Source organism: Acidiphilium sp. AL, assembly GCF_025499445.1.
In the GTDB taxonomy this organism is placed as follows: Bacteria; Pseudomonadota; Alphaproteobacteria; order Acetobacterales; family Acetobacteraceae; genus Acidiphilium; species Acidiphilium iwatense.
Window position 1 is genome coordinate 1 of sequence record NZ_JAIMBZ010000004.1, and the last position, 115,343, is coordinate 115,343.

Sequence of the window (115,343 nt, forward strand, 5' to 3'; positions counted from 1 at the left end):
AAGATGCGCAATCCGCTCCCATTGGTCAGCCCTCAGCCCATAACGCCCCATCGATCAGCCTTTCGGAATGCTGATCTGCTATGAATCAGGAAAACGGTCGCGCCGGAATCCCCCCGGTCAAATGACGACACACCCTAATTCTATCGCTGACATGAATTCGTCATTGAACATGACGATTTCCAGCCAAATACGGCATTTTCGCGAAGCTCGCCGAAAAATTTGATATTTGTCTCAAACTTTGTTAATGAAATTTAAGGTTTAAGTTTCGTGAGTGGGCACAGAACTTTTTCAAAGAAAGATCGAGAACGTGAATACGGGTTCAAATGTTGATTTCATTCATGGAAATTTAGAAAACGGACTCTCCGTGAATTTTGGAAAAGAAGGCAATATTAATTCTTTCAATGTCTCTGGTTTTGATCTCAATGACGGGGATTTTTATTCCTGGACCGAAAAACAGACTGCGTGGATCGATATCGCGGCGCGGTGGCCGGCCAAGGATTTAAGTATTAAACTGTCAGCAATGCCGTATCTCGCCGTCGACCAAATAATTCAACAGCAAATCTTCATTCACGTCAATGGACTGTTCTGTGGGTTTCATGGATTTTTTGAACAGGATGATTGCAGTTTTCTGATTCCGCGCAATGCGATTTCTGGACGGTCGACAAGAATTTCCATCACGATCCCGACGGCGATTTCACCAAAACGGCTCGGGCTCAGCGAAGACATCCGGGAACTGGGTATTGCGATCACCACCCTGTCGCTTTTATCCGTATGATGGCTTGCGCCAAATGCCGCCGTTTTGTGCTGGAGTTCGGATTGAATGCTCAATCAGGTCGATCTGCCCGAAAAAACCCGGCCGAAGGATCGGAAAGCCAGCGCCCCCGATTCGGCGGATAAGGCCAAACCATCAGCCAACGGTCAGTCCCAGGGGTGGGGGTTCGTCGATGAACTGAACCTGCGGCGCATCGTCGGATGGGCCTGGAACCCCGAACGGCCGGACGAAACGCGCGAACTGGAGATACTCGACGACGACCAGCATCTGCTGACGATTCCCGCGAATCTCCGCCGGCCGGATCTGCTGGACGCGGGCATCGGCAATGGGTATCACGGCTTCGCGGTCGAGAATATCGCGTTTCTGCTGCCGAAATCGCGCCACCTGCTGCGGGTGCGATGCGCGAAAACCAAGGCCGAGCTGCCGGGGTCGCCGCGCCTGATTGTCCGCCCCGATTCGGGTTTCGACGATCACGCGGCGGATTTCATCGACGGCGTGCTGTCCTCCCTCGCGGCGCATGCCTCCGACATCCGGCTGGTCGATGAGGCCTTGGCGCTGGTGCTCGGGCGGCTCAACGATCTGGTGAACGCGCGGTTCCGGCTCGAAAGCGGCGCGCGGCACGAGGTCCAGGACATGGTCTCGCGGGTGCGCCTGACCGACTGGACGCACGAGCTGGTGACCAATCTGCTGCATTCGTACCGGCCGATCGAGATCGAACCCGGGCCGGCGCCGCTGGTGTCGGTGGTCATTCCGGTGCACGACAAGTTCGAGACGACGTATCGGTGCATCGAATCGATCCGCCTTCACCCGCCGAAATGCCCGATCGAGATCCTGATCGTCGATGACGGGTCGAAGGACGAAACCCTGTTCGCCAGCCTGCTGTTCGCCGGCGCGATCCGGGTGATCCGCACGCCGAAGAACGGCGGCTTCATCGAAGCCTGCAATTTCGGCGCGGCGCAGGCGCGCGGCGATTACATCTTTTTCCTGAACAACGACACGCTGGTGCGCGACCGCTGGCTGGACGAGCTGGTCGAAACCTTCGAGACGATCCCCGATATCGGCATCGCCGGCTCGCGGCTGTTCTTCCCCGACGGAACGCTGCAGGAGGTCGGCGGCATCGTCTGGCGACTGGGCGATGGCTGGAACTGGGGGCGCGGGGGCGACCCGGCGGCGCCGCAATTCAACTATCTGCGCGACGCGGATTACGTGTCCGGCGCCGCCATGCTGATCCGCCGCGCGCTGTTCGAGGCACTGGGCGGGTTCGACCGGCATTATCTGCCCGCCTATTACGAGGATGTCGATCTGTGTTTCCGGGTGCGCGCGGCGGGCAGGCGCGTGGTGGTGCAGCCGGCCTCCGAGATCGTGCATCTCGAAGGGGTGAGCAACGGCACCGACACGGCGGGCACCGGGCTGAAGCGCTATCAGGCGGTCAATCACCGGAAATTCTTTCTCCGCTGGAAGGACACGCTGGCCCGGCACCGGATGAACGGCGAGCACCCCACGCTGGAAGCCGAACGGGATGTTATCCGCCGCGCCTATTTCATCGACGATACGATATTGACGCCGGAGCAGGATGCCGGTTCCAACGGCGCCTTGCAGCATATCCTGGCGCTGCAGCAGCTCGGCTACAAGGTGACGTTCATTCCGTCCGACAACATGGCACGGCTCGACCCGCATACGCGGGCGCTGGAGAAAATCGGCGTCGAATGCCTGTATGCGCCGTATTTCTGGTCGGTCGAGGAGGTTCTGCGCAAGGCGCTGGTGGCGCCGGATCTGGTGTATTTCCATCGGTTTTCCAATGCGTCGAAATACGCCGCGATGGCGCGCGAGAAATTTCCGAAATGCCGGCTGGTGTATAATGTGTGCGATCTGCACTTCCTGCGCGAGGAGCGGGAAGCCGAACTGGCCGACGACGCCGCGCTGCGCGCCAGTGCGGCGGTGAAGCGCAAGCGCGAGCTGGCGGCGATGCAACAGGTGGATTGCGTGATCGTCTATTCCACCGCCGAGGCCGAATTGCTGCGGACCATTCTGCCGGAGGTGCCGGTCGAAATCGTCTTCTGGGCGGTCGAATCGCGCCCGACGACGCTGCCATTCGCGCAGCGCGCCGGCTATGCGTTTTTCGGCAGTTACAAGCACCCACCGAACGAGGATGCGGTGCTGCATTTCGCCGACGCGATCATGCCGCTTCTGCCGGAATTACCGGATCAGCGGTTTGCGGTGATCGGCAGCAACATGCCAGAGAGCATCGCCCGGCTGCACGGGCCGGCCATCGACGTGCGCGGCCATGTGCCGGTGCTGGCGGATGCGCTTCACACGCTTCGCTGCACCATAGCACCGCTGCGCTACGGCGCGGGGGTGAAGGGCAAGGTGCTGGAGAGCTTTGCGCACGGGCTGCCTTGTGTCATGAGCGAGATTGCCGCCGAGGGCCTGCCGATCGAGGGCGATCTGGCCTGGCTGGTGGCGCGCTCGCCGGAAGATTTCGCGGCGAAACTCAATCGCGTTCTGACCGATGCGGCGTGGAACGAAAAAATGGCGAGGGCCGGGCTGGCGATGATCGACGAGAAATTCGGTAAGGCGGCGATGGTTAAAGAAATGCAGAAGGCGTTGGAGCAAACGCGGTGATCGTCAATAGTCATAAAATTGATAATGATCTGTGTTCGTTTCTATCGAGCATCGCCAACGAGCAGAACACTGTAGAGTTAATTTCAGTAATATACGCTGAAAACATTACGGAGGCAGAGTTCTGCACGATCAAAAAAATTGAAAAATATGATATAAATATTTAACAAGAATTGAGGGCAGATCAATGTCACATAAAGATTTTTACGAAGTTCATTGCGACAATGAAAATCAGTTTAATGAATTAGCTGTTCATGATGATAAATTTCCGTATATAAGAGACTGCATCGCCGATATATATTCCAGGAACGGTGCACCCCAAGAGGCGTTCGGTCGGTGGAATCATTTAGACGTCGTCAAGCATGGAGGATTCGAAATTATATGCCCATTCTCCGGGATCAAAATTGGTTCGAGTGACTCAATTATTTTACCCAATAAAACTACTTTTTTCAGATTTCCGGCTCAGCCCGATATCTTGGCGGCCGTAGCCAATTTAGGACAGGGCTTTCCTATATCATCAATTATTGTATTGTCTGCTCGGATCATCTTTAATTTTGGCGATCCACTATGGGGGGTAAAAATCGCCGACGCAGAGAAAATCTTAGAGATACTTAGCAAGCAAGAATGGGATATAATATCTCGAGAGTCTAAGGACGTTAGAATTGTTGTCGGCGACCCAAATTTTGCGCACTATGCTTGGAATCAACTCGTCGCATTAGAGACGCTAGCTGGAATCATAGATCACTCACGGTCTCTCTCAATCATTTCAACGCATGAGCCACTAGGTCAAACTTCAGACTTATTTCCAGAATTCCAAAATTGGATTCACTCTTATCATGCCGATAGTTTATTGCTGGAGTTAAATAAGCCGGGTTGTACATTCGTACCAGTTGGCGGCTTTCGCGTTACAGAGCGTGTACGAAATCGCTTAATGAATTACGGAAGCAAAAAACTTTCAAGAGAAGGTGTGGATCTTGTTGAGCAGATCCAGGGGAAGTACTGGCCAACAATATGGTTAAGCGTTCGCACTGAGAATAGGACGCCGGTTAATCAGGTTCAATTTTTGACGGTTTTGATCGATCGTTTTTCGCAAAAATATCCACAATGCTGTTTCATTATTGACGGCTATTCACTCCAAGACGACTTCCCAATCAATCCATCATATGACAGATATGCGGCGAACAAAATAATTATGTCCGATAAGTTGGCATATGAAGAAATTAATAGGTCTGTTATATTAAATAAAATGCTATCTGATAGGCAAAAAATATTTTCCGCCATAGGAGAAAATGTACTTTATTCTTTAAAAATTTCCAGTGTTGTTGATTTTTATTGCTGTCATCACGGTACAATACAGCATAAAATTGGCTGGTTTTCAAATAAACCAGGAGTTATACATTGTAATTCAGAAATTTTGCAACGAAACCCTGCTGAATGGGTTGCAAATCAAGCGGAAGGAAGCGTTTTTCCGTCATATTGCCTTGAAGAGTTTATTAAAGACGTTGATATAAATAATGAAAATTTATCAGAGGAACAGATTGATTTAGCCCACGGCTTATATTGGATTGCTGATATTCCTAAAATGGTAGATTTCGTTTTAGACAAATTTGATGAAACTCTCCTTTCTGTTGAAGATCATAAAGGATTACATTACACAGATTTATTGACGTTGTTTCACAGAAAATTGAATCCTCGATCTTATCTTGAAATAGGGGTCCAAAAAGGTGTAACATTTTCACTTTCGCAGGCCAGATCGATTGGCGTTGATCCTGAGTTTCAAATTAACGCAGACAGCATTGTGGGAGAAAAGCCTAGCGCGCTCCTGTTCCAGACCACTAGTGACGAGTTTTTTGATAATTATAGGGTTGATGCGCTTTTAGGTGTGCCATTAGATATGGCATTTCTTGATGGGATGCATCATTTTGAATATTTACTTAGAGATTTTATTAATGTAGAGAAATTTTGCCGTCCGAGTTCTGTGATTCTGATGCATGATTGTCTTCCAGTTGAAGTTCCGATGGCTGATCGTGCACCAGGGTTGCCATCGATCCGGGAAAGCCGGAGCGGCGCGTGGACGGGAGATGTCTGGAAAGTTTTTTTGATTCTAAAAAAATATCGACCAGACCTAAAAATAGTTGCATATGATGCGCCCCCGACAGGTTTGATTGTTGTTACCAATTTATCACCAAATTCAATAATTTTAAAACAGAATTATTCAAAAATTATAGAAGAAATGTCGGGGTTGGATTTAAAGGAATTCGGTTTGTCGAGACTTTTTGCTGAATGTGATGTTCAGTCAACCTCTGTTCTTGAGAATGAATGGCCATTTGACTTGATGCTTTAGAAAATACTTAACTCAAATCCCGGCGTGTTTAGGAGCAACCAAGTCACGCGGCCCAATGGTGAAGGGTGGCGGCGTGACCGGATCGACCTCCCGCGGCAACCGCCCGGACATGGACCGTCGCCAGAACGCTGCATCCGGTAAATTTGAATAAGGATTGGACACCGATTTGGATTAGGGGACAGGCGCCTCGCCCGTCAAGAACCGAATGATCCGGGCCAGGGCGGTCGCTGATCGCGGCGAGCATGGATCGCTTCGTCGCGTTGCTTCTCGCGATGACGGCAATGATGCGGCATTTCTGAATTGTTTCGTCGGCGGAGTCTCCTCGCGTTCAAGGTCGGGTTCCGCGTGATGACGGTCGGCTGGATCGTCGAGCCTCATCCGCCGATGACGATGGTGTCAGAGACTCAACCGCCGTAGCCTGCGACTCACGCCTGACGCCAACGCGTCATTGCGACGCCGGGCGTCACACGAAGGCGTGCATTCGCACGACGCGCGGCGGAAGCAATCCATTTTTCCGTGCATAACACTGTAATAAAATGGATTGCCTCCGCGCCGTTCCAACAATCCCTTGAATTGCCGGAACCTTTCGACGCTCCGCCGCGCCGGCTCGCAATGACGGGGTGATGGGTCATTGTCCAGGGCGGCCGGTATCATACTCCATGGACCAAAAATGTTACTAAAATCTAAAAATTGAGTGACATTTCTGAAAACGGACGTTAAACGAGACGGTAACCGTCCGAAAGCCAGACACGCCCATGAGCACCATCACTCTCACGGTCTCCGGCTCGCTCCCGTCCCTCGCCAGCGGCGAAGACGTTGTCGTCACCGGGTCCGGCGTCGTTGTCACCGCGACGAACGGCACGCTCGGCGGCAACAACGTGGTGACCGCGCAGGACGGCGCCACCTTCCTCGATAACGAATCCGGCAGCCTGCTGCTCGCAGCGAAACCTTCGTCGCCGGGCCGGGCGGCACGCTCGCCTTCGGCGCCAATGCGAGCGCCGGGGCGCTGTTGTCGGCGGACACATTCGAATTTTCCGGCACCGGCAGCACCATCCTGTTCGAAAGCGGGGCGAATGCCGGCCTGCTCGCCGACGTATCGGGTTACGCGGTCGGCGACGATTTCGTGTTTTTCGGCGACGGCACGGCGGGAAGCGTTGCCATCGTACAGAATCCGGGGATTCTGGGGCTCGGGGCGAGCACCGCCATCGAATTCGTCAACGCCACCGGCGGCACCTTCGCCAGCTATACGCTTGCCGCCGTCAACTGCTCCCTCACCGCCGCCGATTTCTCGGTAACGCGCGACCCGACCGGAACCGGCATGGAGGTCGCCTATATCGCCTGCTATTGCCGGGGCACCAGAATCGCCACGGATGGCGGTGAGCGGCCGGTGGAAGATCTCGCCATCGGCGATCGCGTCGTCACAAGCGGCGGGGGGCTGCGGCCGATACGCTGGATCGGGTATCGCGCCTACGCCGCCCCGTTCATCGCCGGCCAGGCGCATCTTCTGCCGATCCGCATCGCCGCCGGTGCGCTGGATGACAATGTTCCGGCGCGCGACCTGATGGTCTCGCCCGAACACGGCATCTATCTCGACGGCGTGCTGATCCCGGCGCGGCACCTGATCAACGGCGAGTCGGTCCGGCAGGAGGACGCGCGCGATCTCATCGAGTATTATCATGTCGAACTCGACAGCCACGGCGTGCTGCTGGCCGAGGGGGCTTCGGCGGAATCCTACGTCGATGACGGCAATCGCGCCATGTTCCAGAACGCGGCTTCGTATCGGGCCGCGCGTGGCGATGATGCGGCGATTCCCGCCGCCTATTGCGCCGAGCGGCTGACGCGCGGGGACCGGTTCGAGGCAATTCGCGAGCGGATCGACCGGCGGGCCGGGTTGCGCGGGCGGTTCAGCGACGATCCCGATCTGCATCTGCTCGCGGACGGGGTTGTGGTGCGCCCGAGCGAGGCGGACGGCGAGCGGTACCGGTTCGACCTGGACAAGCCGGCAAGGACCCTGATCGTGAAATCGCGCATCGGGGTGACGGAGGGCGATGATGCGCGGATCCTCGGCGTCGCGATCAGCGCAATGCAGTGCGACGGCGCGGCGGTCGATCTCGCGCAACTCGCGGCGCCGGGATGGCATGGCGCCGGGGGCGATTCCGCAAGACGCTGGCGCTGGACCGATGGCGCGGCCCATCTGCCGCCGGGCGAAGTAGCCAAAAGTTCCTGCAATCTGCGGAATTGCAGGAATGGCTACGAAGGGGGAGCGCGGCGGATCGACATCACCGTATGCGGGCGATTGCGGTATCGCGAGATTATCGCCGAGGCGCCGCCCGGCCGCGTCGCGACATCCTGGCGGCAGCCGATGCCGACCGCGCGATGACGGGCAGGACAGCGCGAACAATCAGGCCGAGGCGCCGCCGAATTTCGGGATGACGGCTTCGATCCGCTTGCGCGCCTTGCCGATCCGGGCGACGTCGGCGAGCCTTCGATCGAGAAAGGCGATGGTTTCGGCATCGTCGTCCGAGGTGTCCCGCAGCCAGAACAGCAGCGTGCTCGTATAGACCCCGGCGAGCAGCGCGCGCTTGGTGTACCATGAAAAATCCGCCGATCGGTCGCCCGCCGCGTGCCAGATCGCATCCACCGTGCGCGCGGTGATCCGCGCGGCGAGCCGTGCATGGCCCGGCACAGCGAGCACCGCCAGCGCCCGGCGCAGCGCCTCGCGATGCGGGCGGTTATGCTCAAGGCGCAGCGAAACGATCGCCCGCACCCGCGCGGGCGTGCGATAGGCGGCGAGATCGGCCGCGCGCGCGGCCGCCACCATGTCCCGGTCGGCGAGCTCGGACCAGGCTTCGATCATCTCGGGCGCACCGCCGGGAAACAGCAGCACCGCATCCGCCGGGTCGCGGCCATTCGCAAGCAATGCGCGCCGTAAGGCGCGCGTCGTCCATCCGTCGAACGGCACGTCCACGAGCAAGGCGCGGATCACCGCATCGTCCTCGTGGTGCGTCGGATCGGTCCCGGTCATCGCCCCTGCTCCCTCATCACATCGCCCGCTCGGCGCCGAACGCGAGAATGTCGTCGCGGTACCGCGCGATTTCCTCGTTGAACCCGATCATACGCGGATCGTCCATCCGGGCCAGATAGAGAATGCCGTCGAGATGGTCCGCCTCGTGCTGGATCACCCGCGCGTGAAACCCCGAAGCCGCGCGGGTGAACGCCGCACCCGCGGCATCCCGGCCGCGCAGGGTAATCCGCGCGGCGCGGGGAATCCGGGCGGTCAGGCCGGGGATCGACAGGCAGCCCTCCCAGTCGGCGACCATGGGGCCGTCATGCAAAGTGAGCTCCGGGTTGATCACCGCCGAAAGGCCGCGCGGCGCATCGTCCTCGGCGCCGCTGCTCCGGCGTTCGGGCACCCGGTAGATGAACAGGCGGAGCGGCACGTGAACCTGAGGTGCCGCCAGCCCGACGCCGCCGGCATCGTCCAGGGTTTCCGCCATGTCCGCGAGCAGGCGGGCGATTTCGGGCGCGGTCGGGTCGTCGACCGCCTCGGCGCGCGCGAGCAGGACGGGATGGCCCAGCCGGGCCAGTTTCAGAATCGCCATGGACCGAACATGGCGCGAAACCCGGCTTTCGCAAACAGGCGTTTGGCGGGGATGACGGCCCATTGCCCACCCTGCCGTTACCCGGCATTTTCGCCGGTCACGGTTTCAAGGAGGCACGATGCCGGATCTGTTGATTTTGCCGGGCCCTCGGCAATGCGGAAAAAAGGGGTTTGGCAAAGCCTGGATTTTTGCTATAGGGCGGCAAGCGCACCGATTCCAACCCGGTGATCGAGCCCGCTGCGTCTTGCCTGACGCGGCGTTTTCTTGTTTATCGTAACGCCTTAACCCGATGGAGTGTCAGGCCAAGTGCAAGTTCTCGTTCGCGACAACAATGTCGATCAGGCGCTGAAGGCGCTCAAGAAGAAGCTTCAGCGTGAAGGCGTGTTCCGCGAGATGAAGTTGCGCCGCCACTACGAAAAACCCTCCGAGCGCCGCGCCCGCGAAGCCGCCGAGGCGGTTCGCCGCGCCCGCAAGATGGAGCGCAAGCGGATCGAGCGCGAAGGATTCTGAGGCCGGTCTATCTATGCGTTCGTCGAATTCGATGAACGCATCATTTGATCGGGGTCGAGATAAGGCGCGGGGCCGTTCCGCGCCTTTTGGCTGTCAGACGGGCGGTTTTCCTTATCCCGGCGAATCCTGTATGAGCCTGAGCGTGGAGACCCGCACATGACCCCTCCTGCCGATTCCGTTCTCGATTTCGCCGGCCTGGACGCGACGCCGGTTTCGGCCGATCCCTTCCCGCATCTGCTGTTGCGCAATTTCGTCCGCCCTGATCGCCTCGCCGATGTGGTGGCGAGCCTGCCGCCGCTCGGCAGCCGGGGCAGTTTCCCGGTCGAATCGGTGCGTCTCGGCCCCCCGGCAGCGCAACTGATGCGCGAAATGCAGGGTACGGCGCTGCGCGCGGCGATCGCCGCGAAATTCGGGCTCGACCTGTCGGACGCGCCGGTGATGGTGACGCTGCGTGGCCAGACCGGCGAGCGCGACGGCCAGATCCATTGCGATTCGGCGGCCAAGCGGGTCACGGTTCTGCTCTATCTCAACCCGGCGAGCGCCGCCTGGGCGCGGCAGGAAGGGTGTCTGCGCCTGCTGCGCGGGCCGAACGACCTTGAGGATTACGTCGTGGAGGTTCCGCCGGTGGACGGCACGCTGCTGGTTTTCCCGAACGGGCCGACGACCTGGCACGGCCATCGGCAATTCGTCGGGCGGCGCTACACTGTGCAGCTCAACTACATGACCACCGATGCCAAGGCGAAATACGAAATGCGCCGGCACCGGGTTTCGGCAATCGTCAAGCGGCTGCTGCCGGCGGCCTGATACGCGTTTGCCTGCGGTTCGGTTTCGCCGGAATCGCGGGTAGAGTTGATATCATGAGGGATGCGCCAGAGCTCGGCACCGCGAAGGCGCCGCACCACCGGGTGCGCGGCGTGCTGCTGCTCGCCGGGATTCTGCTGATCGCCGCCAATCTGCGCCCGGCGATCGCCTCGGTCTCGCCGCTGCTGGTGCCGATCGGGGCGGCGCTCGGGTTCGGCGCGTTCGGGCTGACCGCGCTGGCGACAATTCCGGTGGTGTGTTTCGCCGCCCTGGCCCCGGCGAGCCTGCCGTTGCAGCGGCGGCTCGGGCTGGAACCGGCGATGCTGATCGCGCTTTCGGTGCTGCTCGCGGGGCTGCTGCTCCGGCTGTTCGACGCGGCGCTGCCGCTGTTTCTCGGCACCGCCCTTGCCGGTTCGGCGATCGCGATCGGCAACGTGCTGCTGCCCGCCATCGTCAAGCGCGATTTTCCCGGCCGGATCGGGCTGGTCACCGGGCTCTACACTACCATGCTGAACGGGGCTGCGGCGGTCGCCGCGGCGATCAGCGTGCCGTTGGCCGATGCGAGCGGGCTGGGATGGCGCGCCGCGCTCGGGTTCTGGGCGATCCCGGCACTGGCGGCGCTCATGCTGTGGCTGCCACAGCTTCGCCATGGCGTCCATCGCGCGACCCTGCCGCGCATTCCCGGCGGCTTCATCCGGCTCGCGCGGATGAAACGCGCCTGGGCGGTGGCGATGTTCATGGGGCTGCAATCGCTCGGCTATTACGCCGTGCTGTCCTGGCTGCCGGCGATTCTGCATTCGGTCGGCATCGCGCCGGCCCGCGCCGGGCTGATGCTGTCGATGACCACGGTGGTCGCGATTCCGGTCGCGCTGATCACGCCGGGACTGGCTACGCGCGGCCGCGACCAGCGCGCGCTGCTGGCGCTGGTGCTCGGCGTCACCGCGATCGGCTATCTCGGGCTCGATATCGCGCCTGGCGCGGCGCCGTGGCTGTGGGTGGTGATCATCGGGATCGGCCAGGGGGCGAGTTTTCCGCTCGCCCTCACCCTCATCGTGCTGCGCGCCGGCGGGGTGGTCGAGGCGATGAGCGTTTCGGCGTTTTCCCAGGCGATCGGCTATGCGGTGTCGATCGCCGGGCCGCTCGGCATGGGCGCGATCCATGCCGCGACCGGGGCGTGGTGGCCGGCGACGGCGTTCCTGACCGCGACGCTGATCCCCGCCCTGCTGTTCGGCCTCGCCGCCGCGCGGTCGGAGACGATCAGGCTGTAACGGCAACGCCGAGGGCGAGGGCGGCTTCGGTCATTTTGCGGTCGAAGGTGGCGATGGTGGCGCCGATCCGGTCGGCGATGGCGATGTGCAACGCGTCGCCGGTGCGGAGCGGGGTGTCGAGCCGGCGGATGGCGGCAGCGGCGGCGATCAAGTCGGCCGGGGCGGTTTCGATGCGGGTGGCGATTCGGACGGTCCACGAGTCGAAGGCGGCGAGGGCCGCTTGGGCGGCGTCGGGTTCGAGCAATTTCATGCGGCAGCGTTGCGCAACCGCGGACCCGAATTCGAGTTTGGCAAAGTCGCTGACCAGGAGTTCGGCATCCGCGCCGTTCAAGAATTGGATCGCCCGTTCGTTCAGGTCGTCCTGGACGAAAAAACTGACGAGGATGTTGGTATCAAGATAGAGGGGCAAGGCGCTCATCACTCTCGTCGCGCAGTGCTCTGACGAGGGCGACGGCGTCCGGGCCGGGCAGGCATGGAACGCGGTGGCGGATCAGCCAGTCGATATCGGCCTGGGTGATGCGGCGGGGTGGCGGGGTGACGGGTTTGAGCGTCACCACCGGGACGCCGTGGCGGGTGATCACCACCTGCTCGCCGGCAAGAGCGCGATCGATCAACGCGGAGAGGTTGTTTTTGGCTTCGACGACACTGGTCACGGGGGAAATATAGCCAGAAAATGGCCAGATGTCCAGAAAATCCAACCCCGCCGTGTCGCCACGGCGGGGTTGGAGCAAAATTACTCGGCGGCGGCTTCGTCGCGCGGGCGCGCGCCTTTCGGGCCGACCTGATCGGAAATGTCCGCGCCGGTCGCCTGATCGACCACCCGCATCGACAATTTCACCTTGCCGCGATCGTCGAGACCGATCATCTTGACCTTCACGACATCGCCCACCTTCACGACATCGCCGGTGCGGGCGACGCGGCCCTGGGCGAGTTCGCTGATATGGACGAGGCCGTCGCGCGCGCCCATGAAGTTCACGAAAGCGCCGAAATCGGCGATCTTCACCACCTTGCCGGTGTAGATCGCGCCCACTTCCGGCTCGGAGGTGATGCCGCGAATCCGGTCGATCGCCTTCTGTGCCTGTTCGTCGGAGGTCGCGGCGATCTTGATCGTGCCGTCATCCTCGATATCGATCTTGCAGCCGGTCTGTTCGACGATCTCGCGGATCACTTTTCCGCCGGTGCCGATCACGTCCCGGATCTTGTCCTTCGGCACGGCGATCACGGTGATGCGCGGCGCGTTGGCCGAGACATCCGCCCGCGCGCCCTGCAGCGCCTTGGCCATCTCTCCAAGGATGTGCAGCCGCCCGTCGCGCGCCTGATCGAGCGCGATTTTCATGATCTCCGGCGTGATCGAGGTGATCTTGATGTCCATCTGCAGGGAGGTGACGCCCGCCTCGGTGCCGGCGACCTTGAAATCCATGTCGCCGAGATGATCCTCGTCGCCGAGAATGTCGGAGAGCACCGCGAAGCCGCGATCTTCCTTGATCAGCCCCATGGCGATGCCCGCGACCGGCCGGGTGAGCGGCACGCCCGCATCCATTAATGCGAGCGAGGTGCCGCAGACCGTCGCCATCGAGGACGATCCGTTGCTCTCGGTGATCTCGGAGACCACGCGCAGCGTATAGGGGAACTTGTCCTTGCCGGGGAGCAGCGGGTGGATCGCCCGCCAGGCGAGCTTGCCGTGGCCGACTTCGCGGCGGCCGGGGCTGCCCATGCGGCCGGTCTCGCCCACCGAGAAGGGCGGGAAATTGTAGTGGAGCATGAAATGCTCGCGATATTCGCCCTCGATCGCGTCGATCAACTGCTCGTCCTGCGCGGTGCCGAGGGTGGCAATCACCACCGCCTGGGTTTCGCCCCTGGTGAACAGGGCGCTGCCATGGGTGCGCGGCAGGACGCCGACTTCGGCGAGAATCGGGCGAACGGTCCTGGTGTCGCGCCCGTCGATGCGGATGCCGTGATCGAGGATGGCGTTACGGACGATGTCGGCTTCGAGATCCTTGAAGAAATTCTTGGCCCTGTCCGCCGCGAGACCTTCCTCGGTCAGTTTGGCGATGGCTTCCGCCTTGACCGCGCCGAGCTTCTCGTGGCGGGCGGTTTTCTCGCGCTCGGCATAGGCGGCGCGAATCCCCTCGCGGGACAGCGCATCGACCCTTGTTGCGAGGGTTTTTTCCTCGTCGCTCTGCTCGGTGAGCGCCCAGGGCTCTTTCGCCGCGTGCTCGGCGAGTTCGACGATCGCCTGGATCACCGGCTGGAACGCCGTGTGGCCGAAGGTGACGGCGCCCAGCATGATATCTTCGGAGAGTTCGTGCGCCTCGGACTCCACCATCAGCACGCCCTCGGCGGTGCCGGCGACCACGAGGTCGAGCTTGCTGTCCTTTATTTCGGCGGAGGTTGGGTTGAGCACGTAATTGCCGTCGAGATAGCCGACGCGCGCCGCCGCAACCGGACCGAAGAACGGAATGCCGGACAGCGTGAGCGCGGCGGAGGCGGCGACCAGGGCGACGATATCCGGCTCGTTTTCCAGATCATGGCTGAGCACGGTGACGATGACCTGCACCTCGTTGCGGAACCCGTGCGGGAAGAGCGGGCGGATCGGCCGGTCGATCAGGCGCGAAGTCAGGGTTTCGCGGTCGGTCGGCCGTCCCTCGCGCTTGAAGAACCCGCCGGGAATCCGGCCGGCGGCGTAGAATTTTTCCTGGTAGTTCACCGTGAGCGGGAAGAAATCCTGCCCCGGCTTGGCCGATTTGGCGCCCACGGCGGTGGCCAGCACCACGGTATCGCCATAGGAGGCGACGACGGCGCCGTCGGCTTGGCGGGCGACCTTGCCGGTTTCGAGAATGAGCTTGCGCCCGCCCCAGTCGAGTTCCTTGCGGAAATATTTGTCGAACATCATGCAGTCCTTAAACACGGGATCGGACCGGCCGGGTTCGGTGTGCGCGATGCGGGAGACGGCGTCTCGGGCGGCATGGGTCGGGCTGTGGGAGACGAAACTCGTCACAGCCACGGGCCATGTGGCCGGAAACGCCGGGCAAATCCCGGCTTTGCGCGCAACCGACGGACCTGGGACCGTTCCGATCGCTCCGGGAGACCATCCCCCGGTTCAGCCGCGCCATCCCGGCGCGTCGTGGGGTGATAGCGGAAAACCAGCGCCTCCGCTACTCCGGCTTGGAAATGGGAGAGTCGCGGTTTGAGATGGATCGCTTCGCTCCGCTCGCGATGACGATCAAGCAAGGTCGATCACGCCGTGCTCAGAAACTCGTCCATGACGCGGATCAGCTTGGTGCGCGACTCGTCATCGGCAAGCGATGCAGCCGGCGGGCCGAGGCGATCGGCCGGTATCGTGGCGAGATTGAAGACATCCAGAACCACGGCGGTTCCATCGACGATGAATCGCGGAGCCAGATAATGCGCCTCGACGGGCGCGGCCGATTGGCGAACCAGGGGCGCGACAAAGCGTGTCGCGCTGCGGCTGAGACGGTCGGTTTGCAGGACGACGACATACGGGATCGCTTCCCTCTGGCGCCCCGGATTATGGTGAACGTCGAATTGCGCCACGGGTCAGAGGGCGGAAAATTCGTCGCTCAGCAGGCCGTGGCTGTGGTGGAAAGCGTTGAGACCGTCGATCACGCGGTCGATCGCCGCGTCTTCGTCGCGGCGGCGCAACGCTTCCCGGTCGACGAACTCGCCGAGCAGGGTTTCGACCGTCGCGCTCAGATTTTTCGTATAGGATCGCGCCCGATGAACCAGGTTTTCGTTCATGCTGAGATTGATGGGCCGTTTGCGGGCGTTGCGATCATACCCCATCGATTTGTCCTGCGCACGTTATGCGCATGAATATGGCTGAAGGACCGAAATCGTGCAAGAGTTCCATCGAAAGCTCAGGCGCGCAGGTTGAACGCAGTGAGGGCGGCGAGATCGCGGTCGCCCCAGCCCTCGCGCGTCGCATCATGCGCGAGGCGGCGCACCGCCTCGGTCACCGGCAGGTTGAAGCCCAGCTTGCGGCCGGCTTCGTCGATCAGGCGCAGATCCTTCTCGACCGCTTCGAGCGAGAAGCCGACGGTGTTGGCGCGGCGTCCCTGCATTTCCGCGAGGATCGCTTCCGCGCGCAGTCCGATGGCCGGCGCGCCGCCGGGGCTGCCCGCGATGATCGAGACCAGCCTTTTCTGGTCGATTCCGAAATCACGGGTCAGCAAAGCCGCCTCGCCCAGCGCCTGGAACGCGACGAGGAGCGGCAGGTTGATCGCGAGCTTCATCGCCGCGGCCGCTTGCGGCGTGTCGAAGCGCTCGATGCGCTCGCACAGCTCATCGAGAACAGGCTGGACGCGGCCGATCGCGGCGGGATCGCCGCCGGCGAGACCGAGCAGCTTGCCGGACCGCGCCGGGCCGACCGTGCCGCCGACCGGACAGGCGACGAAGAAGCCGCCGGCGCCGATGACGGCGTCGGCATTGGCCTGCATGTCGGCGGGCTTCAGCGTGCTCATATCGACGACGGTTTTGCGCTCCAGCCCGACGGCGAGAATGCCGGCATCGCCACGATAGACCGTCTCCGCGGCGTCCTCATCGAGCAGCGAGACGAGGATGGTATCGGCACCGGCGACGACATCGGCGGGGCTGGCCTTGACGGCGAGGCCGCCGATCGCGGCGGCGCGCTCGATGGTCCGGTTCCAGCCGCCGACCGCGTGGCCGCGCTCGATCAGCCGTGCGGCCATCGCCGCCCCCATCCGTCCCAATCCGATCATGCCGATCCGCAAAACCATCGTGCCGTCCTCTTTGTTGCGCACTTGGGATATGGCGCGGCGCGGGCAGGAAAAAAGCCGGAGAATTGCTTCTCCGGCTTTCGTCATCGTTAGAGGACAGGGTTCAGCCGGGCGCGGGGAGCGGGCCGAGGCCGCCGGGTTTCGGCAGGTCGGGTTTCTGAGCGGTCGGCACCGAAGAGCGGCGGCTGTCGGGCGCCGGATCGTCGACCACCTTGCGGATGACCGGCTCGCCGCGCAGGACCGTGCCGATCTCGTCGCCCGACAGGGTTTCGTATTCCAGCAACCCGTTGGCGAGACGGTGCAGATCGTCGATCCGCTCGGTCAGGATGCGCTTGGCCTCGGCATAGGCGTGGTCGATCACCGCCTTGATTTCGCTGTCGATCTCCTGGGCGGTCGCCTCGGATACGTTCTTGTGCTGGGTGACCGAATGGCCGAGGAACAATTCCTGACCGTTATCGCCATAGGCGATCATGCCCAGCTTGTCGCTCATGCCCCATTCGGTGATCATCCGGCGGGTGATGTCGGTCGCCTGCTTGATGTCGCCCGAGGCGCCATTCGAGACATTCTCCGCCCCGAAAATGATTTCCTCGGCGGCGCGGCCACCCATCGCCTTGACCAGTTCGGCGAGCAGCTTGGCCTTGCTCATGGAGTAGCGATCGCCTTCCGGCAGGCTCATCACCATGCCGAGCGCACGGCCACGCGGGATGATGGTGGCCTTGTGAACCGGGTCGCAATGCGGCTGGGCGATCGAGCACAGCGCATGGCCGCCTTCGTGATAGGCGGTCATTTTCTTTTCTTCGTCGCTCATCACCAGGGAGCGACGCTCGGCGCCCATCATCACTTTGTCCTTGGCGAATTCGAACTCGGCCATCGCGACCACGCGCTTGCCGATGCGCGCGGCGAGCAACGCCGCCTCGTTCACCAGATTGGCGAGATCGGCGCCGGAGAAGCCTGGGGTGCCGCGCGCGATCACTTTCGGATCGACATCGGCGGCGAGCGGCACCTTGCGCATATGCACCTTCAGGATGCGCTCGCGCCCGTTCACGTCGGGGTTCGGTACCACCACCTGGCGGTCGAACCTGCCGGGGCGCAGAAGCGCGGGGTCGAGCACGTCCGGCCGGTTGGTCGCGGCGATCAGGATCACGCCCTCGTTGCTCTCGAACCCGTCCATCTCGACCAGCATCTGGTTGAGGGTCTGCTCGCGTTCGTCGTTGCCGCCGCCGAGGCCGGCGCCGCGATGGCGGCCGACCGCGTCGATTTCGTCGATGAAGATGATGCAGGGGGCGTTTTTCTTGCCCTGCTCGAACATGTCGCGGACGCGCGACGCGCCGACGCCGACGAACATTTCGACGAAATCCGATCCCGAGATGGTGAAGAACGGGACATTGGCCTCACCCGCGATCGCGCGGGCAAGCAGCGTCTTGCCGGTGCCGGGCGGGCCGACGAGCAGGCAGCCCTTGGGGATCTTGCCGCCGAGCCGCTGGAATTTCTGCGGGTCGCGCAGGAAGTCGACGATTTCCTGCAACTCGGCCTTGGCTTCCTCGATCCCGGCGACATCCTCGAAGGTCACCCTGCCCTGTTTTTCGGTGAGCAGGCGCGCGCGGGACTTGCCGAAGCCCATCGCCCGTCCGCCGCCCGATTGCATCTGGCGCATGAAATAGATCCACACGCCCAGCAGGAGCAGCATCGGCGCCCAGGACAAGAGGTAGTGCAGCAGCGGATTTTGCGGCGGATTCAGCGGCTTGGCGACGACGCGCACTTTCTTGGTGATCAGGGAGCCCACCAGGTTGGGGTCGCTCGGCGCATAGGTCTCGAAGGTCGAGCCCGATTTGAGTGCACCGGAAATGTCATGCCCGCGGATGGTGACGTGATCGACCTTGTTCGCGTTGACTTCGGACATGAAGGTCGAATAGGCGATCTGGGTTCCGTGGTCGGTCTGCGTCGCGGTGGGCTGGAACATGTTGAACAGCAGCACCAGGAACAGCGCGATAATCACCCAGACCAGCAGGTTGCGCCCGAGATTATTCATCAGACTTCATCCAGTTTCATTGTCGCCCGGAGCCTCTCCGGGTGGCCGGAAAGCCGGCCGAACACGCAAACGTCCATCAACATCATCCGTCTATATCATGGCATGGCGTGCCAGGCACCACCACCCGTCTTTCCAAATGGGCATGGCAGGCGATTTTCCTATCCCATGCCCTTGCTTCGCGCGCAGATGTGCATGGCGATTTATGCCGGGACGAAAGGCAAGGCGGCCGCCGGCGCCGGAGGCGCGAAGGCGAGGCGTGCGGACGGACCCGCGCCGAGATGCGGCACCGCGAGAACCTCGCCCGATCGGCAGAAGGCCGGCAGGGCGCGCAGAACCGCAGCGGGCAGCCTGGTCGCATGACGGAATGTCGTGGCGCGATCGCCGAGCGCGCCGATCGCATCGGCACCTTGCGGGACGGCGAGAATGCGGAACCGCCCATCCCACAGCGCGCCGGCTCGCGGTGCGGCGGGCGCGGCGCAGGCGCTCGCTTCGCGGAGCAGGAGCCAGCCGGGCCCGAGCCGGCCCGCCTTCATGATCCGCACGCCGCCCAGGGTTGCCGGACGCAGCCCCGCCGCGAGGCGCGCGACGCGATCCCGGCGCGGCGGATAGAGGGCACCGCCGATCGCGCGGATCAAAACCGCGAGCGCGTCCTCCGGTGGCCGGTCGGTGTGCAGAATCGCATAGCCTTCCGGGGCGATTGTCGTGTGCCCGGCGAGGAAGCGCGCGGTGTCGCGCTGGGCGGCGGCGAGCGCGGCTGCCTCGGACGGGTTTGGTACCGCCGGCTCAAGACCGGAGGCACGCAGCCGGGCACGTTCGAAACGGGGATCGGCGTTCGAGGGGTCTTCGATCCAGCCCATGCCGCGCGCGCGAAGTTCGGCGCGGAGTTCGGCGGGATCGGTGCCGAGCAACGGACGCAGCAGCACGATATCGTGACGTGCGGCGAAGCCCGCCATGCCGGCGGCACCGCGCTTGCCGCGCGCGGCCCGCATGGCGAGCAGTTCGGCCTGATCGCCGGCATGGTGCCCGAGCAGGAGATGGACCGCGCCGGCTGCGCGCGCCGCCTCCGCCAGCGCCGCATGGCGGGCGGTGCGGGCACGGTCCTGCAGGGCCGAGCCGGGGGCGATGCTAAGCGTGAGAATGCGCGCTTCGATGCCGCGCGCGGCGAGACGGCGTGCCGTGAGGGCGGCTTCGGCACCGGATTCCGCGCGCAGCCCGTGATCGGCGATCAGGGCGAGGACCGATCCCCGCGCCGGGCGAACCCAGTCCTGCGCGAGCAGGGCGAGCGCGGTGCTATCGGCGCCGCCGGAGACGGCGACGGCAAGCCGCGGCGTCGGGCCGAACGGTCCGAGCCGCGCCATCGCCTCGGCAAAGCGTTCGGATAGTGTCCCGGTCAGCCGCAATGCGCGCGGCTGCGCGCGGCGCGGACCTGTGCCGCGAGACCGGCGGGTGGCGAGGCGATTTGGTGGGTCAGCGAATCCAGCGTGTCGCAGGCCGCCTGATCCTGGTGGATCGCGGCCAGTGAGTTGGCGAGGCCGAGCAGCGCATAGGGCGCATGGGGGCCGGTTTTATCCGCCGTATAGGCATCGTCATAGGCGATCGCCGCCGCCTGATGATTGCCCTGATGGGCGAGCGCCTCTGCCAGGGTGAATTCGGCGGCTCCGCCGTCCGCGCCCTTGCCCTGGTGCGCGATCACCGCCCGCGAATCGGCTTCGGCGGTGCGGTAATCATGCGCCGCCAACGCGCGGCGCGCGGCGGTGACCGAGGCGACGGTGCGGACTGGGTGCGGCGGGGTCGTCCGGCTGGATTTCGGCAGTGTGCCCAGCGTGCCGCCGGCAGGCGGCGATGCGGGCGGCGCGCCGTTCTGCTCGGTCACGCCCCCCGAACCCTGGCCGCCCTGGTTGAGCTGGAATTTCAGATTGCCGATTTCCTGCTTGATTTCGTCGTGCTGGGTCGCGACCTCGTGCTCCAGCGTATCGACCCGGCCGCGCAGCGACTGGACCTGATCCTCCAGCGTCTGCACCTGCTGAAGCATGTTGGGCAGCAGCGGATTCGTCGCACCTTCATTGCCGGGGGATCGCGGCTGCGACGGGGCGAGCACGGAGCCGCCCGAATTGTTCTGCTGCAGCGCCTGGATCTGCTGGCGCAGCTCCAGGATCTGATTTTCGAGCGCGATGCCTTCTCGGCTGGAAATCATTTGCGCGCGGGCGGCGGAGAGCGGGATCAGGCTCGCCAGGGCAAGCGCGGGAAGGACGGACGCAGGACGAAGACGACGCATGTGACATCCTTGGGACGATGGCGGCGCGAAATGCGCGATGATGTCTTAAATCCGTTTGGCGGCAAAGGGAATTGTCGCGGCGTACAGCCTGGCCGCAAACGCAAACCGGCGACCCGTGCAAACGGATCGCCGGTGCCGGGCCGCCGGACCGCAATGGCCGGGCGGCAGGTCTTGATGGCTATTCGATCAGTGGCAGTTCTGGGGGTTGAAGCCCTGAACCGAGGTGATCGCGACGCGATCCTGCGCATAATCCTCCGAGGTATTGCCGGGGGAAACGAGGCAGGACTTGCCGTAGGACACCGTCTGGACGCGCGACGGGCTCACGCCCCTGGCGACCAGATAGTTGCGGGCGGCGTTGGCACGGCGATGGCCGAGGGCGAGGTTGTAAGCCTCGGTGCCGCGCGGGTCGGCATTGCCGGCGATCAGAACGTCCACATTCGGGTATTTGGCGAGCCAAGCCGACTGCCGGTCGAGCGTCGCACGGTCGGCGGAGGTCAGGTCAGATCGGTTAAAAGCGAAGAAAGCCCGATCGCCGACGCTGGCGACCAGTTGCTGCTCGCTTCCCGGAGCCGGGCCCGTGGACGTCGCCGTCGCACCGGAGCCGGTAGTGGCCGTGGTGGTTTTAGGGGCGCTCGAGCACGCCGCCAGCAGGGCAACAGCAGCAAGTGCGCCCAGAGCTTTGATTTTCATTGTGTACCATCCCGGTTTGTTTGGGTGCCAAAGATTGAAAGCCACCGATTATTCATCGGCTGGTGCAGTCCGTAACCTCGAGTCGTCCCGAGCTTCTTCCTTCGGAAAATCGTTTCCTGAAGATAGCGACACGAAACGCTCCGCGCAAATGACTAATTCGAAACGTTCGAACGACCATTTCGCTTTCGGGGCGTTTACCCCTACCGGAGCGGTCCTTCAAGCGGCCTCTGAACAAATGGGCGGGCGGGGCCGCTTCAATTCGGAAATTTCGCCGCAACGCGACTTTTTTGACACGGTTTGCGGCGGATTTGCCTCGGATCTGGGCGCGGGTGAGCGAGAAAATATGATGCGGAAACCGGCCGTTAATATCTCTGGCAGATAACCGTGATGAGGCCTGTGGTCTCCGTTTCCTCCTGCCGGCCGTGATCCGACGGCCCGCCTGACGGGCGTTTTCCGCGAATCAATCACGGAAAACGCCCGGTTTTTATCGGAGCCGGATTACCTGAAGCCGATCACGTTCCAGTTTTTGCCGAATGACCTTGGTTATGGCTCGGTTGAACCACCATCCGTTTCGGCGGGGTTCCGGCGCCGAAATCCGGCTGGAATCCCGCAACACCCAGTTGCCAGAACAGGAACGCGTCCTGATCGGCGAGCGAGCGGACATACTGGTCCTTGGTCGAGCCGATACCGTGGCCGGACTGGTAGCTCACCCGCAGCAGGACCGGCCGGCCGGACGTGCTCGCCGCCTGCATCCGGGCTGCGAATTTGGCGACTTCCCAGGGCTCGACCCGCGGATCGTTCGCCCCGGTGATCGCGAGGATCGCCGGGTATTTCACCCCGGTGCGGATATGGGCCATCGCATCCATCGCGTAGATCCAGTGGAAATCGCGCCTTTTCAGCACGTTGCCGAACTCGATCTCGTTCGGCGGGCCGTTCGGGCTGAACTGCATGCGCAGCGCGTTGGTGTCGCCGTGGCTGTCGATCGCCGCGGCGAACAGATCGGGCCGCCAGGCGACCGCGCCGCCGATGGTGATGCCGCCGGCGCTGCCGCCCTCCCCGGCCAGATGCGCCGGCGAGGTATAATGGTGATCGACCAGGTATTGCCCGGCGGCGATGAAGTCGAACACCGTGTTGATTTTCCACTGCTTCTGCCCGGCCTTGTGCCAGGCCTGGCCATACCAGCCGCCGCCGCGGACATGGGCGACCGCGAGGATGCCGCCGCGATCGAGCCAGGCCAGCGAGGTCGGGTCGAAATAGGGGGTGATGGTGATGCCGTAGCTGCCATAGCCGATCAGAAGCGTGGGATTCCTGCCGTCGAGCCTGGTGCCTTTTTTCATGATGATCGAGACCGGGATCATCGTGCCGTCCCAGGAGACCGCCTTGACCTCTTTCGATTCGATGCCGGCGAAGCTGACCTTGGGCGGCTTCTGCAGGCCGGTATTCGCGACTTTACCGGTCGCGGGGCTGAAATCGTACCAGGCGGGCGGCGTGGTCCAGCCGGCGAGATGGAACCAGACGCCGGGGGCTTGCGGATCGGCGATGATCTGGCCGAGGCCGCCCTGGAACGGCATTTTCACCTTAGTGGTTTTGCCGGACCGGTAGCCGACCCGCATGATCCTGCCCATGCCGTCGCGCATCGCGCCGACATAGAGCCCATCCTTGCCCGCGGCCAGGCTGGTGATGACGTCGCGGCCGGGGGCGACCACGGTTTTCGGCGCAGCGGGGGCGGTCACGTCGTAGCGGATCACTTTATAGCGAGGTGCATGGTGCGCGCTGATGATGTCGAGAGTCGCGCCGTGCAGGGCGAAGCCGGTGATCGCCGCCGCGCGCCCGGCCACCTTGCGCCAGGCCGGCGCGCCGCGTTCGAGATCGGCGACCTTGGCGGCGTAGATGGCGTCGACCGACTGGAGTTCCTCGTTTTCGGTGAAGACGCCGAGCGCGTATTTCGAATTCGGCACGGTCATCACCAGCGCGTCCTGCGCCAGGGTCATCGGCGCCGATCTGGCGACGCCATAGCCGAATACCGGCTTGTCCCGCGCGCCGGTGGGATCGTTCGCGCTCAGCAGATGCAGATAGTCGCGGCTTTTCTGGTAGAAATCGGTGACCGGCGCGCCCGCGCCGAATTTGTGCAGCCGGTAATAGATGAAACCCTTGGAATCCGGCAGCCAGGAAACCGGCGGGAAGTCGGTGTTGTCGCCGTCGACCCGCGTGATGCCGATCGGCAAGAGCTTGCCGGTCGCGACATCGAGCACCCGGAGCTTGGCCTGCTCGGACCCGCCGCCGGAGACGCCGAAGGCGACGTATTTGCCGTTGGGCGAGACGAAATAGAAATTGAGCGCCTGCGGGATATGGTTCGTGCTGAAGCGCATCGGGTCGATCAGCAGACGGGGCTTGGCGCCGATTTTATCGAGCACGAAGAGATGCGCGGTGTCCTGGCCGGGCTCGAGGCCCATGTAGAAGATCTTGCCCGCGGTGCGGGTGACCCAGAATACCGCGGCGCCGACATTGGCGTCCTGCTTGATCTGTTCGTAGAGCGCCTGCTTGCCGGGAATCGCATCCAGAACCTTGCGGGTATAGGCGTTCTGTTCGCGCATGAAAGTGGCGAGCCGCTTGCTGCCGGGCTTTTCCATCCAGCGATAATCGTCGACCACCGGCGTGCCGAAATCGTGGCTGACATGGCGGATCGCCGGGGCCGACGGTGGTTTCGGCGGCATCGGCGCGGCCTGGGCGGCAGGGACGAGGCCGGAAACCGCCAAGGCGGCGAGACCAATTCGTTTTGATATCAACGACATAAGGACGACTCCGAAATATTGTGTCGCCAGATTATCGGGCTATGCGGCGCGCCGGAAGCCCCCATTCGACTCGTGCAGGCGCGGTTTTCGGAAAATGTCTCCCGCCGTGTGGTCCATGTCGGTCTTGCGGCGTTTGTTATGAAACTGAGACTATTTCGCTAACCATCGTCCCAGGCGAGAAAAACAGCCAAAATATGATTTTGTTAAATTATATTTAGAGTTTATTGATTTAATTGGACTAAAATTTGACAATTCAAAGCAAAAATCGAAAAATTATTTAAATAATTTAGATTAGAATCGAAATATTTGAGAAGTTTTATAATATACATTCGAGTTTTTGTTGCGAAGCATTGATGTTAACGTTAGTGGTGCTCCCGAATTTTATTTTCCAGGGAGCGCTCTCATGGCCAATTCCGACAGCAGCCGAGGCACGATCGGCTCGACCACTTGGACTGCCGACAGCGACGGGAATAATGGATTCTACAGTAACTACAGTAACTGGTTCACCGGCTCGAACTGGTCGAACGGCGTGCCAGTCGAGTCTTCGGACTCGCTGCAAGGCGTGGTGATTCCGGGTTCGGCGACGCCGGGCCCGACGATCGCGTCCATACTGCAGGGCAATACGCTGCCGTCATCAAACTACAACGTTGTTGACGTCTATCAGGCGATACCATCGTATCAGGGCGGCACGCCCACCGCCTTCTTCGAATATCAGCTCGACGGCCAGGCGATCACCCTCGCCGCCGGCGCGACGCTGACCGAGCAAGGCCTGGCACTCGGACGGCCGGGCGGAACGGGCAGTCTCGGCGGCGTTGACGGCACGATTTCCGGCCTGTCGCCGGCAAGCTCGAAGACGCCGGTGTTCGACACGCTGGCGAGCATCGTCGCGCAGGGCGGCGATACCGTCATTTCCAATGACGTAAATCATAATTTCGGCTTCATCGGCGCCAATGGCGCCGGCAACGACCTGAACATCGCGATCGAAATCGGCGGCAATACCCAATCGCCGCATGGCCTGGTCAATTACGGCGAAATCGACGCCTCGAATCGCGGCACGGTCGATATCCAGGTTACCTCCGCCAGCGGCTATACCGTCAATTTCTATAACGAGGGCTGGGTTCTGGCCGATGGCGGCACCTTCATCGCCAACAGCGTGGCCGACAGCCCGAACGCGGCGAATCCCGGCCATGCGCCGGACGGCTATATCGAGATTTCCCATGGCGGCGAGGCGGTGCTCGGCACCGTCGCGGCGAAGGAACAGGTGGTTTTCGCGGGCGGGACAAACAACACCCTGGCTCTGACCGATGCCGCCGGATTCGCAGGATCGGTCGATGGATTCGGTACGGGCCAGACGATCGAGATCGACGGTTTTTCCGGCACGGCCAATGTCACCACCGCAACCGTCCACGGCGTGACCGAACTGGAGACGAAAAACGGCAAGAAGACCGACATCATCACCCTGGCCGGTTCGATCGCGCCATTCTTCACCGCGCGCACCATCAGCCAGGGCGGCAAGACCACGGAAATCATCACCGCGGGGGCGGACTATACCTTCACCGGCGGCGGCACCACCACGAGCTGGTTCAATCCGTCCAACTGGAGCGGCGAGGTTTCGCCCGGCGAGACCGTGTATCCCGGCGAAACGGTATCGATCCCGACCGGAACCGCCTCGATCGGCGGGACGATGGTGACCGATAACGGCACGATCGGCGTGACCGGCTCGCACACCAGCTTCACCGATACCACCTCGCTGGCGGGCGACGGCACGATTTTCATCGATCACGGCACGCATGTCACTCTGGCCAACAGCACCGGCAATGACGGATCGATCACCGTCGATTTCGGCACCCATGGGACCACGCTTGCCCCGAACGTGCTGGACATCAACGGCAGTCCGGCCGGTTTCGGCGGGACGATCAGGGGTTTCGGCCCGAACGACCGGATCGTCCTGGGCAACAGCACCGAGAAGACGCCGGGCAGCGCCAAGGATGTCAGCCTCAGCTATGATCCGAAGACGGGCGAACTGACGGTGACGGATATCGTCGCGGGCCATACCTATACCGAATCGCTGCATCTGACCGGCACGTTCGACACCGACCCGGCCAACACGCTGTATGATACCGTTGGCCCGAACGGCATCACGATTTCGGTGCCCTGCTTCGCCGAGGGGACGCGGATTCTCACCGCGAGCGGCGAGATCGCGGTGGAGGCGCTGGAGGTTGGCGACCTTGTGGTGATCGGCCGCGAGGGCGGGGTTCGGACGCGCGGCGTCGTGTGGATCGGGCACCGGCATATCGCGCTGGATCGGGTCAAGGATCGCGCGACGGTCGAGCCGATCCGCATCCTGGCCGGAGCGTTCGGGCCGGGTCTGCCGGCGCGGGACCTCACGGTCTCGCCGGATCACGCGATCTTTGTCGACGGCGCGCTGATCGAGGCCAAGACGCTGGTGAACGGCGCGACCATCCAGCGCGACCGGGCGGCCCGGCGCGTGACCTACTACCATGTCGAACTGGACGCGCATGACGTGCTGCTCGCCGAAGGGCTGCCGGCCGAGAGCTATATCGACGACGACAACCGCGCGATGTTCGCCAACGGCGCCGGTGCCGTGGCGCTGCATCCCGATTTCGCGACCGGCGCCAGGGCGGCGCGCTGCGCGGAGCTGCTGACCGGCGGCGCCCGGGTGCGGGACGTGCGGACGCGGCTGCATGAGCGCGCCAAAACGCTCGGGTTGCAAACAACCGATACGCTGGCGGCGAAACTGCTGGCGGGCGGCGATGCGATCGCCGCCTTGCCGGGCGAGACCGGCGTGCTGCGCTTTGCCTTGCCGGCGGGCGTGACAGCGGCGAGCCTGGCGGTCGCGACCGGGGTGCCGGCGGAGGTCGACCCCGGCTCGGACGACCGGCGGTCGCTGGGACTGAAAATCGTTTCGGCGAAGCTGATCGATGCGGCGGGGCGCCAACCTGTCGGGCTCGATTCGATGGACGGGCTGTTCGCGGCGGACGATCATCGCGGACGGTGGAGCGGCGCGCGGGTCGCGCTCGCGCTGCCGGAGGGCGTTGGCGCGCGCGTTCTTGAAATCACCTATGACGCCATCGCCTGCCGCTGGGCGCCCTGGGCGCAACAAGAGGCGGCGTTCGCCTGAGATCGGGATACCGGACGTGACGGGAAGCGGCTTCCGGGTGACCGGAAGCCGTTTTCCTATCTGGATATCGCGCGGCGCTGCTTGACATTTCCGGCCCGCCACGCTCCCTGCCCGACCATGTCAGACGATCTCTCCATCATCGAAACCGAAGCCCGCGACGCGATCGCCGCCGCCGCCGATCCCGCCGCGCTGGACGCCGTGCGCGTCGGCCTGCTCGGCAAGTCGGGCCGGGTCACCGCCCTGCTCAAGACGCTGGGAACGCTCGATCCCGAGACGCGCAAGGCGTTCGGCGCCTCGGTCAACGACCTCAAGGCGGGGCTGGCCAACGCGATCGAGCAGCGCCGCGCGATGCTGGATGCGGCGGCGCTGGCGGCAAGGCTGGAGGCCGAGCGGATTGACGTGACCTTGCCCGCGCGGCCGGAGCGGCGCGGTTCGATCCACCCGATTTCGCGCACCATGGAGGAAATGGCGGCGATTTTCGGCGCGATGGGGTTCGCCGTCGCCGACGGGCCGGATGTCGAGGAGGATTGGTATAATTTCGGCGCACTGAACATTCCGGCTCACCACCCGGCGCGGGCGATGATGGACACATTTTATCTGAAATCCGCCGGGCGCAACCGGCCGATGGTGCTCCGCACCCAGACCTCGCCCTTGCAGATCCGCACCATGCTGAGTGCCGAGCCGCCGATCCGCATCATCGCGCCGGGGCGGACCTATCGCTCGGATCACGACGCGACCCACAGCCCGATGTTTCATCAATGCGAGGGGCTGGTGATCGACCAGGGGATCACCCTCGCGCATCTGAAAGGCTGCCTGATCGACTTTCTGCGTGCCTATTTCGAGCGGCCCGACCTCAAGGTGCGGTTCCGGGCCAGCTATTTCCCGTTCACCGAACCGTCGATGGAGGTGGATATCGCCTGGGACCGCAAGAGCGGCGAGATCGGCGGCGGGGCGGACTGGCTGGAAATCCTCGGCTCGGGGATGGTGCATCCCAACGTGCTGGCCAATTGCGGGCTCGACCCGCGCGACTTCCAGGGCTTCGCCTTCGGCATGGGGGTGGAGCGCCTCACCATGCTCAAGCACGGAATCGCCGATTTGCGGCCGTTTTTCGAAAGCGATATCCGCTGGCTCGCGCATTACGGCGCCTCGCCGATGGCGCCGGTGACGCTTCACGAAGGGGATGCGCGATGAAGTTCACGCTCGGATGGCTGAAGACGCATCTCGAAACCGATGCGCCGATCGAACGGATCGCGGAGACGCTGAATGCGATCGGGCTGGAGGTCGAGGGTATCGCGGATCGCGCCGCCGCACTCGCGCCGTTTCGGATCGCCCGCGTGATCGAGGCGGTGCCGCATCCGAACGCGGACCGGCTACGCGTGTGCCGGGTCGATACCGGGAGCGGCGAGGTTTCGGTGGTGTGCGGCGCGCCGAACGCGCGCACCGGCATGACGGGCGTGTTCGCGTCGCCGGGCGCGTTCATTCCGGGGACTGGAATTACCCTGAAGACGGGCGAAATCCGCGGCGTCGCCTCGGCAGGGATGCTGCTCTCGGCGCGTGAAATGGGGCTCGGCGAGGACCATGCCGGCATCGTCGAGCTGCCGGAGGATGCGCCGGTCGGCGCGGCCTATGCGGCGTGGGCAGGGCTCGACGATCCGGTGATCGAAATCGGGGTCACGCCGAATCGCGGCGATGCCTTCGCGGTGCGCGGCGTGGCGCGCGATCTCGCCGCCGCCGGGCTGGGTACGCTGAAGCCATGGTCCGCGCCGAAAATCGTCGGTGACGGGCCGAGCGTGGTGGTCTGGCGCAACGACTATCCCGAAGCCTGCCCCTGGGTGCTGGGGCGCACGGTGCGGGGCGTGACCAACGGCGAAAGCCCGGACTGGCTGAAGCGGCTTCTGACCGCGATCGGGCTGCGGCCGATCAATGCACTGGCCGATATCACCAATTTCTTCACCGTTGATCTCGGCCGGCCGCTGCACGTGTTCGACGCGAACAAGGTGGCGGGCGGTGCGCTGGTGCTCCGGCGCGGTGCCGGCGAGACGTTCAGGGGGTTGCACGGGCGCGACGTGACGGTCGAGTCCGAGGATTGCGTGATCGCCGATGCGGCGGAGGTTCAGTCGCTCGCCGGCATCGTCGGCGGCGAGGCCACCGGATGCGATGCGACGACGACCGACGTGTTCATCGAATGCGCGCTGTTCGACCGGGTGCGGGTCGCGCTGACCGGGCAGCGGCTCGGAATCCATTCCGATGCGCGGCAGCGTTTCGAGCGCGGCATCGATCCGGCGCTGCTGCCGGCCGGGCTGGACGCGGCGACCGCGATGATCGTGGAAATTTGCGGCGGCGTGCCGAGCGAGGTGAGCGTGGCTGGCGCGGAGCCGGCGTGGCGGCGGTGGGCTGCGATGCGGTTCGAGCGGCTGGCCGGGCTGGGCGGCGCCGATATCGAACCGGAGCGCGCGATCGATATTCTGCGGCGGCTCGGTTTCGGCGTCGCGGGGCGGGGTTCGGATTCAGTCACCGTCGATGTGCCGTCCTGGCGCAACGATATCGCCGTCGCGCGATCCAACTATGCCTATGACCCCGATATCTATTTTGAAGGGTCCTTGACCGGCATTCTCGATCCGGCGCCCGATCTTGACGCCGGACGCGTCAGGACAGTGCGTGAAGGCGCTTCGGCGATCGGAGCAGAAATCGATCTGATCGAGGAGGTGCTGCGGATCGACGGGCTCGACCGGATCGCGCCGGTGTCGTTGCCGGGCATCCCGGCGGTGCCGCGCGCGACTCTGACGCTCCGGCAGGGGCGCGCCGTGCGGGTGCGCCGGCTGCTCGCCGCGCGCGGCATGGCCGAATGCGTGACCTTCAGCTTTCTCGACCGGGAGAGCGCGGCGCGGTTCGGCGCGACGCCTGAGGCGCTGGCGCTGGCCAACCCGATCGCCGCCGATCTCGACCAGATGCGTCCCACCCCCCTGGCGACGCTGGCGTTGGCCGCCGCAAAGAACGTCGCGCGCGGCTTTGCCGATCCGGCGCTGTTCGAGATCGGGCCCGGTTTTCGCGACGCGACGCCGGAGGGACAGGATTCGATCGCCGCCGGGCTGCGGGTGGGCGAAACGCCCTTGTCCTGGACCAGCCCGGCGCGTGCCGTGGATATCTGGGATGCGAAGGCGGATGTTCTCGCGGTTCTGGCCGAACTCGGCGTACCGATGGAGGCGCTGAGCGTGACCGCCGATGCGCCGGGGCACTATCATCCGGGCCGGTCCGGCACGGTGCGGCAGGGGCCAAAAACCGTTCTCGGGCATTTCGGGACGCTGCATCCGGCACTCTGCGCGGCGCTCGACCTGCCGGCGAACAGCGCGGGATTCGAGATCATGCTGGACGCGATCGCCGAACCGAAGCGGCGGCGCAAATCGGCGCCGTCGCTGCCGCCGTTCCAGCCGATCCGGCGGGATTTCGCGTTCGTCGTCGATGCGGGAATCTCCGCCGAGGCGCTGCTCCGCGCGGCGCGCGGCGCGGACCGGGCGCTGATCGCCGAGGCGGCGCTGTTCGACCGCTATGCCGGAAACAAGCTGCCGGGCGGGCAATTGTCGCTCGCCATCGCGGTGACCATCCAGCCGCGCGAGGCGACCCTGACCGACGCGGAGATCGAGGCGCTGTCGGGCAAGATCGTGGCGGCGGTGGCCAAGGCGACCGGCGCGACGCTGCGAAGTTGATTTATGCAAAGCCCTCAGACGCCGGGCGCGCGCATCCGCGCGCTTGGCTTCCGCAGCTAAAGCTGCGCGTCCGCGTTGCGGCCGGTAGCGGAACGAGCCAAGGCTACGTTCCGCTGTTTTTCAATCGGACGGCGTGGGCAGCGGTTCCGCCTGGATGCCGCTATTGCCCGAATAGGGCGGCGGGGTCGCCGAGGCAGGCGCCATGCCGACGCCCGGCGCATAGGCGAGCCAGTCCGGCAGGCTCTTCTGGATCTGGTATTGCAGCTCGACATTCATGTCGGCCATCATCCGCTTGGTCAGGTCGTAGAGGGCGGCGCGCATCCGGTCCGGACTCTCGTTCGACGGCGCGGTGGTGCTGCGCGACACCGTGGCATCGGCATAGCCGGCGCGCTGGCCGTTGCTGGCGCGGACATCCAATTCCACCGTCATCGTGCCGTCCAGCATGTCGCCAACCTGATCGAGCGCGGCGCGCTTGATGACGAACACGGCGGCGCCGGGACTGCCATCCGCGACCAGGCGTTCCTGCGCCATGCGTGCAAGCGCCGAGGCGGGCGCTTCCGGTGCCAGGGTGATCATCTGCGCCGCGTTCGGGCCGGGCAGGTATTCGTCGCGCACCTGAACGCTCGCCACCTTCAGGGTGATCGGCGGCAAATAGGAATAGTCGAGCGGCGGGAAACTGGTTGGCACCGGCGGCCCGCTCGAACACGCGGCGAGACCGAGCGGGACGGCGAGCAGGGCGGAAGCGAGCAGCCTGCGCGTCATTTTCGGGCGGGTCATCTCGATGTCTCCTGGCGTTCGGCGGGTCCGCTGGCTTCGATATCGGCGCGCGGGAACCGGAAATCGACATTGCAGAATTCGCAGGTCATGGTGATCGTCCCATCGACGGTCATATGGTCCAGATCCTCCTCGGAAAATCCGCCGAGCACATCCGCAAGGCGGGCACGCGAACAACGGCAGCCATAGGCGAGCGCGCGCGGGCGGTCCACCGCGACGCCTTCGCCGTGAAACAGTCGGTAGAGCACCCGGTCGGGCGGCAGCGAATCGTCGAGCAGTTCGGCCTCGGTGATCGTCGCGGCAAGAATTTTCGCGGTGCGCCAGGATTCTTCCTGCGCGGCCTCGGACAAAGCAGGGTCGATGCCGCCGGCACCGGCGATCCGCTCGAGGATCAGCGCGGCGGCGCGCCAGCCACCTGGCGTTTCGGCGCAAGCGAGATGGATCGCGCAAGGGAGCTGTTCGCTGGTGGAAAAATAGTGCAGTACCATGTCCGCGAGGCTGTCGCCTTCCAGGCTGACGATGCCCTGGTGGCGCTCCATGTCCGGGCCCTGATCGACGGTGAAGGCGAGAAACCCGTCGCCCATCAAGGCGCGGGCGGTTGGGGTTTCCGGGAGTTCGGCGGCGTCGGCGAGCCGGGCATAGCCGCGCAGCGCGCCGGATTCGGTGCAATCGGCGAGCAGGAGCGGCACCGCGCCGTCGCCTTTCACCTGGAGCGAGAAGGTGCCGGAGAATTTCAGCGCGGTGGCGAGGCCGGCGACCAGGGCCAGAGCCTGGCCGAGCAAGGCGCGCACCGGCGGCGGATGGTCGTGGCGGGTCAGCAGCGCATCGGCGAGCGGGCCGAGGCGCACCAGGCGGCCGCGCACCGGCTGTTTCGGCAGAAAGAAGGGCGTGACGCCGCGCGGCACCGAAAGATCCGGCACGTCGGGGCGGTTGCGGTCGAGAAACGGCGGCAGGTCGGTCATAGGGCTTAGATAGAGGCTTGCGCGCGGCTTTGCCATTGCCCGGCGGTCCGATCGCCATGCGGTTGAAACCGCTTGCCGGGCGCGGCCGCGCAAGCTAGCGATACGGCATGACCGAGCATGACGACGGCGACCTGATCGCGGCGATCCAGACCCTTTCGCGCGCGAGCGTGCTGGTGGTGGGCGATCTGATGCTCGATCGCTACGTCTATGGCCTGGTTGCGCGGGTCAGCCCGGAGGCGCCGGTGCCGATCCTGACCGTCTTGCGCGAGATCGCGATGCCGGGCGGCGCGGGCAATGTGGTGCGCAACCTGACCGCGCTGGACGCCGCGACCGCTTTCGTCTCCGTGGTGGGCGACGACCAGGAAGGGTCGGACCTGACCGCGCTGATCGGCGGGCAGCCGAATGTCGAGCCCTGGCTGCTGGTGGAGAACGGGCGGGCCACCACGGTCAAGACGCGCTATATCGCGGCGGGGCAGCATCTGATCCGCGCCGACCGGGAACGGACCAGCGTGCTGCCGGAAAAACTCGCCGAGCGGCTGCTGCGCATCGCGAACGATGCGATGGCGGCGACGACGGTGACGGTGCTGTCCGATTATCGCAAGGGCGTGCTGGCGCCCTCGCTCGCGCGCGCGCTGATCGCGGCCGCGAAGGCGATCGGCCGGCAGATCGTGGTCGACCCCAAAGGGGCCGACTGGTCGCACTACGCGGGCGCGGACGTGATCACCCCCAACCGGCGCGAATTGGGGGAAGCGGTGGGGCGGGAACTGGCCGATGAGAACGCGATTGTCGATGCGGCGCGGGAGATGATCGGGCGGTTCGGCTTCGGCGCGGTTCTGTGCACCCGCGCCGAGGACGGCATGAGCCTGATTTCCGGCGAAATCGTGCGGCATTATCCGGCCGAGGCAGCGGAAGTTTATGACGTGTCGGGCGCGGGCGACACGGTGGTTGCGGCGCTGGCGGCGGGGCTGGCGGCCGGATTGCCGCTGACCGTGGCGGCGCGGATTTCGAACATCGCCGGCGGGCTGGTGGTGGGCAAGGTCGGCACCGCCGTGGCACGGCCGAACGATCTGATCGACGCGGTGAAGCCCGCCTCCGGCGCGCTGCGCAAGGTGGTGACGCGGCAGGCCGCCGCCGAGGCCGCCGAGCGCTGGCGCCAGCGCGGCTGGCGAGTCGGCTTCACCAATGGCTGCTTCGATCTGCTGCATCCGGGCCATGTGCATCTGCTCGAACAATGCCGGGCCGCGTGCGACCGGCTGATCGTCGGGATGAACGCCGACGCCTCGGTGCGGCGGCTGAAAGGGGCCTCGCGCCCGGTGCAGCCGGAGGCGGCGCGCGCGGCGGTGCTGGCCTCGCTCGCCAGCGTCGATCTGGTGGTGATCTACGAGGAGGATACGCCGCTCGAATTGCTGGATGCGATACGGCCCGATCTGCTGGTGAAAGGCGCGGATTACACGCACGATACGGTGGTTGGGGGGCGCGAGGTGGAATCCTGGGGCGGGCGGGTGATGCTGGCCGAGCTGCTGCCCGGCCATTCCACCACGGCGACGGTCACGCGCCTGAGACGATAGTCGTCAATTGTTAGTGGACCGCTATTCCGCCGGGATGCGTTCGGCCTCCTCGGCGCGCAGCGGTACCGGCAGGAATTTGGCGTAGTCGCGCGGCACCACCATCCAGCACCTGGCAAGCGTGCGGCCCCACGCGTTGAGCAGCATTTCGGCGTAGCGGCTCTGGGTTTCGCGCGCGTGCTCGGCCACCAGGCTTTTCAGATGATCGGCCCAGTAGGGTTCGGTCACCCGATCCCACAGCAGGCTTTCCGGGTTGATGCGCAACTCGAACGTATCGTCTTGGTCATGGACGAAGGCGATGCCGCCGGTGAAGCCGGCACCGAAATTGTCGCCGACCGGCCCGAGAATCGCGACGGTGCCGCCAGTCATGTATTCGCAGGCGTTGGAGCCCGCGCCTTCGATGACGGCGACGGCGCCGGAGTTGCGCACGGCGAAGCGCTCGCCGGCCTGCCCGGCGGCGAACAGCTTGCCGGAGGTCGCGCCATAGAGCACGGTGTTGCCGATGATCGTGTTGTGGTTGCTCGCGATATTCGATGACGGCGGTGGGCGGACCACGATGGTCGCACCCGACAGCCCCTTGCCGACATAGTCGTTGGCGTCGCCGAAGACTTCCAGCTTCAGCCCCTGCACCGCGAAGGCGCCGAGCGACTGGCCGGCCGAGCCGCGCAGGCGCACGGTGACGTGATCGGGCTGGAGTTTCACGCCGCGCAGATTGCGGACGATGCGCGAGGAGAATTTGGTGCCGATCGCGCGATGCGTATTGCGGATGCCGTATTGCAACTGCATTTTTTCGCCGCGCTCGAAGAAGGCGCCGGCATCTTCGATCATTTGCGCATCGAGCGATTCGGGAACCTCGTTGCGGCCTTCCAGCGTGCAGTATCGCGCATAGGGACCTGGATCGGCCTGGGCGAGAATCGCGTTGAGGTCGAGATCGTCGAGAATTTCCGAGCCGCGCGAAACCTGGTGCAGGAGGTCGGTCCGGCCGATGACATCGGCAAGGCGCCTGACGCCGAGCGAGGCGAGGATGTGGCGGACATCCTCGGCGACGAAGGAGAACAGGTTGATGACCTTCTCGGGCGTGCCTTCGAACTTCGCGCGCAACGCCTCGTTCTGGGTGCAGACGCCGACTGGGCAGGTATTGGAGTGGCACTGGCGCACCATGATGCAGCCCATCGCGACGAGCGAGGCGGTGCCGATGCCGAATTCCTCGGCCCCCAGCATCGCGGCGATGACCACATCTCGCCCGGTCTTGATGCCGCCATCGGTACGCAGCCGCACCTTGTGGCGCAGCCGGTTGAGCATCAGCACCTGATGCGCTTCCGACAATCCCATTTCCCAGGGCAGGCCGGCATATTTGATCGAGCTTTGCGGGGAAGCGCCGGTGCCGCCGGAATGACCGGAAATCAGGATCGCGTCGGCTTTCGCCTTGGCGACACCCGCGGCGATGGTGCCGATACCGGAGCGCGAGACCAGCTTGACGCACACGCTGGCCTGCGGGTTGATCTGCTTGAGATCGTAGATGAGCTGGGCGAGATCCTCGATCGAGTAGATGTCGTGATGCGGCGGCGGGCTGATCAGCATGACGCCCGGCGTCGAATGGCGCAGCTTGGCGATCAGCTCGGTGACCTTGAAGCCGGGCAACTGCCCGCCCTCGCCCGGCTTGGCGCCCTGAGCGATCTTGATCTCGATCTCGCGGCAGTTGTTGAGATATTCGGCGGTGACGCCGAACCGTCCCGAGGCGATCTGCTTGATCGCCGACGCGGCGTTATCGCCGTTCGGGCGCGGCCTGGCGCGTACGGGATCTTCGCCGCCCTCGCCCGAATCGGAGCGTGCGCCGATCCGGTTCATCGCGATCGACAGGGTTTCATGCGCTTCGGGCGACAGGGCGCCGAGCGAAATGCCTGGAGACAACAGGCGTTTTCTGATTTCGGTGATGCTCTCGACCTCATCGACCGGAATCGGCGTGCGGCCTTCGCTGCGGAATGCCAGCAGGTCGCGCAGCGCCACCGGCGCGTGGCTGTTCACCGCATCGGCGTATTTGCGATACAGGGTGAAACTGTCGGTGGCGACGGCGGTTTGCAGCAGATGCACCATGTCGCCGTCGAACGCATGGGTTTCGCCGTTGCGGCGCAGGCGATAGGCGCCGCCCACCGGCAGGGTGATCACATCGCTGTTCCAGGCGGTTTCGTGCAATTCGATCAGCTTGTGCGCGATGCCGGGCAGGCCGATGCCGGAGATGCGCGACAGCATGCCGGGAAAAAATTCGGCCACCAGCGCGCGCGACAGGCCGATCGCCTCGAAATTATAGCCGCCGCGATAGGAGGAGATGACCGAAATGCCGAGCTTCGACATCACCTTGAGCAGTCCCTTGTCGACCGCCTTCTTGTAGCGGCCGACGCAGTCCTTCAGCGTGAGATTGCCGAACAGCCCGCGCCGGTGACGGTCGGCGATGCTTTCCTGGGCGAGATAGGCGTTGATCGTGGTCGCGCCAACGCCGATCAGAACGGCGAAATAATGCACGTCCATGCACTCCGCCGCGCGCACATTGACACTGGTGAAGGTGCGCAGGGATTGCCGGACCAGATGGGTATGGACCGCACCGGTCGCCAGGATCATCGGGATCGGCACACGGTCCGCGCAAAACGCCTCGTCAGTCAGAATGACATGGGTGCAGCCCGCGCGCACGCCCTCCTCGGCCTCGCGGCGAATGCGCTCGATCGCGGCGCGCAACCCGCCTTCGCCATCCGCGACCGGGAAGGTGCAATCGACCACGCAGGCGGCCTCGCCCATGGTGCGGCGCATCGCGTCGAATTCGGCGGTCGAGAGGACCGGGCTTTCGAGCTGCAGCAGATCGCACTGCTCGGAATCCTCGTCGAGCACGTTGCCGAGATTGCCGAGCCGGGTTTTCAGCGACATCACCCGCGATTCGCGCAGGGAATCGATCGCCGGGTTGGTGACCTGCGAAAAACTCTGGCGGAAATAATGATGCAGCCCGCGATAACGCTCCGATAGAACCGCGATCGGCGTGTCGTCGCCCATCGAGCCGACCGCCTCGTTCGCGTCCTCCACCATCGGGTGCAGGATCAGTTCCAGTTCCTCGAGCGTGGTGCCGACCCCCAACTGACGCCGGCGCAATTCCTCGCCGCCGAACTGCACCGGCTCGGGCGCGTCGGTTTTCACGATATGATCGATCACCGTGATGCGCCTGGTCCAGGCGCCGAAATCCTGCCGCGCGGCAAGCACGTCCATGATTTCGTCGAAATGATAGAACCGCGCCTCGTCGAGATCGACGGCGATGGTCTCGCCGGGGCCGACCCGGCCACGCTCGATGATCCGGCTTTCATCGAGCTTGACCATGCCGGTTTCAGACCCGACGATCAGCATGCCATCGTTCGTCCGCGTGTAGCGCAGCGGGCGCAGGCCGTTGCGGTCGAGCCCGGCGAGCACGAAACGCCCATCGGTCGCGGTGATCGCGGCCGGCCCGTCCCACGGTTCCATCACCGCGTTGCAATAGAGCACGAGATCGCGATGTGCCTGTTTCATCGTCGCATCCGCGCCGATGGAGGGCGGGATCATCAGCGTCTTTGCCATCGGCGCGTCACGGCCGCCATGCACGAGCAGTTCGAAGACAGCATCGAGCGTCGCGGTATCGGAGCCGCCGGCCTGGATGACCGGCTTGATGTCGTCGAGATGATTGTTCAGCATCTCGGCGGCGAGCCGGGTTTCGTGGCTTTTCATCCAATTCACGTTGCCGGCCAGCGTGTTGATTTCGCCGTTATGGGCCAGCATGCGGAACGGCTGGGCGAGCCGCCAGGTGGGAAACGTGTTGGTTGAATAGCGCTGATGGTAGATCGCGAATCGCGAGATGAAGCGCTCGTCCAGCAGATCGGGGTAGAATTCGGTCAGGCTTTCCGCGAGGAACATGCCTTTGTAGATGATCGACCGGCAGGACAGCGAGCAGATATAGAGTTCCGGGATCTGGGCCGCAATCGCGGCTTTCTCGATGCGCCGGCGGATGATGAAGAGATCGCGCTCGAAATCCGGCTCGGCCTTGCCGAGCGCGTTCCAGACCATGATCTGTTCGATTTCCGGGCGCGTGGCATTGGCTTTCTCGCCGATGCAGGACACGTCGATCGGCACCTGGCGCCAGCCATAGATGCGGTAGCCGAAATTGAGGATTTCGGTTTCGATGATCTGCCGGCAGCGTTCCTGCGCGGAAAGATCGGTTTTCGGCAGGAACACCATGCCGACCGCGACCGGCCCCTGGCGCATCCGGTCGCCGCCGCGCTCCACCGCCTCGGCGAAGAAATCCTGAGGGATTTCCACATGAATTCCCGCACCGTCGCCGGTCTTGCCGTCGGCGTCCACCGCGCCGCGATGCCAGACCGCCTTGAGCGCGTCGATTCCGGCGACCACCACGTCGCGCCGCTTGCGACCGTCGAGTGCCGCGATCAGGCCGACGCCGCAGGCATCGTGCTCCTGCGACGGATCGTAGCTGCCTGTCAGCTTGGCAATGTTGTTCTGCCACGCGGCGAGGAATTCCGTTGCGGTTTCCTGGGCGGTCTCTGGGGTCATTGCCGTCACTCCGCTGCCGTCGCGAAGGCGCTTGCCTCGCGCGCGGCGCTCCGTTCGAGATAGGTGTGCATCGAGGCCGCCGCGTCGCGGCCATCCTTGATCGCCCAGACCACGAGGCTGGCGCCGCGCACGATGTCGCCCGCCGCGAACACGCCGGGCAGTGCGGTCATGAAGCTGCGCGGATCGATTTTCAGCGTGCCCCAGCGGCTGAGCCCGAGGTTCTTTTCGCCGAACGCGCCCGGCAGATCTTCCGGGTCGAATCCGAGCGCCTTGATGACCAGATCGGCCTCGACGGTGAAGGAGGAGCCGGCGATCGGCTCGACCGTCTGCCGCCCCGAGGCGTCGGCGAGGCCGAGATGCATCCTGACCGCGCGGACGGCGGTGACGCTGGTATCGCCGAGAAACGCCTCGGGTGCGGCGAGCCAGGTGAACTTGATGCCTTCATCCTCGGCATTGGACACTTCGCGCATCGAGCCGGGCATGTTGGCGCGGTCGCGGCGATAGAGGCAGGTGACCGAGGTGGCGTCCTGTCTTATCGCGGTGCGCACGCAATCCATCGCGGTATCGCCGCCACCGATCACCACCACGCGCTTGCCCGCGGCATTGAGCAGGCCGGAGTCGAAATCGGGAACCATATCGCCGAGCCCCTTGCGGTTGGAGGCGATCAGGTAATCGAGCGCGGGCACGATGCCGGCAAGGCCGGAACCGGGGGCGGCGATCTCGCGCGCCTTGTAGACGCCGGTTGCGATCAGCACCGCGTCGTGCCGGTCGCGCAGTTCGGTGAAGCTCAGCGCGCCGCCGATATCCTGGTTCAGGTGGAACGCGATGCCGCCATCCGCGAGCCAGGCACGGCGGCGTTCGACAATGGATTTCTCCAGCTTGAAGCCGGGAATCCCGTAGATCAGCAGGCCGCCGACCCGGTCGTGCCGGTCATAGACATGCACTGCATAACCCTGGCGGCGCAGCGCCTCGGCGGCGGCGAGGCCGGCCGGTCCCGCGCCGATAATGCCCACGGACCGGCCGCGTTCGCGGCGCGGGCGGATCGGTCTGACCCAGCCGTTGTCGAACGCGGTATCGGTGATGTAGCGCTCGATCGCGCCGATGGTGACGCTCTCGAAGCCTTTCTCGATGACGCAATTGCCCTCGCAGAGCCGATCCTGCGGGCAGATCCGGCCGCAGATTTCGGGGAAGGTGTTGGTCGCGGCGGAGATTTCGTAGGCTTCCTCCAGCCGTCCTTCGGAGGAGAGCTTCAGCCAGTCGGGGATGTTGTTGCCGAGCGGGCAATGAATTTGACAGAACGGAATGCCGCACTGGCTGCACCGGCTGGCCTGGGCGCGCGCGCCCTCCTGGTCGAATCCGCGATAGATTTCCGCGAAATCCGCGCGCCGTTCGCTCACCCCGCGCTTGGCCGGCGGACGCTGGGGAAGACGCACGAATTGCTGCATGTGCTCGGCCATTCGGCACAACTCCGTTTCCGTAACTGGGTTTCCGAAGCGTGTTTAGCCGAGCAAAAGGGACGATGCCAGCAATAATCCGCCTATAAGGCAGTTATTATGACCTTTTTTCGTGATTTTCTGCGTTGCGGAAATGTATGGGTGCCGAAATCCTGTAAAATAGGTCCGATTTGTTTCCTATCGTGTTTTCCCTACTCGCGCAGCCCGGCGGGACGATAGCGCCGCAGATAATCCGGCACGATCAGGCGGATCGGCGTGGGCGTAATGCCGAGCGATTGCAGCCCCGAAGCTCCCTCGGCCACCACATTGTCGCGGCGGAGCTGCAGGAGCTGATCGCGGGTCAGCATTTTGCCGGGCAAGCGCTCCAGCAAAGCTGCCTGAACGCCGGCGAGCCAGCGCGGGATCGTGACCAGCGTACGATGCTGGCGGGTTTCCCGGAGGATATCTTCGAGCAGGTCGCGGAAGCTGTGAATGTCCGGGCCGCCGAGCTCGAAAATCCGGCCGGCCGCGTCCGGCCGGCCGATCGCCGCCATCACCGCATCCGCGACATCGCCGACATAGACCGGCTGGAACCGCGTTTGTCCCTCGATCACCGGCAGGATCGGCGAGACCGTCGCCATCCGGGCGAATCGGTTGAAGAACTGGTCTTCCGGCCCGAACACGATGGAGGGGCGCAGGATGACGGCTTGCGGGAAAGCGGCGCGCACCGCAGCCTCGCCCATGCCCTTGCTGCTTGCATAAAGGCTCGGGCTCGCGGGGTCGGCGCCGATCGCCGAGATATGGACCAGCGAGCGCACGCCCCCTTCGTTGCCGTTCCAGCGATGCTGTGCATCGCTGGAACCTTTGGCAACTCCGCCCGAAGCCGCGAGCCGGGCCACGGTTTCGGCGCCCTGGCGATGCACCCGATCGAAATCGCCGCGCCGGTGCTCGGCGAGAATGCCGACCAGATTGACCACGCAATCGGCGCCGTCGATCGTGCGTTTCATCGCGGCTTCGTTGCCGAACGGCGCATAGAGCGGCACGATCTGGCCGACCCGGCCGAGCGGCCGCAGGAAGGCGCAGCTTTCGGGATCGCGCGTCGCGGCGCGCACGATATAGCCGCGATCAGCCAGATGTTTCACCACATAGCGGCCGATGAAGCCGGACGCGCCGAATACCGTTGCGATCATGCGGGGGTCCATGGTTGCTCCTGACACAGCATATGGTGAGGCTGGTTGCATGATTGCAGCGCTCAGGACAACCGCGCCCCTACATTGACGCACCGGCGCGGCTTCGCTACAGCCCTGGCCAGCGGGACGGGCCGGTTCGGCGCCGTTCATCGAAGCCCCCTTGCCCAGGTGGCGGAATGGTAGACGCGCAGGTTTCAGGTACCTGTGGCCGCAAGGCTGTGGAAGTTCGAGTCTTCTCCTGGGCACCAGGGTTTTTCCGAGACATGATGTTCGGTGTGATGAAACCATGAGCCAGACGCAATTCGCCGCCGGGGCGACCATCCATATCCATCGTCACGATCTGCCGGACGGTGTCGATTTCGGCGCGATGGCCGCGATCGATACCGAGACGATGGGGCTCGATCCGCGCCGCGACCGGCTCTGTCTGGTCCAGCTATCGGCGGGGGACGGGGTGGCGCATCTGGTGCAGATCATCCCCGAGACGCTGGGCGGACGCGGCGCCGATTGCCCGAACCTCAAGCGCCTGCTGACCGATCCTGCCGTGACCAAGCTGTTCCATTTCGCAAGATTTGATGTCGCGGCCCTGTGCCAGGGCCTGGGCGCCGTGACGGCGCCGGTGATCTGCACCAAAATCGCCTCGAAGCTGGTGCGCACCTATACCGACCGGCACGGGCTGAAGGATTTGTGCCGCGACCTGATCGGGGTGGAATTGTCTAAGCAGCAGCAGACCAGCGACTGGGGCGCCATTGATCTCAGCCCCGAGCAATGCGCCTATGCCGCATCGGACGTGCTGCATCTTCATGCGATCTGGGCGCGGCTCGATGCGCTGCTGAAGCGCGAAGGACGGCGCGATATCGCCCAGGGATGCTACGATTTCCTGCCGATGCGCGCCCGGCTCGACCTGCTCGGCTATGACGAGCCGGACATCTTCAGTCACTGATCTCTTGCCGCGCGATTACATTTGGTTGCGCCGAGTTGAGTTGACCCGGCGCGCCGCATCGTCTCATACAAAGATATGATGACCAGCCAGACCGTGCGCCGGACGGAGACGCGGAGCCGCGCCGACCGATCGCCCGGCGAAATCGCATCCGATGTGCCGGAACTGGAGATCGCCCGCGACGTGCTGATGACCGAGGCGGCGGCGCTGTCCGCGCTGGCGGATTCGCTCGGGGCGCCGTTCGCCGCCGCGATGGACGTGCTGCACGGCGTCGCCGGGCGGGTGGTGGTGACCGGCATGGGCAAATCCGGCCATGTCGCGCGCAAGATCGCCGCGACCCTGGCTTCGACCGGCACGCCGGCTCTGTTCGTGCATCCGGCGGAAGCGAGTCACGGCGACCTCGGCATGATCGTGCCGGGCGATGCGGTGCTCGCTTTGTCCAATGGCGGCGAGGCGGCGGAACTCGCGGCGATCGTCGCCCATGCGCGGCGCTTCGCGCTGAAGCTGATCGCGATCACCGCGCGGGCGGACAGCACGCTGGCGCGCGCCGCCGACCTGGTTCTGCTGCTGCCACCCGCCCCCGAGGCCGGGCCGATCGGCCTGGCGCCGACCACCAGCACGACGATGCAGATGGCGCTCGGCGATGCGCTGGCGGTGACGCTGATGATGCGCCGGCGGTTGACCGCCGCGGAATTCGGCCAGTTCCATCCGGGCGGCACGCTCGGCGCCCGGCTCAAGCGGGTGCGCGAACTGATGCATGAAGGTGACGCGGTGCCGCTCGCCGGGCCGGAGACCACGATGGACCGGGCGATTTTGCGGATCACCGAAAAGCATTTCGGCTGCCTCGGCGTCGTCGATGCCGAGCGGCGGCTGCTCGGGATCGTCACTGACGGCGATCTGCGCCGCGCCATGGCGCCCGAACTGCTGGGGCGGCGGGTCGATGCGGTGATGACAAGCGAGCCGCGGGTGATCGGGCCGGACGCGCTCGCCGAGGAGGCGCTGCACGATATGACCGCGCTGGTGCCGAAAGTGACCAGCCTGTTCGTGGTCGACGCGGAGCGGTGCGTGCTCGGCATCGTGCATATCCACGATCTCTTGCGCGCCGGTGTGGCATGAGGCGCGCATGACCCCGCCGAATCCGGCAGGCAAACCGGCCAAGGCGGCGGCGCTGCTGTCGATCGACGGCGTGTTCGCGACGCTCGCGCGGACCCGCGACGAGCAGCGTGCCCTGCTCGGCCGGCACCGGCGCACTGTATCGATCGCGAAATTCGTGCTGCCCGCACTGGCGGCGGTGCTGCTGGTTGCGCTGGCGGTGTTTCCGAACCTGCGCAGCGGGGCGAATTTCGGGCGCATCTCCTATAAGAAGCAGACCACGGCGCATAAGACCCCGCTGTCGCGCATGAGCGTCGCGCGCTATCGCGGGGTCGACGCGCAGGGCCAGAAATTCACCGTCACCGCGAAACACGCCTTGCAGATCAGCGAGAACCGGCTGAGCCTGACCCGGCCCAAGGGCGATATCATGCTGAATTCCGGCGCCTGGCTGATGCTGAATGCCAGAACCGGCCTGTATCACCAGAAAACCCAGATGCTCGGACTCGCCGGCAAGGTGACGCTGTATCGCGCCGACGGCACCACGCTCCGCACCCACCGCGCGGCGATCGATCTCAAGAACGACAGCGCAGCGGGCAGCGATCCGGTCTTCGCCTACGGGCCGTTCGGCAAATTGCGGTCGAAGGATGGGTTCGCCGTGCGGGACCGGGGCTCGAAAATCCTGTTCAAGGGCATTTCGCACCTGACCCTCGATCAGGTAAGCGCGCCGCCTTCCGGCACGGGCGGCACGCAGTGACGAAGCACTGCGATGTTATCCTGGGCCTGATCGTGCTGATCGCACCGATCGCCGCGTCCGCGCAGTCGCTCGGCTTCGGCGGCAATTCGGGCGGCACGCCGCAGCCGATCAACATCACCGCGAGCAACGGCATCGCCTGGAACCAGAATGCGCGCACCGTGACCGCAATGGGCAATGCGCAGGCGGTGCGCGGCAAGGTGACCATCACGGCGGATCAATTGATCGCGCATTATCAGCCGAAGCCGGGGCCAAAGCCGGCGGGCGGGGCGGCAGGGACGAAGCCGGCAGCGGCGCCGGATGCGCTTTCAAGCCTCGATTCCGGGGAATCGCAGATCACCCGGCTCGACGCGGTCGGACACGTGCATATTTTCACCAGGACCGACCAGGCCTTCGGCGACCTTGCCGTCTATCACATGGCGCTCGGCGAGCTAGTGCTGACCGGGCATGATCTGAAACTGATTACGCCGAACGATACGGTGACCGCGCGCGACCAGCTCCAGTACTGGTCGAAAGCGCGCAAGGCGGTGGCGATCGGCAATGCGCTGATCGTGGCCAAAGACCATCGCTCGATCGCGGCGGACCGGCTGACCGGATATTTCGTCCCCGGTGCTGCGCAAACGGCGACGCAGAGTTCGGCCAATGCGACGCCCGACCAGTCCGACAAATTGCGCAAGGTGGTCGCCGAGGGGCATGTGGTGGTGCGCACCGCGACCGATATCGCGACCGGCGACCATGGCATTTATCATCCGGCGACCGGCATCGCGATCCTGACCGGCAATGTGCATGTCACGCGCGGACCGAACGAACTGGCCGGGCAGAAAGCGCGGGTCAATACCAAGACCGGCCTCGCCACGCTGCTTTCGGCGCCGGGTCAGCGGGTCGAAGGGCTGGTGCTGCCCAATTCGGCGCCCCCCCCGAAGCAAGGTGCCGCGAAACCGCCGCAATCCGGGGCGAAACCCGCACCATGAAGGAAAAACTGCGCGTGCTGGATGGTGGGTTGCGGGACGGCGGATCGCCCAATGCGGGCCTCATCGCGCGCGGGCTGGGCAAGAGTTTCCGCAAGCGGCCGGTGGTGCGCAACGTCTCGGTCACGCTCCGGCGCGGCGAGGCGGTGGGGCTGCTCGGCCCGAACGGCGCGGGCAAGACGACCACGTTCTACATGATCGTCGGGCTGATCCAGCCGGATACCGGCTCGATCATGCTCGACGGCGCGGATATCTCGGCCCTGCCGATGTATCGCCGCGCGCGCCTCGGCATCGGCTATCTGCCGCAGGAAGCCAGCGTGTTCCGGGGCCTGACCGTCGAGCAGAACATCACGGCGGCGCTGGAGGTGGTCGAGGCCGATCGCGACCGGCGCGATGCGATGCTCGATGCGCTGCTCGCCGAATTCGGCATCGCCCATCTGCGCCGCACCCCGGCGCTGGCGCTGTCGGGCGGTGAGCGGCGGCGGGTGGAGATCGCGCGGGCTCTGGCGACCGGGCCGAGCTATATCCTGCTCGACGAGCCGCTGGCGGGGATCGACCCGATCGCGGTGGGCGAGATTCGCGATCTGGTGGCGCATTTGAAGGATCGCGGGCTCGGGGTGGTGATCACCGACCACAATGTGCGCGAGACGCTGGAAGTGATCGACCGCGCCTATATTCTGCACGACGGCCAGGTTCTGATGGAGGGCCCGCCCGAGGCAGTGGTCGCGCATCAGGATGTGCGGCGGGTCTATCTGGGCGAGCGGTTTATTTTGTAGGGTGGGTTTCGGGTTGTGGGCCAAGGCGGTTTTGAGCCGAAAGTGCACGATGCGCCCACATATGGATTGTTTCCGCCTCGCGAAGCTCGACGTCGCAATGACGGCTGCGCCGTTCGCGATTGTTCCGCCATTTTTCAGGGTTGCTTGCCTTGGGCGGGGCGATCGGCTAATCCGGGCCGCGCCGGCACCCCTGGAGGCCGGCTTTTTCCATTGGATCAGGAGCGACATATGGCCACATTCGAGACCATCACGGCCGAGGATCGCGCGCGGGCCGGCAAGGGGGTGGCGCGGGCGACACGGCGGGACGGCAAGGTGCCGGCGGTGATTTACGGCGCGAAGCAGGAACCCAGCCTGATCGCGCTCGACCCGCGAATCGTGCTGCGCGAACTCAAGCGCGGCGGCTGGCGCTCGCGGCTGTACGAAATCGATACCGGCAAGACCAAGACGCGCGCGCTGATGCGCGACGTGCAGTTCCACCCGGTAACCGATCGGCCCGAGCATGTCGATTTCCAGCGCCTCGCCGCCGGCGAGAAGGTGCGCGTCGCGGTGCAGGTGACCTTCCTGAACGAGGCGATCTCGGTCGGGCTGAAGCGCGGCGGGATGCTCAACGTGGTGCGCCACGCGGTCGAGGTACTGTGCGACCCCGACAGCATCCCCGATCATTTCGAGGCGGATCTCGGCCCGCTCGACATCAACGACAATATACGCTGGCATGATCTGAAAGGCACCGAAGGCGCGCGCCCGACCATCATCGACCGGGATTTCGTGGTCGCGACCGTGGCCGCGCCGACCGTGATCGCCGAGACGGCGCCGGAACCGGCCCAGGCCGCGACCGCGCCGGCACCGGCGAAAGGCGGCCCGGCCAAGGCTGCTGCTCCGGCCAAGCCTGCCGCGAAGAAGTAAAGCCTCGCCGTGAAGCTGTGGGTCGGCCTCGGCAATCCCGAACCGGGGATGGCGCGGAACCGGCACAATATCGGCTTCATGGCGATCGACGTGATCGCCGACCGCCACGGGTTCTCGCCCTGGCGGCGGCGCTTCAGCGGTGTGGCTGCGGAGGGCAGCATCGGCGGCGAGAAGATCATCGCGCTGAAGCCGGCGACCTACATGAACTGCTCCGGCAATGCGGTTCAACCGGCGGCAGCGTTTTTCAAGCTCGCACCGGACGCGATCACGGTGTTCCACGACGAGCTCGATCTGGTTCCCGGCAAGATCCGGGTCAAGCGCGGCGGCGGGGCGGCGGGACATAACGGGCTGCGCAGTATCGACCAGCGGCTTGGCGCGCAGGATTACTGGCGGGTGCGGCTCGGCATCGGCCATCCGGGCGACAAGGCGCGGGTGCATGGCCATGTGCTCGGCAATTTCACCAAGGACGACGAGGACTGGCTGATCGCGACCCTGGAAGCGGTGTCCGACGCGGCGGCGCTGCTCGCGCAGGACAAGCCGGAAGAGTTCATGACCAGGGTTGCGTTGCTGAACAATAACGGAGCGTAGAATGGGCTTCAACTGCGGCATCGTCGGCCTGCCGAATGTCGGCAAATCGACTTTGTTCAACGCGCTGACCGCGACCGTCGCGGCGCAGGCGGCGAATTACCCGTTCTGCACGATCGAGCCGAATATCGGCCGGGTCGCGGTGCCGGACGCGCGGCTGGAGACGCTGGCGAAGATCGGCAAGTCGGCGAAAATCGTGCCGACCAGCCTGGAATTCGTCGATATCGCCGGGCTGGTGCGCGGCGCTGCCAAGGGCGAAGGGCTGGGCAATCAATTTTTGGCCAATATCCGCGAAGTCGATGCGATCATCCACGTGCTGCGCTGCTTCGAGGATGACGACGTGACGCATGTGGAGGGCGGCATCGACCCGCTGCGCGATGCCGAGACGGTCGAAACCGAACTGATGCTGGCCGATCTGGAGAGCTTGCAGAAGCGAGTGCCGAATTTGCAGAAAAAGGCGCGCGGCAACGATCGCGCTGCGGCAGCGGAGCTTGCTTTGGTCGAGCCGATCCTGGCGGCATTGGAGGCAGGCCGGCCGGCACGGGCCGCGATCCCGAAAGGCGAGGACGAGGCAGTGCGGCGACTCAATCTGCTCACCGCGAAGCCGGTGCTTTACGTAAGCAATGTCGAGGAGGCTTCGGCGGCGAGCGGCAATGCCCAATCGGTAAGGGTTGCCGCGATGGCGGCGGCGCAGGGCGCGGCTCATGTGGTGGTTTCGGCGGCGATCGAAGCCGAGGTCGCGCAATTGCCGCCGGGCGAACGCGCCGAGTTTCTCGAAGGGCTGGGGCTGGCCGATTCCGGGCTCGACCGGGTGATCCGCGCGGGCTACGATTTGCTCGGGCTGATCACCTATTTCACCGTCGGGCCCAAGGAAACCCGTGCCTGGACGATCACGCGCGGCACCGCCGCACCGGCGGCGGCGGGAGTGATCCATGGCGATTTCGAGCGCGGCTTCATCGCCTGCGAAACCATCGCCTATGACGATTACGTCACGCTGGGCGGCGAGGCCGGCGCGCGTGACGCCGGCAAGCTGCGAATCGAGGGACGCGCCTATACCGTGCAGGATGGCGACGTTTTGTTGTTCCGCTTCAACGTTTGAGCAGACGGTCACTCGGGGCGGGTCATGACGATCCGCCGGGTCGCGGTCCTGCTGCCTTACCCGTTCGACCGTGCGTTCGACTATGCGGTGCCGGCGGGGATGGAGCTTGTGCCGGGTGCCATCGTGACGGTGCCGCTGGGCAAGCGGATGATGCCGGGCGCGGTGTGGGACGATGTGCCGGACGAAACCCTGCCGGACCGGCGGCTTAAACCGGTCGCCGGGATGTGCGACGCCCCTGCCCTGCCCGCGACGCTGCGCCGCTTCGTCGACTGGGTGGCGCAATACACCATGGCGCCGCGCGGCGAAGTGCTGGCGCTCGCGCTGAAATCCAACCTGCTGCAACGCCCGCCCGAGAGTTTCGGCTGGGCCGCCGGCACGCCGGGCGATCGGCGGATGACGGCTTCGCGCGGTAGGGTACTCGCGGCGCTGGCCGAACTCGACCGGCCGGACACCGTGGCGCTGGCGCAAGCCGCCGGGGTTTCGGCGGGCGTGGTGCGCGCGATGGCCGATGCCGGGTTTCTCGTGCCGGCCCGGCGCGGCGCGGCAACGCCGGCTCCAGATCCCGATCATGCCGCGCCAAACCTGTCCCCGGAGCAGGCAGAGGCCGCCACAGTGCTGCGAAACAGCGTCGCCGCGCGGCGCTTCGGCGTGACCCTGCTGGAAGGCGTGACCGGCTCGGGCAAGACCGAGGTGTATCTGGAAGCGGTTGCCGAGGCGTTGCGGCAAGACCGGCAGGCGCTGGTTCTGCTGCCGGAAATCGCCCTCTCGGCCCAGTTCACCACACGATTCGCGGCGCGGTTCGGCGCGGCACCGACGCTGTGGCATTCCGGCCTGACGCCGTCGGTCCGGCGGGCGAATTTTCACGCCGTGGCGCGCGGCGCGAGCCGGCTGGTGGTCGGCGCGCGTTCTGCCCTGTTCCTGCCTTTCGCCGATCTCGGGGTCGTCGTCGTCGATGAGGAGCACGAATCCGCCTATAAGCAGGAGGACGGCGTGGCCTATCACGCGCGCGACATGGCGGTGGTGCGCGCGCGGCTGGCCGATGCGGCGGCGATCCTGGCTTCCGCCACGCCGAGCCTGGAATCGGCGGTGAACGCGGACTCCGGGCGCTATGCGCATATCACTCTCGCGGCGCGGCATGGCGGCGCGGCATTGCCGGCGATCGCGGCGATCGACCTTCGCGCATTCCCGCCGCCGCGCGGAAAATTCCTCTCCCCTGTGCTGACCGACGCCCTGGCCGCGACCCTGGCGGGGGGCGGTCAGGCGATGCTGTTCCTGAACCGGCGCGGCTATGCGCCGCTGACCCTGTGCCGCGCCTGCGGACACCGGATCACCTGCCCGAACTGCACCGCGTGGCTGGTGGCGCACCGCGCGCCGGCGGGCCTGCTGTGCCATCATTGCGGCCATACCGAGGCCTTGCCGGAAACCTGCCCATCCTGCGGCGCCGCCGAGAGCATGGCGCCGATCGGGCCTGGGGTGGAGCGGATCGCCGAGGAAGCCGCTGAATTGTTCCCCGATATGCGGCGCATCGTGATGGCGAGCGATGCGATCGCTTCGCCCGATGACGCGGCGGCGGCGGCGCGCGCCATTGTCGACCGCGAGGTCGATCTGATCATCGGCACCCAGATGATCGCGAAAGGCTGGCATTTCCCCGATCTGGCGCTGGTGGGCGTGGTCGATGCCGATCTCGGTCTCTCCGGCGGCGATCTGCGCGCCGCCGAACGCAGTGCGCAATTGCTGCATCAGGTGGCCGGGCGCGCCGGGCGCGCGGGAGTGCCGGGACGCGTGCTGCTGCAGAGCTTCGCGCCGGATCATCCGGTGATGCGCACGCTGATCGACGGCGATCTCGCGCAATTTCGCCGCGCCGAAGCCGCGCTGCGCGCCCCCGGCCATTGGCCGCCGTTCGGCCGGCTCGCCGCGCTGATCGTGAGCGCCGCCGATTCCGGGATCGCCGATACGGCCGCGAGCGCCCTCGCCCGCGCCGCGCCGCCGCCGGACGAGGCGCTGGTGCTCGGCCCGGCACCCGCCCCGTTCGCGCTGCTGCGCGGGCGGCACCGGCGCCGCCTGCTGCTGCGCACGCCGCGCAATGTCGCGGTGCAGCCGATCCTGCGCGCGTGGCTCGAACGGGCCGATGTGCCGCGCGCGGCCCGTGTTGATATCGATATCGATCCGGTCTCATTCCTGTGAATGCATGTGTTGCGCGGGCATGGGGGCTATGCTAGTCGCCGCACGCCGGCCGAAAGGGCGGACGGATAGCCGCGCCTGTGATGCCGAGAACGGTCATGGCCGGAATGTTCCGAGGCTGAAACGTCGAATCGCATCGGGAACGGGAACGCACGCTTGTCGTCCACCATGTCAGCATCTGGCATTTCTGAGCGGCCGTCCGGCCTGTCGCAGCGCTATGCCCGCGCGCTCTACGAACTGGCCGACGAGCAGAAGCAACTCGACCGGACCATCGCGGAGATGGAGGCGCTCGGCGCGCTGATCGGCCAGTCCGAACCGCTGAGCCGGCTGATCGAAAGCCGGGCGATCGACGTGACCGAGGCCGGACGCGCGATGGATGCGGTGCTGGCGAGCCAGGGTTTTTCCGATCTGGTGAAGCGTTTTGTCGCCACCGCGATCGCCAATCGAAGGCTGCACGAGCTGCCTGGGCTGATTTCGGGATTTGCCGGCTTTGTCGCGGAGAAGCGCGGAATCGTCACCGCCGAGGTCGCCACCGCCCACAAGCTGACCGACACCCAGCGCGCGCAGCTCGCGGCACGCCTCGCCGAAGCCGGGTATGGCCGGGTGGTCATTCGCGAAACCGTCGATCCCGCGCTGCTCGGCGGCATGTCGGTCAAGATCGGTTCGCGCCTGTACGACACGAGTTTGAAATCGCGCCTGCAACGCCTGCGCCATGTGATGAAGGGAGCCGCCTGATATGGAGATCCGCCCTGCCGAAATCTCCGAGATTCTGAAGCGTCAGATCGCGAGTTTCGACACCGATGCGAATGTCGCCGAGACCGGACAGGTGCTGTCGGTGGGTGACGGTATCGCGCGCGTCTTCGGCCTTGCCAACGCGATGGCTGGCGAACTGGTCGATTTCCCCAATGCCGGCGTCAAGGGCATGGCGCTCAATCTTGAAAACGACAATGTCGGCATCGTCATTTTCGGCGAGGACCGTGCGATCCGCGAAGGCGACACCGTGACCCGCACCGGGCAGATCGTCGACGTGCCGGTGGGCAAGGGATTGCTCGGCCGCGTGGTCGATGCGCTCGGCAACCCGATCGACGGCAAGGGCCCGATCGAGACCACCGAACGCCGGCTGGTCGAGGTCAAGGCGCCGGGCATCATTCCGCGCAAATCGGTGCACGAGCCGATGCAGACCGGCATCAAGTCGATCGACGCGCTGATCCCGATCGGGCGCGGCCAGCGCGAGCTGATCATCGGCGATCGCCAGACCGGCAAGACCGCAGTGATCATCGACACGATCATCAACCAGAAAATCATCAACGCCCAAGGCAACGAAACGAACGACGAGAGCAAGAAACTCTATTGCATCTATGTCGCGATCGGCCAGAAGCGCTCGACCGTCGCGCAACTGGTGCGCACCCTCGAAGAGAACGGCGCGATGGAATATTCCATCGTGGTCGCCGCGACCGCCTCCGAGCCCGCGCCGATGCAGTTCCTCGCCCCCTATACCGGCTGCGCGATGGGCGAGTATTTCCGTGACAACTCGATGCACGCGGTTATTTTCTATGACGATCTGTCAAAGCAGGCGGTCGCCTACCGGCAGATGTCGCTGCTGCTGCGCCGGCCGCCGGGGCGCGAAGCGTATCCCGGCGACGTATTCTATCTGCATTCGCGGCTGCTGGAGCGGGCGTGCAAGATGTCCGACGAGTTCGGCGCGGGCAGCCTGACCGCGCTGCCGGTGATCGAAACCCAGGCAGGCGATATCGCGGCCTATATTCCGACCAACGTGATCTCGATCACCGACGGCCAGATATTCCTCGAAACCGAATTGTTCTTCAAAGGCATCCGTCCGGCGGTGAGCGTGGGGGCCTCGGTGTCGCGCGTCGGTTCGGCGGCGCAGATCAAGGCGATGAAGCAGGTCGCCGGCAAGATCAAGCTCGATCTCGCGCAGTATCGCGAGATGGCGGCGTTTTCGCAGTTTTCCTCCGACCTCGACGCCTCGACCCAGAAGCTGCTGGCACGCGGCGCGCGGCTGACCGAACTGCTCAAGCAGCCGCAATATAAGCCGCTGCCGGTCGAGGAGCAGGTGGTGGCGATCTTCACCGGAACGCGTGGCCATCTCGACGACGTACCGATCGACCGGATCGGCGATTTCGAGAGCCAGTTGATTTCGGAACTGAAGGCCCGCGCGCCGGAGATTCTGAAGTCGATCCGCGACGACCGCGAAATCAAGAAGGATGTCGAGGCGAAGCTGACCGAGTTTATCCAGTCTTTCGCGAAGAGCTTCGCGTGAGCGACGGACCCGGCCGATGCCCAGCCTGAAATCGCTTCGCAACCGGATCTCCAGCGTCAAATCGACGCAGAAGATCACCAAGGCGATGAAAATGGTCGCCGCCGCCAAGCTGCGCCGCGCCCAGGCGCAGGCCGAGGCGGCGCGGCCCTATGCGACGCGGATGGCGAAGATGATGGCCGCACTCGCGCGCGGCGCGGCGAGCAATCCGAACGCGCCGGCGCTGCTGGTCGGCACCGGGGCGGACAAGACGCATCTGATCGTCGCGGTGACCGCGGATCGCGGCCTCGCCGGGCCGTTCAACGCCTCGATCAGCCGGGCCGTGCGCAACCGCGTGCGTGCGCTGGAAGCCGAAGGCAAGACGGTGAAACTGTTCGCCGTGGGCCGCAAAGGGCGCGATTCGCTGAGGCGCGACATGGCCGACCGGATGATCGGCGATGTCAATTTCGTCGGCCGCCGATCGCTCGAATTCACTGATGCCGAAGCGATCGCCAACCGGATCATCGCCGAATTCGACGAGGGCGGCTTCGATCGCTGCACGCTGATGTTCAATCGGTTCGTCTCGGTGATGGTGCAGACCGTCGCCGAAACGCCGCTGATTCCCGCCAGCGCCGGCGAGCCGGCGAACGACGACGGCGATACCGCCGATTACGAGATCGAACCGGATGACGGCTCGCTGCTGGAACGGCTGCTGCCGCGCAACCTCGCGGTGCAGATCTATCGCGCGCTGCTCGAAAGCAATGCCGGATTCCAGGCGGCCCAGATGACCGCGATGGATAACGCGACGCGCAACGCGGGTGACATGATCAACCGCCTGACGATGAACTACAACCGCACCCGGCAGGCGAACATCACCAAGGAATTGATCGAGATCATCTCCGGCGCGGAAGCGCTCTGAGACGACGATACAGGGAACCAGGACCATGGCGAAAAACATTACCGGACGGATCACGCAGATCATGGGACCTGTGGTCGATGTGCAGTTCGAGGGCGACTTGCCGTTCATTCTGAACGCGCTGGAAACCAAGGTCGGCGAGCGCCGGCTGGTGCTGGAAGTGGCGCAGGAAATCGGCGAGCGCACGGTGCGCTGCATCGCGATGGACAGCACCGACGGTCTGGCGCGGGGTGCCGAAGTGGGTGACACCGGCGATAGCATTCGCGTGCCGGTCGGGCCGGCGACGCTGGGCCGGATTCTCAACGTGATCGGCGAGCCGATCGACGAACGCGGGCCGATCGACGCGAAGCTGACCTACCCGATCCATCGCGAGGCGCCGTCCTTCGAGGATCAGGCGACCTCGGCGGAAATTCTGGTCACCGGGATCAAGGTGGTCGATCTGCTGGCACCCTACCTCAAGGGCGGCAAGATCGGGCTGTTCGGCGGCGCCGGCGTGGGCAAGACCGTGCTGATCCAGGAGCTGATCAATAACATCGCGAAAGCGCATGGCGGCGTCTCGGTGTTCGCCGGTGTCGGCGAGCGGACCCGCGAAGGCAACGACCTCTATCACGAGATGATCGACGCCGGGGTCATCAAGCTCGGCGAGAACACCACCGAAGGCTCGAAAGTCGCGCTGGTCTACGGCCAGATGAACGAGCCGCCGGGGGCGCGCGCACGGGTCGGCCTGTCGGGCCTGACCCTCGCCGAATATTTCCGCGACGAGGAAGGCCAGGACGTGCTGTTCTTCGTCGATAACATTTTCCGCTTCACCCAGGCGGGCGCCGAGGTTTCGGCGCTGCTCGGGCGCATTCCGTCGGCGGTGGGTTATCAGCCGACTCTCGCGACCGACATGGGTGCGTTGCAGGAGCGGATCACCTCGACCAAGAAAGGCTCGATCACCTCGGTCCAGGCGATCTATGTTCCCGCCGACGATTTAACCGATCCGGCACCGGCGACCTCGTTCGCGCATCTGGATGCGACCACGACGCTGAACCGGGCGATTTCGGAAAAAGGCATCTATCCGGCGGTCGATCCGCTGGATTCAACCTCGCGCGCGCTCGATCCGCGCGTCGTCGGCGAGGAGCATTACGCTGTTGCGCGCGAGGTTCAGCGCATTCTGCAAAGCTACAAGTCGCTGCAAGACATTATCGCGATTCTGGGAATGGACGAACTGTCGGAAGACGACAAGCTCACCGTCGCGCGCGCGCGCAAGATCGAGCGCTTCCTGTCGCAGCCGTTCCATGTCGCGGAAGTGTTCACCGGCTCACCCGGCCTGTTCGTGCGCGTCGAGGATACGGTGCGCAGCTTCAAGGCGATCTGTGCCGGCGAATACGATCACCTGCCCGAAGCCGCGTTCTATATGGTCGGCACCATCGAGGACGCGGTGAAGAAGGCCGATCAGCTCAACACGACGGCTTGAGGAGCGGATCGTGACCGTCGCTCTCGAAATCATCAGCCCGGAGCGGCTGCTCCTGGCGCGCCCGGTGGACATGGTGGTGATCCCCGGCACTGAAGGCGATCTCGGCATTCTGCCGGGCCATTCCAGGCTGATCACCAGCCTGCGCGGCGGCATGATCGATCTGTATGAGAACGACGCCGTGGTCGACCGCTACTTCGTCTCGGGCGGATTCGCCGAAGTGACCGAAGAGCGCTGCACCGTGCTCGCCGATGCGATCATGAAGCTCGCCGAACTCGACGCGCAGGACGCCGCCGACGAGCTTGCGCGCGCGGAGGCCGACTATCGCGAGGTGGACGAGGCGGACGCGAGCGCTTACCGCGCCGCCTCCGACCGGCTGATCACCGCCCAGGCGAAGGTGGACACGCTCGCCGAAAGAAGCTGACCGCACATGCCGGCTCTGGTATCGATAGGCGATCGCCCTTTAATAGTAAGGGACCGCTCGTCGTAAGGAGACCAGGGCATGGCCGAGCCAGCATTGTCGTCCGTACCGCCTGACCGGCCGACCCGCTCCTGGCTCGACCGGCTGTGGTCGTCGATCGCCGAGCACGGGCGGCATTTCGTCACCTTCCCGAATGCCGACCTGCCGTCGCGCGAGCGTGCCGAACTCCTGGCCGATTCGCTGCTCGGCGGCAGGGGCGAGGCGTCCGGCGCCGCCCTCGCGGCGGGGCTGCTGAGCGCGATCGGCGGACTTTCGCCGGCCGACCGGATCGGCTTTCTGGAGTTTCTCGCCACCCATTTCGAGCCCGATCACGACCGCCTGGAGACAGCTGCGCGCGCCTATCTCGCGGCGCCGGGCGCGGAGACCGCGACCGTGCTGGCCGATGCCGCCGAACCGCCGCGCCAGGAATTGCTGCGCCGGATGAACATGGCGCCGGGCGGCACCGCCGCTTTGGTCGCGATGCGCCGCGCCGCGCTCGCCGAATTGCCGCGCAACCAAGCGCTCCGGCCGCTCGACGCGGATTTGCGGCATCTGTTCGCCTCCTGGTTCAACCGCGGCTTTCTCGAACTGCGCCGAATCGACTGGCGAACCCCCGCCTTCGTTCTGGAAAAGCTGATCGAATACGAGGCGGTTCATGAAATCCAGGGCTGGGAGGATCTGCGCCGCCGCCTGGCGCCGGACCGGCGGTGTTTTGCGTTTTTTCACCCATCCCTGCCGGACGAACCGCTGATTTTCGTCGAAGTAGCACTGGTCAAGGGCCTCGCCGAGGCGATCGGTCCGCTGCTCGCGCGCGAGTCCGAGGAGCTTGCCGCCGAAGCCGCGCTGCACGATGCCGCCGAACGCGCGGATACCGCGATTTTCTATTCGATTTCCAACTGCCAGGAGGGGTTGCGCGGAATTTCCTTCGGCAATTTCCTGATCAAGCAGGTGGTTGAGGAGTTGCAGGCCGAATTGCCGCGCCTCAAGCGTTTTTCCACCCTTTCGCCGGTACCGGGCCTGCGCCGCGCGGCACTCGCTTTGCTCGATCTTTCGGTACCGCCGGCGCCCTGGCTCGCGCCGGAAGAACGCGAGACGCTGATGCGCGCGGCGGGAATCGCCGCCGATCCGACGCCGGACCCGGCCCGCGACGCCGATCTGCTGAAGACGGTCCTGGAGACAAGGAACTGGTGGAGCGACGTATCGCTCGCCGGTGCCCTGCGCGCGCCCTTGCTACGATTCGCGGCGCTTTATCTGACCGGCGGATTCAAGGCGAGCGAGGTGCGGGAAGCCGCCCGTCCCGATCCGGTCGCCCGGTTCCATCTGGGCAACGGGGCGCGGCTGGAGCGAGTCAACTGGCTGGGCAACCCGTCGGCGCGCGGCATCGCCGAATCCTTCGGGGTCATGGTGAACTACCTCTACGATCCCGATGCGATCGAAGCCCGGCACGAAGCCTATCTGCGCGACGGCACGGTGGCGCGCGCCTCGGGCGTCGATCAGCTCATGGCGATGCCCGGCCAAAGCTGGTTCGCCCGGCGCGCGCGCGGCGTTGCCGCCGCCGGACCCTGATCGCGCCGCACCGCGCGACCGGCTATGGCCCGGTGCGGCGATCGCCGGTATATCGGCACCCATGCTGACCACATTGTCACCCGACCTTGCCGAACTCGACGACGCGATCGGCCGCGCCCAGGAACGGCTCGCAGCCGAGCAGCAACCGGACGGCCATTATGTGTATGAGCTGGAGGCCGACGCGACGATTCCGGCGGAGTACGTGCTGCTGGAGCATTTCCTCGACCGGATCGACCCCGAACTCGAAGCCCGCATCGGCGTGTATCTGCGGGCGATTCAGGGAAACTCGCCGCAGAACCCCGGCGGCTGGCCGCTATTTCATGACGGGGCGATGGATATCTCGGCCAGCGTGAAGGCGTATTTCGCGCTCAAGGCGATCGGCGACGATCCCGAGGCGCCGCATATGCGCCGCGCCCGCGCCGCGATCCTGGCGCGCGGCGGAGCCGAGCGCACCAACGTGTTCACCCGCATCCAGCTCGCTTTGTACGGCGCGGTGCCGTGGCGAGCCTGTCCGGTCATGCCGGTCGAGATCATGCTTCTGCCGGGCTGGTTCCCGATCACCATGTGGAAAATCAGCTACTGGTCGCGAACGGTGATCGCGCCGCTGCTGGTGCTGATGACCGAGCGGCCGGTGGCGCGCAACCCGCGCGACGTGCGGATCGACGAGCTGTTCGTTACCCCGCCCGAGCAGGTGCGCGACTATATTCGCGGCCCCTACAAATCGTGGATGGGCAATGCGTTCAAGGCGCTGGACACCGTGCTGCGCCCGCTGGAGCGGCATTTCCCATCTCGGTCGCGCAAGCGCGCGATCCAGGCCGCGATCGACTTCATCACCCCGCGCCTGAACGGCGAGGATGGGCTGGGCGGCATCTATCCCGCCATGGCCAATGCGGTGATGATGTTCGATACGCTCGGCTATGCGCCGGACCACCCCGATTACGCCATTGCCTGGGCCTCGGTGCACAAGCTGGTGACCGATGCCGCCGCGCGGATTCCGGGCGGGATCTATGTCCAGCCCTGCCTGTCGCCGGTGTGGGATACCTCGCTCGCCGCCCACGCACTGGCCGAGGCGGCCGGGGCGCAGGATGCGCACGTCGCCGCCGCCTGCGACTGGCTGATCCCCCGCCAGGTGCTCGATGTGAAAGGCGACTGGGCCTATCGCAAGCCGGACGCGCCGCCGGGCGGCTGGGCGTTCCAGTACAACAACGCTTATTACCCGGACGTGGACGATACCGCCGTGGTGGGGATGCTGCTCGACCGCGCCGGCGACCCCGCGCATCGCGAGGCGGTGGAACGGGCGCGGTTGTGGATTCTCGGGATGCAGAGCAAATCCGGCGGCTGGGGCGCCTTCGATTCCGACAACGAATTCGACTATCTCAACCACATCCCCTTCGCCGATCACGGCGCCCTGCTCGATCCGCCGACCGCCGACGTCGCCGCGCGCTGCGTGTCGTTCCTGGCCCAGCTCGGTCATCCCGAGGATCGGCCGGCGATCGCGCGCGGGGTGGATTATCTGCGGCGCGAGCAGAAGCCGGACGGCTCCTGGTTCGGCCGCTGGGGCACCAACTATATTTACGGCACGTGGTCCGCTTTGTGCGCGCTGAACGCTGCAGGCCTGCCGCATGATTCGCCGATGATCCGGCGCGCCGCCGAATGGCTGATCGCGCGCCAGCGCGAGGATGGCGGCTGGGGCGAGGATTGCGAGAGCTATGCCCATGCGCCGCCCGGCGAGTATCATGAAAGCTTGCCGTCGCAGACCGCCTGGGCGCTGCTCGGGCTGATGGCGGCGGGCATGGCCGGGCATCCGTCGGTGGCGCGCGGCATCGACTGGCTGCAATCGGCGCAGGACGAGGATGGCTCCTGGCGCGAGAAACCCTATAACGCGGTCGGGTTCCCGCGCGTATTCTATTTGCGCTATCACGGCTATCCGCGCTTCTTCCCGCTGCTCGCGCTGGCGCGGTTCCGCAACCTCGCGCGCGGGAACAGTGCGCGCGTCGCCTGCGGGTTCTGAAGCGGGACATTTGCCACGGACGGCGCGCCCGTGGCAGGAGACCGGCGCGGCGGGTGTGGCGGAATCGGTAGACGCAGCAGACTTAAAATCTGTTGCCCGACAGGGCGTGCGGGTTCAAGTCCCGCCATCCGCACCAGTAAATTAGGGCTGGCCGTAGAATGGGCAGCCGATGGTCATGGTCTCGATGATTTCTTGACGTTGGCTCCGGGCGGCCTTCTTGCGCCAAGCACCGACGATTCCGGCTCTGGTTCGCTCCACTGCCCGCTTTCCCGCAAAATTTCGCCCGGCTTGTGATATGGTAAAGGTCTGTGACGGAGTCGAAGGGAAGACATGATGAATGATCCGCCCCAATGCTCCGCTCTGGACGCGTGGCCAGAGCTTCCGCTCTCGGCGTGGGAGGATACCTGCGCCACGCTTCATCTCTGGACCCAGGTGGTCGGGAAAATCCGCCTCGCCCATGCGCCGATGATCAACCATTGGTGGCAGGCGACGCTCTATGTGACCAGCCGGGGGCTGACCACCTCGCCGATCGCCCACGGTTCCCGCGGCTTTCAGATCGACTTCGATTTCATCGACCATTGCCTGACGCTTCGGACGAGCGACGGCGCGACCGAAATGATCCGACTTGGTCCATGCACCGTCGCCGATTTTTACGCCGAGGTGATGGGCCGGCTGCGCGGGCTTGGGCTGGAGACCCGGATTTGGACCATGCCGGTCGAGATACCGGATGCCATCCCGTTCGAGCAGGATCGGGAGCATGGCTTCTACGACCCGGAATACGCCCACCGCTTCTGGCGCATTCTGGTCCAGGCGCACCGGATCTGCAGCCGGTTTCGATCGCCATTCCTCGGCAAGGCGAGTCCGGTGCATTTTTTCTGGGGGAGTTTCGATCTGGCGGTCACCCGGTTTTCCGGGCGTTCCGCGCCGCCGCTGACCAGCAACTCTCCCAACCTCGGGGCGTGGGTCATGCGGGAGGCATATTCGCATGAGGTGAGCAGTTGCGGCTTCTGGCCGGGCAATGGGGGATTCGGCCAGCCCGCGTTCTACAGCTATGCCTATCCTGAGCCGCCGGGATTTGCGGCAGCGCCGGTTCGCCCGAATGACGCGTTCTACAGCGAAAGCCTCAGACAGTTCATCCTGCCCTACGATGCGGTCCGTCGGGCGGCGTCGCCGGATGACCACCTGATGGCGTTCCTGCGGAGCAGTTACGACGCGGCCGCCGGGCTGGCGCGGTGGGATCGCGCCGCGCTGGAACGCGCGGAAAACTAGGCCGGGGGCGGTGTCGCCATGAACTCGAAGCCGCGATCCGAGGATGGGCACGACATACCGCCGGCGGCCACGGAGCGGGACACCGGGCGCGTCGAGGCGTTCAGCGATGGCGTTTTCGCCATTGCGATCACGCTGCTCATCCTGGAGATCAAGGTGCCGCACGCCCATGGATCGTCGCGGCCGTTCAGCCTTCTCGGCTCGTTGACCGGGCTTTGGCCGTCCTATTTCAGCTATCTCCTCAGCTTCACCATGATCGGCATCTACTGGGCGAATCATCATTACATTTTCAAGTTGTTCACGCGGACCAATCACACGCTCAACCTTCTGAACCTGCTGTTCCTGCTGACGATTTCCTTTCTGCCGTTTCCGACAGCGACCTTGGGAAATTACATGCTCGATGCGGCGAACCGGACGACGGCGGCGACCTTCTACGCAGTCGGCCTCCTGCTTCCGGCATGCACCTGGCTGCTCATGTGGCTCTACGCCACCACGGGACGCAGACTGGTTCACCCGCGCCTGGAGTCTGCCTTCCTGCACCATCTGACCATCCAATATGCCGGCACGGTCGCGATCTATCTCGGGGCCGTACTGCTCTGCCTTGTGGATGTCAGACTCGGACTCGGGGTCTGCGTGGGGCTGACGCTGCTCTATCTTCTGCCGCCGGCCAGCTACGCTTATGCGCGGGGGAAACGGACGCCATAACAGTCAAGTCAGTGCCGAGGGTACGTCAAAATCCTACGTCACTGCCGTCGGGTCGCGGCTGATGCGGACGCGCTCGACCCGGCGACCGTTCATCGCCAGCACCTCGAAGCGCCAGCCGCCGAAGGCGATGGCGTCGCCCTGGCGTGGCACCCGTTTCAGCAGAGCGAGCAGGAAACCACCGAGCGTGTGGTAGGAGCCGTGCGCGGGAAGCTCGATCAGCCGGAGACGATGCGCGACCTCGTCGATCGGCTCCAGCCCGTCGAGCTCGAATCGTTCGGGCACGGTTTCGCCCCCTTCGGCGTGGGTGGGCTCCTCGACATCGCCGACGATAGCTTCCAGAAGATCGCCGACCGTGACCATGCCTTCAAAGCTGCCATATTCGTCGAGTACGAAGGCGACGCCGAGCGGATCGGCTTTCAGCCGTTCCAGCGCGTCGAGCGCGGAGATCGCGTCCGGCACCGCGAGCGGCTGACGCAGCGACGTGGCGATCGAGATGTCCTTGCCGTCCAGCATCCGGTCCAGGATGTCCTTGGCCTGGACGATGCCGACCACGTTGTCGATGCTGCGGTCGCACACCACGAAGCGCGAATGGGGCGCGGCCTTGAGGGCGGTGATCACCTGGCCGCGCGGCGCGGTACGGTCGAGCCAGGCGATGTCCTGGCGCGGCGTCATGATCGCGCGCACCGGCTTGTCGGCAAGCCGCATCACCCGCTCCATCATGTCGCGCTCCTCGGATTCCAGCATCCCGGACGCGGTGCCCTCGGCGAGGATGGCTTTCAGCTCCTCCTCGCTGATCGCCCGACGGTGCGGATCGGCGGGACCGAAGGCGCGGAGCAGAAGATCGGAGGTCGCGCCCAGCAGCCAGACGGCCGGGGCGGCGACGCGGGCGAACATGTCGATCGGCCAGGCGACCGCGCAGGCGATCCGCTCGGCGTTGCGCAGGGCGAGCTGCTTGGGCACCAGTTCGCCGCAGACCAGGGTGAGAAACGTCACCAGGACGATTGTGATGATTAGCGCGACCGTGCCCGCCGCCGGCGCGATGAATGCGACGCGGCGGAGCAGCGGGGTGAGCGCGGTGGCGAGCTTGGCGCCGCCGACCACGCCGGTCATGATGCTGATCGCGGTGATGCCGATCTGCACGGTGGGCAGGAAACGGTCTGGCGCCTCGGCCAGAAGCCGTGCGTGGACGGCGCCGCGGACGTGTTTTTGCGCGAGCAGCGCGAGGGCGGCACGGCGCGACGAGACCAGCGCCATCTCAGCCAGCGCGAAACCCGCGTTCAGCAAAATCAACAGGAACAAAAAACCAATTTCGACAACGATCTGCATGACGACCTTGAGATTCCGCGCGATTTCCGCCCAGCATAGACCATTTCAAGGGCGTTCGGGAAAGCCGGAACGGATAGCACGGCTGACGTGTTGAAACCGTATCGAATGCCATGCTTCCGCCATAATCTAGCCGGGGCAATGCCTCACTGCACACGCATCTGCGAGGCAACGCAGGAGGCTCCCTGCGCTGCCAACCGGATGACCGTTCATGACGCATCACGCCCAACTTCGCCCGCTCGCTCCGCTCGTCAGCCGCTCGCGCACGCGTGGCGGCTGGCGCAACCCCGGCACCTGGTTCGCCGCGATCGGCGCCGCCGCAGCGACATTCGGCATCTGGGCGGCGCTCAACCGTCCGGTCGCCAACATCCCGGCCTATCGCGGCGAGATCGGCGGTTTCGCCTTCTCGCCGTTTCATGCCGGCGAGAGCCCGCAGAGCAATGTCTATCCCACGATCGCGCAGATCAAATCGGACCTCGCGCTGGTCGCGACGAAAACCCGCGATATCCGCACCTATACGGTGCAGGGCGATCTCGGGCGGATTCCCGCGCTGGCCGCGAAATATCATCTGAACGTCACGCTCGGCGCGTGGCTCGATCAGCATCTCCGCGCCAATGCGCGCGAGCTGCACAAGGTGGTCGCAGTCGCCAACGCCAACCGGGACGTGAAGGCGGTGATGGTCGGCAACGAGGTGATTCTGCGCCGCAACCTGACGGTCGATCAGCTCGCCGCCGATATCCGCTACGTGAAATCGCGCGTGCATGTGCCGGTTTCCACCGCCGAGCCGTGGCATGTCTGGCTGCATCACCCGGCGCTCGCCAAATCGGTCGATTTCATCACCGTGCATCTGCTCCCGTATTGGGAGGGTGTGCCGGAGAAGGACGCGATCGCCTATGCCCTGCACCGGCTGCATCAGGTGCAGCGGGCGTTCCCCGGCAAGCGCGTGGTGATCGGCGAGATCGGCTGGCCGTCCGACGGCATCGATATCGGCGCGGCCCGTGCCTCACGCGTGCTGCAGGCGACGTTCCTGCGGGATTTCTTCAATGTCGCGCAGAAGCAGCATCTCCAGTATTTCGTGATGGAGGCATTCGACCAGCCCTGGAAAACCAGTTTCGAGGGCCGCGCCGCCGGCTACTGGGGCATGTGGTCGCTGTCGCGCCAGCCGAAATGGTCGTTGACCGGCCCGGTGACGCCGAACCGAGCCTGGCTGCCCTGGGCGGCCGGCAGTGCCGCCCTGGCGATGTTGATTACGCTTCTGCTGCTGTCGCGCCGACCTGATCTGCGCGTTCAAGGCAAGCTGATTTTCGCGGCCCTGGTGCAGGGATTCGGCGCGGCGCTGGCGATGCTGCTGATGACCATGGGCGAGACCTATCTATCCTGGTCGGCCGCCGCCGTCTGGACCACGCTCGCCGCCGGCCAGGCGCTTTTGCTGTTCCTGCTGATCGCCGACAGTTTCGACCTGACCGAAACCCTGTTCGGCCGAGTGCACAAGCGGCACTTTGAACCCGTCCCTGCTCCGCAGGGAACGAAGCTTGCGAAGGTTTCCTTGCATCTGCCGATCTGCAACGAGCCGGCGGAGATGGTGAAGCAGACGCTGAACGCGCTCGCCGCCCTCGATTACGAGGATTACGAGGTGCTGGTGATCGACAACAACACCGCCGATGCGCGCGCCTGGGAGCCGGTTGCCGAGCATTGCGCGCGGCTGGGGCCGAAATTCCGCTTCTTCACCCTCGGCAAATATCCGGGGTTCAAGGCGGGTGCCTTGAATTTCGCGCTGCGCGAGACCAGCCCGGATGCCGAAATCGTCGGCGTGCTGGACAGCGACTACATCGTCGATCCCGACTGGCTGCGCTGCATGGTGCCCGCCTTCGCCGATTCGCGCGTGGGCTTCACCCAGAGCCCGCAGGATTATCGCGACAATGACGGCTCGATCTTCAAGCGCATGATGTTCTGGGAATATGCCGGGTTCTTCCATGTCGGCATGGTCAATCGCAACGAGCGCAACGCGATCATCCAGCACGGCACGATGACGCTGATCCGCCGCGACGCGCTGGTGAAAGGCTCTTCCGATCAAGCGGGGGGCTGGGCCGAGTGGTGCATCACCGAGGACAGCGAGCTCGGCCTGCGCCTGTTCCGCGACGGGTATGACGCGGTCTATTCCAAGCGCAGCTTCGGCCGGGGCGTGATGCCGGACGACTTCAACGCCTTCCGCAAGCAGCGCTACCGCTGGGCCTATGGCGCGATGCGGATTTCGCGCCGGCACTGGAAGGCGCTGCTCTCGCCGTTCGACCGCTCGCTGACCATCGGCCAGCGCTGGCATTTCGTCACCGGCTGGCTGCCCTGGATCGGCGATGCGCTGGGTCTCGCCTTCCTGATGCTGGGGCTCGCGTGGTCGGCGGGGCTGATCCTCGATCCGGTACGGTTCGAATTCCCGATCCTCCTGTTCATGCTGCCCTCGATCGGGTTGTTCGCCTTCAAGATCGTGCAGATTCTGGCGCTGTATTCCGCCCGTGTGCCGTGCGGCTGGCGCGACCGGATCGGCGCGGCGGTTGCCGGATTGGCGCTGTCGCACACGATCGGCAAGGCGGTGTGGAAGGGTTTGTTCACCAACAGGCTGCCGTTCCTGCGCACCCCGAAAATGAAGGATGCGCCGGCCCTCGTGCAGGGGCTGGTGATGGCGCGGGAGGAGCTTGTCCTCCTCGTGCTGACCTGGGCGGCGCTGCTCGGCGTGGGCATCGGCCATCACTGGGCGACGCCGGAATCGAAGCTCTGGTGTCTGGTACTGTTCACCCAGTCCCTGCCCTATCTGGCATCGGTCGCGGTGTCGGTGATTGCCGCCCTGCCGGAAAGGGCGCCGCGCGCGCTGCCGGTGGCACAAACCCTGCTGCCCGCCTCGCGGATGCCGATCTCGGCACGCACCGCGGCGGGGGATTGATGACGCGATGGCCTGACGGTCCGCGAGGCCGTCAGGCTCCAATGTCGGCAGATCGCGAAACATTGAATCAGCGGAGGGTGTGATGGCGGCCATGGCAGAAAATTTCGAGTCGATTTGAATAGGGCATTATGATGAATTTTTTCCAAATGAAATATTTTGGTCCGGCATGTCGCACAACAATATGGAAGACGGCACGGATTTACTAGATAATATGTCAGAAGCTGTAAATTTTCTATAATCTTGCCGATTTTGAAAACCTGCAGCCACCCAATCTGCTCCGTAAATCCGGCTTAGACTATAAAAATATAGACCAATTATCTTGTATCTTCAAAGATTACTTTTTTCTTTTAAAGAAAAAACAATGTAACTTCCTAGACTCAATTTTTTTTCAATTTCATGTCGATAATCTTGTACTTTGTGGGGCCGCAACTCGAATACGGCGTAGTCCATTGAACCGTCTTCGTCCGCACGTAAAGTCCGCCCCAGCACCCCGTGCCTTGACCATGGAACACGCCGATGAAGCCATGGGCGCCCGCGATCATAGGCGCGAGCAGAAGTGCGGCGCTTAGGGCAACGCAACGGGTCAACTTGGGGACGGGGGCAGCCATGGCGGCAATTTTCGGTGTTTCTTCAAGAAAGTAAACGCATAGTCGAATTTCCTGGCGTAGTCGCGATCACCCAAACCGTTATAATTGCTCATTATAAACGAGCCGTTAATCGAACGCCTGCCAATGATGACGTGGTCGCTCGTGGCTCTCTGGTAGGTCAATACCGTGCCGATTTTCAAATCGCGCGGACTGGCCGATGGGTTGAGTTTTTGCAGCAAGGCTTCCGTGGAACCAACCGCACGAGCAATACTGGAAAGGGTATCGCCTGGCTTCACCGTGACGTGCCCCAGGGTTTTGTGGATGATTTTGATACCTTGTTCCCAGCGAGCGGCGCGTAGCAACAGGTAGCCGACGCCCGCCACGATGTTCATCTGTCCATTGCTCACCGCCGACACAGAAGAAAGATGCGCGAGGAGGTTCGCCGGTACGATGGTCGGCAACTTGCTGCCTGCGGTCATCAGGGTACGAAGACCCGGATCACCCTGATTGCCAATCTGCATTGGCTTCGTTTTCCAATCGCGCTGTATAGGTCCTGTCTCAACGAAAAGCATTGCCTTCACGACCTCCCAGTCGAGAGACACATAGCCGGGCGTATCGGCAAGATGCCGATTATAGTCACCGACGATTGAGAGGATGTCTCGATCATATTGCTACCAGCGCGGGTCGCACGCCGCCTGATCGATGCCAGCCTCCCATTTGTCGAGGCGCGGCGGCAGCGGCGAGTCAGACAATGATGCGGAACCGATTTGCGGCAATCCAACCTCCCATGACAAGCAAAATTTGTTATATATATTAACTTTCGTTATGTCAACGATCTTTGCTCCTCGGGCAAGCCCCCAGGAGCGGCAAGGCGACCTCTTGCGGCCTGACGGGAAGGCGGATAAACCTACCGGTGGGTCACGCCCCCCCACCGGGGCGCTATTCTTCTGCAAGGGAGACCATCGATGGCAGACGCCACAGCGGCCACGCCCGCGAAACCGCATCTTCACCCCCGCAATCCGAATTTCTCGTCCGGCCCCTGCGCCAAACGGCCGGGCTTCACGCTCGCCGCCCTCGAAGGCGCGCTGCTCGGCCGCAGCCACCGGGCGAAGGAGCCGAAGGCGAAGCTCGCCGAAGTGATCGCCCGCTCGCGCGCGATCCTCGGCCTTCCGGCGGACTGGCGGCTCGGCATCGTTCCCGCCTCCGACACCGGGGCGGTCGAAATGGCGCTGTGGTCGATGCTCGGCGCGCGCCCGGTCGACGTGCTGGCGTTCGAGAGTTTTTCCGAAGCCTGGGCGACCGACATCGTCAAGCAACTGAAACTCGCGGATGCGCGCGTGCTTTCGGCGCCCTATGGCAAATTGCCCGATCTCGCTTCGGTCGATTTCAGCCATGATCTGGTGCTGGCGTGGAACGGCACCACCTCCGGCGCGCGCATCCCGAACGGCGACTGGATCGCCGCCGACCGTCAGGGATTGGTGATCGCCGACGCGACCTCCGCCGCCTTTGCGATGGATCTGCCGTGGGACCGGCTCGATGTCGTCACCTGGTCCTGGCAGAAAGTGCTCGGCGGCGAAGCCGGGCACGGGATGCTGGCTTTGTCGCCGCGCGCGGTCGAGCGGCTGCACAGCCACAAGCCTGCCTGGCCGCTGCCGAAGATTTTCCGGCTGATTTCGGGAGGGAAACTGATCGAGGGTATCTTCACCGGCGAAACCATCAACACGCCGTCGATGCTCGCGGTGGAAGACGCGCTGGACGGGCTGCGCTGGGCCGAGAGCGTCGGCGGATTGCCCGCACTGATCGCCCGCAGCGAAGCGAACCTCGCGGCGATCGCCGCCTGGGTCGCGACGAATGACCGGGTCGCGTTTCTCGCCGCAGATCCGGCCATCCGTTCCTGCACCTCGATCTGCCTGACCATCGCGGCGCCGTGGTTTGCCGGCCTCGACGACGCGGCGCAGGCAAAGGCGGCGAAGCGAATCACCACACTTCTGGACTCCGAAGCCGTCGCCTTCGACATCGGCGCCTATCGCGATGCGCCGCCCGGCCTGCGCATCTGGGGCGGCGCCACCGTGGAGACCTCGGACATCGCGGCCCTGCTGCCCTGGATCGATTGGGCGATCGACAGCGTGGCCGCCGAAACCATTGCGAAAGTCTGAAGAAAAATGCCGAAAGTTCTGATCAGCGACAAGCTGTCGCCCGCCGCGATCGAGATTTTCAAGCAGCGCGGTATCGAGGTCACGACGAAGCCCGGCCTTACGCCGGCCGAGTTGCGCGCCATTATCGGCGAGTTCGACGGGCTGGCGATCCGTTCCGCGACCAAAGTGACGCGGGAATTGCTCGATGTCGCGCGCAATCTGAAAGTCATCGGCCGCGCCGGCATCGGCGTCGATAACGTCGATGTCAAATCGGCGACCGCGCGCGGCGTGGTGGTGATGAACACGCCCTACGGCAATGCGATTACCACCGCCGAACACGCGATCGGCATGATGTTCGCGCTCGCGCGCCAGTTGCCCGAAGCCTCCGTCTCCACCAAGGCGGGGAAGTGGGAGAAAAACCGCTTCATGGGCGTCGAGCTGACCAACAAGACGCTGGGGTTGATCGGTGCCGGCAATATCGGCTCGATCGTCGCCGAACGCGCGCTTGGCTTGAAAATGCGCGTCATCGCCTATGATCCTTATCTGACCGAAACCCGCGCGACCGCGCTCGGGGTGGAAAAAATCGAGCTCGACGCGCTGCTGGCGCGGGCGGATTTCATCACGCTGCACACGCCGCTCACCGAGCAGACCCGTAACATCCTCTCGCGCGAGGCGCTGGCGAAAACCAAGAAAGGTGTGCGCATCGTCAATTGCGCGCGCGGCGGGTTGGTTGACGAAGCCGCGCTATACGAGGCCTTGCGGTCCGGGCATGTCGCCGGCGCGGCGCTCGACGTATTCGAAACCGAGCCCGCGACGGATAACCGGTTGTTTGCCCTGGAAAACGTCGTCTGCACGCCGCATCTCGGGGCCGCGACCAACGAGGCGCAGGAGAACGTGGCGCTGCAGGTGGCCGAGCAGATCAGCGACTTCCTGCTGACCGGCGCGGTGACCAACGCGGTCAACATGGCCTCGGTTTCGGCCGAGGATGCGCCGCGCCTGAAACCCTATATGGAACTCTGCCAGTTGCTCGGCGGGTTTGCCGGCCAGTTGACCGAGGCGCGGCAGGGCGTGATCCGGCAGGTCGGCATCGAATACGAGGGGGCGGCGGCGCATCTCAATCATCGCCCGCTTTCGGCGGCGCTGTTCGCCGGATTGCTCGCGCCGGTGATGGAGGGGGTGAACATGGTCAACGCGCCGGTGTTCGCGCGCGACCACGGCATTGAATTGTCCGAAACCGTGCATGACCGGGACAGCGAATATCAGACCCTGATCCGCGTTTCGGTTACGACCGACGACCAGACCCGCACCGTATCGGGCACGCTGTTCGGCGGCTCGAAACCGCGCCTCGTCGAGGTGAAGGGCATCAAGGTCGAGGCGGATTTCGGCCGCCACATGCTTTACGTCACCAACCAGGACAAGCCGGGCTTCATCGCCAAATGCAGCGCGATTCTCGCCGATGAGGGGATCAATATCGCGACCTTCCATCTCGGCCGTTCGGCGCCGGCCGGCGACGCGGTCTGCCTGATCTCGATCGACGAGCCCTTGCCGGAGGCGGCGCTGATCGCGATCCGCCACCTGCCGCAGGTCATGCAGGCGACGCAACTCAGCTTCTGACCGCGTCTTGTTACGAAATGTGTCGGGGCTAGTGTCCCGATTCGGACGTTCGTTATCATCAAACCCGGCACCATACGAACGTCCGAATCGAAAGGACACTAGCAACCATTTGAGTCTAGTGTGGTTTTTGGTTCTGAAGTTCCTAAAATCGCCGCCGCATATGCGTAGGAACTTCAGAACCACCACACTAGCGCGGTCCGATTGACCGCGCCGTCTCGCCCGATTACCGATTTCTACGACAGGAATAGTGCCCATAGGGTGCGACCGGCCTGAACTGACGCGAAAACGCGCCGGTTTCGGACCGCAAATCGCCCTCTGAACTATCGGCCATCGGTCGCAGGTCTTGCCGGGCGGCAGGACACTCCCGATTTTGGGGCCATCCGGTCCTGTCCTGAAAGAGGTCGTTGATGCGTCTGCTGACGAAAACTCGTGCCGAAAGCCGGAGTCGCGTGGCGTCCGCCCTCCTGCTCGGGGTGATGGCGTTCGGGGGGGCGCATGCGGTCGCGGCGGCTCCGCCGCCGCCGTCCGTCGGCGTGATGGTCGCGAAAAAAATCCCGGTCTATCAGGAGCGGAGCTATATCGGCCGGATTCAGGCAACCCGCATCGTCAAACTGGTGCCGCGCATTACCGGCTATCTCGAACAGCGCCTGTTCCATCAGGGCGGCACGGTGAAAAAGAGCCAGTTGCTCTACGTTATCGAACCCGGCCCGTATCAGGCGGCGTTCGATCAGGCCAATGCGGCGGTCACCTCGGCGCAGGCGACGCTGGACAACGCGAAGATTGCGCTCGGGCGCGCCCGCAGCCTGCTGCATACGCCGGCCGGGCAACAATCGACCTATGACGATGCGCGCGCGACCGAGGAAAGCGACGCCGCACAGCTTGCCTCGGCGAAGGCGCAGCGCGAAACCGCGGCGATCAATCTGAGCTACACCCAGATCCGCTCGCCGATCGACGGCCGAATCGGGCCAACCAACGTCAATGTCGGCAACGTGGTCAGCCCGACCACGGGAACCCTCGCCACTGTGGTCAGCCAGAATCCGATCAACGTGACCTTCTCGATGCCCGCACGCGAGGCGCTGAAACTGCGCCACGAATTCGTGACCCAAGGCGGGCTCGACGCCGTGGAGCTGCGCCTGCGCCTGCCCGATGGGCGCATGGACAAGCAGGTGGGCACGCTCGATTTCACCAGCAACCAGATCAGCCGGAGCACCGACAGCCTCGCTTTGCAGGGCACGATTCCCAATCCGGTGATACCAGGGCTGGGCCATGCGAAGGTCGGCAACCGTGAGCTGACCAGCGGCGAATTCGTCACCGTGGTCGTGCGCAGCAAGCACCCGCGGCAGCAGATCGTTCTGCCGCGCGATGCGGTGCTCGCCGACCAGCTCGGCGATTACGTTCTCGCTCTGAACGCCAGGAATGTCGTTGTGCGCCAGGCCGTGACTCTCACGCAGACAACGCCCGCGACCGCGACGATCGCGAGCGGCATCGCACAAGGCGACCGGGTGATCGTCGACGGCATTCAGAAGGTTCACCCCGGTATTACGGTCAAGCCCGAGACCGTCGCGCCGAAGCTGGCCCAGGGCTGATCCGGTGATTCCCGCCTTCTTCATCGACCGGCCGCGCTTTGCCGTCGTCATCGCGCTGATCCTGGTGATCGCCGGGCTGCTCGCGCTCACCCATATCCCGGTCGCTCAATTCCCGAGCATCGTACCGCCGCAGGTGCAGGTGACCGCGAACTATCCGGGCGCTTCCGCGAAGGTCGTGGAGGATACCGTCGCCGAGCCGATCGAGGAACAGGTCAACGGGCTCGATCACGAGCTTTACATGTCCTCGACCAGCGCCAATGACGGCAGCTACAACCTCACCGTCAGCTTCGCGCTGGGGTCGGATCCGAATATCGACACGGTGAACGTGACCAATGCGGTGCAGCAGGCGCTGAGCCAGTTGCCGAGCGAGGTGCAGAAGGAAGGGCTGACCATCCGCAAGCGCTCCTCCTCGGTGCTCGCCTTCCAGTTCTTCTACAGCCCCGGCAACCAGCTCACCCCGCTGCAGATTTCCAACTACGTCACCATCAACCTGCTCGATACGATCTCGCGCGTGCCCGGCGTCGGCCAGGCCTTCGTGTTCGGCGCACAGAATTATTCGATGCGGGTGGTGTTCAACACCAACCGGCTGGCCGAGCTCGGCCTGACGCCGTCCGACCTGATCGGCGCGATCGAGGATCAGAATGTGCAGGCGCCGGTCGGCACGATCGGCCTCATGCCGATCGGCAAAAATCAGCAATACCAGCTTTCGGTGCAGACCCAGGGACGGCTGAGTTCGGTCAGGCAGTTCGGCGACATCGTGATTCGCGGCAACCAGAGCGGCTCGGTGCTGCGGCTGAAGGATGTCGCCAAAATCACCCTCGGCGCGCAGAGCGAAAGCCAGATCGACAAGATCAACGGCAATAACGGCGTCGCCATTGGCATTTTCCTCACACCGGGCGCCAATGCGGTCGCGACCTCGCACGCGCTGGAGAAAACCCTCGCGCGACTTTCCAAGCGTTTCCCCAAGGGCCTCGCGACCACGACAGTCTATAATTCCAGCAGCTTCGTCCTCGATACCATACACGAGGTGGAAAAGACCCTCGGCGAAGCGTTCCTTCTCGTCGTTCTGGTGGTGTTTCTGTTCCTTGGCTCGTGGCGCGCGACGATCATTCCCACCGTGGTCGTGCCGGTCGCCCTGATCGGCACCTTCGCCTTCCTTCTATCGTTCGGTTATTCGGCGAACACGATCACGCTGCTGGCGCTGGTGGTCGCCACCGGCGTCGTGGTCGACGACGCGATCGTCGTCGTGGAAAACGTCGAGCGGGTGATGATGGAAAACCCCGAGATGTCGCCGCGCGAAGCCGCCAAGGTGGCGATGGCGCAGATCCAGGCGCCGATCATCGCGATCTCGCTGGTGCTGCTTTCGGTGTTCGTGCCGGTCGCGTTCATTCCGGGACTGTCGGGGCTGCTGTTCACCCAGTTCGCGGTGACGATCAGCATCGCGATGCTGATTTCCGCGACCAACGCGCTCACCCTGTCGCCGGCTTTGTGCGCGATTTTCCTACGCCCGCAGCATCAGCGGCGTGGCATACTCGGCCGGGTGCTGAACGGCATCGACCGCGCGCGCGACGGCTATTCCAACACGGTGACGAAGCTGATCCGCCGCTCGTGGCTCGGACTTCTGGTGATCGGCGTGTTCGGCGTCGCCGTCCTGTTCATGACCACGATCACGCCCGGCGGCTTTCTGCCGGACGAGGATCAGGGTGCATTTTTCATCCAGGCGACGCTGCCGCCGGGCGCCTCGCTGCCGCGCACCGAGGCGGTTGCCGACAAGCTCACCAAGATATTGAACGGATTCCCGCAGGTTCAGGACGCCATCGCGATCAACGGATTCTCGATCCTCGATCAGGCGACCGAACCCAACGCGCTGTTCATGGTCGCCCATCTGAAACCTTTCGCCGACCGCACCGCGGTGCGCGATTCGGTGCAGGCGGTGATCAATCATGTGTTCAGCGCTACCGCCAATCTTCGCAGCGCGAATGTGGTGGCGTTCAATCTGCCGCCGATCATCGGGCTCTCCACCAATGGCGGGTTTCAGTACGAACTCGAGAACGATTCCGGCGCCAGCCAGCAGAAATTCGACAGCGTGCTGAAGGCGATGATCGTCTCGGCCAACGGCGACAAGAAGCTCTCGCACGTGTTCACCACCTATTCGGCGAACAACCCGTCGGTCTATCTCGATATCGATCGCCGGAAAGCCCAGGCGCTCGGCGTGCCGATCAGTTCGATCTTCACCGCGCTGCAAGCCTCGCTCGGCGGCTATTACGTCAATCAGTTCAACGTGTTCGGCCGGGTCTGGCAGGTGAATATCCAGGCGGCGGGGCGCGACCGCGACACCAGGAACGCGATCTGGCGCATCTATGTCCGCAGCAATTCGGGCGCGATGGTCTCGCTGCGCTCGCTCGCCACCGCGCATACCGTGCTCGGGCCGCAGATCGTCAGTCGCTACAACGACACCGAGGCGGCGCCGATCATTGGCAATCCGGCGCCGGGGGTGTCTTCGGGCGCCGCGCTGACCGCGATGGAAAAACTCTCGGCGAAGGTGCTGCCGGCGGGATTTTCCTATGAATGGACCAGCACGGCCTATCTGGAAAAACAGGCATCGGGACAGAGCGGGGTGATTTTCGCGCTGTCGATTTTGTTCGCCTTCCTGTTCCTGGTCGCGCTTTACGAAAGCTGGGTGATCCCGATTCCGGTGCTGCTCTCGGTCGTGGTCGGCGTGTTCGGCGCGATGCTCGGCATCGTGCTCGCCGGGCTCACGCTCAACCTGTACGCGCAGATCGGGCTGGTGGTGCTGATCGCGCTGTCGGCGAAGAACGGTATCCTGATCGTCGAATTCGCCAAGGAACGGCGCGAGGAAGGCATGAGCATCCGCGAGGCGGCGGCGATGGGTGCCAGGATGCGGTTCCGCGCGGTGATGATGACTTCGATCGCCTTCGTGTTCGGCCTGATCCCGCTGGTGATCGCGACCGGGGCTGCGCAGATCAGCCGGCGCTCGCTGGGCACGCCGGTGTTTGCCGGCATGATCGCGGCGAGCGGGGTGGGAATATTCATCATCCCGCTGCTCTATGTGGTGTTCCAGACCATGCGGGAACGCGCGGGGCGTAAGCGGCACAAGGCATCACAACTCGCCGAACATGTGGGCGACGATTGAGGTTGTACCGCGCGTCCAGATTTCGGGCATAAAAAAAGCGCCGCACGAGGCGGCGCTTTTCATAATCGAAGCCCGGATCAGACGGATTTCAGGTTTTCAGCGGACATCTTGCCCTGCTGGCCGCGCTGAACCTCGTACTGGACCTTCTGGCCCTCGTTCAGACGGCCGAGGCCGGACCGCTCGACCGCGGAAATATGCACGAATACGTCCTTCGAACCGTCATCCGGCTGAATGAACCCATAACCCTTGGTCGCGTTGAACCACTTGACCGTACCAGTCGACATAGCGTCTCTCCAACAAACGGCGACTCACACTGTATGAGCCAGGAAACTCTTCAACTTGGGGAGGTGTCGAATGCGAAATTCGCACAGAGGCACGCAGCAACCAGGACCGAAAAGCGCCGTGCCGGCTTTATAGGCCGGTTGGGCGGGGAAGGCCAGCGCTAATCGTGCCAAGGGATTCCAGCATGGCGCAGCACCTGCCGCCGGGGCCGGCACCCGGCCTTCCCGGTCGGCCGAAATCCCAGCGAGAGCAGAAACCGCCAGGAAACCACATTATCGGGATCGCATTCGGCGAAAATCGGCATGTCGCTCCGGCTCGCGATCAGCGCGACGACCGCTTCGCGCGCATAGCCGTTGCGCTGATAGGCCGGGCCGATCCAATAGCCGATCTCGATCGCGTCGCCGCGCTCATGCGCCCCGGCGACGCCCACCAGACGGCGATCTTCGGCTCGCCAGATGCCGTTGAAGCCGGGATCGGCGGCGATCAGCGCCCGCGCCTGGTCGATCCCGAAGGGCGCGGGGAGGAAATCGATCCGATCGATGATCGCGGGGTGATCGGTGATCGCGACCAGATCGGCGGCGTCGGCCTCGGTGAGCGGAGCGACGATCAGGCGGGCGGTTTCGATCCGTTTGCGTCGACCCATGGCAAATCACCCACCAAGATTCGTCCGGTTTCGGAATATGCCCGCGCAAACGAAAACGGGCGAGCCCTTGATGGGCCCGCCCGCGTATCGGTTTGCTGCGGCGTCGCCGGAGGCGATCAGAGCGCGGCGCCGAACTTCTCGACCGCGAGGGTCACGCGCGCGGTGATCGGCGCGATGGTCTGCTCGGTCAGCTTGAGCGAAGCGTCGGTCAGCTTGCCGGTCTCGGCGACCGCCTTTTCCATCATGGTGCGGGCGAAGCTGCTCTGCAGATCGACGGCTTCCTTCACCGATTTTACCCCGGAGAGCGCTTTCGCGGTCGCGACGGTCTCCTCGACCGATGCCTGGGCGCTCGCCGCGATGTGCCTGGAAAGCCCCTGCAGGCCCGATGCGAAAATCTGTCCGGCCTTCACGAAAGCCTCGACATTGCCCTGGCCGAACGCCACCAGTTCCTCGGTCGTCTTCATCGCCTTCGCCATGCCTTCCTTCATTTTGGCCTGCTGGGCCTCGAAACCCTTTGCCGCGTTTTCCATGCCTTCCTTCACCGACGCCAGGGTCTTCTCGAACCCGGTCGTCATATAATCCTGGCCTTCCTGCACCGCCACGGCGGCAGCGTGCTGAACGGTCTCGGTCGATTTCGTCTTTACAGTCATGTCGGTCATCCTTTTGCTTCGGTCTTTTGCTTCGGTTGCGGGTCCGATCGGGCCCACCACAGCCCGGCCGGTCGGCGCGTCCGTTGCAAGGGATTGCGAACATGACCGCCTCGGTATCCGGCTGCATCGCTTATACCGCAGTGCAGCATGAGTGACTTACGTGTACAGACACGGAAAGTCAAACATTTTTTGTGCGCTGCACAATAACGATAAAAGGACAATTCCCAGTGCACGCGCCGGCTTCCGGCATGCCACCTCGGCGCTCGCCCGGCTGGATTCGGAACATAATTCGTTAACCCTTTGGGTTTTTTGTTTATTCCGATCGTTTTCGCTGGACAGGCCGGGGTGTTTACCCTATCCCATCGGTTAGGGATCGTTCACGTTTGGGGGTTGGGATGCGGTTTGGCGCGGTGCAGGCTTGGGTTGCTGCCCGGAGCAAGCGGGTTTCGGTGCTCATGGCGACCCTTGGCATTGCCGCTCTCGGTGCGATCGCGCCGGCGCATGCCGCGTTGCACGGCGCCTATGCGCCGGTGTCTCCCGGCACCGACTGGATCGTGATGGATGCGACCACCGGGCGCGTGCTGTCCGAGCATAACGCCTATACCGAGCGGTATCCGGCCAGCCTGACCAAGCTGATGACGCTCGATCTTGCGTTCCATGCCTTGCGCGCCGGCAGGCTGACGCTCGACACCGCCATTCCGGTGACCGCGGCGGCGGCCCATGTTCAGCCGGTCAAGCTCAACCTCGTGCCGGGGCAGACCATCACCACGCGCCAGGCGATGCTGGGGATGACCACTTTGTCCGCCAACGACGCGGCGACCGCGCTCGGCCAATACCTCGGCGGCGGCAGCATCGGGCGGTTCGCCGAAGCGATGACGGCGCGCGCCCATGCGCTCGGGATGCTGCATACCCAGTTCTACAACCCGTCCGGCCTGCCGAACCCCGGCCAGGTGACCGACGCCTACGACATGGCGATCCTCGCCCGCCACATCCTGCTGACCTACCCGCAATATCGCTACATGTTCTCGGTCGCCAGCTTCGATTTCGAGGGCCGGCCGATCCCGAACATCGACGGAATGCTGAAACTCTACCCCGGCGCGATCGGGATGAAGACCGGCTATACCGATCTGGCCCGGTTCAATCTGGTGACGGCCGCCGTGCGCGACGGGCATCTGCTGATCGGCGTCGAACTGCATTCGCGGTCCTGGAGCACATCCTATCGCACCATGACGAAACTGCTCGACGCGGGTTTCGCGGCGGATGGCGTGCAGTCCGGCCCGATCATCGCGATGCGCAAGGCGATTCCCGACATCCTGCCGGTCGCCCATGCCGCGACGGTGCATCGGCCGGCAGCACGCCGCGTTCTGGTCACGCTGAAACAGCGCCGCCCGGCGATCCGCCATCTCGTTCTGCATTCCGGCCATGTGACCCAGGACATGATTCCCGGCTGGACCGCGCAGATCGGCGCCTATGACACCTATGCCGCCGCCCGTCATCAGGCGATCCTGGTGCGCGGCGAACGGCGCGCCGGCACCGCGCGGGTCAGCAGCGTGGTGCTGCGCCATCGCCGCATCTGGCGGGCTCAGCTCGCCGGGCTGAACGAGGCAGGCGCACGAGCGACCTGCGCACTGCTCGCCCGGCACCATCAATCCTGCTTCATCATCGCACCGCACAACGAAGATCTGGCGATGCGATAAGGCGCCCCCTGGATTAGGCGCGATTGCTTATTTCGGGGGCGTGGTGAAGAACCAGGGATGTTCGTCGAGATCGCGGACGGTGTAGGTGCGCCCGTAGGATTCGTCGCGCGGCGGATGGACGATCTCCGCCCCGGCCTCCTTGGCCCGCCGGTAATGCGCATCGACATCGGCGAGATAGACGAAGATGCCTTGAGACGCCGATCCAATCTCCCGCGCGCTCTGCATCCGCCAATCCTTGCCGCCCTGTCCCATCATGATGCGCTGGCCGCCGAAAATCATTTGCGCGTGCATCCCGCTCGGCGTCGCATGGCGCATTTCCTCGGTGAAGCCGAAGGCGCGGGCGAGCCAGTCGAGAGCGGCGGGAACGTCGCGATAGAAAATATAGGGGATGATCTCGGTAGCGATCGTTTGGTTGGACATGGCCATCATCGTTTCCCCTTGATGGATGAAGCCCGGATCATAGAGGATGGTTCGGCGCCTGTCTTGAATGTTTCATGACGTCGTTTCCTCGCGAGTCACCGCCGCCAATGCGTCGGCGCGGCGGCAAGCGCGGGCGGGACGCCGGCCACGACGCCACGCGATCAGCCCCGGCGCGGCGAGGATCAGCGCCATTGCGTTCCAGACCAGGAACTCGGTATTGAGCGGGCCGGAGACGATCGCACTCGCGATCGCGCCCGCCGCGAGGACGGCGCTCGGCAGCCAGTCCCGCCAGGTTTCCGCCGCCGGACAATCGCGCGCGGCCAGCCGGAAGATCGCGACCACCACCGGCACGGCGAAGACGGCGAACGGCGCGTCGCGATAGCGCGGATCGAACACCAGCATCGTCTGGATCACCGCAGCCGCGACCTGAAACAAGAACCAGAGATGGTCGAATGTCCGCACCCAGTCGCGCGACCTCGCGTAGCCGAACAGGCTGGCGCGGAGCAGCAGAACCGTCTCCGCGCCCGAGGCCGGCGGATGCGCGGCACCCTTCACCGCGCGGCGGAGACAAAGCCAGGCGAGCAAGGCTTGGGCGGGGAGGTTCACCGCGGCACAGATGATCAGCGAATTATCGTACAGGACGTGCCACGTGATCGCCCCGGCATAGACGAGCGCATTGCCGAGGCCGAACGCAAGCGCGGCAGCGCCAAGGTTCGTCGCGCCACCGAGCACGATCAGGGCGATGGAGATCACGATCGCCGTCCCGGCATAGAGCGGCCAATGCGGCATCTCGACCACCGGACCCGAGAGCGGAAATTTGGGCTGCCTTGCGGCGTTCCAGATGCCCCAGTTGGCGCCGGCGATTCCCTCGTCGTGATATTTCCAGCCCTGGTTGAACGCCTCGATCAGGTTGTAATCGACATGATCGCGATCGGCCAGGGTCACGAATTTGCGAAGAAAAATCGCCTCGTTGACGCGGGAGGGCGCGGCGTCGCCGCGCCAGCGGCCCCGGCTGGGCCAGCCGGTCTCGCCTACCGAAATCCGCTTGCCGGGAAATTTTCGCTCCGCCTCGGCGATGGTCCGGCCGATCCGCGCGATCGCCCGATCGACGTTCACCGGATGGTTCTGCCAATAGGGCAGCAGATGGATCATCACGATATCGACGTGTTTCGCCACCTGCGGAAATTCGAACCAGAATGTCGCGACATCCGCATACGCGATGGGCTGTTTCACCCGCGCCTTCACATGCTCGATATCCGCGATCAGCGCCGCCGGCGACAGATCGCGCCGCAGCAGCACCTCGTTGCCGACCACGACGCGGGAGACGGTATGCGGATGCGCATTCGCCTCGGCGATGCCCGCCGCCATCTCGCGCGCATTGTCGCGCCGGTTCGGCCCAAGCCAGATGCCGATCCAGACCTTCAGCCCCGCCTTCCTGGCCAGCGCGCCGATGTCGTAATCACCCTCCAGGGAGGAATAGGTGCGGATGCCGTCCGCATGTTTCGCGATCAGCCGGAGATCTTGCGCAACCTCGGCAGCATTCGGGAAACTCTTGGTCAGTGGCGACTGTCCGTCGCGGAACGGCGCGTAGGAGACCGAATGGAACCGCGCATCCGGCATGGTTACATCGCCCGCGACCGGCCGGTTCGGCCAGTACCAGATGGCAAGCGTGATCAGGCCGAACAGGAACACGAAATAGGGTCTTGCCGAGCGCATCGCCTTGCCGCTTACAGGAGCAATCGGTAAACGGCCAGGGGTTGGAAATGATGATCGACGGACTCGACGACGCATCCATCCGCCGCATCTTGATCACCACGCGGCGCATCGCGCTGGTCGGCGCCTCGGCCAACCCGGCCCGGCCCTCGAACGAGGTGCTGGGGTTTCTGCTCCGGCGCGGCTATGACGTCACCCCGGTCAATCCCGGTCTCGCCGGCCAGACCCTGCATGGCCGCGCGATTGCCGCGAGCCTCGATGCGGCCGCGCCATTGGAGATGGTCGATCTGTTCCGCGCCTCGGATAAGGTGATGCCGGCGGTGCGCGACACGGTCCGGCTGGGGGCGAAAATCATCTGGATGCAGCTCGGCGTGATCAACCGCGAGGCGGCGGCGATCGCGCGCGATGCCGGGCTGATTGTGGTGATGGATCGCTGTCCTGTGATCGAAACGGCGCGGCTGGGGCTGCGGTAAGTCAGTCTAACCGTATCAGGCACACGCAAGATAGGCTAAACCTGCGACACCGATCATTCCGATCACGGAGCGTATGATGGCTGAAAGCCCGATTTCCCGCCTGTTCGGTAATATATCTCAGGGCGGGGGCCCGCGCGGCCCCAACGGCGGTTCGCCGCGCCCTGCACGGCCACTCCCCGTCGGGTGGCTGGGTGCGGCTGCATTCGTCGTGATCGCGATCGTCGTGCTCGGCAGTTGTTTCTATGTCGTGCAGCCGACCGAAATGGCCGGGGTGACGCGGCTCGGGGTGGTTGTCACCAAGGAGCCGGTCGGTCCGGGCGTGCATTTCAAGCTGCCATTCATCGAGACGGTGAACACCATCCAGACCTCGATTTCGCGCTTCAGCCTTCCTCCGGTGCAGGTCTATACCGCCGATAATCAGCTTCTTACCCTCGGCGTCTCCTTGACCTATCAGGTGCCCCGCGCGGCGGTGCTGCATCTGCTCTACGATGTCGGCAAGGCCGGCAATATCGACATCGATCGGACCATCGAGCCGATCATCGCCGACCGCGCGCTGCGGGTCTTTGCTCAGCACAAGACCATCAATATCAGCGAGCGCCGCGCGGTGATCGACGAACAGATGCATGTCGCGATCAGCAAGGCGCTGAAACGGCTGTTCGGCATCGACGTGATCGATATCCAGATTCGCAGCATCGCCTATACCACCGCGTTCGATCAGGCGGTGGAGGAAGCAGTCGAGGCCAAGGCCCAGGCGGTCAAGGAGCAGAACCTGGTGCTCGAAAAGCAGTATATGGCCGAGCAGACCGTCACCACCGCCGAGGGTGCGGCCAAAGCGCGGATCGCCCAGGCCAAGGGCGCGGCGCAGGCGACGATTTTGCGGGCGACCGCCCATGCCCAATCCATCGGCATCGTCGCCAAAGCGCGCGCCATCGCGATCGCGCAGGTAGGCAAGGCGGCCGGCGCCTATCCAGGCATCATTCCCTATTCCGTCGCAACGCGATGGGATGGAAAATTGCCGACGACAACGGTGGGTTCCGGCTCCGGTTCCAGCCTGTTCCGGGTGCTGCTGCCCGCCGCCGGTGCTTTGGTGCCGAAACCGGCGAAATAATCAGGAGCGAAATACCGACGCCGGGTAACCTTGGGCGAACAGCAGCGCGCGCAGATCGGCGTGATCGACGCGCAGTTTTGCCTGGGCGGTGACGATCGGCTTGGCGTGATAGGCGACGCCCATGCCGGCATCGGCGAGCATCGCGAGATCGTTGGCGCCGTCGCCCACCGCCATGACCGCGCCGAGCTTCGCACCGCGCTTTTCGGCAATCTCGTGGAGGGCAGCGCGTTTCGCGTCCCGGTCGAGCACCGGCTCGGCGACCTTGCCAGTCAGCCGGGAGCCGTCATCGAGCAGGGTATTGGCGCGATGGATATCGAAGCCGAGTTCGGCGGCGACCCGCGCGGTGAACCAGGTGAACCCGCCGGAAACCAGCGCGGTGGTCGCACCATGCGCGCGCATCGTGGCCACCAGTTCGCGCGCGCCCGGCGTGATTTCGGTGCGCCGCCAGGTGCGCTCCAGCGCCGCGATGTCGAGCCCCTCGAGCAGCGCCACGCGCTCGCGCAGGGCGGCGGCGAACTCGACCTCGCCCGCCATCGACCGCGCGGTGATCGCGGCGATCCGGTCCTTGATCCCTGCCTCCCCGGCGACTTCGTCGAGGGTTTCGGAGGTGACGATCGTGCTGTCCATATCGGCGACCAGAACCGCCTTGCGCCGTCCGCGCGACTTCACGCAGAGCGCGTCGACCGGCGCGTAATCGAGCGCCGCCGCGACCAGTTCGGGCTCCGGTTCCACCATGCAGGGGATTTCCGCCGCCTCGCCCGGCGACAGCCAGACCGGCTCGGTCCCGGCGACGTGTTCGCGGATGCGCCGCACCATTGCCTCGGTAAGCGCAATCTTGTCGCGCGCGGCGACCAGGACCAGAACGAATTTCATGGATCCATCGCCTAAAGCAACACCGCATGACCGGGCAAGGCCGCTGGTCATCGTCGCCGGTCCGACCGCTTCCGGCAAATCGGCGCTGGCATTGGCGCTGGCCGAGCGGCTGGCCGGGACGATCATCAATGCCGACGCGATGCAGTGCTATGCCGACTGGCGGATCATCACCGCGCGGCCCTCGCCGGAAGACGAGGCGCGCGCGCCGCATCGCCTGTATGGCGTGCGCGGGCTCGATCAGACGGTCGATGCCGCATGGTGGCGGCAGGCGGCGAGGACCGAGCTTGATCGTGCGCCCCTGCCGATCCTGTGCGGCGGAACCGGGATGTATCTGAGCGCGCTGATCCACGGCATCGCCGCGATTCCCGATCCGGGCGCGCCGGCCCGCGCCGAGGCGCGCGGAATGCTGGCCGGACATGGCCCGGCGTGGCTGCACGACTGGCTTGCGGCGCACGACGCCGAAACGGCGGCGAAACTGCGCCCCACCGATTCCCAGCGCCTCGCCCGCGCCGCCGAGGTGCTGCTCGGCACCGGGCGCGGGCTTGCCGCCTGGCAGGCGATGCCGCGCGACGCGCTCGCCGGCTGGCGGATAAAGCTGATTCTTCTCGACCCGCCGCGCGACGATTTGCGCGCGGCGATTACTTTGCGATTTGCCGGAATGCTGGAGGCGGGCGCGCTCGACGAGGTTCGCGCGGCAGCCGCGCGCGTTCTCGACCCCGCGCTGCCCGGACTGCGCGCCCATGGCGTACCGGAACTGATGGCGCATCTTGCCGGGCACCTCACGCTCGATGAGGCCGAGCGCCGCGCGATCGCCGCGACCATCGCCTACACCAAGCGGCAGGCGACCTGGTTCCGCCATCAGAAATTGGCAGATGAGCACTGCGCGCATACGATCCATGCGCGGTTCGAGAGTATGGCGCAATTTTCGGAAAGAATTATCGACTATATCATTTCGTTTATTAACAACCCAGGTTGACGCATAGGGCGGGGCCGGGTTACGCCTGATTTTTGACCAAACAGGATACTGCCATGAACGCCGTCAACACCACCGCGACTTCCGGTGCCGAAACCCTGCTCCGTGCGCTGAAGGCGCAGGGGGTCGAGGTTATTTTCGGCTATCCGGGCGGTGCCGTGCTGCCGATTTACGACGCGCTGTTCCAGCAGAACGCGATCCGCCACATTCTGGTACGCCACGAGCAGGCGGCGGTTCACGCGGCGGAAGGCTATGCGCGCTCGACCGGCAAGGTCGGCGTGGTTCTGGTCACCTCCGGTCCCGGCGCGACCAATGCGGTGACCGGCCTGGTCGATGCGCTGATGGACAGTATTCCCATCGTCTGCCTGACCGGCCAGGTGCCGACCCATCTGATCGGCAACGATGCGTTCCAGGAAGCCGACACCACCGGCATCACGCGCCAGGCGACCAAGCATAATTACCTGGTCAAGCGCTCGGAAGACCTCGCGCGCATCGTGCACGAGGCGTTCCTGGTCGCGCGCACCGGCCGGCCCGGCCCGGTTCTGGTCGATCTGCCCAAGGACATCCTGATCAATCCGGCGCTCTATACCGAGCCCGCGACCGGCGGCCATCGCAGCTACCGTCCGCGCACCGAGCCCGATCCGGCGCGGATCGCCGAGGCGGTGCGGATGATCAAGGCAGCGAAGCGGCCGGTTTTCTATACCGGCGGCGGCATCATCAATGCCGGGCCGCAGGCCGCCGAACTGCTGATCGAATTCGCCCAGCTTACCGGTGCTCCGGTCACTTCGACCCTGATGGGGCTCGGCGCCTTCCCGGCCTCGAATCCGGCTTTCCTCGGCATGCTCGGGATGCACGGCACCTACGAGGCCAATCTCGCGATGCATGGCTGCGACGTGATGGTCAATCTCGGCGCGCGGTTCGACGATCGGGTAACCGGGCGGCTCAACGCCTTCGCACCGGGATCGAAGAAAATCCAGGTCGATATCGACCCCTCCAACATCAACAAGAACATCGTCGTCGACGTGCCGATCGTCGGCGACGCGGCGCTCGCGCTGCGCGCGCTGATCGACGCCTGGAAACGCGACACGGCCCGTCAGGACCGTTCCGCCCTGGCCGACTGGTGGCGCCGGATCGAAGTGTGGCGGGCCAAGGATTCGCTGAAATTCACCCAGAGTTTCAAGAAGGGTGCGACGATCAAGCCGCAGCACGCGATCAAGCGGCTGTGGGAGATGACCAGGGAGCGCGAGGCCTTCATCACCACCGAGGTCGGCCAGCATCAGATGTGGGCCGCGCAGCATTATCGGTTCGACAAGCCGAATCGCTGGATGACCTCGGGCGGGCTGGGCACGATGGGCTATGGATTGCCGGCGGCGATGGGCGTGCAGATCGCCCACCCGGACGCGCTGGTGATCGATATCGCCGGTGAGGCCAGCATTCTGATGAACATTCAGGAAATGGGCACGCTGGCGCAATACCGGCTGCCGGTGAAGATTTTCATCCTGAATAACGAGTATATGGGCATGGTGCGCCAGTGGCAGGAATTGCTGCATGGCGGCCGCTATTCCGAAAGCTATTCGGCGGCGCTACCGGATTTCGTGAAACTCGCCGAGAGTTTCCACGCGGTCGGGCTGCGCGCCAGCACGATCGACGAGCTGGACGGCGTGATCGCCGCGATGATCGCGTCCGACCGGCCGGTGATCGCCGATATCCACGTCGATCCGAAGGAAAACTGCTTCCCGATGATCCCCTCCGGTGCCGCGCATAACGAAATGATCCTGGGGCCGGAGCATGAATCCGAGGCGGCTGGAATTACCGACGAAGGCCTGGTACTGGTTTGATGAACGCGATCGTCGAGCAGCATTTGCGTTCCGCCACCATCTCCGTCCTGGTCGAGAACGAATCCGGCGTGCTCGCGCGGGTGATCGGGCTGTTTTCCGGCCGGGGCTACAACATCGACAGCCTCACCGTCGCGCCGGTGGAGGATGATCGGCGCAAAAGCCGCATCACCATCGTCACCTCCGGCACCGATCTGGTGATCGAGCAGATCAAGGCGCAGCTCGACCGGCTGGTGCCGGTGTATCGGGTGTCCGACCTGTCGCGCGAGGGGCCGCATCTGGCCCGCGAACTCGCGCTGATCAAGGTGATCGGCGCGGGTGACAAGCGCCTGGAAGCGCTGCGCCTTGCCGATGCGTTCCGCGCGCGGGTGATCGACGCGACGACCGAGAGTTTCGTGTTCGAACTGACGGGCGCCACCGACAAGCTCGACGCGTTCCTGGATCTGATGCGCCCGCTCGGACTGGCCGAGGTGTCGCGCACCGGCGTCGCCGCGATCGCGCGGGGGACCAGGACAATCTGAAGCCGTGGGTTAGTAAACCCGGACCTCTCGGATGTTTTATGGAATTTTCTGGCCCGATTGGCAAAATTGCTCTATCGGATAAAACATTGCGGGAGGACAACATGAGGCGGCCTCTGACGATCCTTTTATCCAGCAGGATTTCCGGTTCGGTGGCGCTGCTGCTGGGACTGGCGATGATGGCATCCTCGGCCTCGGCACAATCGGTCCAGCAATTGCGGCAGCAAGCCGGGCATGGGCATCCCGCAGCGGCATACCGGCTGGGAGTTATCTATTATTACGGTCAGGGGATTGCCCGGAATTATGCCAGCGCAGCCCGCTGGTTCAAAATCGCGGCGGCAGGAGGATATGTGCCGGCGGAAATGGCGCTTGGGGTGATCTATCAGCGTGGCCAGGGCGTGAAGCAGGATTTTGGCGCGTCCTTGCGCTGGTTCCGGCTGGCGGCGCGGCAGGGCGACGTGGCTTCGCAAGTTTTTGTCGCTGGATACGACCTGCACGCGGGCGCTGTCGCCAGAGCATCTTACTGGTACCGGAAGGCAGCGATGCAGGGAAATGACGAAGGTGAGGCCGGATTGGGGATGCTCTATCTCTTCGGCCGAGGCGTTCCGCAGAACGAGGCCAAGGCCGCAATCTGGCTTAGGAAAGCGGCTTCGCAGGGGAATAGCGAAGGTGAGACCGGACTGGGGGCACTTTATCTGTCCGCCAAAGGCGTTCCGCGGAACTATGCCAAGGCCGAAGGATGGTTCAGAAAGGCGGCGTCGCAAGGGAATGGCGGCGCCGAATTCGGCCTCGGGATGATCTATCTGTTCGGAAAAGGCGAAAAGCAGAACGATGCGACGGGGATCAAATGGTTGAGCCGATCCGCAGCGCACGGCAATCCCTGCGCCGATTATTATCTGGGAGATGCTTATTATTTGGGACGGGGCGTGCCGCAGGACAAGCTTCGCGCCTTGCGCCTGTGGAAGCTTGCTATCGCCGAAGGCAGCCCTTTGGCACCGCTCGCACGGCACAATCTGAAAATCGCGGAATCCGCCAGCAAATAAGCGGATTTCCGCTTGGGATTAACCTTCCCCGGCCCGGTCCTTCGCGAGGCGGTCGAAGCGCCGCAGATCGGCGAGCAATCCGGGCATTTGCGCGAGCGGGAGCATGGCCGGCCCGTCGCTCGGGGCATGGTCGGGATCGGGATGGCATTCGATGAACAACGCCGCACAGCCCACCGCAAGCGCCGCGCGCGCCAGCACCGGGGCGAATTCGCGCTGGCCGCCCGAAGCCCCCCCCAGCCCGCCGGGCTGCTGGACAGAATGCGTCGCGTCGAACACCACCGGATAGCCGGTCGCCGCCATGATCGGCAGCGCGCGGAAATCGGAAACCAGCGTGTTATAGCCGAACGAAGCGCCGCGTTCGGTGAGCAGAATCCGGCCGTTGCCGGTGCTCGCGATTTTCGCCGCCACGTTTTTCATGTCCCACGGCGCGAGGAACTGGCCCTTTTTCACGTTGATCGCCCGTCCGGTTTCGCCGGCGGCGAGCAGCAGATCGGTTTGCCGGCACAGGAACGCCGGGATCTGCAGCACATCGACCGCCTCGGCGACCGGCTTGCATTGCGGCGCATCATGCACGTCGGTCAGCACCGGAATGGTGAATTTTTCTCGAATATCGGCGAGAATCGCGAGCCCTCGCTCCATCCCCACGCCGCGCCCGGCGCCGAGCGAGGTCCGGTTCGCCTTGTCGAAGCTCGATTTGAAGATCAGTCCGATGCCGAGTGTGCGCGTCATCTCCGCGAGCGCTTCGGCAACCTCGCCCGCGTGCGCCGCGCTCTCGATCTGGCACGGACCGGCAATCAGGGTGAAGGGCAGGTCGTTGCCGATGGTCAGATCGCCGATCTTGACATCCATCAGACCAGCCTCGCCTGTTTCACCGCGGCGCCGATGAACCCGGCGAACAGCGGATGCGGATCGAACGGTTTGGATTTCAGTTCGGGGTGGTATTGCACGCCGATGAACCAGGGATGATCGGGGTACTCGACGATTTCCGGCAAGATGCCGTCGGGCGACAGGCCGGAGAAGCGCAGTCCCACCGCTTCGAGGGCGGCGCGGAAATGGATGTTGACCTCGTAGCGATGCCGGTGGCGCTCCTCGATCATCGCGGCACCATCATAGATCTCGCGAACCAGACTGTCCTGGGCCAGGGTTGCCGGAAACGCGCCGAGCCGCATGGTGCCGCCGAGATCGCCCTCCGCCGCGCGGCGCTCGATTTCGTTGCCGCGCGCCCATTCGGTGAGCAGACCCACCACCGGGGTGTCGCACGGGCCGAATTCGGTGGAGGACGCCGATGCCAGGCCGGCGAGATTGCGCGCCGCCTCGATCACCGCCATCTGCATCCCGAAACAGATGCCGAGGAACGGCACGCCGCGTTCGCGGGCGAACCGCACCGCCTCGATCTTGCCCTCGGTGCCGCGCTCGCCGAACCCGCCGGGCACCAGGATGCCGTGCACACCGTCGAGCCGCGAGACAGTGCCGGGCTGCTCGAACACCTCGGAATCCACCCAGTCCAGCGTCACCTTCACCCGGTTGGCGATGCCGCCATGCGCCAGCGCCTCGGCGAGCGATTTATAGCTGTCGAGCAGGTTGATGTATTTGCCGACCACGGCGATTTTCACCATGCCTTCGGGGGCGCGCACCGTCTCGACGATGCGCCGCCAGCGTGACAGATCGGGCGGCACGTCGTGCGGGAGCGAAAAATGGCGCAGCACCTCGCGGTCCAGCCCGGCCTGATGATAGGAAATCGGCACTTCGTAGATGGTCGAGACATCGAGCGCCGGAACCACGGCTTCGGGCCGGACATTGCAGAACAGCGCGATCTTGCGCCGCTCGCCGTCGGGGATCGGCCGGTCGCAACGGCAGATCAGCATCTGCGGCTGGATGCCGACATTGAGCAATTCCTTGACCGAATGCTGGGTCGGCTTGGTCTTCAGCTCACCCGCGCTCGGGATATAGGGCACCAGGGTGAGATGCACGAACATCGCGGCGTCCGGCCCCAGTTCGTTGCCGAGCTGGCGGATCGCCTCAAGGAACGGCAGGCTTTCGATGTCGCCCACCGTGCCGCCGATTTCGACCAGCACGAAATCGAGCCCCTCGGTATCGGCAAGGACGACGTTCTTGATCGCATCGGTGATGTGCGGAATCACCTGAACCGTGGCGCCGAGATAATCGCCCCGGCGCTCGCGCGCGATCACCTCGGAATAGATCCGCCCGGTGGTGGCATTGTCCGACCGTGTGGCGGGAACGCCGGTGAAGCGCTCGTAATGGCCGAGATCGAGATCGGTTTCCGCACCGTCGTCGGTGACGAACACCTCGCCGTGCTGATACGGGCTCATCGTGCCCGGATCGACGTTGAGATAGGGGTCGAGCTTGCGCAGCCGGACCGAATAGCCGCGCGCCTGCAACAGCGCGCCGAGCGAAGCGGAAGCGATACCCTTGCCGAGCGAGGAAACCACGCCGCCGGTGATGAATACATACCGGGTCATGGAATCCCGCAATAGCAGAGGGCGGCGCGGAGCAAAAGCCCGCACCGTTCGAATGCCACCCCGGCCATCAGTGCTGCGGTGTCGCGGGAGTCGAATTGGCCGCCGGCGCAGCGCCCGGAATTGTCGGCGATGCCCCGGAATTTCCCGAAGACTCGCCCGGAATCGGCGGCAGCGCGGGTGCCGGCTTGGGCGGTGCCTGATTGGTCGCCGGTGCCGTCGTCGCGGCCGGTGCGGGTCCGTTCAGGATTGACTCGGCCGCTCCGCCGCCGCCGTGCCGGTATAACAGAGCCAGCACCAGCGAGAGCACCATGAACGCCGTGGCCAGAATCGCGGTGGTCCGCGTCAGCAGGTTCGCGGTGCCGCGCCCGGTCATGAAACTGCCCATGCCCTGGCTGGAGCCGAGGCCAAGTCCGCCGCCCTCGCTGCGCTGGATCAACACGACGCCGATCAGCGCGAGAGTGATGAATGCTTGCAGAACGAGCAGAACGGTAATCATGGGAGCCTTTCGAGAAGTCGCGGCGTTCTAATCCCGCACGGCGGCACTGGCAATCGCCAGGAAATCCTCAGCCTTCAGGCTCGCGCCGCCGACCAGCGCGCCGCCCACTTCGGGGATGCGCATGAGCGTTTCGGCATTGGCGGGCTTCACCGAGCCGCCATAGAGGATCGGCATCGCCTCGCCCGCTTCGCCAAGCTGCTTTTTCAGCGATGCCCGGATGGCGCGGTGCATCGCTTCGACTTCATCCTCGGACGGCGTTTTACCAGAGCCGATCGCCCAGACCGGCTCATAGGCGATCAGGCCGGAAAACCCGTCCGGCAGGCTGCCGGCCAGTTGCGCGCGCACCACCGTCTCGGTTTCGTGCGCGTCGCGCTCGGCCTCGGTCTCGCCCACGCAAATGACCGGGACCAGCCCGGCGGCCGAAGCGGCGCGCGCCTTGTCGCGCACCAGGGTGGAGCTTTCGCCATGGTCGGCGCGCCGCTCCGAATGGCCGAGAATGACGTGGCGCGCGCCGAGTTCGGCGAGCAGATCGGCCGAGACGTCGCCGGTATGCGGGCCGGAGCGCTTGGCGTCGCAATCCTGCGCACCAACCCAGATCGATGCATCGCCCAGCGCCTCGATCAGCGGGCGGATCAGTGGAAAAGGCGGGCAGACCAGCAGATCGACACCCTCGACCCCCTGGCGCAGCGCCGAGGCATAGGCCGAAAGCCCCGCGAGGGTGCCGTTCATCTTCCAGTTGCCGGCGATCATCTGGCGCATTCCTGTTCCTCCGCAAACGACGCTCAGGTAGATGACGGCGGGCCGGGTGGCAATCGGCGGCGCCCGTGGTAAGACGCCGCTTTCGCTGAATGGGGTTGGAACCGGATGCTCTCGTCGATCCGCAAACTGCTGGACAACTGGCTGGTCCGCGCGTTCTTCATCGTGCTGGTCCTGGTGTTCATCTTCTGGGGCGTTTCCAACGTCGTCACCATGATCGGCTCGAACAGCGCGGTCGCGACCGTCGCCGGCCATCCGATCGAGGCGAGCGTCATCAGCCGCGACTATCAGCGCCAGGTCACCGCCTATGCCGAGCGGCACGGCGGCCACGAGCCGAGCCAGGGGATTCGCCGCCTGTTCGCGGGCAGCGCGCTCGGCCAGGCGATCGACCGGGCGACCATGGCGCTGGAAGCCAGGCGGCTCGGCGTGACGGCACCGCCTTCGGCCTTGCGCCAGCAGATTTTCGCGATGACCGTGTTCGACGGGCCGAACGGCAAGTTCGACAAGGCGACCTTCAATCAGGTGCTCGCCGCGCACGGCCTCACGCCCGGCCTGTTCATGGCCGATATTGCGCGCAGCCTGAATGCGAGCCAGATCGTGCAGGCGATCACCGCCGGCGTCGTGGCGCCCAAGCCGATGGTCCGGCAGGTCTTCGACTATGTCGGCCAGGAGCGGACGATCCAGTACGTCCAGCTTCCCTTCGCCGCGGCAACGACGCCATCCCAGCCCGCCGATTCGGTGCTGCGCCGCTACTGGCGCAACCATCCCGGCCGGTTCTCGACGCCGGCGATGCGCACGATCCGGGCGGTGATATTGTCGCCCGCCCTGATCGCCGCCGATCAGCCCGTGACCAAGGCCGAAATCGCCGCCGAATATGCGTCCGAGAAATTCAAGTTCAGCACCACAGCGACCAGGACCGTCGAGATCATCACCGCCGAGGATGCGACAAGTGCCGCTTCTCTCGCCGGTCAATGGAAAAAAGGCGCCGACTGGACCACGATGAAGCAGGCGGCGGCAGCGGCGACGGCGACCGCCGTGACCTTCAAGGACGCGCAACCCGACCAGTTCCCGTCCGGCCGGCTCGCCAAGGCGGTGTTCGCTGCCAAGCAAGGCGAAGTTGCCGCGCCGGTGACCGGCGCGCTGGGAACCTATGTGTTCAAGGTGGTCAAGGCCAATCCGGGCGGTGCCGCACCGCTGTCCCAGGTAGCACCGCGGATCAAGGCGCAGCTCCAGTTGCGCCGCGCGCGCCACGTGGTGAACGCGTCGGTCACCAAGCTGCAGGACGCGCTGGCCGGCGATACGCCGCTGAACAAGCTGCCCGGCGATCTGCATCTGGTCGCCGTCGAGGGCACGCTCGATGCACAGGGCATGGCCGAAACAGGCAAGCCGGCGCCGATTCCCGGCCCGGCCGCTTTGCGCAAGGCGATCATCGCCGCCGCCTTCACCGCGCCGCAGGGTGCACAGCCGCAGGCCAAGACTGGCCCTGGCGACAGTTATTACGCCGTCTCGGTCGAAAAGATCATTCCGCCGGCATTGAAGCCCTTCGACACGATCAAGTCCGAAATTCTCGCCGACTGGACCGGCGCCCAGGTGAAGCGCCAGGAGGAGGTTGCGGCGGCGCAACTGCTCGCGGCGGTGAAGGGCGGCAAGAGCTTCGATGCCGCCGCCAATGCCGCCGGCCAGCCGGTCACCACCAGCACGCCGATGACCCGCACGAAACCGGCCGCCGGGGTGCCCGCCAAGCTGCTGCCGATCATTTTCACGCTCAAGCCGGGTGAACCCACCATGGTGGAAACCGCGCGGGAATTCATCGTCGGCACGGTGACGGCGATTACCGAGCCCAAGCCGGGCGGCGATCCGGCGATCGAGAGCCGCATTCAGGCCGCGCTGGACCAGGCGATGCAGACCAACGTACTGCAAAGCTACGCGACCGCGCTGCGCAGCCGCTACCATGTCGGCATCAACGCCAAGATGCTGCACCAGATCAGCGATTGAGGACGCAACCATGAACGCCGCCTCCACGGACCAGCAGGACGCGTTTCGCGCCGCCTATGAAGCCGGGCGTGGTGCGCTGGTCTGGCGGGTCGCGGCGGCGGATCTGACCACCCCGGTCGCGGCGTTCCTCAAGCTCGCCCACGGCATGCCGCATTCCTTTTTGCTCGAAAGCGTGGAAGGCGGTGCGGCGCGCGGCCGCTATTCCGTGATCGGGTTCGCGCCGGACCTGCTCTGGCGCTGCGACGACGGCGCGGTGAGCATCAACCGCGACGCCGCGACCGATGTTGACGCCTTCGCCCCCGACGGCCAGGCCGCCTTCGACAGTCTGCGCGCGCTGATCGCGGAAACCAGGCTCGAACTGCCCGAGCACCTGCCGCCGATGACCGGCGGCCTGGTCGGATATCTCGGCTACGACATGGTCCGGCTGATGGAGCGCCTGCCCGCGCTGAAACCCGACGTTCTCGATATCCCTGACGCCGTGCTGATGCGCCCCGGAATGTTCGCGATCTTCGATTCGGTGAATGACGAAATCACCCTCGCCGCCCCCTCCTATCCCCGTGCGGATGTTTCGGCCGACGACGCGTATCGCGCGGCGATCGCCCGGATCGAAGCCGCCGAGGCGGCGCTCGACCGGCCGACCCCGCAAATGGTCGGTTCGGCGGTGCCGGCCGGGGCGCCGCGGTCGAACATGACCGAGCAGCAGTTCAAGGCGATGGTCCTGCGCGGCAAGGAGTATATCGCGGCGGGCGACGTGTTCCAGGTGGTGCCCAGCCAGCGCTTCGCCCAGCCATTCACCTTGCCGCCTTTCGCGTTCTATCGTTCGCTGCGGCGGATCAATCCCGCGCCCTTTCTGTTCTTTCTCGATTTCGGCGGCTTTCAGGCGGTGGGATCGAGCCCGGAAATCCTGGTCCGGCTGCGCGACGGTACCGTCACCATTCGCCCGCTTGCCGGCACGCGCAAGCGCGGCGCCAGCCGCGCCGAGGACCTGGCGCTCGAGACCGAATTGCTGGAAGACCCGAAAGAGCGCGCCGAGCATCTGATGCTGCTCGACCTCGCGCGCAACGATGTCGGCCGGGTCGCGGCCATCGGGTCGGTGAAAGTGACCGAGAGCTTCGCGATCGAGCGATTCTCCCACGTGATGCACATCTCCTCGAATGTCGAAGGCCGGATCCGCAAGACCGCCGACGCGCTGGACGCCCTGATCGCGGGGTTCCCTGCCGGCACGCTGTCCGGCGCGCCGAAGGTCCGCGCGATGGAAATCATCGAGGAATTCGAACCTTCGAGACGCGGACTCTATGGCGGCTGCATCGGCTATTTCGCGGCAAACGGCACGATGGATACCTGCATCGCGCTGCGCACCGCGCTGATCAAGGACGAAACCCTCTACGTCCAGGCCGGGGTGGGCGTCGTTGCCGATTCCGACCCCGATGCCGAATATGCCGAAAGCCTGCAGAAAGCCCGTGCCCTGTTCCGCGCCGCCGAGGAGGCGGTGCATTACGTCAGCACCAATGCGGGCGCGGTCGTGTCATGATTCTTCTGATCGACAATTACGACAGCTTCACCTTCAATCTCGTCCATTTCTTCGGCGATCTCGACGCCGATTGCGTGGTGCGCCGGAACGACACGCTGACGCCAGCGGAAGCACTTGCAATGAAGCCGGAGGCGATCGTTCTCTCGCCTGGGCCCTGCACACCGAACGAGGCCGGCATCTGCCTCGACCTGATCCGCGACGCGGCGGGCAAGGTGCCGATCCTTGGCGTCTGCCTCGGCCATCAGGCGATCGGCCAAGCCTTCGGCGGCATTGTCGGGCGGGCGCCGATGCCGATGCACGGCAAGCTTTCGCCGATCCGCCATAAGGGCAGCGACGTTTTCGCCGGATTGCCCGACCCGTTCGAGGCGACACGCTATCATTCGCTGATCGTCGATCGCGAGAGCCTGCCGGAAACACTGATCCCCACCGCCTTCACCGATGACGGGCTGGTGATGGGGCTGCGCCACCGCGATCTGCCGATCTACGGCGTGCAGTTTCACCCAGAAAGCATCGCGACCGCGCATGGCCACACGCTGCTGCGCAATTTCCTCGGGCTGGTGCGCGGCCATAACGAAGGGCCGGCGGATATTCTCGCCGACCTCAAGCCGGTGCTTGACCGGCTGGCGCGCGGCGAAACCCTGTCGGTAGAGATGGCCGAGGCCGCGTTCGGCGCGATCATCGACGGGCGCTCGAACGATGCGCAGATCGCCGGGATGCTGATGGCGATGCGGGTCCGGCGCGAGACCGTTGCCGAACTCACCGGCGCGGTGCGCGCGATGCGGGCGCGGATGCGCACCATCGCAGCCCCGCCGGACGCGATCGATGTCTGCGGCACCGGCGGCGACGGCGTCGGCACGCTGAACATTTCGACCGCCGTGACCTTCGTGCTCGCCGGTCTCGGCGTGCCGGTGGCGAAGCACGGCAACCGGGCCTTGTCGTCGCGCGCGGGAGCGGCGGATGTGCTGACCGCGCTCGGCGTGCGGGTCGAACCGGAATTCGAGCGCCTGCCGGAAATTTTGCGCGAGGCCGGCTGCGTGTTCCTCCACGCGCCGCGCCATCATGCCGGACTGCGCGACGCCGCCGCCGCGCGGATCGCGCTCGGCACCCGCACGGTGTTCAATCTGCTCGGGCCGATGGCGAATCCGGCGCGCGTGCGCCGGCAACTGATCGGCGTGTTCGATCCGGTTTGGGCAAGGCCGATGGCGGAAACCCTCGCCCAACTCGGCACCGAGCGGGCGATGATCGTTCACGGCGGCGGGCTCGACGAACTCACCCTCGCCGGCAAAAGCAGCATCGTCTCGCTCGATCGCGGCAATATCACGGAATTCACCGTCACCCCGGAAGACGCCGGGCTCGCGCGCGCACCGCTGTCGGCGATCATCGGCGGCGATGCATCCCACAACGCCGCTGCCTTGCGTGCCCTGCTCGATGGTGCTTCAGGGGCCTATCGGGACGCCGTGCTGCTCAATGCCGCCGCCGCCCTGATCGTCGCCGGCCGGACTGAGGATTTTCGCGCGGGCGCTGCCCTCGCGGCAAAATCCATCGATTCCGGCGCGGCGCGCGGCGCGCTCGACCGGCTGAAGCGCGCGAGCGCCGAGACAACCCCAGCCATGGCATGCTGATGAACGATACCGCCAACCGCTCCGATATCCTGCAGGGCATCTGCGCCGACACGCTCAGGGAGGTCGGCCGCCGCAAAGCGGCGGAAAGCCTGGAGGAGATTCGCGCGCGCGCCGCCGACGCCCCGCCGCCCCGCGGCTTCGCCCGCGCGCTGATGGATGCCGCAGCCTCGGGCCGGACCGGGCTGATCGCCGAGATCAAGAAGGCATCGCCCTCGGCGGGGCTGATCCGGCCCGATTTCGACCCGGCGACGATCGCCCGCGCCTATGCCGAGGGCGGCGCGGTGTGCCTGTCGGTGCTGACCGACGCGCCGCATTTCCAGGGCTCGTCCGCGCATCTCGCCGCCGCGCGGGACGCGGTGGACCTGCCGGTGCTGCGCAAGGACTTCATTCTCGATTCCTGGCAGATTTACGAAAGCCGGGCGATGGGGGCCGATTGCATCCTGCTCATCATGGCAGCCCTCGGCGACGAAAAAGCCCGCGCCTTCGAGGAATTGGCCAATGCGCTCGACATGGACGTTCTGGTCGAGGTGCATGACGAGGCCGAACTCGAGCGCGCGCTCGGGCTGCGGGCGCGGCTCATCGGCATCAACAATCGCAACCTGAAAACCATGGTCACCGATATCGGCGTTTCCGAGCGCATGGCGCCGCAGATTCCGCCGGAGCGTTTCGTCGTTGCCGAAAGCGGGATTCGCGATTTCGCCGATATCGAGCGGCTGAAAGCCGCCGGCGTGCAGGGCATCCTGGTCGGCGAAAGCCTGATGCGGCAGGCGGATATCACCGCGGCGACCCGCGCGCTGCTCGGCCTCGGCGCATGAGCCTGACCCATCTCGACGAGACAGGTGCTGCGCGCATGGTCGATGTTTCGGCCAAGGACGCGACCGTGCGGGAGGCCAAAGCCGCCTGCCATGTCGCGATGCGGGCGGAAACCCTGGCGCTGGTCGTCGCGGGAACCGCCAGGAAGGGCGACGTGCTGGCCACGGCGCGGATCGCCGGCATCATGGCGGCGAAGCGCACCGCTGATCTCATTCCGCTCTGCCATCCTCTGGCGATTTCGGCGGTCGCGGTCGATCTCGCGCCCGACCCGGCGCTGCCCGGTATTCGGATTGTCGCGACGGTGCGGACCACCGGGCCAACGGGTGTCGAGATGGAAGCGCTGACCGCCGCCTCGGTCGCGGCACTGACCATCTACGACATGCTGAAAGCCGCCGACCGGTCCATGCGGATCGACAATCTCCGGGTGATCCGCAAATCCGGCGGCAAATCCGGCGATTTCGAGCAGGATTAGGGACACACCCTGATGCTCAGCGTCGCCGAAGCCCGTGCGCGGATCGTCGGGAGCCTGCAACCGACCGGTGCGGAAATCGTCGCGCTGGCCGAAGCCTCGGGCCGGGTTCTCGCCGCACCTGTCGTCGCCCGGCTTGCCCAGCCGCCGCATGACGTTTCGGCGATGGACGGGTTTGCGCTTCGCGCCGCCGATGGTGCGGTGGGAGCACGGTTGCGCGTGATCGGCGCGGCACCGGCGGGACATCCGTTCGGCGGCGCAATCGGCCCCGGCGAGGCGGTTCATGTTTTCACCGGCAGCGTGATGCCCGAGGGCGCCGATGCGGTGACCGCACAGGAAGATGCCGTGTCCGACGACACATCGATCACGTTGCACGAAGCAGTGCGCGCGGGACGGCATATTCGCCGCAAGGGCCAGGATTTTCACGAAGGCGAAACCCTGCTCGAAATCGGACGGCGCCTCACCGCCCGCGATATCGGCCTCGCAGCCGCCGCCAACCATCCCTGGCTTGCGGTGCATCGTCGCCCGGTGATTGCGGTGCTGGCGACCGGTGACGAAATCGCCATGCCCGGAGAAACAATCCCGCCGGGCGGCATCGTCAGTTCCAATTCCCACGCGCTCGCCGCCTTCATCCGTGCCCGCGGCGGCGTGCCGATCATTCTGCCGATCGCCGCCGATGACCGGGCTGTCATCGCCGCCACCGCCGAGGCGGCGTCGCGCGCCGACCTGCTGGTCACCACCGGCGGAGCGAGCGTGGGTACGCATGATCTGGTGCAGACGGGGCTGGGCGAACGCGGCCTTGAAGTCGATTTCTGGAAAATCGCGATGCGGCCGGGCAAGCCCCTGATGTTCGGCCATCTCGGCGCGCTGCCGGTTTTGGGCGTGCCCGGCAATCCGGTCTCATCCCTGGTGTGCGGGCTGTTGTTCCTGAAACCGGCGATCGAACGCCTGTCCGGCCTGCCGGGCGACGCGCCGCCAAGCGAACCGGCGCGCTGCACCGCCGCACTTCCCGCCAACGATCATCGCGCCGATCATCTGCGCGCGACCCTCGCGCGCAGCGCAGATGGTGTTTGGGACGTGACCCCGTTTCCGGTTCAGGATTCCTCGATGCTGCAACGCCTCGCCTTGGCCGATGCGCTTCTGCTTCGTGCCCCGAACGCGCCGGCCGAAGCAGAAGGTGCGATGGTCCAGGTCATCCGCCTTGCGGAAAACGGGTTATAGGCTAACCCGCAAGCCCCGCGAGAAGCAGCACAGCCACGATGAACTGGGCGGCGTTCACGAATACCGAAAGCCGGTGATCTCGGTTGAATTGAATCTTGTTTCCGGCCTCGCGCAGCGCGTTCAGATGCGGAATCCAGCCGAGCCAGAGCCAGACGGTCACCGCCGCGATCAAGCAGGCGACCAGCGCGTACCACGGCTTGCCGCGCAGCCCGAGGCCGATCGCGGCGACCACGGAGGTGACGATCATATAGAGATAATAACGCGGGAACGCGGCGCGGATGAACGGACCGGCGACATCCGGCGTCAGCTTGCCGAACATCAGCGGCGCCATCACCGCGCCGAAGAACAGCATCCCGCCGGCCAGGGCGGCGAGGCCCATGACGGCGAGGATGTTGCCCATCTGCGGCGTTCTCAATAACGGTAGTCGTCGTGCTTGAACGGGCCGGTGCGCCCGACGCCGATATACTCCGCCTGCTCGGGCGTCAGCACCGTCAGCGCGGCGCCGACCTTGGCCAAGTGCAGCGCCGCGACCTTTTCGTCGAGATGCTTGGGCAGCACATAGACCTGGTTTTCGTATTTGCCTTCGGGGGCTTTCCACAACTCGATCTGGGCCAGCACCTGATTGGTGAAGCTTGCCGACATCACGAAGCTCGGATGGCCGGTGGCATTGCCGAGATTGACCAGCCGCCCTTCGGACAGCACGATCAGCCGCTTGCCGTCCGGGAACACCACCTCGTCGACCTGCGGTTTGACGTTTTCCCAGCGATAGTTGCGCAGCGCCTCGATCTGGATTTCGCTGTCGAAATGACCGATATTGCAGACGATCGCACGGTGCTTCATCGCCCGCATATGGTCGGCGGTGATGACATCGATATTGCCGGTCGCGGTGACGAAAATGTCGCCGCGCGGTGCCGCGTTATCCATGGTGACGACCTCGTAGCCTTCCATCGCCGCCTGCAGCGCGCAGATCGGGTCGATCTCGGTCACCAGAACCCGGCAGCCGGCATTGCGCAGGCTGGCCGCCGAGCCCTTGCCGACATCGCCGAAGCCGGCGACGACGGCGACCTTGCCGGCCATCATCACGTCGGTGCCGCGACGGATGCCATCGACCAGCGATTCGCGGCAGCCATAGAGGTTGTCGAATTTCGACTTGGTCACGCTGTCGTTCACGTTGATCGCGGGCGTCAGCAGCGTGCCGGCGCGGGCCATGTCGCGCAGGCGATGCACGCCGGTGGTGGTTTCCTCGGAAATCCCGCGCACATCGGCGAGCATGTCGGGATACTTGTCGTGCATCAGCTTGGTCAGATCGCCGCCGTCGTCGAGGATCATATTGGGCGTCCAGCCGTCAGGTCCGCGCACCGTCTGCTCGATACACCACCAGAATTCGTCCTCGGTCATGCCCTTCCAGGCGAACACCGGAACGCCGGCGGCGGCCACGCCGGCGGCGGCCACGCCGGCGGCGGCCACGCCGGCGGCCGCGTGATCCTGGGTCGAGAAGATGTTGCACGAAGACCAGCGCACCGACGCGCCGAGCGCCAGCAGGGTCTCGATCAGCACGGCGGTCTGGATCGTCATGTGCAGGCAGCCGGCGATGCGGGCACCCTTCAGCGGCTGGGCGGTGCCATATTCCATGCGCAGCGCCATCAGGCCGGGCATTTCGTCCTCGGCCATCGCGATTTCCTTGCGGCCCCATTCGGCGAGCGCAATGTCGCGCACCTTGTAATCGACAGGATGGCTGGCGTCGGGCATCGAATGTCTCTCCGTCTGATTCGGGGCCGGTATAGGGGATGGCGAGGCGATTGCAAAACCGCAAACCCTCGAATCGCCACGCGTGAGCACCGGAAGCGGAGACACCCGCGTCGAATGGCCTCCGGAGTAGAGTTTACCCGCTCAGGTGTTCATTGCCTCGAAGAAATCGTTATTGGTCTTGCTGTATTTCAGCTTGTCGAGCAGGAAGTCCATTGCCTCGGACGGTCCCATCGGGTTCAAAATGCGGCGCAGCACCCACATTTTCGACAGGGTGCCCTTCTCGACCAGCAATTCCTCCTTGCGGGTGCCCGATTTGGTGATGTCGATCGAGGGGAAGGTGCGCTTGTCGGACAGTTTGCGGTCGAGAATGATCTCGGAGTTGCCGGTGCCCTTGAACTCCTCGAAAATCACTTCGTCCATGCGCGATCCGGTGTCGATCAGCGCGGTCGCGATGATGGTGAGCGAACCGCCCTCCTCGATGTTGCGCGCCGCACCAAAGAAGCGCTTGGGCTTCTGCAGCGCATTGGCATCGACACCGCCGGTCAGCACCTTGCCCGACGACGGCACCACGGTGTTGTAGGCGCGCGCGAGGCGGGTGATGCTGTCGAGCAGAATAACCACGTCGCGCTTGTGCTCGACCAGCCGCTTGGCCTTTTCCAGCACCATTTCGGTCACCTGGACATGGCGGGTCGCCGGTTCGTCGAAGGTGGAAGCGACAACCTCGCCCTTCACGGTGCGGGCCATGTCGGTCACTTCCTCGGGCCGTTCGTCGATCAGCAGAACGATCAGGAAGGCTTCCGGGTGGTTGTTGGAAATCGAGGTGGCGATGCTTTGCAGCATCACGGTCTTGCCGGTGCGCGGCGGTGCGACGATCAGCGCGCGCTGACCTTTGCCGATCGGCGCGATCAGGTCGATCACCCGTGGCGTATAGTCTTTCTGCGCCCCTTTGACGGGCAGTTCGGCGACCTCGACCTCCATTTTCAGCCGGTCTGTCGGGTAGAGCGGGGTGAGGTTGTCGAAATTGATGCGATGGCGCACCGCTTCCGGGTCCTCGAAATTGATCGTCTCCACCTTGAGCAGCGAAAAATAGCGCTCGCCGTCCTTCGGCGCGCGAATCTCGCCGGCCACGGTATCGCCGGTGCGCAGGCCGAAACGGCGCATCTGCGCGGGCGAGACATAGATGTCGTCCGGGCCGGGAAGATAGTTGCTCTCCGGGCTGCGCAGGAAGCCGAATCCGTCGGGCAGCATTTCCAGCGTGCCGTCGCCATGGATCGCCTGATCGTTCTCGGCATAGGCTTTGAGGATGGCAAACATCATGTCCTGCTTGCGCAGCGAGGACGCGTTCTCGACCTGCAATTCCTCGGCGAGGTTGAGCAGGTCGGTGGGGGTTTTGGCCTTGAGTTCGGCGAGATTCATGAAAAATCCGGGATTCGGGGCGCGGCGTGGAGAAATGCGGCCGGGCGTGTGAGACAGGATATCGGGGAGTTGCGCCCGGCGAAACGATGCGGGCGGGTCGGCGGGCGTGTGTGTCCCGCGCCTGCCTCACATGGCGCATCGGCGCCGCAAGGTCAATGGCAGGCGGGAAATCGCTTCCAGGGCATGGTTCTGCCCTATATGATACGTCAGATGGAGCGGACCATGAGCAATTCGACTCTCTACGAACAGGATTTCTACGCCTGGGCCAACGAGCAGGCCGAGCTTCTCCGCGCCGGCAAGCTCTCCGAGGCTGACATCGCGCACATCGCCGAGGAGATCGAGAGCATGGGGAAATCCGAGAAGCGCGAGCTGGTCAACCGTCTCGCGGTTCTGCTCACGCATCTGCTGAAATGGCAGTTTCAGCCCGGATTACGCGGCAATAGTTGGCGCCTCTCCATCGAGGAGCAACGTGAACGCCTGAGCGATCATCTCTCCGACAATCCAAGCCTGAAGGCCACTCTCACCGAGTCCATCGCTTCCGGGTACCGTTTGGCGCGGATCGGAGCCACGCGCGAGACCGGACTGGATCGTGAGACCTTCCCCACCGCGTGCCCGTGGTCGTTCGATCAGATGACGGCGGATGATTTCTGGCCCGGCGCGGCGTCATGACCGCAACCCTCCTGCACAACTCGCTTGTAGTGGACTTATACCAAGCTTGATGGTTTGCGGCTCGAAGGGGATTCCCCGAATCGGGCTTTTATGATTCGATGGTTGGCGCACGGGAAGAGTTCGCCATGTCACCGCCGATTGCACTGCGTTCCGACTTCACTGCGGTGGCATTGCGCGGCCATGCGCGGCGGACGCGGGACGCGAACCAGGCGCGCCGGCTTCTGGCATTGGCGTCGATCTACGATGGTGCTCAGCGCAGTGAGGCGGCGCGGATCGGCGGGGTTGGGGTGCAAATCATCCGGGACTGGGTGGTCCGTTTCAACGAGCAGGGGCCGGATGGGCTGATCAACCGCAAGGGCACCGTCGAACGCGAACGCGCGCTCGGCGGCCTGTTCCTCACCCTCGCCGAGCCGACCAGGGAAATGGCGCACGAAGCCGCCGCCGCCGGCTTCTTTGAAACCAGCTTCGGCCGTCATCCGAAACTGCAGATCGTCACCGTCGCGCAGCTCATGACCGGCATGAGGCCAGACCTACCGGGCTATGCCCCCACCGAAGGGTTTCGCCGCGCCCCGCGCGAATCCGGCCCGGACCGCCAGGGCGCCCTCGACGTCTGACCCGGCTTCCGGTTTTGCCGATCATCGCACCGCGCTCGCCTGCATCAAGGCAACCGCCGCGCGACGCGTTCCCGATATCGGCCGGGGCGAAGAAACGATCCTCTTCCAGCCGAACCAGGAAACCCTCGCCAAATGAGGTCATCGCGAGCCGAAGGCGAAGCGATCCATCCATGGAAGCGCTCAAAGCTCTTGCACGAAAATAAAATAGCTATATATTGTAGCTACAAGCAGCCAGGAGCGCGGCAGGATAAAAAAGGTCACAAACCATGAAATTTTCGGCCACTGAATTGCGCGCGATGAAGGCACGCGGCGAAAGCCGCTCCGACCTCGCCCGAGTCCGCGCCAAGTCCGAGGCGGAGCTGGCGCGGGATATCGCATCCGATCCCGATTTCGCCGGCATTTCCGATGTCTGGCTCGCAACCGCCGAAGCGGTCCGCCCGATTCCCAAGGCGCTGCTGTCGCTGCGCATCGACGCCGACGTGATCGACTGGTTCAAGCGCCAGGGACCGGGTTATCAGAGCCGGATGAACGCCGCCCTGCGCGCCTTCATGCAGCTCAAGCAAAAATCCCGCCCCTGAACCAGGAGCGGGATTTCCCGGCAAAAAATCAACCCACCAGCCGCAGCCTTTCGCTGCGCGGCACCATGAGCTGTTCATACATGTCGAGATAATCCTCGGCCATCCGACGCGCGGTGAAGCGCCGCTCGAACTCGGCGCGGATGCGCGTGCGCGGCAGCGCCGCCACCCGCAGCAAAGCGCTCACCGCCTCCGCCTCGTCCTTCACGATGAACCCGGTCACCCCGTCCTCGACGATCTCCGGCACCGAGCCATGGTCATAGGCGATCACCGGGGTGCCGCACGCCATCGCCTCGATCATCACCAGCCCGAACGGCTCCGGCCAATCGATCGGCATCAGCAGTGCGCGCGCGCCGGACAGAAAATCCGGCTTCGCCCGGTCGTCGATCTCGCCGATCAGCTCGGCATCCGGCCCCAGCATCGGCCGGATATGTTCCTCGTGATACTCGACATCGGCCCGGTCGACCTTCGCCGCGAGTTTCAGCGGAATCCCTGCCGCCCGCGCGATGCGGATCGCCCGGTCCGGCCGCTTCTCCGGGCAGATCCGCCCCAGGAACGCGACATAGGATTGCTCGACGGGCATCGGCGTCAGCAAATGTTCGGGCAGCCCGTGATGGACCGTCGCGACGAAATTGCCTTCCGGCAGCTTCTCGCGCTGGCTGTCGGAAATCGACACCAGGTTCATCTCCGGCAGCCCGGCATAGACCGGCTTCAGCTCCGGCAGATCGAGCCTGCCGTGCAGCGTGGTCAGGAACGGCACCGCCTGGCGCGAAAACAGCGAGGCCGGCCAGTAATCCATGTGGAAATGCAGCACGTCGAACTCGCGTGCCAGCTGCCGCACCCGCTCCATCAGCAGCATATGCGGGCCCATGAAATCGCGGATCGTCGGATCGAGCCGCAGCGCGCGCGGCCACACCGCTTCCAGCTTGGCCCGCGTCACCGAATCGCCGCTCGCGAACAACGTCACGTCGTGACCCATCGCGACCAGTTCCTCGGTCAGGAACGAGACGACCCGTTCGGTCCCGCCATAAAGTTTCGGAGGCACCGCCTCGGTCAAAGGTGCAATCTGCGCAATTCGCATCGTCATCAAACTCCTGTGAATGAGGCTGCATTTTCAACCACGCGAGCAGAGTTCTGGGCTCGATGCGGCAAAGATTTGGCACCCCTGCCCTATTGCTGCCGCATTGCGCCGCACACTGCGAACCATGTCAGATGCACAGACGAAAGCGCCGCCGAAATCCCCGAAATCCGAAGGGACAGCGCCGATGCCCGGTTTACGGATCGTATCGGATGAAAAATTCGTGAACCCGCCGGAGGTCGCTCCCGGCACGATCGAGCGACGGCCGCTGCGCTTCATCCTGCGCGCGATCGGCAAGCATAAACTTGGCCATCTGGTCATTTTTCTCTCGGTTGTCACGGCGGTCGGCTGCGCCGTCGGCTCGCAATATGCCATCAAGAACATGGTGGACGTGCTGGCCCGGCACAATACCGGCGCCATCTGGGGCGCCTTTGCCGTGCTCGCCGGGCTGATCGCCGCCGACAACCTGTCCTGGCGGGTCGGCGGCTGGATGGCGGCGCGCAGCTTCGTCGCGGTCACCGGCGATCTGCGCCGCACCCTGTTCGACCACCTGCTCGGCCACGCGCCCGGCTATTTCGCCGAGCGCCGGCCCGGCATGCTCGCCGGCCGGATCTCCGCCACCGGCAACGCGGTGTTCCGCATCGAAAGCCTCACCGCCTGGAACGTGCTGCCGCCGCTGTTCGGCGTGCTCGGCGCGATCGGCGTCATCGCCACGGTCGATCCGCTGATGGGCGCCGTGCTGGTCGGCGTCGCCGTCGTGCTCGGCCTCATCCTCGCGAAAATGGCCGATGCCGGCCGCTCCCTGCATCACGAATACGCCACCGCCGCCGCCACGGTCGATGGCGAGCTGGTCGATGTCATCAACAATGTCGGCGTGGTGCGCGCCTTCGGCGCCTCCTTGCGCGAGCGCCACCGCTTCGCCGCCGATGTCGACCGCGAAATGTCCGCCCGCCGCGACAGCCTGCGCTATCTCGAAAAACTCCGCATCTTCCACGCAGTCACCACGGCCGGCCTCACCGCCTGCCTGCTGGCCTGGGCGCTGACGCGCTGGGTGCATGGCCTCGCCACCCCCGGCGACGTGGTTCTGATCGCCACCCTCGGTTTCACCGTGCTGCACGGCACCCGCGACCTCGCGGTCGCCCTGGTCGAGATGGTGCAAGACTGGGCGCGCCTCAACGACGCGCTGACCTCGCTCCTCGTCCCGCACGACATGCCGGACGATCCCTCGGCCCCCGCGCTCGAAGCCCCGCATGGCGGCGTCCGGTTCGACGATATCGATTTCGACTATGCCGGCGCGCGGCCGGTGCTGCGCCGGTTCTCCCTCGAAATCGCCCCCGGCGAGCGGGTCGGCCTGGTCGGCCGCTCCGGCTCGGGCAAAACCACCCTGCTCGCCCTGCTGCAGCGCCAATACGATGTCGAGCGCGGCCGCATCCTGATCGACGGCGCGGATATCGCGAGCCTCAGCCGCGCCAGCCTCGCCGACGCGATCTCGGTCGTCTCGCAGGATGTCCAGCTCTTCCACCGCTCGGTGCTGGAAAACATCCGCTACGGCAAGCCCGGCGCCTCCGACCGCGAGGTCCGCGAGGCCGCCCGCGCCGCCCATGCCGATGCCTTCATCGAAACCCTGCCCGACGGCTACAAAACCCTGGTCGGCGAACGCGGCATGAAACTCTCCGGCGGCCAGCGCCAGCGCATCGCCATCGCCCGCGCCTTCCTGCGCGACGCGCCGATCCTGCTGCTCGACGAAGCGACCTCGGCGCTGGATTCGGAATCCGAGGCCGGGGTTCAGGAAGCGCTGGACAAGCTCGCCGCCGGCCGCACCGTCATCGCGGTGGCGCACCGGCTCTCCACCCTGCGCGACTTCGACCGCATCGTGGTCATGGAGGACGGAAGCATCATCGACGACGGCGCGCCCAGCGTTCTCGCCCGCCGTCCCGGCCCCTATCGCGACCTGCTACGCCATCAGGGGCTGCACATCATCGCCGCCTGACCGGCGCCCCTCAACCCGGCATTCGAGTGGATATCGGACCGTTCCCGACAAACGCACCGACAGATCACGCCTGCCGCCCAGCAATGCGACAGGCACGACAGCCCGTCCATCGGTCCATCGCCCGTCCGGCTCCGCGTCGTGCCATCCCTGCGCCAGAAGCGGATGGTCGAGCCGGATATCGGCCCCGCCGGCGCGTAGCGCCGCGATCTTCACCCCCAGCATCCGCCGGTCGCGCGGATCGGGCATCAGATGGCCGGGGATCGCGCTCCGGCTCTCGATGACCGCAGAGCCATCGCGGCGGTAACGGATCGTCAGCCCAGGATCGTCGGTAGTCTCGATCCCCGCCCGCGCGATCAAACGCGCCCGCACCGCCTCGACCACGGCGCCGCTTTCGGCGAACGGCGCAAATCCCTCCACTTCGCGCAACACTTGCGCGAGATCGGGATGCAGCACCATCGCCACGCCGCCATTCTCGAACGCGCCGCGATTGCCGGTCTCCAAATAGCTCTCCGCCGGGCACCCCTCGGCGTAGAGCGCCGCGTGATGCTCAAGCTCGACATGGAAATAGGTCACGCCGCGTCGCGCCACCTGCCTTATCGTCGCGCCGTTCTCCAGCGCCTTCGCCGGGATCAGATGCCCGTCCAGGAACAAGGCATGATCCGGCGAAACCAGCAGGTCGCGCTTCGGCACGCCGCCGCAGATCGCCCCGGCCTCGATCAGGATCGGCCGGACCGTCTCGGGCCTAGGATGCCGCCGCAGATCGAGCCGGCGTCGCCCGATCCATTTGGCCGGCGCCGTCCCGCCGCCATGCAGCACCACCCGGTCGCCCTCGCGCAAATCCTCGGCCGCGACCTCGCCCGTTGCCGTCAGGATGTGCGTGCCAGCTACAAAACAAGGTGGGACGAGCGCGATCGTCGTATTCGTGGGCGGGTCGGTCACCGCGAAATCGCTCGTGGTGAAGCTGCCGGTGATATCCAGCGTGATCGTGCTCGATCCGCTGGTCAGCTCCAGCCCGGTTCCGCTCACGAAACTGTCGGACGTCGCGGCGAAGCTGTCGAGCACGATCGTGTCGTGTTGCGCGAAGCCGGAAATGGTCTGCCCGGCCGCGAGGCCCGCCGAATCACCCTCGATCGTCCAGCTCGCGCCGGACGCGAAACTGATATCGGCAAAGCCGGTGATCGTTTCCCCCAAGCCCGTGAGCGATCCGGCACTGGTTGCCGAGGCCAGGACGAGTTCACTCTCCGCCGTCGCATCCAGCACCACCGACCCAACGAGCGACGCTCCTGGATCGAGCGTAAGCGCGACCGCGCCCGAAGGGTCGGTAAGCGCCATCCCTAACGTGCCCAGGGTCGAGGCGAGCGCGCCGGCATCCACGATCGAAACCGTCGCGGTTCCTGCCACCGCTACAGCCGTCGCACCGCCAATCACCCCGTCATTGACCAGCGTGCCCAAGGTGAACGCGACACCCGCCGCCTTGGTGCCGTCAGCCGCCACGATCCCGTCATTATACAGGCTGATCGCGAGCGTGTTGCCGACAATGCCCTTATACCCGCTTACCGTCCCGGTGGCCTGGTTGGCGAAACTGCCCTGATCGAGGAACACGCCTTCGCCCGCATTCGTCGCGATGGCTTCGATCGTGCCCGCATTGCTGAACGAGGCCGTCGCCGAATAAGCCCCGATCGCCACGCCATAATGATCCGCCTCGATCACACCGCCGGAAAAATTCGTGCCGCTGCCGGCGTTGACAAATACCCCTGCGACGTTGGTCAGCGGCGGCGCGATCAACCCGCTATTCTGCAGCGTCCCCGACGAAATCGTCGAACCGAGCTTGACGCCCGCGATCGTGCCATTGGCCTGATTGATCAGCGTCCCGAACAGCGCCTCCACGCCATCGCCAAGGGTGCCGGTCAGGCTGATCAGCCCGTCATTAGTCAGCGTATTGCCTTTGCCGAGCACGGCACCGGTGGCATACACCGCACCAGCGCTGAAGCCGAGGATCGTGCCACCCTTCGCATTGGTCAGATTCCCGCCGAGAATCGCGGCGCCAGTACCCGCGCCGTTAAGGCCCGTCGCCTCGATCAGCCCGGAATTGACCACCGTGCTGGCGAAGACCGTCCCGCCGACTTCGAAGAATTGTTCATAAATTCCCAGATATCCGCCGGCGATCACCGCGCTGGCCGCATTGGAAACCCCGCTCGCTTGCATGATCACGCCGAGATTGCCTGCACCCTTATGCCCCATGACCGTACCGTAATTGGTCATGGTGCTCGCCAGCAGCGCGGCGCCGTCGCCGACACCATAGATCAGCGCCCCGGCCGCGTTGACGACCTTGCCAGCCTGCACGCTGAGGCCGATGCCATAGACATTATAGGTCGTGAGTCCATTAGGCACGAACAACGTCGTGTCGCTGACGATCTTCCCGTTATTGATCACGGTGGACAACGTCCCCGTCACCTGCAGGCCAATCCCCTCATCGTAATTGATCGCATAGAATGGCCCGGTTTTCACCCGATCCTCGGTGGCCTGCCCGGAGATCTCGATTGTACTGTTATTGGTGATGGTCACCTCGACGCCCACCGGCACATACATTACCGTGGTGATCGTTGGTGTTCCCGAATTGGACAGCCCGCCCGATATCGTCCGCGTCACCGGCGCACTGACGGTCGTGGCGCCGCTTGTCAGGGTTTCGGTAGCAACGACGGTGTTTGACCCGGACATGACAACGATCTCCCTAGAGGATGCGGCGAGGCTTCGGCGCGGTGGCGGGCGGATAGGGCAGGGTCGCGGCAACGGCGTCGATCGGCGTTCCGCCACTCTCGAACACACCCTCGTTGACGAACAGATTGTTTACGCCGTCGAGATTGACCGCCGATCCAATGCCAGCCTCAATCGTCACGTTATCGGCCGGAACTCCGGCAATACCGGTATTGGCCAGCGTCAGTGACGCATGGTCGATTGTCGTTCGTCCGCTCATTGTCGGCCTCCCGAAACGGGCGCCCTTTTCTAGCGGCGGGCGATCCCGGCCAGCACCATATTAAAAAGTGGTTATTCGGACCTTAACACCGGGATCGCTCGAAACGGAAAAAAAATGATAAAGCCCGCTCCACACCTCACGGAGTCGTCAAAACAATCCAAGATTGCAACCTACCCGCCCGCGACGAACCGCTCCAGCCAATGGATGGTGTAGTCGCCCGCGTTGAACGAGGCGTCGTCCAGGATGCGCCGGTGCAGCGGGATCGTCGTCTTGATCCCGGCGATCGCGAACTCCTCCAGCGCCCGGCGCATCCGCGCGATCGCCTCGGGCCGGTCGCGCCCATGCACCACCAGCTTCGCCACCAGGCTGTCGTAATGCGGCGGCACCCGATACCCGGCATAGAGCGCGGAATCGATCCGCACGCCCAACCCGCCCGGCGGATGAAACATCGACACCAGCCCCGGCGACGGCGCGAATGTCTCCGGGTCCTCGGCGGTGATCCGGCATTCGATCGCGTGGCCCGACAGCACCACATCCGCCTGGCCGTAACCCAGCGTCTCGCCGGCGGCGATGCGGATCTGCTCGCGCACGAGGTCGACCTCGGCGACCATCTCGGTCACCGGATGCTCGACCTGCAGCCGCGTATTCATCTCGATGAAGGCGAACTGCCCGTCCTGATACAGAAACTCCAGCGTGCCGGCATTCCGGTAGCCGAATTTCTGCAACGCCGCCGTTGCGATCGAACCCAGGGTTTCCCGTTCTTCAGGCGTGATCCCCGGCGATCCGGCTTCCTCAAGCACTTTCTGGTGCCGCCGCTGCAGCGAACAGTCGCGCTCGCCGAAATGCACCACATTGCCGTGATTGTCGCCCAGCACCTGCAACTCGACATGGCGGGGCCGGTCGAGATATTTCTCGATATAGACGGCATTGTTGCCGAACGCCGCCGCTGCCTCGGCGCGCGCCAGCGAAAACGCCTCCTCGACCTCGCCGAGCGTGCGCGCCACTTTCATGCCGCGCCCGCCGCCGCCCGCCGCCGCCTTCACCAGCACCGGACAGCCGATCCGCTCCGCCACCGCCCGCGCCGCCGCTGCATCCGCCACCTCGCCGTCCGATCCCGGCACCAGCGGCACGCCCAGCTCCGCCATCGTCGTCTTGGCGGTGATCTTGTCGCCCATCATGCGGATATGGGTGGGCGAGGGGCCGATGAAGGCGAGCCCGTGCGCCTCGACCATCTCGGCGAAATCGGCGTTTTCCGACAGAAACCCGTACCCCGGATGGATCGCCTCCGCCCCGGTGATCAGCGCCGCCGACAAAATCGCCGGCATGTTCAGATAGCTCTCCCGTGCCGCGGGCGGCCCGATGCACACGCTCTCGTCGGCGAGCCTGACATGCATCGCCTCGCTATCGGCGGTGGAATGCACGGCGACCGTGGCGATGCCCATCTCGCGGCACGCGCGCTGCACCCGAAGCGCGATCTCGCCGCGATTGGCGATCAGGATCTTCGAAAACACGGCGTTATTCTAAAATAACCAGCGGTTCGTCGTATTCCACCGGCTGGCCGGCGGAAATCAGAATCTGGCGCACCGTGCCGGCGCGCGGCGCCTTGATCTGGTTGAAGGTCTTCATCGCCTCGATCAGCAACAGTGTCTGCCCGGCCTCGATGCTCTGCCCCACGCTGATGAACGGCGGCGCGTTCGGCTCCGGCGCCAGATAGGCGACCCCCACCATCGGCGACTTCACCGCCCCCGGATGCGCCGCGAAATCCGCCATCGCCGTCGCGGCAGCCGTCGGCGCCGCCGGAATTGGCGCGGGGTGCGCCGCCATCGCCGGCATCGCCATCTGCTGCGGCATCGCGCGCGCCAGCCGCAGCCGTCGATCGCCTTCCTCCAGCTCGATCTCGGCCAGCCCGCTCTCGTTCAGTAGCGCCGCCAGCTCGCGCAGCTTTTCGGGGTCGAAGGACAAACTCATGCTTCCTGCTCCACAATCTCGGCGATCGCCTGCAACGCCAGCCGATACCCGGAAAACCCCAACCCGCAAATCACGCCCCGAGCGGCGCGGGACACATAGGAATGGTGGCGAAACGCCTCGCGCTGATGAATGTTGGACAAATGCACCTCGATCACGGGCAGCTCGACCGCGTGTAGCGCGTCCATCAGCGCGACCGAGGTATGCGAATACCCAGCCGGATTGATCACGATCCCCGCGGCCCGGCCCCGGCACTCATGCACCCAGGTAATCAGCTCGCCCTCGCCGTTGGTCTGGCGGAAATCGATCGCCAGGCCGAGTTGCTCGCCCGCCTCGGCGCACACCGCCTCCAGGTCGTCGAGCGTCTGGATGCCGTAGATCTCCGGCTCGCGCAGCCCGAGCAGATTGAGGTTGGGACCGTTCAGAACGGCAATCAAAGGTTCCGCCATCCGCGCCGCCTAGCACACCCCTCCGCCCCGGCCAACTTTTGCCCCGCACCTATTTTAAGCGCGTCATGGCGACGCCAAGCGTCACGCGAAGGCGGAGTTGCCAAGGTTCCGGCGATGCGCAGCATCGTTGGAATGGCAACGAAGGTGGAAGCCATCCATGCCGGAGCGGCTGGACCGCTGGATGCGACCATGACAGAATCGACCCGCCCGGCCCGGCCGTGACCATTCGCCTTCGATTCTGAACATTCCATCTGGAGTGCTGCCATGTATCTGCTCTATGCTCGCCCCGGCTGGGGCTCCGCCCTCGCTGAAGTCCAGCTCGATTGGTACGGCCTGCCATACCGGATCGAAACGGTGGGCGACCTGTTCGAGGATTCGGCGGCGCGCGAACGCCTCACCCTGGTCAACCCGCTCGCGCAAATCCCCACCCTGGTGCTGCCCGACGGCACGGTGATGACCGAAAGTGCGGCGATCACCCTGCATTTCGCCGATGTCACCAAAACCGATTCGCTGGTGCCGGCGCCGGGCGATCCGCTCCGCCCCGGCTTTTTGCGCTGGCTGGTTTTCCTGGTCGCCAATCTCTACCCGACCTTCACCTACGCCGACGATCCCGCCCGCTTCGTCGCCCACGAAGCCGCCCGCGCCGGGTTCCGCGACGCGGTCGACGCCTACGCGCAACGGCTCTGGCGCGTCGTCGAACAGACCGCCGGCACGCCCTATTTCCTCGGCGACCGGCTCTCCGCGCTCGACATCTACCTCGCGATCATGACTCACTGGCGGCCGCGTCGTGCCTGGTTCGCCGAACACTGCCCGAAGCTCGCCGCGATCGCGGCCCAAACCGACTCCAACCCCCGCCTCGCTTCGGTCTGGCAGCGGAATTTCGCGGCGGCGGACGAAGCCTAGAATATCCGGTTTGATCAAGCGTCTTTTGGTGTCCATGGGCGGGTGGCTTTGGGGATCGCTTAAAGCCATATTGCGCCAGAACATTTTCCGTTCGCATTGCTCGCGGATAATGCTCTATCTCATTGTTTTAGAGAACACCTTGATCCGATCAGATGATTCCATCTGATCGGATGTCGCTCTAGTGTCCCGATTCGGAAGTTCGTTAGTGCTGATAAAGGCGGTTTACGAACTTCCGAATCGAAAGGACACTAGCAAACATTTAAGCCTAGTGTGGTTATTGCACTTCCTGCGGCGGAATTGATTCTTCCTGGTCGCTGTCGGGTTTCGGCAGGGCGGCTCGCGGCGCCTCGGCGATGTCGAACGCCAGGGCGCCGTCCCGGAAGCTGACCTTGACCGCGCCGCCGGTCACCAGCTTGCCGAACAGCAATTCCTCGGCCAGCGGTTTCTTGATGAGTTCCTGAATGACACGGGCGAGCGGGCGAGCGCCATAGAGCGGATCGTAGCCGCGTTCGGCGAGGAATTCCTTGGCCGCCGAGGAGAGTTCGATGGTCACGTTGCGGTCGGCCAACTGCGCCTCGAGCTGCATGACGAATTTTTCGACCACGCGCGCGACGATTTCCGGCGTAAGGCCGGAGAAGCCGATCGTCGCGTCCAGCCGGTTGCGGAATTCCGGCGTGAACATCCGCTTGATCGCTTCCTCGTCCTCGCCGACGCGGACTTCTCGCCCGAAACCAATGGCGGCCTTGGCCATGTCCGCCGCACCGGCATTGGTGGTCATGATGAGAATCACGTTGCGGAAATCGACGTTCTTGCCGTTATGATCGGTCAGTTTGCCGTGATCCATGACCTGGAGCAGGATGTTGAACAGGTCCGGGTGGGCTTTCTCGATCTCGTCGAGCAGGAGCACGCAATGCGGGTGCTGGTCGATCGCGTCGGTCAGCAACCCGCCCTGGTCGAAGCCCACATAGCCGGGCGGGGCGCCGATCAGCCGCGAGATCGAGTGACGCTCCATGTATTCGGACATATCGAACCGGGTGAGTTCGATGCCCAGCGTGCTCGCCAGTTGCCGCGCCACCTCGGTCTTGCCGACGCCGGTGGGGCCGGAGAACAGGTAGCAGCCGATCGGCTTTTCCGGCTCGCGCAGCCCGGCGCGGGCGAGCTTGATCGCCGCCGCCAGCGCCTCGATCGCGGAATCCTGGCCAAACACCATGGATTTCAGGTCGCGTTCCAGGGTGCGCAGGGTTTCCTTATCGTCCGCCGAGACCGATTTGGGTGGAATCCGCGCGATTTTCGCGACGATCTCCTCGACATCGCGCAAGGTGACGGTCTTGCGGCGCTTTGCCTCCGGCAGCAGCATCCGCGAGGCGCCGACCTCGTCGATCACGTCGATCGCCTTGTCCGGCAGTTTACGGTCGTGGATGTATTTGGCGGAAAGCTCGACCGAGGCGCGGATCGCATCGTCGGTGTAGCGGACCTTGTGGTGTTTTTCGTAGGTCGATTTCAGGCCGCGCAGGATTTTCACCGCATCGTCGATCGAGGGTTCGTTCACGTCGATTTTCTGGAAGCGCCGGACCAGGGCGCGGTCCTTCTCGAAATAGGTGCGGAATTCCTTGTAGGTGGTCGAGCCGATGCAGCGCAGCGTGCCCGAGGCGAGGGCCGGCTTGAGCAGGTTCGATGCATCCATCGCCCCGCCCGAGGTGGCGCCCGCGCCGATCACGGTGTGGATCTCGTCGATGAACAGCACCGCGCCCTGCATGGCTTCGAGTTCGGAGACCACGGCTTTCAGCCGTTCCTCGAAATCGCCGCGATAGCGGGTGCCGGCGAGCAGGGCGCCCATGTCGAGCGCGTAGATGGTGGATTTGGCGAGCACGTCGGGCACCTCGCCATCGACGATGCGCTTGGCGAGGCCCTCGGCGATCGCGGTCTTGCCGACGCCGGGATCGCCCACGAAGAGCGGGTTGTTCTTCGACCGGCGGCAGAGAATCTGGATGGTCCGCTCGATTTCCAACTCGCGGCCGATCAGCGGGTCGATCTTGCCGGCCTGCGCCTTTTTATTGAGGTTGACGCAGTAATTGGCGAGCGCGTCCTGGCCTCGCTTGGGTTTCTGCTCGGCCTCGGCCTCCGGCCCGTCCGTGCTACTGCCCGAGGGGGTGCGCGGCACCGAGCGGCCCGGCGATTTGGCGATGCCGTGGCTGATGAAGTTCACCGCGTCCAGCCGCGTCATGTCCTGCGCCTGGAGGAAATAGACCGCATGGCTCTCGCGCTCGGAGAACAGGGCGACCA

Annotated in this window: 92 protein-coding genes, 2 tRNA genes and 1 pseudogene (1 of these 95 running past the window's edge); 55 read left to right on the plus strand and 40 right to left on the minus strand. The window is 64.8% G+C overall.

Going from position 1 to position 115,343, the window contains the following annotated elements; genetic code table 11:
• The first annotated feature begins 271 nt into the window (after positions 1-271).
• The 4 genes from AiwAL_RS04065 to AiwAL_RS04080 all read left to right on the plus strand — a co-directional run bounded on the left by AiwAL_RS04065 (position 272) and on the right by AiwAL_RS04080 (position 8,115).
• Positions 272-775 carry a hypothetical protein gene (locus AiwAL_RS04065; RefSeq protein ID WP_235706267.1) on the plus strand — a complete coding sequence of 168 codons (504 nt, stop codon included), beginning with the start codon at positions 272-274 and terminating at the stop codon, positions 773-775.
• 45 nt (positions 776-820) lie between these two features.
• Complete coding sequence (locus AiwAL_RS04070) at positions 821-3,394, plus strand: glycosyltransferase (protein WP_262312171.1); 2,574 nt, start codon at positions 821-823, stop codon at positions 3,392-3,394.
• A 184-nt stretch (positions 3,395-3,578) separates the two neighbouring features.
• A complete protein-coding gene (locus AiwAL_RS04075; protein ID WP_262312172.1) occupies positions 3,579-5,735 on the plus strand; it encodes a class I SAM-dependent methyltransferase in 2,157 nt (718 codons plus the stop codon).
• A gap of 1,009 nt (positions 5,736-6,744) precedes the next feature.
• Complete coding sequence (locus AiwAL_RS04080) at positions 6,745-8,115, plus strand: Hint domain-containing protein (protein WP_235702941.1); 1,371 nt, start codon at positions 6,745-6,747, stop codon at positions 8,113-8,115.
• Positions 8,116-8,136: 21 nt separating this feature from the next.
• On the opposite strand, the gene AiwAL_RS04085 is transcribed toward AiwAL_RS04080, so the two are convergent.
• Together AiwAL_RS04085 and def are read right to left on the minus strand one after the other, a co-directional pair.
• A complete protein-coding gene (locus tag AiwAL_RS04085; RefSeq protein ID WP_235702942.1) occupies positions 8,137-8,760 on the minus strand; it encodes a COQ9 family protein in 624 nt (207 codons plus the stop codon).
• A 16-nt stretch (positions 8,761-8,776) separates the two neighbouring features.
• The gene (gene def, locus AiwAL_RS04090; RefSeq protein WP_235702943.1) at positions 8,777-9,337 is read right to left on the minus strand and encodes a peptide deformylase; all 561 of its coding nucleotides are present in this window, start codon (positions 9,335-9,337) and stop codon (positions 8,777-8,779) included.
• A gap of 306 nt (positions 9,338-9,643) precedes the next feature.
• Between def and rpsU the strand changes: the two genes are divergently transcribed.
• The 3 genes from rpsU to AiwAL_RS04105 all read left to right on the plus strand — a co-directional run bounded on the left by rpsU (position 9,644) and on the right by AiwAL_RS04105 (position 11,916).
• Positions 9,644-9,847 (plus strand): 30S ribosomal protein S21, encoded by a 204-nt coding sequence (gene rpsU, locus AiwAL_RS04095; RefSeq protein WP_007421557.1) that lies wholly within the window; start codon positions 9,644-9,646, stop codon positions 9,845-9,847.
• A 156-nt stretch (positions 9,848-10,003) separates the two neighbouring features.
• Entirely contained in the window at positions 10,004-10,651 is a 648-nt protein-coding gene (locus tag AiwAL_RS04100) for a 2OG-Fe(II) oxygenase (RefSeq protein WP_235702944.1), read from the plus strand.
• A gap of 53 nt (positions 10,652-10,704) precedes the next feature.
• A complete protein-coding gene (locus AiwAL_RS04105; RefSeq protein ID WP_235702945.1) occupies positions 10,705-11,916 on the plus strand; it encodes an MFS transporter in 1,212 nt (403 codons plus the stop codon).
• Here AiwAL_RS04105 and AiwAL_RS04110 read toward each other — a convergent pair.
• From AiwAL_RS04110 to AiwAL_RS04155, 10 genes are all read right to left on the minus strand, one after another.
• A complete protein-coding gene (locus AiwAL_RS04110; RefSeq protein ID WP_235702946.1) occupies positions 11,906-12,334 on the minus strand; it encodes a type II toxin-antitoxin system VapC family toxin in 429 nt (142 codons plus the stop codon). The two genes, AiwAL_RS04105 and AiwAL_RS04110, sit on opposite strands and share 11 nt — an antisense overlap.
• Positions 12,309-12,614 (minus strand): type II toxin-antitoxin system Phd/YefM family antitoxin, encoded by a 306-nt coding sequence (locus tag AiwAL_RS04115; protein WP_262312173.1) that lies wholly within the window; start codon positions 12,612-12,614, stop codon positions 12,309-12,311. Before AiwAL_RS04115 ends, AiwAL_RS04110 begins: the two co-directional genes overlap by 26 nt.
• 35 nt (positions 12,615-12,649) lie before the next feature.
• Positions 12,650-14,809, minus strand: a complete 2,160-nt coding sequence (pnp, locus tag AiwAL_RS04120) for a polyribonucleotide nucleotidyltransferase (protein WP_407932512.1) — start codon at positions 14,807-14,809, stop codon at positions 12,650-12,652.
• Between the two features lie 344 nt (positions 14,810-15,153).
• The gene (locus AiwAL_RS04125; RefSeq protein WP_235702948.1) at positions 15,154-15,471 is read right to left on the minus strand and encodes a CcdB family protein; all 318 of its coding nucleotides are present in this window, start codon (positions 15,469-15,471) and stop codon (positions 15,154-15,156) included.
• 3 nt (positions 15,472-15,474) lie between these two features.
• Positions 15,475-15,720, minus strand: a complete 246-nt coding sequence (locus tag AiwAL_RS04130) for a type II toxin-antitoxin system CcdA family antitoxin (protein WP_262312174.1) — start codon at positions 15,718-15,720, stop codon at positions 15,475-15,477.
• A 74-nt stretch (positions 15,721-15,794) separates the two neighbouring features.
• Positions 15,795-16,673 carry an NAD(P)-dependent oxidoreductase gene (locus AiwAL_RS04135; protein WP_262312175.1) on the minus strand — a complete coding sequence of 293 codons (879 nt, stop codon included), beginning with the start codon at positions 16,671-16,673 and terminating at the stop codon, positions 15,795-15,797.
• Between the two features lie 103 nt (positions 16,674-16,776).
• Entirely contained in the window at positions 16,777-18,702 is a 1,926-nt protein-coding gene (ftsH, locus tag AiwAL_RS04140; RefSeq protein ID WP_235702951.1) for an ATP-dependent zinc metalloprotease FtsH, read from the minus strand.
• A 200-nt stretch (positions 18,703-18,902) separates the two neighbouring features.
• Positions 18,903-20,102 carry a tRNA lysidine(34) synthetase TilS gene (gene tilS, locus AiwAL_RS04145; protein WP_235702952.1) on the minus strand — a complete coding sequence of 400 codons (1,200 nt, stop codon included), beginning with the start codon at positions 20,100-20,102 and terminating at the stop codon, positions 18,903-18,905.
• Positions 20,093-20,977 (minus strand): tol-pal system YbgF family protein, encoded by an 885-nt coding sequence (locus AiwAL_RS04150; protein ID WP_262312176.1) that lies wholly within the window; start codon positions 20,975-20,977, stop codon positions 20,093-20,095. The genes tilS and AiwAL_RS04150 overlap by 10 nt, the downstream gene beginning before the upstream one ends.
• A 186-nt stretch (positions 20,978-21,163) precedes the next feature.
• Positions 21,164-21,667 carry an OmpA family protein gene (locus AiwAL_RS04155; protein ID WP_235702954.1) on the minus strand — a complete coding sequence of 168 codons (504 nt, stop codon included), beginning with the start codon at positions 21,665-21,667 and terminating at the stop codon, positions 21,164-21,166.
• Between the two features lie 34 nt (positions 21,668-21,701).
• On the opposite strand from AiwAL_RS04155, the gene AiwAL_RS04160 reads away from it, so the two are divergent.
• Complete coding sequence (locus tag AiwAL_RS04160; RefSeq protein ID WP_235702955.1) at positions 21,702-22,049, plus strand: hypothetical protein; 348 nt, start codon at positions 21,702-21,704, stop codon at positions 22,047-22,049.
• A 130-nt stretch (positions 22,050-22,179) separates the two neighbouring features.
• Here AiwAL_RS04160 and AiwAL_RS04165 read toward each other — a convergent pair whose 3' ends face one another.
• A complete protein-coding gene (locus tag AiwAL_RS04165; RefSeq protein ID WP_262312177.1) occupies positions 22,180-24,459 on the minus strand; it encodes a prolyl oligopeptidase family serine peptidase in 2,280 nt (759 codons plus the stop codon).
• Positions 24,460-24,862: 403 nt separating this feature from the next.
• On the opposite strand from AiwAL_RS04165, the gene AiwAL_RS04170 reads away from it, so the two are divergent.
• From AiwAL_RS04170 to pheT, 3 genes are all read left to right on the plus strand, one after another.
• On the plus strand, positions 24,863-27,601 hold the full coding sequence (locus AiwAL_RS04170; protein ID WP_262312178.1) for a Hint domain-containing protein: 2,739 nt from the start codon (positions 24,863-24,865) through the stop codon (positions 27,599-27,601).
• Positions 27,602-27,718: 117 nt separating this feature from the next.
• On the plus strand, positions 27,719-28,792 hold the full coding sequence (gene pheS, locus AiwAL_RS04175) for a phenylalanine--tRNA ligase subunit alpha (protein ID WP_262312179.1): 1,074 nt from the start codon (positions 27,719-27,721) through the stop codon (positions 28,790-28,792).
• Positions 28,789-31,305: a phenylalanine--tRNA ligase subunit beta gene (pheT, locus tag AiwAL_RS04180; RefSeq protein WP_262312180.1), complete on the plus strand. Its 2,517-nt coding sequence runs from the start codon at positions 28,789-28,791 to the stop codon at positions 31,303-31,305. Before pheS ends, pheT begins: the two co-directional genes overlap by 4 nt.
• Positions 31,306-31,425: 120 nt before the next feature.
• Here pheT and AiwAL_RS04185 read toward each other — a convergent pair whose 3' ends face one another.
• Positions 31,426-32,082: a hypothetical protein gene (locus AiwAL_RS04185; protein WP_235702960.1), complete on the minus strand. Its 657-nt coding sequence runs from the start codon at positions 32,080-32,082 to the stop codon at positions 31,426-31,428.
• Positions 32,079-33,077, minus strand: coding sequence for an Hsp33 family molecular chaperone HslO (locus AiwAL_RS04190; protein ID WP_408851223.1), 999 nt, complete (start codon positions 33,075-33,077; stop codon positions 32,079-32,081). Before AiwAL_RS04190 ends, AiwAL_RS04185 begins: the two co-directional genes overlap by 4 nt.
• A gap of 71 nt (positions 33,078-33,148) precedes the next feature.
• Here AiwAL_RS04190 and rfaE1 point away from each other — a divergent pair, with 71 nt between their 5' ends.
• The gene (rfaE1, locus tag AiwAL_RS04195; protein WP_235702962.1) at positions 33,149-34,609 is read left to right on the plus strand and encodes a D-glycero-beta-D-manno-heptose-7-phosphate kinase; all 1,461 of its coding nucleotides are present in this window, start codon (positions 33,149-33,151) and stop codon (positions 34,607-34,609) included.
• Positions 34,610-34,630: 21 nt separating this feature from the next.
• Here rfaE1 and gltB read toward each other — a convergent pair whose 3' ends face one another.
• The 3 genes from gltB to AiwAL_RS04210 all read right to left on the minus strand — a co-directional run bounded on the left by gltB (position 34,631) and on the right by AiwAL_RS04210 (position 41,816).
• Positions 34,631-39,181, minus strand: coding sequence for a glutamate synthase large subunit (gene gltB, locus AiwAL_RS04200; RefSeq protein WP_235702963.1), 4,551 nt, complete (start codon positions 39,179-39,181; stop codon positions 34,631-34,633).
• Positions 39,182-39,186: 5 nt separating this feature from the next.
• On the minus strand, positions 39,187-40,638 hold the full coding sequence (locus AiwAL_RS04205) for an NAD(P)-dependent oxidoreductase (protein WP_235702964.1): 1,452 nt from the start codon (positions 40,636-40,638) through the stop codon (positions 39,187-39,189).
• Between the two features lie 188 nt (positions 40,639-40,826).
• Complete coding sequence (locus AiwAL_RS04210) at positions 40,827-41,816, minus strand: complex I NDUFA9 subunit family protein (RefSeq protein WP_235702965.1); 990 nt, start codon at positions 41,814-41,816, stop codon at positions 40,827-40,829.
• A gap of 150 nt (positions 41,817-41,966) precedes the next feature.
• Here AiwAL_RS04210 and AiwAL_RS04215 point away from each other — a divergent pair.
• The 20 genes from AiwAL_RS04215 to AiwAL_RS04310 all read left to right on the plus strand — a co-directional run bounded on the left by AiwAL_RS04215 (position 41,967) and on the right by AiwAL_RS04310 (position 61,733).
• Positions 41,967-42,052 (plus strand) — tRNA-Leu (locus AiwAL_RS04215).
• Between the two features lie 38 nt (positions 42,053-42,090).
• Positions 42,091-42,744, plus strand: coding sequence for a ribonuclease D (locus tag AiwAL_RS04220; RefSeq protein WP_235702966.1), 654 nt, complete (start codon positions 42,091-42,093; stop codon positions 42,742-42,744).
• Positions 42,745-42,822: 78 nt separating this feature from the next.
• Positions 42,823-43,857: an SIS domain-containing protein gene (locus AiwAL_RS04225; protein ID WP_262312238.1), complete on the plus strand. Its 1,035-nt coding sequence runs from the start codon at positions 42,823-42,825 to the stop codon at positions 43,855-43,857.
• A 7-nt stretch (positions 43,858-43,864) separates the two neighbouring features.
• The gene (gene lptC / locus AiwAL_RS04230) at positions 43,865-44,587 is read left to right on the plus strand and encodes an LPS export ABC transporter periplasmic protein LptC (protein ID WP_235702968.1); all 723 of its coding nucleotides are present in this window, start codon (positions 43,865-43,867) and stop codon (positions 44,585-44,587) included.
• On the plus strand, positions 44,584-45,555 hold the full coding sequence (locus AiwAL_RS04235; RefSeq protein ID WP_235702969.1) for an LptA/OstA family protein: 972 nt from the start codon (positions 44,584-44,586) through the stop codon (positions 45,553-45,555). The genes lptC and AiwAL_RS04235 overlap by 4 nt, the downstream gene beginning before the upstream one ends.
• Positions 45,552-46,328, plus strand: a complete 777-nt coding sequence (gene lptB, locus AiwAL_RS04240) for an LPS export ABC transporter ATP-binding protein (RefSeq protein ID WP_235702970.1) — start codon at positions 45,552-45,554, stop codon at positions 46,326-46,328. The genes AiwAL_RS04235 and lptB overlap by 4 nt, the downstream gene beginning before the upstream one ends.
• Before the next feature lie 228 nt (positions 46,329-46,556).
• Positions 46,557-47,231 (plus strand): 50S ribosomal protein L25/general stress protein Ctc, encoded by a 675-nt coding sequence (locus tag AiwAL_RS04245; protein WP_235702971.1) that lies wholly within the window; start codon positions 46,557-46,559, stop codon positions 47,229-47,231.
• 9 nt (positions 47,232-47,240) lie between these two features.
• Complete coding sequence (gene pth / locus AiwAL_RS04250) at positions 47,241-47,819, plus strand: aminoacyl-tRNA hydrolase (RefSeq protein WP_235702972.1); 579 nt, start codon at positions 47,241-47,243, stop codon at positions 47,817-47,819.
• A gap of 1 nt (position 47,820) precedes the next feature.
• Complete coding sequence (gene ychF / locus AiwAL_RS04255) at positions 47,821-48,915, plus strand: redox-regulated ATPase YchF (protein ID WP_235702973.1); 1,095 nt, start codon at positions 47,821-47,823, stop codon at positions 48,913-48,915.
• A gap of 24 nt (positions 48,916-48,939) precedes the next feature.
• Positions 48,940-51,099, plus strand: coding sequence for a primosomal protein N' (locus tag AiwAL_RS04260; protein WP_262312181.1), 2,160 nt, complete (start codon positions 48,940-48,942; stop codon positions 51,097-51,099).
• A 165-nt stretch (positions 51,100-51,264) separates the two neighbouring features.
• Entirely contained in the window at positions 51,265-51,831 is a 567-nt protein-coding gene (locus AiwAL_RS04265; protein WP_235702975.1) for a F0F1 ATP synthase subunit delta, read from the plus strand.
• A gap of 1 nt (position 51,832) precedes the next feature.
• Positions 51,833-53,377, plus strand: a complete 1,545-nt coding sequence (gene atpA / locus AiwAL_RS04270; protein ID WP_235702976.1) for a F0F1 ATP synthase subunit alpha — start codon at positions 51,833-51,835, stop codon at positions 53,375-53,377.
• A 16-nt stretch (positions 53,378-53,393) separates the two neighbouring features.
• Complete coding sequence (locus AiwAL_RS04275; RefSeq protein WP_235702977.1) at positions 53,394-54,272, plus strand: F0F1 ATP synthase subunit gamma; 879 nt, start codon at positions 53,394-53,396, stop codon at positions 54,270-54,272.
• A 25-nt stretch (positions 54,273-54,297) separates the two neighbouring features.
• Positions 54,298-55,728 carry a F0F1 ATP synthase subunit beta gene (gene atpD, locus AiwAL_RS04280; RefSeq protein ID WP_235702978.1) on the plus strand — a complete coding sequence of 477 codons (1,431 nt, stop codon included), beginning with the start codon at positions 54,298-54,300 and terminating at the stop codon, positions 55,726-55,728.
• Between the two features lie 10 nt (positions 55,729-55,738).
• Positions 55,739-56,149: an ATP synthase F1 subunit epsilon gene (gene atpC, locus AiwAL_RS04285; RefSeq protein ID WP_235702979.1), complete on the plus strand. Its 411-nt coding sequence runs from the start codon at positions 55,739-55,741 to the stop codon at positions 56,147-56,149.
• A gap of 78 nt (positions 56,150-56,227) precedes the next feature.
• On the plus strand, positions 56,228-57,751 hold the full coding sequence (locus tag AiwAL_RS04290) for a malonyl-CoA decarboxylase (RefSeq protein WP_235702980.1): 1,524 nt from the start codon (positions 56,228-56,230) through the stop codon (positions 57,749-57,751).
• A 61-nt stretch (positions 57,752-57,812) separates the two neighbouring features.
• Positions 57,813-59,762, plus strand: coding sequence for a squalene--hopene cyclase (gene shc / locus AiwAL_RS04295; protein ID WP_235703049.1), 1,950 nt, complete (start codon positions 57,813-57,815; stop codon positions 59,760-59,762).
• A gap of 49 nt (positions 59,763-59,811) precedes the next feature.
• Positions 59,812-59,898 (plus strand) — tRNA-Leu (locus AiwAL_RS04300).
• A gap of 194 nt (positions 59,899-60,092) precedes the next feature.
• On the plus strand, positions 60,093-61,031 hold the full coding sequence (locus tag AiwAL_RS04305) for a DUF5996 family protein (protein ID WP_262312182.1): 939 nt from the start codon (positions 60,093-60,095) through the stop codon (positions 61,029-61,031).
• An 18-nt stretch (positions 61,032-61,049) separates the two neighbouring features.
• A complete protein-coding gene (locus AiwAL_RS04310; RefSeq protein WP_235702982.1) occupies positions 61,050-61,733 on the plus strand; it encodes a TMEM175 family protein in 684 nt (227 codons plus the stop codon).
• Positions 61,734-61,766: 33 nt separating this feature from the next.
• Here AiwAL_RS04310 and AiwAL_RS04315 read toward each other — a convergent pair whose 3' ends face one another.
• A complete protein-coding gene (locus AiwAL_RS04315; protein WP_235702983.1) occupies positions 61,767-63,059 on the minus strand; it encodes a hemolysin family protein in 1,293 nt (430 codons plus the stop codon).
• A gap of 208 nt (positions 63,060-63,267) precedes the next feature.
• Here AiwAL_RS04315 and AiwAL_RS04320 point away from each other — a divergent pair, with 208 nt between their 5' ends.
• Positions 63,268-65,991, plus strand: a complete 2,724-nt coding sequence (locus AiwAL_RS04320; protein ID WP_235702984.1) for a glycosyltransferase family 2 protein — start codon at positions 63,268-63,270, stop codon at positions 65,989-65,991.
• A 583-nt stretch (positions 65,992-66,574) separates the two neighbouring features.
• Here AiwAL_RS04320 and AiwAL_RS04325 read toward each other — a convergent pair.
• A complete protein-coding gene (locus tag AiwAL_RS04325; protein WP_235702985.1) occupies positions 66,575-67,099 on the minus strand; it encodes a LysM domain-containing protein in 525 nt (174 codons plus the stop codon).
• Positions 67,100-67,543: 444 nt separating this feature from the next.
• On the opposite strand from AiwAL_RS04325, the gene AiwAL_RS04330 reads away from it, so the two are divergent.
• From AiwAL_RS04330 to AiwAL_RS04345, 4 genes are all read left to right on the plus strand, one after another.
• Positions 67,544-68,734 carry a phosphoserine transaminase gene (locus AiwAL_RS04330; RefSeq protein WP_235702986.1) on the plus strand — a complete coding sequence of 397 codons (1,191 nt, stop codon included), beginning with the start codon at positions 67,544-67,546 and terminating at the stop codon, positions 68,732-68,734.
• A gap of 6 nt (positions 68,735-68,740) precedes the next feature.
• Positions 68,741-70,327 (plus strand): phosphoglycerate dehydrogenase, encoded by a 1,587-nt coding sequence (serA, locus tag AiwAL_RS04335; RefSeq protein ID WP_235702987.1) that lies wholly within the window; start codon positions 68,741-68,743, stop codon positions 70,325-70,327.
• Positions 70,328-70,776: 449 nt separating this feature from the next.
• Complete coding sequence (locus AiwAL_RS04340; RefSeq protein ID WP_235702988.1) at positions 70,777-71,913, plus strand: efflux RND transporter periplasmic adaptor subunit; 1,137 nt, start codon at positions 70,777-70,779, stop codon at positions 71,911-71,913.
• A 4-nt stretch (positions 71,914-71,917) separates the two neighbouring features.
• Positions 71,918-75,067, plus strand: coding sequence for an efflux RND transporter permease subunit (locus AiwAL_RS04345; RefSeq protein WP_235702989.1), 3,150 nt, complete (start codon positions 71,918-71,920; stop codon positions 75,065-75,067).
• Between the two features lie 77 nt (positions 75,068-75,144).
• Here the strand turns inward: AiwAL_RS04345 and AiwAL_RS04350 are convergent, their stop codons facing one another.
• From AiwAL_RS04350 to AiwAL_RS04360, 3 genes are all read right to left on the minus strand, one after another.
• A complete protein-coding gene (locus AiwAL_RS04350) occupies positions 75,145-75,351 on the minus strand; it encodes a cold-shock protein (protein ID WP_235702990.1) in 207 nt (68 codons plus the stop codon).
• A gap of 158 nt (positions 75,352-75,509) precedes the next feature.
• Positions 75,510-75,992, minus strand: coding sequence for a GNAT family N-acetyltransferase (locus AiwAL_RS04355; protein WP_235702991.1), 483 nt, complete (start codon positions 75,990-75,992; stop codon positions 75,510-75,512).
• Positions 75,993-76,108: 116 nt separating this feature from the next.
• Entirely contained in the window at positions 76,109-76,642 is a 534-nt protein-coding gene (locus AiwAL_RS04360) for a phasin family protein (RefSeq protein WP_235702992.1), read from the minus strand.
• A 395-nt stretch (positions 76,643-77,037) separates the two neighbouring features.
• Between AiwAL_RS04360 and AiwAL_RS04365 the strand changes: the two genes are divergently transcribed.
• Entirely contained in the window at positions 77,038-78,339 is a 1,302-nt protein-coding gene (locus AiwAL_RS04365; protein ID WP_235703023.1) for a D-alanyl-D-alanine carboxypeptidase family protein, read from the plus strand.
• A gap of 27 nt (positions 78,340-78,366) precedes the next feature.
• Here AiwAL_RS04365 and AiwAL_RS04370 read toward each other — a convergent pair whose 3' ends face one another.
• Together AiwAL_RS04370 and AiwAL_RS04375 are read right to left on the minus strand one after the other, a co-directional pair.
• Positions 78,367-78,759, minus strand: coding sequence for a VOC family protein (locus AiwAL_RS04370; protein ID WP_235703024.1), 393 nt, complete (start codon positions 78,757-78,759; stop codon positions 78,367-78,369).
• 72 nt (positions 78,760-78,831) lie between these two features.
• Positions 78,832-80,475, minus strand: coding sequence for a glycoside hydrolase (locus tag AiwAL_RS04375; RefSeq protein ID WP_235703025.1), 1,644 nt, complete (start codon positions 80,473-80,475; stop codon positions 78,832-78,834).
• A gap of 47 nt (positions 80,476-80,522) precedes the next feature.
• Between AiwAL_RS04375 and AiwAL_RS04380 the strand changes: the two genes are divergently transcribed.
• On the plus strand, positions 80,523-80,945 hold the full coding sequence (locus AiwAL_RS04380) for a CoA-binding protein (RefSeq protein WP_235703026.1): 423 nt from the start codon (positions 80,523-80,525) through the stop codon (positions 80,943-80,945).
• 73 nt (positions 80,946-81,018) lie between these two features.
• The gene (locus AiwAL_RS04385) at positions 81,019-82,053 is read left to right on the plus strand and encodes an SPFH domain-containing protein (protein ID WP_262312183.1); all 1,035 of its coding nucleotides are present in this window, start codon (positions 81,019-81,021) and stop codon (positions 82,051-82,053) included.
• Here AiwAL_RS04385 and serB read toward each other — a convergent pair whose 3' ends face one another.
• Positions 82,054-82,926 carry a phosphoserine phosphatase SerB gene (gene serB, locus AiwAL_RS04390; protein WP_262312184.1) on the minus strand — a complete coding sequence of 291 codons (873 nt, stop codon included), beginning with the start codon at positions 82,924-82,926 and terminating at the stop codon, positions 82,054-82,056.
• Between serB and miaA the strand changes: the two genes are divergently transcribed.
• The 4 genes from miaA to AiwAL_RS04410 all read left to right on the plus strand — a co-directional run bounded on the left by miaA (position 82,925) and on the right by AiwAL_RS04410 (position 87,295).
• Positions 82,925-83,902 (plus strand): tRNA (adenosine(37)-N6)-dimethylallyltransferase MiaA, encoded by a 978-nt coding sequence (gene miaA, locus AiwAL_RS04395; RefSeq protein WP_262312185.1) that lies wholly within the window; start codon positions 82,925-82,927, stop codon positions 83,900-83,902. The two genes, serB and miaA, sit on opposite strands and share 2 nt — an antisense overlap.
• Positions 83,903-83,955: 53 nt before the next feature.
• Positions 83,956-85,737, plus strand: coding sequence for an acetolactate synthase 3 large subunit (locus AiwAL_RS04400; RefSeq protein ID WP_235703030.1), 1,782 nt, complete (start codon positions 83,956-83,958; stop codon positions 85,735-85,737).
• A complete protein-coding gene (ilvN, locus tag AiwAL_RS04405; protein WP_235703031.1) occupies positions 85,737-86,255 on the plus strand; it encodes an acetolactate synthase small subunit in 519 nt (172 codons plus the stop codon). The genes AiwAL_RS04400 and ilvN overlap by 1 nt, the downstream gene beginning before the upstream one ends.
• 101 nt (positions 86,256-86,356) lie before the next feature.
• The gene (locus AiwAL_RS04410) at positions 86,357-87,295 is read left to right on the plus strand and encodes an SEL1-like repeat protein (protein ID WP_262312186.1); all 939 of its coding nucleotides are present in this window, start codon (positions 86,357-86,359) and stop codon (positions 87,293-87,295) included.
• 18 nt (positions 87,296-87,313) lie between these two features.
• Here AiwAL_RS04410 and kdsA read toward each other — a convergent pair whose 3' ends face one another.
• From kdsA to tpiA, 4 genes are all read right to left on the minus strand, one after another.
• The gene (gene kdsA / locus AiwAL_RS04415) at positions 87,314-88,144 is read right to left on the minus strand and encodes a 3-deoxy-8-phosphooctulonate synthase (RefSeq protein ID WP_262312187.1); all 831 of its coding nucleotides are present in this window, start codon (positions 88,142-88,144) and stop codon (positions 87,314-87,316) included.
• On the minus strand, positions 88,144-89,775 hold the full coding sequence (locus tag AiwAL_RS04420; protein ID WP_262312188.1) for a CTP synthase: 1,632 nt from the start codon (positions 89,773-89,775) through the stop codon (positions 88,144-88,146). Before AiwAL_RS04420 ends, kdsA begins: the two co-directional genes overlap by 1 nt.
• Positions 89,776-89,842: 67 nt before the next feature.
• Positions 89,843-90,271 carry a preprotein translocase subunit SecG gene (secG, locus tag AiwAL_RS04425; protein ID WP_235703036.1) on the minus strand — a complete coding sequence of 143 codons (429 nt, stop codon included), beginning with the start codon at positions 90,269-90,271 and terminating at the stop codon, positions 89,843-89,845.
• Positions 90,272-90,298: 27 nt separating this feature from the next.
• Positions 90,299-91,030, minus strand: coding sequence for a triose-phosphate isomerase (gene tpiA, locus AiwAL_RS04430; RefSeq protein WP_235703037.1), 732 nt, complete (start codon positions 91,028-91,030; stop codon positions 90,299-90,301).
• 105 nt (positions 91,031-91,135) lie between these two features.
• Between tpiA and AiwAL_RS04435 the strand changes: the two genes are divergently transcribed.
• The 6 genes from AiwAL_RS04435 to glp are packed head-to-tail and all read left to right on the plus strand — an operon-like array spanning position 91,136 to position 98,678.
• Positions 91,136-93,022: a peptidylprolyl isomerase gene (locus AiwAL_RS04435; protein ID WP_262312189.1), complete on the plus strand. Its 1,887-nt coding sequence runs from the start codon at positions 91,136-91,138 to the stop codon at positions 93,020-93,022.
• Between the two features lie 10 nt (positions 93,023-93,032).
• Entirely contained in the window at positions 93,033-94,553 is a 1,521-nt protein-coding gene (gene trpE / locus AiwAL_RS04440) for an anthranilate synthase component I (RefSeq protein WP_235703039.1), read from the plus strand.
• A complete protein-coding gene (locus tag AiwAL_RS04445; protein WP_235703040.1) occupies positions 94,550-96,175 on the plus strand; it encodes a bifunctional anthranilate synthase component II/anthranilate phosphoribosyltransferase in 1,626 nt (541 codons plus the stop codon). Before trpE ends, AiwAL_RS04445 begins: the two co-directional genes overlap by 4 nt.
• Entirely contained in the window at positions 96,175-96,990 is an 816-nt protein-coding gene (trpC, locus tag AiwAL_RS04450; RefSeq protein ID WP_262312190.1) for an indole-3-glycerol phosphate synthase TrpC, read from the plus strand. The genes AiwAL_RS04445 and trpC overlap by 1 nt, the downstream gene beginning before the upstream one ends.
• Positions 96,987-97,460 (plus strand): cyclic pyranopterin monophosphate synthase MoaC, encoded by a 474-nt coding sequence (gene moaC, locus AiwAL_RS04455; RefSeq protein WP_235703042.1) that lies wholly within the window; start codon positions 96,987-96,989, stop codon positions 97,458-97,460. Before trpC ends, moaC begins: the two co-directional genes overlap by 4 nt.
• A 12-nt stretch (positions 97,461-97,472) precedes the next feature.
• The gene (glp, locus tag AiwAL_RS04460; RefSeq protein ID WP_235703043.1) at positions 97,473-98,678 is read left to right on the plus strand and encodes a gephyrin-like molybdotransferase Glp; all 1,206 of its coding nucleotides are present in this window, start codon (positions 97,473-97,475) and stop codon (positions 98,676-98,678) included.
• 1 nt (position 98,679) lies between these two features.
• Here glp and AiwAL_RS04465 read toward each other — a convergent pair whose 3' ends face one another.
• From AiwAL_RS04465 to rho, 3 genes are all read right to left on the minus strand, one after another.
• Positions 98,680-99,078 carry a DUF4149 domain-containing protein gene (locus AiwAL_RS04465; protein WP_235703044.1) on the minus strand — a complete coding sequence of 133 codons (399 nt, stop codon included), beginning with the start codon at positions 99,076-99,078 and terminating at the stop codon, positions 98,680-98,682.
• Between the two features lie 11 nt (positions 99,079-99,089).
• Complete coding sequence (gene ahcY / locus AiwAL_RS04470; protein ID WP_262312191.1) at positions 99,090-100,427, minus strand: adenosylhomocysteinase; 1,338 nt, start codon at positions 100,425-100,427, stop codon at positions 99,090-99,092.
• Positions 100,428-100,568: 141 nt separating this feature from the next.
• Positions 100,569-101,843: a transcription termination factor Rho gene (gene rho, locus AiwAL_RS04475; protein WP_235703046.1), complete on the minus strand. Its 1,275-nt coding sequence runs from the start codon at positions 101,841-101,843 to the stop codon at positions 100,569-100,571.
• A 222-nt stretch (positions 101,844-102,065) separates the two neighbouring features.
• Between rho and AiwAL_RS04480 the strand changes: the two genes are divergently transcribed.
• The 3 genes and pseudogenes from AiwAL_RS04480 (at position 102,066) to AiwAL_RS04490 (ending at position 103,704) form a co-directional block, all read left to right on the plus strand.
• Entirely contained in the window at positions 102,066-102,512 is a 447-nt protein-coding gene (locus AiwAL_RS04480; protein WP_235703047.1) for a DUF29 domain-containing protein, read from the plus strand.
• A gap of 125 nt (positions 102,513-102,637) precedes the next feature.
• Positions 102,638-102,871, plus strand: a pseudogene (locus AiwAL_RS20335) (helix-turn-helix domain-containing protein); the annotation flags it as partial.
• 521 nt (positions 102,872-103,392) lie between these two features.
• Entirely contained in the window at positions 103,393-103,704 is a 312-nt protein-coding gene (locus tag AiwAL_RS04490; protein WP_235702580.1) for a BrnA antitoxin family protein, read from the plus strand.
• Positions 103,705-103,732: 28 nt separating this feature from the next.
• Here the strand turns inward: AiwAL_RS04490 and AiwAL_RS04495 are convergent, their stop codons facing one another.
• Positions 103,733-104,782: a glycosyltransferase family 4 protein gene (locus tag AiwAL_RS04495; RefSeq protein WP_235702591.1), complete on the minus strand. Its 1,050-nt coding sequence runs from the start codon at positions 104,780-104,782 to the stop codon at positions 103,733-103,735.
• Positions 104,783-104,966: 184 nt separating this feature from the next.
• Here AiwAL_RS04495 and AiwAL_RS04500 point away from each other — a divergent pair, with 184 nt between their 5' ends.
• On the plus strand, positions 104,967-106,769 hold the full coding sequence (locus AiwAL_RS04500) for an ABC transporter ATP-binding protein (RefSeq protein WP_235702579.1): 1,803 nt from the start codon (positions 104,967-104,969) through the stop codon (positions 106,767-106,769).
• On the opposite strand, the gene AiwAL_RS04505 is transcribed toward AiwAL_RS04500, so the two are convergent.
• From AiwAL_RS04505 to aroQ, 5 genes are all read right to left on the minus strand, one after another.
• Positions 106,734-109,487 carry a Hint domain-containing protein gene (locus AiwAL_RS04505; RefSeq protein ID WP_262312193.1) on the minus strand — a complete coding sequence of 918 codons (2,754 nt, stop codon included), beginning with the start codon at positions 109,485-109,487 and terminating at the stop codon, positions 106,734-106,736. The genes AiwAL_RS04500 and AiwAL_RS04505 overlap by 36 nt on opposite strands.
• 13 nt (positions 109,488-109,500) lie before the next feature.
• Positions 109,501-109,743, minus strand: coding sequence for a hypothetical protein (locus tag AiwAL_RS04510; RefSeq protein WP_262312194.1), 243 nt, complete (start codon positions 109,741-109,743; stop codon positions 109,501-109,503).
• Between the two features lie 170 nt (positions 109,744-109,913).
• Positions 109,914-111,254, minus strand: coding sequence for an acetyl-CoA carboxylase biotin carboxylase subunit (gene accC / locus AiwAL_RS04515; protein WP_262312195.1), 1,341 nt, complete (start codon positions 111,252-111,254; stop codon positions 109,914-109,916).
• A 4-nt stretch (positions 111,255-111,258) separates the two neighbouring features.
• Complete coding sequence (gene accB, locus AiwAL_RS04520; RefSeq protein ID WP_235702575.1) at positions 111,259-111,711, minus strand: acetyl-CoA carboxylase biotin carboxyl carrier protein; 453 nt, start codon at positions 111,709-111,711, stop codon at positions 111,259-111,261.
• On the minus strand, positions 111,708-112,157 hold the full coding sequence (gene aroQ / locus AiwAL_RS04525) for a type II 3-dehydroquinate dehydratase (RefSeq protein ID WP_235702574.1): 450 nt from the start codon (positions 112,155-112,157) through the stop codon (positions 111,708-111,710). The genes accB and aroQ overlap by 4 nt, the downstream gene beginning before the upstream one ends.
• A gap of 264 nt (positions 112,158-112,421) precedes the next feature.
• Between aroQ and AiwAL_RS04530 the strand changes: the two genes are divergently transcribed.
• A complete protein-coding gene (locus AiwAL_RS04530; RefSeq protein ID WP_235702573.1) occupies positions 112,422-113,060 on the plus strand; it encodes a glutathione S-transferase family protein in 639 nt (212 codons plus the stop codon).
• A gap of 274 nt (positions 113,061-113,334) precedes the next feature.
• Here the strand turns inward: AiwAL_RS04530 and clpA are convergent, their stop codons facing one another.
• A protein-coding gene (gene clpA / locus AiwAL_RS04535) for an ATP-dependent Clp protease ATP-binding subunit ClpA (RefSeq protein WP_235702572.1) crosses the window boundary here: on the minus strand, positions 113,335-115,343 show its 3' portion. 322 nt of this gene lie beyond the right edge of the window; 2,009 of the gene's 2,331 nt are visible here — the last part of the coding sequence; the start codon falls outside the window, past its right edge — the gene reads right to left on this strand; the stop codon is at positions 113,335-113,337.

Bases quoted from the DNA above. Each gene is read 5' to 3' on its own strand.
- AiwAL_RS04070 (WP_262312171.1), top strand. From the start codon at position 821: ATGCTCAATCAGGTCGATCTGCCCGAAAAAACCCGGCCGAAGGATCGG.
- AiwAL_RS04075 (WP_262312172.1), top strand. From the start codon at position 3,579: ATGTCACATAAAGATTTTTACGAAGTTCATTGCGACAATGAAAATCAG.
- AiwAL_RS04085 (WP_235702942.1), bottom strand. From the start codon at position 8,760: ATGACCGGGACCGATCCGACGCACCACGAGGACGATGCGGTGATCCGC.
- def (WP_235702943.1), bottom strand. From the start codon at position 9,337: ATGGCGATTCTGAAACTGGCCCGGCTGGGCCATCCCGTCCTGCTCGCG.
- AiwAL_RS04100 (WP_235702944.1), top strand. From the start codon at position 10,004: ATGACCCCTCCTGCCGATTCCGTTCTCGATTTCGCCGGCCTGGACGCG.
- AiwAL_RS04105 (WP_235702945.1), top strand. From the start codon at position 10,705: ATGAGGGATGCGCCAGAGCTCGGCACCGCGAAGGCGCCGCACCACCGG.
- AiwAL_RS04110 (WP_235702946.1), bottom strand. From the start codon at position 12,334: ATGAGCGCCTTGCCCCTCTATCTTGATACCAACATCCTCGTCAGTTTT.
- pnp (WP_407932512.1), bottom strand. From the start codon at position 14,809: ATGATGTTCGACAAATATTTCCGCAAGGAACTCGACTGGGGCGGGCGC.
- AiwAL_RS04130 (WP_262312174.1), bottom strand. From the start codon at position 15,720: ATGGGGTATGATCGCAACGCCCGCAAACGGCCCATCAATCTCAGCATG.
- AiwAL_RS04135 (WP_262312175.1), bottom strand. From the start codon at position 16,673: ATGGTTTTGCGGATCGGCATGATCGGATTGGGACGGATGGGGGCGGCG.
- ftsH (WP_235702951.1), bottom strand. From the start codon at position 18,702: ATGAATAATCTCGGGCGCAACCTGCTGGTCTGGGTGATTATCGCGCTG.
- AiwAL_RS04150 (WP_262312176.1), bottom strand. From the start codon at position 20,977: ATGCGTCGTCTTCGTCCTGCGTCCGTCCTTCCCGCGCTTGCCCTGGCG.
- AiwAL_RS04155 (WP_235702954.1), bottom strand. From the start codon at position 21,667: ATGAAAATCAAAGCTCTGGGCGCACTTGCTGCTGTTGCCCTGCTGGCG.
- AiwAL_RS04165 (WP_262312177.1), bottom strand. From the start codon at position 24,459: ATGTCGTTGATATCAAAACGAATTGGTCTCGCCGCCTTGGCGGTTTCC.
- AiwAL_RS04170 (WP_262312178.1), top strand. From the start codon at position 24,863: ATGGCCAATTCCGACAGCAGCCGAGGCACGATCGGCTCGACCACTTGG.
- pheS (WP_262312179.1), top strand. From the start codon at position 27,719: ATGTCAGACGATCTCTCCATCATCGAAACCGAAGCCCGCGACGCGATC.
- pheT (WP_262312180.1), top strand. From the start codon at position 28,789: ATGAAGTTCACGCTCGGATGGCTGAAGACGCATCTCGAAACCGATGCG.
- AiwAL_RS04185 (WP_235702960.1), bottom strand. From the start codon at position 32,082: ATGACCCGCCCGAAAATGACGCGCAGGCTGCTCGCTTCCGCCCTGCTC.
- AiwAL_RS04190 (WP_408851223.1), bottom strand. From the start codon at position 33,077: ATGGCAAAGCCGCGCGCAAGCCTCTATCTAAGCCCTATGACCGACCTG.
- rfaE1 (WP_235702962.1), top strand. From the start codon at position 33,149: ATGACCGAGCATGACGACGGCGACCTGATCGCGGCGATCCAGACCCTT.
- gltB (WP_235702963.1), bottom strand. From the start codon at position 39,181: ATGACCCCAGAGACCGCCCAGGAAACCGCAACGGAATTCCTCGCCGCG.
- AiwAL_RS04205 (WP_235702964.1), bottom strand. From the start codon at position 40,638: ATGGCCGAGCACATGCAGCAATTCGTGCGTCTTCCCCAGCGTCCGCCG.
- AiwAL_RS04210 (WP_235702965.1), bottom strand. From the start codon at position 41,816: ATGGACCCCCGCATGATCGCAACGGTATTCGGCGCGTCCGGCTTCATC.
- AiwAL_RS04220 (WP_235702966.1), top strand. From the start codon at position 42,091: ATGAGCCAGACGCAATTCGCCGCCGGGGCGACCATCCATATCCATCGT.
- AiwAL_RS04225 (WP_262312238.1), top strand. From the start codon at position 42,823: ATGACCAGCCAGACCGTGCGCCGGACGGAGACGCGGAGCCGCGCCGAC.
- lptC (WP_235702968.1), top strand. From the start codon at position 43,865: ATGACCCCGCCGAATCCGGCAGGCAAACCGGCCAAGGCGGCGGCGCTG.
- lptB (WP_235702970.1), top strand. From the start codon at position 45,552: ATGAAGGAAAAACTGCGCGTGCTGGATGGTGGGTTGCGGGACGGCGGA.
- AiwAL_RS04245 (WP_235702971.1), top strand. From the start codon at position 46,557: ATGGCCACATTCGAGACCATCACGGCCGAGGATCGCGCGCGGGCCGGC.
- ychF (WP_235702973.1), top strand. From the start codon at position 47,821: ATGGGCTTCAACTGCGGCATCGTCGGCCTGCCGAATGTCGGCAAATCG.
- AiwAL_RS04260 (WP_262312181.1), top strand. From the start codon at position 48,940: ATGACGATCCGCCGGGTCGCGGTCCTGCTGCCTTACCCGTTCGACCGT.
- AiwAL_RS04265 (WP_235702975.1), top strand. From the start codon at position 51,265: ATGTCAGCATCTGGCATTTCTGAGCGGCCGTCCGGCCTGTCGCAGCGC.
- atpA (WP_235702976.1), top strand. From the start codon at position 51,833: ATGGAGATCCGCCCTGCCGAAATCTCCGAGATTCTGAAGCGTCAGATC.
- AiwAL_RS04275 (WP_235702977.1), top strand. From the start codon at position 53,394: ATGCCCAGCCTGAAATCGCTTCGCAACCGGATCTCCAGCGTCAAATCG.
- atpD (WP_235702978.1), top strand. From the start codon at position 54,298: ATGGCGAAAAACATTACCGGACGGATCACGCAGATCATGGGACCTGTG.
- AiwAL_RS04290 (WP_235702980.1), top strand. From the start codon at position 56,228: ATGGCCGAGCCAGCATTGTCGTCCGTACCGCCTGACCGGCCGACCCGC.
- shc (WP_235703049.1), top strand. From the start codon at position 57,813: ATGCTGACCACATTGTCACCCGACCTTGCCGAACTCGACGACGCGATC.
- AiwAL_RS04305 (WP_262312182.1), top strand. From the start codon at position 60,093: ATGATGAATGATCCGCCCCAATGCTCCGCTCTGGACGCGTGGCCAGAG.
- AiwAL_RS04310 (WP_235702982.1), top strand. From the start codon at position 61,050: ATGAACTCGAAGCCGCGATCCGAGGATGGGCACGACATACCGCCGGCG.
- AiwAL_RS04315 (WP_235702983.1), bottom strand. From the start codon at position 63,059: ATGCAGATCGTTGTCGAAATTGGTTTTTTGTTCCTGTTGATTTTGCTG.
- AiwAL_RS04320 (WP_235702984.1), top strand. From the start codon at position 63,268: ATGACGCATCACGCCCAACTTCGCCCGCTCGCTCCGCTCGTCAGCCGC.
- AiwAL_RS04325 (WP_235702985.1), bottom strand. From the start codon at position 67,099: ATGCAGATTGGCAATCAGGGTGATCCGGGTCTTCGTACCCTGATGACC.
- AiwAL_RS04330 (WP_235702986.1), top strand. From the start codon at position 67,544: ATGGCAGACGCCACAGCGGCCACGCCCGCGAAACCGCATCTTCACCCC.
- serA (WP_235702987.1), top strand. From the start codon at position 68,741: ATGCCGAAAGTTCTGATCAGCGACAAGCTGTCGCCCGCCGCGATCGAG.
- AiwAL_RS04350 (WP_235702990.1), bottom strand. From the start codon at position 75,351: ATGTCGACTGGTACGGTCAAGTGGTTCAACGCGACCAAGGGTTATGGG.
- AiwAL_RS04355 (WP_235702991.1), bottom strand. From the start codon at position 75,992: ATGGGTCGACGCAAACGGATCGAAACCGCCCGCCTGATCGTCGCTCCG.
- AiwAL_RS04360 (WP_235702992.1), bottom strand. From the start codon at position 76,642: ATGACTGTAAAGACGAAATCGACCGAGACCGTTCAGCACGCTGCCGCC.
- AiwAL_RS04365 (WP_235703023.1), top strand. From the start codon at position 77,038: ATGCGGTTTGGCGCGGTGCAGGCTTGGGTTGCTGCCCGGAGCAAGCGG.
- AiwAL_RS04370 (WP_235703024.1), bottom strand. From the start codon at position 78,759: ATGTCCAACCAAACGATCGCTACCGAGATCATCCCCTATATTTTCTAT.
- AiwAL_RS04375 (WP_235703025.1), bottom strand. From the start codon at position 80,475: ATGCGCTCGGCAAGACCCTATTTCGTGTTCCTGTTCGGCCTGATCACG.
- AiwAL_RS04380 (WP_235703026.1), top strand. From the start codon at position 80,523: ATGATGATCGACGGACTCGACGACGCATCCATCCGCCGCATCTTGATC.
- AiwAL_RS04385 (WP_262312183.1), top strand. From the start codon at position 81,019: ATGATGGCTGAAAGCCCGATTTCCCGCCTGTTCGGTAATATATCTCAG.
- miaA (WP_262312185.1), top strand. From the start codon at position 82,925: ATGGATCCATCGCCTAAAGCAACACCGCATGACCGGGCAAGGCCGCTG.
- serB (WP_262312184.1), bottom strand. From the start codon at position 82,926: ATGAAATTCGTTCTGGTCCTGGTCGCCGCGCGCGACAAGATTGCGCTT.
- AiwAL_RS04400 (WP_235703030.1), top strand. From the start codon at position 83,956: ATGAACGCCGTCAACACCACCGCGACTTCCGGTGCCGAAACCCTGCTC.
- ilvN (WP_235703031.1), top strand. From the start codon at position 85,737: ATGAACGCGATCGTCGAGCAGCATTTGCGTTCCGCCACCATCTCCGTC.
- AiwAL_RS04410 (WP_262312186.1), top strand. From the start codon at position 86,357: ATGAGGCGGCCTCTGACGATCCTTTTATCCAGCAGGATTTCCGGTTCG.
- kdsA (WP_262312187.1), bottom strand. From the start codon at position 88,144: ATGGATGTCAAGATCGGCGATCTGACCATCGGCAACGACCTGCCCTTC.
- AiwAL_RS04420 (WP_262312188.1), bottom strand. From the start codon at position 89,775: ATGACCCGGTATGTATTCATCACCGGCGGCGTGGTTTCCTCGCTCGGC.
- secG (WP_235703036.1), bottom strand. From the start codon at position 90,271: ATGATTACCGTTCTGCTCGTTCTGCAAGCATTCATCACTCTCGCGCTG.
- tpiA (WP_235703037.1), bottom strand. From the start codon at position 91,030: ATGCGCCAGATGATCGCCGGCAACTGGAAGATGAACGGCACCCTCGCG.
- AiwAL_RS04435 (WP_262312189.1), top strand. From the start codon at position 91,136: ATGCTCTCGTCGATCCGCAAACTGCTGGACAACTGGCTGGTCCGCGCG.
- trpE (WP_235703039.1), top strand. From the start codon at position 93,033: ATGAACGCCGCCTCCACGGACCAGCAGGACGCGTTTCGCGCCGCCTAT.
- AiwAL_RS04445 (WP_235703040.1), top strand. From the start codon at position 94,550: ATGATTCTTCTGATCGACAATTACGACAGCTTCACCTTCAATCTCGTC.
- trpC (WP_262312190.1), top strand. From the start codon at position 96,175: ATGAACGATACCGCCAACCGCTCCGATATCCTGCAGGGCATCTGCGCC.
- moaC (WP_235703042.1), top strand. From the start codon at position 96,987: ATGAGCCTGACCCATCTCGACGAGACAGGTGCTGCGCGCATGGTCGAT.
- glp (WP_235703043.1), top strand. From the start codon at position 97,473: ATGCTCAGCGTCGCCGAAGCCCGTGCGCGGATCGTCGGGAGCCTGCAA.
- AiwAL_RS04465 (WP_235703044.1), bottom strand. From the start codon at position 99,078: ATGGGCAACATCCTCGCCGTCATGGGCCTCGCCGCCCTGGCCGGCGGG.
- ahcY (WP_262312191.1), bottom strand. From the start codon at position 100,427: ATGCCCGACGCCAGCCATCCTGTCGATTACAAGGTGCGCGACATTGCG.
- rho (WP_235703046.1), bottom strand. From the start codon at position 101,843: ATGAATCTCGCCGAACTCAAGGCCAAAACCCCCACCGACCTGCTCAAC.
- AiwAL_RS04480 (WP_235703047.1), top strand. From the start codon at position 102,066: ATGAGCAATTCGACTCTCTACGAACAGGATTTCTACGCCTGGGCCAAC.
- AiwAL_RS04490 (WP_235702580.1), top strand. From the start codon at position 103,393: ATGAAATTTTCGGCCACTGAATTGCGCGCGATGAAGGCACGCGGCGAA.
- AiwAL_RS04495 (WP_235702591.1), bottom strand. From the start codon at position 104,782: ATGCGAATTGCGCAGATTGCACCTTTGACCGAGGCGGTGCCTCCGAAA.
- AiwAL_RS04500 (WP_235702579.1), top strand. From the start codon at position 104,967: ATGCCCGGTTTACGGATCGTATCGGATGAAAAATTCGTGAACCCGCCG.
- AiwAL_RS04505 (WP_262312193.1), bottom strand. From the start codon at position 109,487: ATGTCCGGGTCAAACACCGTCGTTGCTACCGAAACCCTGACAAGCGGC.
- AiwAL_RS04510 (WP_262312194.1), bottom strand. From the start codon at position 109,743: ATGAGCGGACGAACGACAATCGACCATGCGTCACTGACGCTGGCCAAT.
- accB (WP_235702575.1), bottom strand. From the start codon at position 111,711: ATGAGTTTGTCCTTCGACCCCGAAAAGCTGCGCGAGCTGGCGGCGCTA.
- aroQ (WP_235702574.1), bottom strand. From the start codon at position 112,157: ATGGCGGAACCTTTGATTGCCGTTCTGAACGGTCCCAACCTCAATCTG.
- AiwAL_RS04530 (WP_235702573.1), top strand. From the start codon at position 112,422: ATGTATCTGCTCTATGCTCGCCCCGGCTGGGGCTCCGCCCTCGCTGAA.